Raw genomic sequence first — 112,726 nt, 5'->3', positions numbered from 1 at the left:
GGCCCGCCGCGCCTTCGCCCCGGCCCCGCCCCCGGTGGAGCTGCTGCACATCGACACCGGGCACAACTTCCCGGAGGTGATCGAGTTCCGGGACCGGGTCGCCGCCGAGGAGGGGGTGCGCCTGCACATCGCCCGGGTGCAGGACTGGATCGACCGCGGGGAACTCGCCGAGCGCGCGGACGGCTCCCGCAACCGGCTGCAGACCGTGCCGCTGGTGGAGACCATCGCCGAACGCGGCTACGACGCCCTGCTCGGCGGGGCCCGCCGGGATGAGGAGAAGGCCCGCGCCAAGGAGCGGGTGTTCAGCGTCCGGGACCCCTTCGGCGGCTGGGACCCGCGCCGGCAGCGCCCGGAGCTGTGGGGCCTGTACAACGGCCGGCACGCGCCCGGGGAGAACATCCGGGTGTTCCCGATCTCCAATTGGACCGAGGCCGACGTGTGGGCCTACATCGCCGCCCGGGGGCTGGCCCTGCCCGCCATCTACTACGCCCACGAGCGGGAGGTCTTCGCCCGGGACGGGATGTGGCTGGCGCCCGGCGACTGGGGCGGGCCCCGGGAGGGAGAGCGGCTGGTCACCCGCCGGGTGCGCTACCGCACCGTGGGCGATATGAGCTGCACCGGGGCGGTGGAGTCCGAGGCCGCCGACATCGCCGCGGTGCAGGCGGAGCTGCGCCGCTCCCGGCTCACCGAACGCGGCGCCACCCGCGCCGATGACCGACTGTCCGAGTCCGCCATGGAGGACCGCAAGAAGGAGGGCTACTTCTGATGGCCGCCCCGATCACCACCATCGACCCCGCCCCGGCCGCCGGCGCCGGACCCGGCGCCCGGGCGGCGCTGCGGCTGTGCACCGCCGGCAGCGTCGACGACGGCAAATCCACCTTCGTCGGCCGGCTGCTGCACGACACCCGCAGCATCCTCGCCGACCAGTACGACGCGGTCGCCGCCGGCTCCGCCGCCCGCGGCCGCTCGGGCGTGGACCTCGCCCTGCTCGTCGACGGGCTGCGCGCGGAACGGGAGCAGGGCATCACCATCGACGTGGCGCACCGCTACTTCGCCACCCCGGCGCGCTCCTTCATCCTCGCCGACTGCCCCGGCCACGAGCAGTACACCCGCAACACGGTCACCGGCATGTCCACCGCGGAGGCGGTGGTGCTGCTCGTCGACGCCCGGCACGGGGTGGTCACCCAGACCCGCCGGCACGCCACCGTGGCCGCGCTGCTCGGGGTGCGCCACCTCATCGTCGCGGTGAACAAGATCGACCTGCTGGACTTCGCCGAGGCGCCCTTCCGGGCCATCGAGGCCGAGGTCCGCGAGCTCGGCGCCCGGCTCGGCCTGCCCGGGATCGACGTGGTGCCGGTGAGCGCCCTGGACGGGGACAACGTGGTCGCCCGCTCCGCGCGCACCCCCTGGTACGCGGGCCCGGCGGTGCTGGAGCTGCTCGAGGGCCTCGACCTCGCCGCGGACGCGGCCGCGGCCGCCGCGGCGGATCTGCGGCTGCCGGTGGAGACCGTGCTGCGCCACCCCGAGGGCGACTACCGCGGCTACGCGGGGCGGATCGCCGCCGGCCGGGTGCGCCCCGGCGACCGCGTGGACCTCCCCGGCGGCCGGCGGGCCCGGATCACCGGGCTGACCCGCTCCGGGGATCCGGTGGACTCCGCCGCCGCCGGGGACTCGGTGGCGCTCACCCTCGACGCCCAGGTGGACCTGGCCCGCGGGGACCTCATCGCGGTGGCGCCGCCGGAGCCCACCCGGGCCATCGGGGCCACCGTGGTGCACCTGGCCGATCGCCCGCTGCCGGTCGGCCGCACCGTGCTGCTGCGCCACGGCGCCGCGGAGGTGCGCGCCCGGGTCGCCGAGGTGCGCCGGCTCATCGACGTGGACACCGGGGCGGGCGCCGCCGGCGCGGACCGGCTGGCCGCCAATGATCTCGCCGAGGTGCGCATCGAGCTCGCCGCCGCGCTGCCGGTGGAGCCGCACCGCGGCGGCGCCATCGCCGGCTTCTCCCGGATCGGGGTGCTCCTGCTGGTCGACCCGGCCGACGGGGACACCCTCGCCGCCGGGCTGGTGCGGTGAGCGCGCTGCTGCTCTGCGCGCACGGCAGCCGGCACCCGGGCGCCGCGCCGGCCCTGGCCGGGCTCACCCGCGCGGTCGCCGCCCGGCTGCCCGCCCCGGCCGCCGGCGGGCCGGCGGCGGTGCGGCTGACCTGGCTGGAGTTCGGCGCACCGGATCTCGCCGGGGCCTGCGCGGGGCTCGCCGCGGCCGGGCGGCGCGCCGCCGTGGTGGCCCCGCTGCTGTTCACCGGGGCCTTCCACCGCCGCGTGGACCTGCCCGCCCAGGCCGCCGCCGCGGAGGCCGCCACCGGGGTGCGCCTGGGCATCGCCCCGGGCCTGGGCCTCGGCGAGCCGGTGGCCCGGGCGATGCTGGGCTCGATCCGGGCCGCGGCGGGCGCGGCCGGCGCGGCCGGCGGCGCCGACGTCCTGGTGGTGGCCGTGGGCTCCTCCGATGCGGCGGCCAATGCCGCGGTCGCCGGGTTCGCCCGCCGCCTGGACGGGCGCTGGCCGGGCCGGGTGCGGCACGCCTTCTGCGTCGGCGCCGGGGCGCCGCGGTTCACCGCGGAACTGCCCGCGGCCCGGGCCCGGGCCGCGCAGGACGGCCGGGCGCTGGTGCTCGCGCCGCTGTTCACCGCCCCGGGGCTGCTCTGGGATGCGGCGCGGCGGCGGGTGCCCGCCGGGGCGTGGACCGCGGCCGGGCCGGGCCGGGTGCTCGCCGCCGAGCCGCTGGGGGCGCGCCTGGCCCCGGTGGTCGCCGACCGTTGGACGGCGGCCGGGAGCGCGGCGGGCGCGGCCTGAACCGGCCGGGGGCTAGTCCCCGGCGCCGTCGGCGGCGGCGGCCTCGGCGATCGCGTCGGCGCGGGCGGCCCGGGAGCGGGCCACCATCTCCGCCCACTCCACGACCTTCTTGCGCTCCCGGCCCTCCGCCTCGCCGAGGGAGCGCTCATGGGCGTCCAGGGCGTGCCAGTCCGCCCAGGTGAGGTACTCCACGCCCTTGGCGTCGAGCAGCTCGGTGACCGCCTCCGGGCCCGGGGCGGCCGGGTCCAGGCCCCGGCCGGCGTCGACGTCGTCGAGCAGGCAGGCCACGGTCTCGTTCGCGTCGCCCTTGGTGTTGCCGATCAGCCCCACCGGGCCGCGCTTGACCCAGCCGGTGGTGTAGAGGCCGCGGATGTGGGCGCCGTCGGCGTCGAGCACCCGGCCCGCCTCATTGGGGATGACGTGCGCGGACTCGTCGAAGGGCACGTCCGGCACCGGATCCGAGCGGTAGCCCACCGCCCGGTAGATGGCGCCGACCTCCCAGTCGGTGAAGGCGCCGGTGCCGCGGATGCCGCCGGAGCCGTCGAGCTCCATCCGCTCGGTGCGCAGCCCGGTGACCCGGCCGTCCTCGCCGAGGATCTCCACCGGCGACTCCAGGAAGTGGATGTACAGCCGGTGCGGGCGGTCGTCGAGGTCCCGGATCGCGTAGCCCTCCAGGATGGTGCACACCTGATCCACCATCTTCGAGCCCCGGCGGGCCTCCTCGCTGGCGGCGTCGTAGACCATGTCCTCGCCGGGCACCACCACCTGCACGTTCCGCGAGCCGTCCAGCTCCTTGAGCTCCAGGGGGGTGAACTTCGCCTGGGCGGGGCCGCGGCGGCCGAAGATGTGCACCTCCTGCGCCGCGTTGCGGGACAGGGTGGCGTGCACGTTGTCCGGGATCTCGGTGACCTTCAGCTCCTCGGCGGTCTTCGCCAGGATCCGGGCCACGTCCAGGGCCACGTTGCCCACGCCGACCACGGCGACCTTCTCCGCGGAGAGGTCCCAGTCCCGGGGGAACAGCGGGTTGCCGTCGTAGAAGCCGACGAACTCGCCGGCGCCGTGGTGGCCGGCCAGCTCCGCCCCGGGCACCTCCAGGTCCCGGTCGCCGACCGCGCCGGTGGCGATGATCACCGCGTCGTAGAGCCCGGCCAGCTCCGCCAGGGTGAGATCCCGGCCGAACTCGACATTGGCCAGCAGCCGCAGCTCCGGCTTGTCCATCACCCGGTGCAGGCTGCGGATGATGCCCTTGATCCGCGGGTGGTCGGGGGCCACCCCGTAGCGGATCAGGCCGAAGGGGGCGGGCATCTTCTCGATCAGATCGACGCTGACCTCGCGGCCCGACTTCATCAGGGCGTCGGAGGCGTACACGCCGGCGGGGCCGGAGCCGACCACGGCGACGCGGAGGGGACGGGTCATCTTCGGTGCAACCTGCTTTCTGCTCGGGTTCGGGGCGTGCCCGGCGACCGGCGGGACGTCGGGCGGGCCACCGTCCCACCATAGTGTCCGGCGGCGACCGCGGGAAGACCCGGGTGAGGTTCACCTTAGCCGCCGATCGGGGTATCCCCGCATGTGGCGGCGCATTGACGCCGTTAGCCCGCTGGGCGGGGGAATCGCGCCGGATCCGCCCCGCCGGCGGCGGGGCGGCCGAGGCCGGACGCTCCCCCCGGACTGTTTTACGGGCGGAACCGGCTGTAAGCTCACTCACAATCCCCCGTGGATGATGAACCACGACTCAAGCACGGCCCCGACGTCGCCGCCGCCACCCCCGCGGCCGGGCGGGGCCGAGGAAAGGACAGGTCCGTGAGCGGAAGCCAGACCCGGACGCGTTCGGTGCTCGTCACCGACGTCGACAACGCAGGCGACTACCGGGAGGTGGTCGACGCCGTCGGCGCCGCCCTCGGCGGGGCCCGCACGCTGCACTGCGTGGGCGTGCCCGGCGCCGTGGCGGTGGATCAGGTCGTCGACGACCCCGACACCGCCCTGTCGCACGCGATCACCCTCGTCGAGGACGCCCGCGCCGCCGAGGACACCCCGATCGTGCTGATCGCCACCGGGAACCTGGACTTCGACGCCCGGGTCGCCGCCGCCACCGGCTCCGGGGTGGTGCTCGCCGCCGACGGCGAGGGCTGCTCCGACGCCGCCGCGGTGACCCGGATCCGGATGGCCGTCGCCGGGATGCGCGCCCACGGCGCCACCGTGCTCGGCGTCGCGCTCACCGGCGCCGCCCCGGGGGCGGTCGCCGACCTGGACCTCGACGTGCCGGTCGCGGCCGCCGCCGGCGACCTCACCGGCGCGGTCTCCGCCGAGGTGGCGCCGGTGATGGGGCCGCAGCGCTTCCAGTGGTGGCTGACCCGGCGGGCCAAGGAGCAGCGCCGGCATATCGTGCTGCCCGAGGGCGACGACGACCGGATCCTGATCGCCGCCGCGGAGATCCTCGCCGAGGGCATCTGCGAGCTGACCATCCTCGGCGACCCGGAGGCGATGCGCGCCCGGGCCGCGGAGCTGGGCGCGGACATCTCCGGGGCGCATCTGATGGACCCGGCCGCCTCCGAGCACCGGGAGGCCTTCGCCGAGGAGTTCGCGGAGCTGCGCAAGGCCAAGGGCGTCACCCTGGAGCAGGCCCGGGAGACGATGAACGACATCTCCTACTTCGCCACCATGATGATCCACAAGGGCCTGGCCGACGGGATGGTCTCCGGGGCGGCGCACACCACCGCGCACACCATCAAGCCCTCCTTCCAGATCATCAAGACCCGGCCCGGGGTGTCCACCGTGTCCTCCCTGTTCCTCATGGTCATGCAGGACCGGCTCTGGGGCTTCGCGGACTGCGCGGTCATGCCCAACCCCACCCCGGACCAGCTCGGCGAAATCGCGGTGAGCTCCGCGGGCACCGCCGCCGCCTTCGGCATCGAGCCCCGGGTGGCCATGCTGTCCTACTCCACCGGCGCCTCCGGCACCGGCGGGGACGTCGACCGGGTGGTCGCCGGCCTGGCCAGGGCCCGCGAGATCGACCCCGAACTCGCCGTGGACGGGCCGCTGCAGTTCGACGCCTCGGTGGACCCGGGCGTGGCCGCGAAGAAGATGCCCGACTCCGCCGTGGCCGGCCGGGCGAACGTGTTCGTCTTCCCGGATCTGGACGCCGGCAACATCGGCTACAAGATCGCCCAGCGCTGCGGCGGGGCCCTGGCGGTGGGCCCCATCCTGCAGGGGCTGAACAAGCCGGTCAACGACCTCTCCCGCGGGGCGTCGGTGGCCGACATCGTCAACACCGTCGCCATCACCGCCATCCAGGCAGGAGGGAACTAGCCCATGTCACGTCTCGCGCTCGTCCTGAACTCCGGGTCCTCCTCGGTGAAGTTCCAGCTGGTGGACCCGGACCGGGACGCCACCGAACCCCCCTACGCCTCCGGCCTGGTGGAGCGGATCGGGGAGGACAACGGCACCATCGTGCTGAAGTTCGACGGGGAGAAGATCGAGGACGTCGAGCCGATCGCCGACCACGCGGACGGCCTGGACAAGGCCTTCGCGCTGATGGACGCCCACGGCTGCGGCCCGCATTCGGTGGACATCGCCGCGGTCGGCCACCGGGTGGTGCACGGCGGCAAGCTCTTCTCCGGCCCGGAGCTCATCGACGACCAGATCGTGGAGATGATCCGGGACCTCATCCCGCTGGCCCCGCTGCACAACCCGGCGAACATCGTCGGCATCGAGGTGGCCCGGCAGCTGCTCCCGGAGGTGCCGCACGTCGCCGTGTTCGACACCGGCTTCTTCCACGACATGCCCCCGGCGGCGGCGCTGTACCCGCTGGACGCGGCGGTCGCCGCGGAGCACAACATCCGCCGCTACGGCTTCCACGGCACCAGCCACGAGTACGTCTCCCGGCAGGTGCCGGGGCTGCTCGGCAAACCCGCCGCGGAGGTCAACCAGATCACCCTGCACCTGGGCAACGGCTGCTCCGCGGCGGCGGTGCGCGGCGGCCAGGCGGTGGACACCTCCATGGGCCTGACCCCCCTGGCCGGGCTGATGATGGGCACCCGCACCGGCGACATCGACCCGGGCATCATCTTCCACCTGTACCGGCAGGGCCTGTCCATCGACGAGATCGACGATCTGTGCAACCGCCGCTCCGGGCTGAAGGGCGTCTCCGGGGTCAACGACTTCCGGGTGCTCCAGGAGCGGATGGACAACGCCGACCAGGACGCCTGGGCCGCCTACCAGATGTACGTGCACCAGCTGCGCCGCTACATCGGCTCCTACATGCTTATCCTCGGCCGGCTGGACGCGATCGCCTTCACCGCCGGGGTGGGCGAGAACCACGTGGGCATCCGGCGGGACTCGATGGCCGCCCTGGAGAACTTCGGCATCCGGATCGACCCGGAGCGCAACGCCGCCCCCAATGACGGCCCCCGGTTCATCTCCACCGAGGATTCCGCGGTGAAGGTGCTGGTGGTGCCCACCAACGAGGAGCTGGCGATCGCCCGCTACGCCATGGCCTACGCGGCCTGAGCCGACCCCCTCCCCCCCCGGGGGGCCCGTGGCCGCCGGCGCCCGGTGCGCCGGCGGCCGCACCACCCGGATCACGTCGAGGGGGCCGGGGCGCGCCCGATGGCGTGCCCCGGCCCCTCGGCGTGAGCCGGCGGGCGCCGGGGTCTAGTAGATGAAGACCTCGTCGCCGACCTGGAGGAACTCGAAGAAGCGCTTGGCGTCGGCGTGGTTCAGCCGCACGCAGCCGGCGGACTCGCCGTCCAGGGAGCCCTCGTGGAAGGCGTGGCCGTTGTTGGTGAAGTACACCGCGTAGGGCATCGGCGCGTTGCCGAACTCCCGGGAGACCTCGTCCTTGACCTTGCGGACCACGTGGAAGGTGCCCCGCGGGGTCTCCTGGCCGGCGCGGCCGGTCTTGGTGGGCACCGGGCCGTGCACCAGCCGGCCGTCCTGCTGCAGCCAGGTGCGGGCGTTGTCGATGTCCACGCACACCCGGGCGGTCTTCGGGCAGGGGCTGGCCGGCGGGGCGTTGCGGTCCGGGGCGGGCTTCGGCGCGGGCGCGGGCTTCGGCGCCGGCTTCGGGGCCTCCGGGAAGGCGCGGCCGATGGCGTCGCGGGCCTCCCGCGGCACCGGGATCCCGGACTGGTCGATGGCGTCGTTGACCTGGTCGCGGTTCGGCAGCCCGGCGGGCAGATCCGAGCCGGTGCCCGGGGCGGGCAGCCGGATCCCGTCGGAGCCGGGCACGGCGGGGACGTCCGGCAGCCGGGGCATGGCCGGGGCGGCGCCGGCGACCGCGGGGGAGGCCAGGACGCCGAGCGCCAGGGCCCCGGGCAGGGCCGCGCGCAGGGTCCGGCGGAGGGCGGGGGGCAGGTGGTGCTTGGCGTTCATGGAGCTAATCATAGGCGGTGCGCCCCGGACACCCCATATGCGCACCTCAGGGCGGGGTTTCCTCCCCGGATCCGGGAAGCGGCTTCGCCGATCCCGGGCGGGTCCTAGAACAGGGTGGGCGGCCGGATCGCGTTGGCCATGTCCACCAGCCGGTAACGGTGCCGGGGGAAGGGGGCGTTGCGGGCCAGCTGGCGCAGCCCGGTCTCCAGCCCGGTGCGCAGCCCGGTGACCGTGAAGGGCACGTCGAAGAGCTCGTTGGGGGAGGCCGCCTGCTGAAGATCATTGGCCCGCAGCCAGTTCAGGGCGGCGGTGAGCACCGCGATCCGCAGCTGCTCCAGGCGGGGCTCGTTGGTGGGCAGCTCGGTGAGCCGCCGCGCCGCCCGCCGGATCCGGGATTCGGTGAGCTGCTCCGGGCTGCCGGTGATGAGCAGCAGGATGGTGGTCAGCCGGGCCAGCCGGTGGTGCCGGGAGGCCGCCGGCACCCGGTCCAGCATGGCGATCGCCATCTCGTGCTGGCCCTCCGCGGTGAGCTGCCGGGACAACCCGAAGGCGGAGGAGACGGTGGTGCGGTTGGTGGCCCACACCATGGCGTAGAGCCGGGTGGCGTGGAAGCGCATCGCCCGCGGGTCGTGGGCGTCGGTGGTCCACTTGTCGTTGATCTCGGCGAGCACCGACTCCGGCAGCTGGTCGAGGTCCTTGTCCAGGTTCGCCACCGCCCGGATCACCCCCGGCTCCAGCACCGGCCGGTCGTTGAGCCCGGCCTGCTGCAGCATCAGCTCCAGGGTGGCCGCCAGCGCCAGCTTCGGCGCCGGCTCCCCGGGCAGCATCGCCAGCACCCGGTTGAAGGACTGCAGCGCCGGGTCGTACTCGTCGAGCAGCAGCTCGGTGATCCCCCGGTACCAGCGGCAGCGCCAGTCCCGGGCCAGCCGCTCCGGGGCGTCGTCGAGCAGATCCCGGGCCTCCTCGGTGGCGCCCAGGTCCAGGTGCGCGCGCACGATCGCCAGCGGGATCTCCACGCTGCCGGCGTAGTCCGGGGTGTCCAGGGCCTCGGTGAGGTTGTCGATGAGCTCCCCGGGCTCGGTGTAGGAGGCCGCGGAGAGCAGCCGGGAGCCCGGATCCCCGGAGTGCACCAGCGGCACCGGCAGCGCCGCGGTGATCTCCGGCGGGGTGATGATCACGTCCCGGGTGATCCCGTCGACCAGCTGGTCGGTGCGGAACACCCGGTGCTTGGTGCCGTAGGTGGAGCGCTGCGGGGAGAACAGCGACCACAGGTGCGGGTGCTGCACCCCGTCGCGCACCGCCAGGATCTCCCGGAGCACCCCCACCAGCTGCGCGGACATCTCCTCCGCGGAGCCGAAGCGCTCCGCCGGGTCCTCCGCGCAGGCCCGGCTGAGCAGCCGGTACAGGCTGAGGTTGCGCCGGAACACCGGCTCCTCCATCGGGGTGGGCAGGCCCGGGTCGTACACCCCGCCGGTGGCCGGCAGATCCACGATCAGGCTGGCCAGGGTGCGGCCCACGGTGTAGATGTCACTGGCCACGGTCGGCCCGGTGGAGCCGACCTCCGGGGCCTGGAAGCCGGGGGTGCCGTAGATGTGCCCGTAGGCGCCGATCCCGGTGACCGCGCCGACGTCGATCAGCTTGACCTGGTCCTCCGCCAGCAGCACGTTGTCCGGTTTCAGGTCGTTGTAGACCACCCCCCGGGAATGCAGGTAGTCCAGGGCGGGCAGGATCTCCAGGATGTAGCCGATGGCCAGGTCGATGGCCATCACCCCGCCCGGCTCCGCCCGGCGGCGCTGCCGCAGGCTGGGCCCGCCGACGTACTCCATGACGATGTAGCCGGTCTCCCCGCCGGCCTCGTCGATGAAGTTGAAGATCTTCACGATCCCGGGGTGGGTGATCTCGGCGAGGAACTCCCGCTCCGCCTCCACGATGGCGCTGTTGCGCTCGTCCCCGGCGCCCATCATGCCCTTGAGCACCACCCACCGGTCGGAGACGTTGTGGTCCATGGCCAGGTAAATCCAGCCCAGCCCGCCATGGGCGATGGGCCCGACGATCTCGTACTGCCCGGCGACGACCTCCCCGGCGGCGAGCTTCGGCGCGGGTTTGCCGCTGGCGGCCACCGCCTCCGGGGAGGCCACCGCGTCCCGGGGGTTGGTGGGGGTGATGAAGGGCAGCTGCACCATCCCGTCGGCGACCACCCGGCCGGGCCGGGAGCGGGTGCGCCGCTCCCGGAAGGTGCTCAGCGCCCGCCGGTGCGACTCCGCCGAGGGGTCCGCGGCCGCGCCGGCGCCGGCGTCGGCGTCCACGGTGGCGGCGGTGCCGCCGAGCAGCTCCGCCAGATCCACCGAGTCGAGGTCCTCCTCATCGGCGAAGGGGTCGTAGGCCACCGCCGCGGTGCCGGGCTCCGCCCGACTCGCCCCGGTGCCCGGGGCCGAAGGCTCCCCGCCGGGGCCGGGGCCGGTGCCGCGGGCGTCCGGATCCCCGAGATCCGGGTGCCCGCCGGTGCCCTGGGTCATGCGCCCTCCTCCTCACCGGGATCATCGCCGCCGGGGCCCGCGCCGTCACCGGCGGGGGCCTCCGGGGCCTCCTCCTCCGGTTCCGCGTAGCGCGGCGCCGGGGGGTCGGCGGGGTCGAGGTAGCGGCCCAGGGACTCGTCGTAGAGCCGCCGCCAGGTGCCGTCGCGGCGGATCCGCTCCAGGGTGGCGTTGATCTGGCGCTGCAGCCCGGTGTCGCCCAGCGGCACCGCCACCGCGTAATCCTCGGTGGACAGCCGCTCGCCGACGATCACGGTGCCCGGATCCTGGGCCCGGATCCCGGCGAGGATGAAATCATCGGCGAGCAGCGCGTCGGCCTGGTGCTGCTGCAGCGCCACCAGGCAGTCCCCCCAGTTCGCGACCAGCAGCAGGGTGGACTCCGGGGCGAGCTCGCGGGCGGTGTCCTCGCTGGTGGTGCCCCCGGCGACGCACACCCGCCGGCCCGCCAGATCCCCGACCCCGGCGATCCCGGAGCTGCGGGTGGTGAGCAGACCGGCGGCGGCGGTGAGGTAGGGCGCGGAGAAGCTCACCCGCCGGGTGCGCTCCCCGGTGACCGTCATGGTGCGGATCACCGCGTCCACCCGGCCCTCGGCGAGCATCCGGATCCGCTCCGCGGAGTCGACGTAGCGGAAGTCCACCGCATCCGGGTCGCCGAAGATGTCCCGGGCGACCTCCCGGGCCAGCTCCACCTCGAACCCGGTGAGCCGGCCGGCGCCGTCGCGGTAGCCGAGCAGGTTCAGCGAGGAGTCCACGCCGATGATGATCCGGCCGCGGGCGACGATCCCGGGCACCCGCTCGGCCGGCTCGGCCGCGTCCGGCGGCGGGGTGGCCGCGTCGCCGGGGGTCTCCGCCGGCCGGGCCGGGGCGTCCGCGGCGCTGTCGTAGCGGGCCCCCGGGGGCAGCGGCACATCGCCCTGCGCCTCCGCGATGAGCCGGGTGTAGGGGTCCTCCACCAGCGGCGCGGCCGGGCCGCAGCCGGCCAGCGGCAGCGCCGCGGCGAGCGCCGCGGCGAGGATGCGGCGGCGGCGGCGGGGTCGGGTCCGGGTGCTCACAGGAACTCCAGCAGGGGCTGGCGGAAGCCGACGGCGACGCCGACGGCGGCGAGGATGGTCAACGCGACCACCCCGGCGGACATGCCGGCGGTGGCCACCCGGGCGTTCTCGATCCGGGTGCGCAGATCATTGCGGGATTCGGCGATGGCGTCCTGCAGGGAGGAGTCCAGCTCCGCGAAGGAGCGCGCCGAGGAGGCCCCGTCCACCCCGATCCCGGTGGCCACCGCGGTGGCCGCGTCATAGTCCCCGGCGTCGATGAGCGCGGCCATCCGGTCATGGGCGACCCGCCACCGGGACAGCGCGCGGGAGGCGTCCAGGATCGCCGCGTCCCGGGCGCCGCCGATCGTGTCCCCGGCCGCCCCGGAGCGGTCCGCCGCGTCGACCAGCAGCTTCTCGATCCGGTCGGCGGATTCGCCGAACTCCTCCTCCCCGCCGGGGCGGCGGTGCACCAGGTCCAGGGTCTCCGTGGCCCGGGTCTGCTGGGCGGAGATCCGGGCCTCGGTGAGCAGCTCCACCGGCGGCGCCGAGCCCAGGGTCTCCTCCCCGCGCCAGGCGAACAGGGTGGTCGCGCCGACGCCGAGCACCGCCACCGCGAGCAGCGCGGTGGCGCTGGCCAGGCCCGGGTTGAGCAGCCGGCGGGTGCGCCGGGTGAGCCGCCACTGGGCGACGACCAGCATCAGGATCGCCGCGGCCAGCCCGGACAGCGGCACCCAGGGCAGCCCGGTGAGCGCCGGGCGCTCCCGGGCCACCGCCGCGGAGGTGCCCCGGTAGAGCTCCGCGGCGGCGGGCAGGATCCGCTCCTGCATCAGCGCGGAGGCCTCCGCCAGGTAGGACACCCCCACCGGGTGGCCCTGCCGGGTGTTCGCCCGGGCGGACTCCACCAGCCCGGTGTAGACCGGCACCAGCCGCTGGATGGTGGAGATGTCGTTCATCTGCGGGCTGTCCACGTCGGTGATCCCGGCGGCGGCGCGGGTGCCGGCCAGCGCGGCCTGCGCGATCGCGTCATCGTAGTCGCGGCGCAGCCCCGCCGAGGACTGGTCCGGGCCCCGGCTGAAGGCGGTGTTCGCCGAGGCGTCGGCCACGGACAGCGCCGAGTACAGGTTCTGCGCGGCATGGGCCAGCGGCTCGGATTGCACGCTCATCACGTGCAGCCGCTCCTGGCGGCCGCTGGTGGAGCCGGCCATGGACAGCCCGGCGGCGAGGATCGCCACGATCAGCACCACCGCGGCGACGCTGAGCCGGCCCGGGGAGGTGACCAGGAAGGACAGCGCCCGGCGGGGCCGCTCCAGGGCGGGCAGCACCCGGGTGGCCAGGATGCCGGTGTCCTTGCGCGGCCCGCGCAGCTCCAGATCGTCGAGGCGCTCATCGGCGTCCCGGTGGTCCAGCCGGGGCCGGCGCCGCCCGGTGGAGCGGTGCGCGCCCTGGCCGCCCCGGCCGTGCCGGTCATGCGGGCCCGCATCGGCGCCGTCGCCCCGATCATGGCGGTCATGCGGCCCGGCGCCGCCGGCCGCCTCGGCCGGGCCGGGGCGGGGGCGCCGGCGGAACCGGTGCCGCCGGGGGGTGCGCCGGACGCCGCGGGCGCCGTCGTCGCCGCCAGCGTCGCCGGTCATCGCCTCACCTCCGCGGCCCGTCCCGCCGCACCGGCCGGCGGGTTATCCAGCCTCATGCTAGTCGGCCACTGTTGCCTGCGAAACCACAGGGGAACCCGGGGGCGGGCGGCGGTAGGGTGGGGCCATGCTTCACGACGGCAACGGCTGGTCCGCGGGCCCCGACGGGGCCCGGCTCTGGGGGCGCTTCGGGGCGGCGGGGCTGCTCGCCTTCACCCCGGACGGGCGGATCCTCATGCAGCACCGGGCGGAGTGGACCTCCTGCCCGCTGACCTGGGGGCTGCCCGGCGGCGCCCGGGACTCCCACGAGAGCGCCGAGGACGCGGCGCTGCGCGAGGCCGAGGAGGAGACCGGGGTGCGCGCCGGGCAGGTGCGGGTGCTGCACGCCGAGATCACCGCCGGGCCGCATCCGGCGGATCCGGAGCGCCCGGAGCTGGCCGGGGACTGGACCTACACCACGGTCTTCGCCCGGGTGCCGGGGCCGCTGCCCACGGACCCGAACGCGGAGTCGCTGGCCCTGGCCTGGGTGCCCGCCGAGGAGGTGCCGCAGCTGGATCTGCTGCCCGCCTTCCGGGGCTCCTGGCCCCGGGTGCGCGCGGTGCTGCGCCGGCTGCTCGCCGGGGGCGGCGATCCCGGCGCGCCCGGGCCGCGGGGGTAGCCGGCCGCGGGCGGCGGGCTAGGCGGTGCTGTCGGACCAGGCCGCGGCGGCGGTGGCCAGGGAGGTCGCCGCGATCACGGCCGGCCAGGAGCCGATCTTCTTCGCCAGCGGGTGGGAGAGCCCGAAGGCGCCCACGTAGGCGCCGACCAGGGCGGCGCCGGCGGCGCCGTGCCGGGTGAACCAGGTGCGCGCGGCGTAGCCGCCGAGCAGCGCCAGCGGCACCCCGCCGATCGGGCGGACCCCGGTTTCCCGGGCGGTGAGCCAGCCGCCGATGAGACCGGTGACGACCAGGGGCGCGGTGTTGACCTCGGAGGCCTTCTTCAACGTCATGTTCATTCCCCCGACGCTAGTCCGGGCCCGCCGGATTGGGAATGCCCGGCCGCCGCGGGGGTGGCACACTGGGCGCCATGATCGAAGTCACCGGACTGACCAAGCGCTTCGGCGGCGCCCCGGCCGTCGAGGACGCCTCCTTCACGGTGCGCCCCGGCGCGGTCACCGGCTTCCTCGGCCCCAACGGGGCGGGCAAGACCACCACCCTGCGCATGATCCTGGGCCTGGACCGCCCCGATGCCGGCACCGCCCGGATCGACGGCCGCCGCTACCCGGAGCTGGAGCACCCCACCCGGGTGGTGGGCGCGCTGCTCGACGCCGGGGACATCACCCCGCGGCGGCGGGCGCGGGATCATCTGCGCTGGCTGGCCGCCGCCGCCGGGATCGGCGACGACCGGGTGGAGGAGGTGCTCGGCCTGGTCGGCCTGGCCGATGTCGCCGGCAAACGGGCCGGGGAGTTCAGCCTGGGCATGCTGCAGCGGCTGGGCCTGGCCGCCGCGCTGCTCGGCGACCCGGCGCACCTGGTGCTCGACGAGCCGGTCAACGGGCTCGACCCGGAGGGCATCGCCTGGGTGCGCGGGCTGCTGCGCGACCTGGCCGCCGAGGGGCGCACCGTGCTGGTGTCCTCCCATCTGCTCGCGGAGATGGCGCGGACCGCCGACCACGTGATCGTGATCGGCCGGGGCCGGATCCTCGCCGACGCCCCGGCCGCGGAACTCGCCGCCGGGGCGGGTCCGCGCACCCGGGTCGCCGCCGCCGATCCGGAGGCGCTGCGCCGCGCCCTGGCCGCCGCCGGGCTGGCCCCGGTGGCCGGCGCCGGGGCCGGCGGGGCGCTGGTGGTGCCCGCCGGGGCCGCGGAGGTCGGCCGGGCGGCGCTGGCCGGCGGGGTGGCGCTCACCGAGCTCACCGCCGTTGGCGGGGGACTGGAGGAGGCCTTCATGGAGCTCACCGGATCGGCCGTGGACTACCGGGGAGGCGCGGCGTGAGCGCGGCGGGGATCCGGCCCGGCGGGTCGCCGGCGGGGCGCGGCGCGCGGCTGCCGAATGCGGTGCGCGCGGAATGGCGCAAATTCGCCACCGCCGGGGCGGCCCGGCACCTGCCGGCGGCGATCCTGCTCATCGCGGTGGCCCGGGCGGTGCTCACCGCCCGGATCTACGCCTGGGGCTATGCGGATCTGGTCCCCGGCGACGCCACCGGCCTGGAGCGGCTGCTGGACATCTCCCCGGCCCGCTTCGCCGAGGCCGCCACCGGGATCGGCGGACTGCTCGCCCTGGTGCTGGGGGTGCTGGTCGTCACCGGGGAGTACGCCACCGGGCTGATCCGGGCCACCGCGCTGGCGCTGCCGGATCGGCGGCTGGCGCCGGCGGCGAAGGCCCTGGTGGCCGGGGCGGTCGCCGCGGTGGCGCTGGCCGCGGCCGCCGGCGCCGCGGTGCTCGCCGGGCATCTGGCGCTGCCCGGGCCGCTGGCCGCGGCGGTGCCGCTGGCCGATGCGGAGGTGGCGCGGCTGCTGCCGGCCACGGCGGTGGCCGGGGCGCTCCTGGCGACCCTGGGGGTGGGCCTGGGCCTGCTGCTGCGCCGGGCGGGGGCGGCGGTGCTGCTCGCCCTGGTCTGGTGGTGGCTGGTCGAGCCGGCGCTGCCGGGGCTGCCCCGGGTCGGCGAGGCGCTGGCGCCGTGGCGGCCCTTCGCGGCGCTCACCGCCGCCCTGGGCGGGGACTCGCCCTTCCGCGGGGTGCGGCTGCCCTGGGCGGAGCCGGCGTGGGGCCTGGCCTATTTCGCGCTCTGGGCGCTCGCCCTGCTCGCGGCGGGCGGCTGGGCCTGGGCGCGCCGGGACGTGCGCCCGGTGGCCGGGGACTAGCGGGGCCCGCCCGCGGGCGGGGCGCCGGCTAGACCTTCTTCTGCCGGCGCTGGTGATCCTCGACGAAGCTCTCCGAATGCTCGGTGAGCTTCAGCAGCGCCGGCACCGCCCGGATCAGGGCGCGCACATCCTCGGTGTCCATGGTGGCCACGATCCGGGAGATGATCTCCCCCCAGTGCTCGGTGACCTGGGCCAGGGTGCCCTGGCCCTGCTCGGAGATGTACAGGTCCTGGGCGCGGCGGTCATGGGCGTTGTGCTCCCGGGTGAGCAGCCCGTTGTCCAGCAGCCGGCGCACCGTGGCGGAGACGTTGGAGGGGCGCAGGAAGCGCTGCCGGGCGATGTCGGAGACCCCGCAGCCGGGGTGCCGGGAGACGAAGTGCAGGATCTCCATCTCGGACTGGGAGATCTCCACCCGCTGATTGGGCCGCTCCCCGAGCCGGCGGGTGGCGGCGAGGAAGTCGTAGAGCCCGGAGGCGATCCGGCGCACATCGCCCTGGGTCTCCGGGTCGAGGCTGATCCGGCCGCCGGCGGCCCCGCCGGTCGCGGCATCCCGGGCGGTCCCGGCGGCGGCGTCCTCGTCGGCGGCCCTGCGGCGGTTGGCATCGGAGCCCATGGCGTACCTTCCCTCATGCTTCCTCGTGCGGCGGCCCCGGCCGGGGCCGGGCGCCGATTGGTGACGATAATATCTTTTCATCGTAGAAATCCGTCACGCGAAGATCCGGGAAAACGGGGCAAACCCCACCCCCGCGCCGGTGGCGGGCACCCGCGACCGGGGGAGGCCGGCGGCGCTACACCCGGTAGTCCACCAGCACCGGGGCATGATCCGAGGCGCCCTTGCCCTTGCGCTCCTCCCGGTCGATGGCGGCGCCGGCGACGGTGGCGGCCAGCGCCGGGGAGGCCAGCTGGAAGTCGATCCGCATGCCCTGCCGCTTCTGGAAGCGCAGCCGCTGGTAGTCCCAGTAGGTCCACTCGCCCTCGGTGTGCGCCCGGGTGACCTCGGCGAAGCCGGCGTCGACCAGGGCGGCGAAGGCGGCCCGCTCCTCGGGGGTGACGTGGGTGGCGCCGGCGAATTCGGCCATGTCCCACACGTCCTCGTCGCGGGGGGCGATGTTGAAGTCGCCGACCAGGGCGGCCCGGAGCTCCGGGTCCGCGGCGAGATCCGCGGCGGCGGCCTCACGCAGTGCGGCGAGGAAGTCCAGTTTGTAGCGGAAATGGGGATCGCCCACCTCCCGGCCATTGGGCACGTAGAGCGAATGCACCCGCACCCCGCCGCAGGTCGCCGCGATATGCCGGGCCTCCAGGGGCTGCTCGGCGTCGGGGTCCTTGGCGAAGCCGGGCTGGCCGGGGAAGCCCCGGGTGACCGAGTCCAGGCCCACCCGGGAGACGATGGCCACCCCGTTCCACTGGTTCAGCCCGTGGTGGGCGACCTCGTAGCCGGCCTCGATGAGCCGTTCGGCGGGGAATTGGTCATCGCGGCATTTGGTCTCCTGCAGCGCCGCGACGTCCACGTCATGGCGCTGCAGCACCCCCAGGATGCGGTCGATGCGGGTGCGGGCGGAGTTGACGTTCCAGGTCAGGATGCGCATGCCGCCCGAGGCTACACCGCCGCCGGCGGCCCCGGCCGGGGGTGAACGGGGGAACAAACCCCGCCGCGGCGCCGTTGATCCCGATATGAGCACCCCGCAGCCGCCCCGTCCGCGCCCCGGCGCCCCGGTGGCCGATCCGCTGCTCGCCGAGGCCGCCCGGCTGCGCCGCGGCGCCGAGCCCGGGGGCTGGGCCGCGGCCCTGGATCCGCTGCTGGACGCCCCCGCCGCCCCCGCGCCGGCGCCGTACCCGTCCCGGTCCGCCCCGGTCGCCGCCGCCGGCGGGCCGGATCCGCGGATCGCGCCGCGCACCAGCGCCGCCGCCGCGGCGCTCGGCTACGACCCCGCCGCGGTCAACGCCCCGATCCCGCGCCGCGCCGGCGCGGTGCTGCTGGATCTGGCGATCTACCTGGCGGTGCTCGGCGGGGTCGCCCTGGCCGCGGGCCTGGGCCTGTCCGCGGAGCATGCCGCGGTGGTGCTCGGCGCCGGGGCGGTCACCGGCCCGGCCGGGTTCTACGCCTACCGCGCCGCCGGGGACGCCATCTTCGAGGGCTCCCCCGGCAAGCGGGCCCTCGGCCTGCGCATGTCCGGACCGCATGGGCTGCCGGTGTCCGGCGGGGACGGGCTGCGCCGCAACCTGTGGATCCTGCCGAGCCTGATCCCGGTGGCCGGCTGGCTGGTCACCGCCGCGATGATGGTGTGGATCGCCGTCGGCATGGGCTCCGATCCGCTGGGCCGCGGCCCCCATGAGCGCGCGGCCGGCACCCGGGTCACCGAGAAACCGGGGCCCCGGCTGCCCTGAGCCGCCGCCGGGCTAGCCGGTGTACTCGGCGTAGCGGTGCCGGTGGTGCTCGCCGAAGCCGAGCCGCCGGTAGAGCGCCAGGCCGGCGGCGTTCTCCGCGATCACCTGCAGGTAGAGCCCGTCGGCGCCGTTGGCCACCCCCCAGTGCATCATGTGCAGCCCGAGCAGGGTGCCCAGGCCGCGGCGGCGCAGCCCCGGGGTGACCTCCACGGCGGAGAAGCCCAGCCAGGTGCGGCCGTCATCGGAGTCGGTGAGCGTGCCGCGGGTGATCGCCACGGTGCGCCCGTCCAGGGTGAGCCGGCCGAAGCTCATCCGGCCGTCGATGTCGTCCATGAGCAGCCGCAGCGCCCGCTCCGGCAGGGCGTGCCCGCGGAAGTGGTACAGCCCCAGCCAGTCCGCGTCCGGCTTGTCCAGCACCTCGGCGCGCACCCCGGCCAGCGCCGGGTCCGCGGGGGCGGCCGCGGCGGGCAGGTCGGCGGCCTCGCGGGTCATCACCACGATCTCGGGCCCGCGGGTCCAGCCGGGGCCGCGGGTGAGCTTCTCCGCGGGCGGGCAGATCCGGTCCGGCACCGCGATCCGCACCGGCAGCCGGTGCCGGGCGTAGAAGGCGGTGATCTCCTCCAGCGGCACCGGGGCGGTGCCGGCGGCGGGGCCGACCGGCAGCGCCGAATTGGAGCGCTCGGTGATGCCGTCGCCGGCGCGCAGTAGCCAGCCGCCGCACCAGGTGTGCTCGATGCCGGGGAAGGCCTTCGCGGTGGCGGCCTCCACGGCGCGGATGTCGGAGTTGCGCACCGGCGCATCGGAGAGGGTCTTCACCACCAGCACCCGGTGGCCGCTGAAGTCCACCGGCGCCACCTCCTCCCCGGCGCGGGTGCCGCGGGGCCCCTGCGGGCGCACCACCAGCGGGTCCACGCTGAGCACGTGCCCGATGAGGTCGGTGACCTTCTCCGGGGACTCGGCGCGCTCGGCCTCGGTGCGGGCCCGGCGCACGATCACCCGGCGGCCCACCGCCACCGGCCCGGAGCCCCAGCGGGATTCGGGCAGCCCGGTGGCCGCTCCGGGGGCGCCGCCGAGCACCGGGTACTTCACCGGGCCGCGGGCCCCGCGGCCGCCGCTGCCGCCGCCGGCCGGGTCCGGTTCGGTGCCGGGGCCGGGCTCAGGCATCGTCGTGGCCGAAGGGGTCGCGGTCCACGCCGGGGGTCCAGGTCAGGCCCGGTCCGGTCCACCCGCGGCGCTTGATCTCCTTCTTCGCGTGCCGGCGGTGCCGGCCGATCAGGGTGTCCGTGTAGAGGAGGCCGTCGAGATGGCCGACCTCGTGCTGCATGCACCGGGCGAGCAGCCCGGTGGCCTCGATGGTCACCGGCTCGCCGTGCTCGTCCACCCCGGTGACCGTGGCGCGCTCGGCGCGGCCGGTGGGGAAGGACAGCCCCGGCACGGACAGGCAGCCCTCGTCATCGGAGCCGTCGTCGGCGGGCATGGTCTCCGGGATTTCGGAGGTCTCCAGCACCGGGTTGATCACGCAGCCGCGGTGGACCACCCCGGTGTCGTCGGGGCAGGCGTAGACGAAGAGGCGCTTGCCCACCCCCACCTGGTTCGCGGCCAGGCCCACCCCGTGCGCGGCGTCCATCGTCTCGTACATGTCGGCGATGAGGCCGGCGAGCTCGGCGACGGGCTCGTCCACGGCGGCGGTGGGGTTGTGCAGGACGGGGTCTCCGGCGATGACGATGGGGAGGATGGCCATGCGGGACAGGGTACTCGGGCGCCCGGGTGTCGTGCGCGGGTGGTTTCGCGCGGGTGGTTTAGTGGTCGGCATGGAACCCCGCCGCGACCCCGCCGCCGGACCCGGCCCCGCCGCCGGGGAGCCCGGCGGCGCCGCCGACCCGGGTGCGGCGGCGCCGGCGCTGGCCGGGGACACCGGCGGGGTGGATCCGGCGCTGGCCTGGCGGATGCTGCGCTTCGAGCGGCGCTGGGTGACCTCCCGGCGCACCGCGGCGCTGGGCCCGGCCGCGCGCGAGGAGGCGGTGCGCGCCGAGTTCGGGATGGCCCCGCTGCGCTACCACCAGCTGCTCAACCGGCTGATCTCCTCGCCCGGGGCGGAGGCGGCGGATCCGGTGACCGTGCACCGGCTGCAGCGGCTCCGGGACGGGGCGGGCTGAGCCGGGCCGGCGCCGCCCCGGCGCGGCCATTGCCCCTCAACCTGAGCCTCACGGTGGCGTGCGGCACCCGTTACGATGGGCGCGTGTCCGAATTCAGCGAAGGAAACCGCCCCCGCCCCGCCGGCCGCCACCGCGGCGATGACGACTACGAGTACTACGACTCGATCGACGAGGAGGTCGCCGGCGCAACCGCCGCCGGCGGCGGCGAGGCCGCCGGGGTGCCGCTGCGCGGTCTGGCGATGGTGCTGATCTTCATCGGCGTGATCCTCGCCGCCTGGGGCGTCTACCACCTGATGTCCCGGGACCAGGGCGACGCCCTGGACCAGGCCGCCTCCTCCACCGCGGCCACCGCCCCGGCCGAGGCGGACCAGGGCGGCGGGCCCGCCGGCGGCGACGCCGGGCGCCCCGGCGCCCCCGGCGAACCCGCCCCGGGCGAGCCCGCCCCGGGGGAGCCGGCGCCGGCCGCGCCCGCCCCGGTGGACCGGGCCCGGGTGCATGTGCAGGTGCTCAACAACGGCATGGTCGCCGGCCGCGCGGAGCAGACCGCCGGGGAGCTCGGCGGCCAGGGCTGGGGCAATGTCGGGCACGGCAACCTGTCCGACGCGGAGTACCGGGTGCAGGCGGACACCGTCTTCTTCACCCCGGGCAACGCCGCCGAGGAGGCCGCCGCGAGGGAGCTCGCCGAATCCCGCGGGCCCGGCTGGGTGGTCGCCGAGCGCCCCGCGGAACTCGCCGGGCAGCCCGCCGGGCTGCTCGTGGTGCTGACCTAGCCGCGGCGCCCGCCCCCGGTGGGGTGGCGCGGGTGATCCCCCCCGCGCGGGCCGCGTGCCCGGGGCGGTATCCTCACCGGGTACGCCGATCGGGGCGCCGACGCCCCGGCTCCGCCAGCCCACCCGCACCCGCAGCACCCGGAGAGGTATATCCATGCACCGTCGGATCCACGCCCCCGCGGCGGCCCTCGCGGCCGCCGCGCTGCTCCTCGGCGGCTGCGGCGGCACGGATCCGGCGACGCCGGAGGGGACCGCGGCGAGCACCTCCGCCGGGCCGGTGGCCGCGGTTGACCCGGACGCCCCGGAGCTCACCGAGCGCGGCCGGGTGCACAACATGCTCGCCGACGATGACGAGGGGATGACCGCCGTGGTGGCCCGGGTGCGGGTCGCCTACGCGGAGGGCTGGACCGGCCTGGTCGACGACCCCGCCGCCCCCGCCACCCTGGACGAGGGCGTCTACGAGGTGCGCGCCCTGGGCTCGCGGAACTGCCCCGGCGCCGGGGCGGAGGCCCCCGAGGGCCTGGGCGCGGTGGGTGAGGTGCACGCCGACGGCGCCGGGTCCGCGCAGGTGTGGTCCACCCCCCTGGAGCAGGACCCGGACGCGGTGGCCCAGCTCATTCTGGTCGACGACGAGGAGGAGGTCGCCGGCTGCGGCAAGGCCGTGGATTGGACCCCGCCGGCCGAACCGGACGGTGAGGTCGCGGACGGCTCCTGAGCCCGGCCGGGGCTAGCCCCGGAACGCCGGCGCCGACTCGATCCCGCTGGAGACGCGGATGAGGGAGACGCCCAGCAGGATCGCGCCCACGAGGGTCACCACGGCGATGATGAGCGCCGCCATGGACAGGGTGCGGTGTTCCGGACCACGCCGGAGCGACACCGCGCCGATGACGAGTCCGACGACGGCTGCGGGGATCGCGATGAGCGGGATCCACATCAGCGTCACCGCTCCGACGATCGACAGGATCAGGGCGAGGATAGGGAGCTTGCCGGCGGTGTTTTCGGCGGTCCGGGTGCTGGTCACGGGGGATGCTTCTCGAGTGTCGGTACCGGGGTTCTCCGGCATGATCGTCCCTTCTTCGGCATGTGGGCGTCTCGTGGATGGGTGATGCAGTCTCGGGCTGCGGCCGGGACGATAGCGCATCCCGCCGGCCGGCGTAAGGGGTCCGGGCCGGGGAGGGGACCCGGGTTCACCGCCCGGGACCGGTGTTGCCGGCCATGTCGGGGCGGCCGCGGCGGCTGCGGCGCAGCTCAGGGCAGCGGTCGGCCGGCGGCCATCTCGCGTACCCCCAGGTCCACCGCCGCCGCCCAGGGGGAGCCGCCCAGGGCGGCCTCCACCTCGCGCACCCGCGGCTCGGTGGCCAGGGGCGGCAGCGCGCCCGCGGCCACCGCGGCGCGGCGCTGCCGCTCGTAGCCGGCGCCGGATTCCACGATCTCCCAGACCCGCTCCAGTTCGGTGGCGCAGTTGAGCTCCCGGGCCACCGGGCGCAGCTCCTCGAGCAGATCCGCCAGATCCTCGGTGACCCAGCGCTCCCGGGTGTCCCGGTCCACGATGATGAGCGCCTCCATCCCGTAGCGGGCGGCGCGCCACTTGTTCTCCTCGGTGTGCCAGGGCTGGATCCGGGGCAGCTCCTCGCCGCGGTCCAGCATCCGGTCGTAGTGCACCACCAGGGCGTGCGTGAGCGCCACGATCGCGGAGAGCTCCCGCAGGTTCGAGGTGGAGTCGGAGATGCGCACCTCGATGGTGCCGAGCTTCGCCGCGGGCCGGATGTCCAGGTGCATCGACCGGGTGTGGTTGATCACCCCGGAGGTGGCCTGATCGTGCATGTAGGAGCACCACTGGTCCCAGGTGCCGATGTCCGGGGGCAGCCCCGCGGTGGGCAGCTGCTGGTAGAGCAGGGAGCGGTTCGAGGCGTAGCCCATGTCCTCGCCGTTCCACGCCGGGGAGGAGCAGGACAGGGCCAGCAGATGCGGCAGCCGCACCTGGATCGCGTTGATGATCGGCCACACCCGCTCCGCGGAGCGGATCCCCACGTGCACGTGGATGCCCCAGATGAGCATCTGCCGGCCCCACCACTGGGTGCGCTTGAGGATCTCCTGGTGCGCGGGCTTCTCGCTGATCACCTGGTCGGTGCCCCGGGTGTAGGGGTGCGAACCGGAGGACCACACGTCCACGCCGTGGATGTCCGCGGCGGCCTGCACCATGCGCAGCCGGCCCCCGAGATCGGCCACCGCCTCGGGCACGTCGGCGCAGATGCCGGTGACCAGCTCCACGGTGTTGGCGAGGAACTCCCGCTGGATGCCGTGGTCGGGGTGGTCCGCGGCGATCGTCTCCAGGACCTCCGGGGCGCAGGGGACCGTGTCCCGCGTGGCGCGGTCGACGAAGACGACCTCCCACTCGACGCCGAGGGTCGGGCGGGGCGAGCCGGCGAAGATCTCGGTCATTGTCCTATTTGAACACATATGACGGTGCCCGGGGCAAGGCCCGGAGAAAAGGTTAACCGGGTGTACTGCCGGTCCCGGGCCCCGGCGCCGGCGCCGGCCGCGCCCGGATCCGGCGGGGGCGCGCTCAGCGGCGGCGCCGCCCGGGGTCGGCGGCCTCGTCGTCCCGGGAGAGCCGGGTGCGGTCCACCAGGCCCTCGCGCTTGGCCACGCTGGCGGTGCGGTTGCTCACCACCGGGGCGGTGGCCAGGGCGAACAGGCCGGTGAGCACCAGCATGCCGATATCGCCGCGGATCTGGGCGCCGCCGCCGGAGTGCAGCAGCAGATGCCCGATCACCCCGGCGAGGGTGAGCAGCAGGCCCATGGTCTGCGGTTTGGAGGAGGCGTGCATCCGGGCGATGGAGTCGCGGAAGCGCACCATGCCCAGGGCCGCGGAGAGGCTGAACAGGGCCCCGAGGAGGATCAGGACCAGGGTGAGCAGATCGGCGGCGAGGGCCATCTCAGGCCTCCTTCCCGGTGCCGGGGGCGGCGGCCTTGCCGCCGCCGCGGTCGTCGGGCACCCGGAACCGGGCCACCGCCAGGGAGCCGATGAAGCCCAGCAGCGCGATCACCAGCATCGGGTAGGCCCAGGAGGTGTCCATGGTCCAGGCGATGTACGCGGCGAGCAGGCCCTGCATCATCGCGATCAGGGAGTCCAGGCTGACCAGCCGGTCCAGGCTGTTCGGCCCGGCGAGCAGCCGGCCCAGCGTGAGCAGCGCGGCGACCAGGTAGATCCCGGCGGCGAGGGCCAGGGCGAGGTGGTAGGCGTGCATGCTCATCGGCGGCCCTCCCGGATCGCGGCATGGTCGTGGCCGACCCGCCCGGCGGCGCCGGCGGCGTCGGCGGCCCCGTCGGCGGGGTCGCGGTCCTCGAAGGCGCGGATCACCCGCCGCTCCATCGCGGCGAGCTGGCCCAGGGTGGCGTCGATCCGGCCGGTGGAGGAGCCGTCCAGGATGTGCATGGTGAGCATCCCGGCGCGTTTGTCGATGTCGGTGACGATCCCGCCGGGCTGCAGGTTGATCAGGGCCACCGCGGTGGCCAGGGTGAGATCGTCGCGGGTGCGCATCGGGGTGCGCACGATCGCCGAGGGCGGCGGGTCGGCGCGGCGCACCGCCAGCCAGGCCACGGACAGCGAGGCCCGGGTGAAGTCGATCGCGAAGGTCGCCGCCAGGGTGGCCATCGCCGGCCAGTTCACGTCGATGGCGCGCACCGGCACCCGCGGCATCGGCAGCGCCAGGCTCACCGCCGCGGCCACCGCCACCCCGGAGAGCAGGTTCGCGGTGGTGGCCTCCCCCCACAGCAGCAGCCACATCGCCACCAGCCAGGCGAACATCAGCGCCGAGGGCCGGGCCCGGCGCACCCGGGCCGCCGGGGCCCCCGCCGCACCGCGCCGATCCCGCCACCGGAGCCCGCTCATCGCGCCCCCTCCCGCCGGGCGCCCACCGAACGGCCCGCCTGGTCGGCGTCGCCGGCCGGGTGCAGGGTGCGCCCGGGTTCGAGCACCTCCGCCTGCTGGGCGGGGTCCTGCACCCCGAGCACCGCCGCCCGGTAGCCGTCCACGTCGGCGACGTTGGCCGCCGCCCGGTCGGCGATCGCCACCAGCGGCCCGGCGAGCACGGTCACCGCCAGGGAGGCGGCGACCAGCAGCGCGGTGGGCGCCACCATGGACACCGGCATCCGGCCGACGTCGGCGCGCTCGGCGTAGCTGACGTAGCGCGGGTTCTCCCGCAGCGCCAGTGGCCGGGCCAGCGCCACATCGCCCTCCGGGGCGTCGGAGCGATCCCGCCAGAACACCTTCGACCACACCAGCACCATCGTGTACAGGGTGAGCAGGGAGGTCGCCACGGAGCCGGCGACGAGCACCCAGGCGGTGGCGGAGCCGTTCTCCGCCCCGGCGATGATGAGCGCCACCTTGCCGAGGAAACCGGAGAAGGGCGGCACCCCGCCGAGGTTCAGCGCCGGCAGCAGGAACAGCACCGCCAGCGCCGGGGAGGCCTTCGCCAGCCCGCCCAGCCGGCGCAGCGAGGACGAGCCCGCCTGGCGCTCGATGAGGCCCACCACGAGGAACAGCGCGGTCTGCACCAGGATGTGGTGCACCGCGTAGAAGATCGCCCCGGACATGCCCCGGGCGTTGCCCAGGGCGATGCCGAAGATCATGTAGCCGATGTGGCTGACCAGGGTGAAGGACAGCAGCCGCTTGATGTCGGTCTGCGCCATCGCGCCGAGGATGCCCATGAGCATGGTGGCCAGCCCCGCCCACAGCAGCAGCCCGTCGAGGGAGCCGTCGGGGAAGAGCACCGAGCGGGCCCGGATGATCGCGTACACGCCGACCTTGGTGAGCAGCCCGGCGAAGACCGCGGTGACCGTGGACGGGGCGGTGGGGTAGGAGTCCGGCAGCCAGGAGGACATCGGGAACACCGCCGCCTTCACCGCGAAGGCCACCAGCAGCACCCCGAAGATGGCGGTGCGGGTGCCCTGCGGCAGCGCCTCCATCCGGATCGAGGCATGGGCGAAGTTCACCGTGCCCACCGCCGCGTAGACCAGGGCGATGGCCAGCAGGAACACCGTGGAGGAGAGCATGTTGACCACCACGTAGCTCACCCCGGCGCGGATCCGCTGCGCGGAGGCGCCCAGGGTGAGCAGCACATAGGAGGCCACCAGCAGCACCTCGAAGCCGACGTACATGTTGAACAGGTCCCCGGCCAGGAAGGCCATGGACACGCCCATGTTGAGCAGCAGGTAGCTGGGCACGAACACCGAGATCGGGTCATCGTCGTCGCCGTCGCGGATGCCCTGGCCGATGCCGAAGAGGAACACCGCGAAGAGCACCAGCTGGCTCACCGCGACCATCACCGTGGACAGCCCGTCGGCGACCAGGGTGATCCCCACCGGGGAGTTCCAGCCGCCCACCTGCACCGTGTGGATGCCGTGCACCTGCACCAGGTACACCAGCGCCGGGGCGAGCACCAGGAGGGCGGACAGCGCGAACAGGCTCAGCGCCTGCTGCGCCCGGGGCCGCCGGGACAGCAGCAGCGAGGCCCCGGCGGCGGCGGCCGGCAGCAGCACCGGCATCGGGATCAGGGCCAGGATCAGCGCATCAGGGCTCATCGGGATCCCCCTCCCGCACCGGCGCCTCGAAGCTCTCCGGGCCGAACCGGTCCCCGGCGTCGGTGGGCCGGCCGGTGGCCGGGTCCGCCGACTTGTCGTGATCCGGGGCCGCGGTCGGGTCGTCGGCGCGGCGCCGGGCCAGCTCCCGGTCCGCCCGGTCGTCCTGGATCCGGTCGCCCACCCGGTACCGGTGCTGCCGGTAGGCCAGGGCCAGGATGAACGCGCTCATGCCCATCATGATCACGATCGCGGTGAGGATGAGCGCCTGCGGCAGCGGATCCGCGGCCCGGTCGTGCACCAGGGAGCCCCGGCCCAGGATCGGCGGGGCGCCGGGATCGCCGGCGGTGAGCAGGATCAGCAGGTTCACCCCGTTGCCCAGGAGCATCAGGCCCATCAGCATCCGGGTGATCGCCCGGTCCAGCAGCAGGTACACGCCGCAGGCGACGAGGACGCCCACCGCGGCCAGCCCCGCGAAGTCGATGATCATCGGCCGCCACCGCCCCCGGCCGCACCGGGCGCCCCGGTGGCGTCGGCCGCCCCGGCGCCGCCGTCGAGCAGCCGGCGCGCGGCGCGCTCCGCACCCGCCCGGTACTGCCGGGTGCGGCCCAGCTTGGTCAGGGTCACCCGGCGCGAGCGGGCCCGCTCCGCGCGCCGCTCGGCCTCCACGTCCAGCCGGCCGCCCAGGGAGCGCAGGATGTAGAGCACCGCCCCGATCACGATCAGGTACACCCCGGCGTCGAAGAACAGCGCGCTGACCACGGTGACCTCCCCGATCCCGGGCAGCCGCACGGTGAGCAGATCCGAGGCCAGCGGCGGCCGGCCCAGCGCCATCGGCCAGGCCACCGAGGCCGCGGCCAGGGTGAGCCCCCCGCCGAGCAGCGCGTCGGTGGACACCGGCATCGCCTCGGCGAGCTCCCAGCGGCCCCCGGCCAGGTAGCGCAGGGTCAGCGCCAGCGCGGCGACCAGGCCGCCGGCGAAACCGCCGCCGGGGGCGTTGTGCCCGGCGAAGAAGAGGTAGGCGGAGAGCACCATCATGGAGGGGAAGAGGAAGCGGGTGACCACGGTCACCATCAGCGGCCGGCGGCCCCGGTCCACCGGGGAGCCGGAGGTGGTCAGCCAGCGCGGATCGGCGCGGCGATCCCGCCGGGAGCGGCCGGACTCCACCCGGGGCAGCGAATGCACCGTGTGCGTGCGGAACACCAGGGAGGCGATGCCCACCGCGGCGATCACCAGCACCGAGATCTCCCCGAAGGTGTCCCAGGCGCGGATGTCCACCAGCAGCACGTTCACCGCGTTCTTGCCGTGCGCGATGGTCTCCGCCAGCTCCGGCACCGGCGCGGAGACCGGGGCGGCGCGCCGGGCGGCCAGGGCGAAGGCGCCGAGGACGGCGACGGCCACGCCGACGCCGACGGCCAGCCAGGCCCGGGCGCGCAGCCACTCCGGGCCCGGGTCCGGGGCGCGGGCCGGCAGGGTGCGCAGCACCAGCACGAAGACCACCACGGTCATGGTCTCCACGAGCAGCTGGGTCAGCGCCAGGTCCGGGGCGCCGGCCAGGGCGAAGAGGATGCCCAGGCAGTAGCCGGTGACCCCGACCAGGATCACCCCGGTGAGCCGGTTGCCGGTGCGGGTGGCCGCCAGCGCGGCGAGCACCATGATGAGCGCCGCCGCGCCCTGGCCGGGCGCCGACCAGGGCCGCATCACCAGGTCATCGCGATCGCCGAGGACCAGGGCGGCCACCGGCACCACGATCAGCACGCCGAGGATGATCGCCTCGGTCATCGGCAGCGAACCGCGCTGGGTGGAGGCGGTGGCGCGCAGGGACAGCCGGCGGGCGGCGTCCAGGGTGGCGTCGTAGAGCGCGTCGGCGTCGCCGAGGGCGGGTTTGGCGAAGGCCAGCCGGCGCACCAGGGCGCGCAGCCGGAACATCAGGTAGCCGGTGCCCAGGATCACCGCGGTCAGCGCCACCGCCGCCCCGGGGCCGTGCCACAGCGCCAGATGCGGTGGCGCCGGCTCCGGCAGCGCCCGGTCCAGGTGGATCGCGAAGGCCGCGTCGGCGGCGCCGGGGGCCAGTCCCGCGGCCACCCCGGCCAGGGCGGGCAGGGCGGCCGGCACCAGCATCCACCGGGAGGGCCGGCCCATCGCGGCCACCGCCGCGGAGACCCCGCCGCCGCTGGGGTGGTCGGCGGGCTTGTCCGCGAAGGCGCCGTGCAGCAGATGCAGGGTGTAGGCGACGGTGAGGATGGAGCCGACCACGATCCCGGCGGCGGTGAACACCCCGGGCATGCCGGCCAGCGGCTCGGCGTCGAGCACCGCGGAGATCGCCTGCTCCTTGGCCACGAAGCCGAACAGCGGCGGCAGCCCGGCCATCGAGGCCCCGGCCAGGGCGGCGATCCCGGCCAGCCGCCGGGAGCGCCCGCCGAGCCCGGACAGCCGCCGGATGTCCCGGGTGCCGGTGGTGTGGTCCACCGCCCCGGCGACCATGAACAGCGCCGCCTTGAACAGGGCGTGGCCGAAGGTCAGGGCCAGCCCGGCGAGCAGCGCCGCCCGGGTGCCCACCGCGGTGACGGTCATGATGAAGCCGAGCTGGCTGACCGTGCCGTAGGCGAGGATGAGCTTCAGATCGGTCTGCCGCAGGGCCATCCAGCCGGCCATCACCATGGTGAGCAGGCCCAGCGGCAGGATCGCGAGATGCCAGGAGCCGGTGCCGGCGAAGACCGGGGAGAGCCGGGCGACCAGGAACACCCCGGCCTTGACCATCGCCGCCGAGTGCAGGAAGGCGGACACCGGGGTGGGCGCGGCCATCGCCCCGGGCAGCCAGAAGTGCAGCGGCGCGATCGCGGACTTGGACAGCGCGCCGATGATGAGCAGCACCACCGCCACGGCCACCGCGCCGCCGCCGGTGGTCGCCGCGTCGAGCGCCCCGGGGGCGGTGAGCTCGGAGAAGGACCAGATCCCGGTGCTGTGCCCCATCAGCACGATGCCGATGAGCATGACCAGGCCGCCGAGGGTGGTCACCAGCAGCGCCTGCACCGCCGCCCGCCGGGAGCTGGCCCGTTCCGCGTAGTAGCCGACGAGCAGGAAGGACAGCACCGAGGTGAGCTCCCAGAACACGTACATCAGGAGCATCGAGTCGGCGACGACCAGGCCGTACATGGCCGCGGCGAAGCCGGTGAGCTGGGCGGCGAAGGCGCCCAGCCGGCGGCGCCGGCCCGGCGGGGGATCGGGGAAGTACCCGGTGCAGTAGACGAGGATGAGCGTGCCGATGGTGAGCACCAGGGTGCCGAAGAGCGCCTCCAGGGGGCCCAGCCGCAGGGTGATGTCCAGGTGCAGGGTGGGTACCCAGGTGGTGGCCTCGGCGCGCGGGGCGGCGCCGCGGCCGAGCTCGACCAGCCGGGCGGCGGTCCACGCGGCGCCCCCGGCCAGCGGGAGCGCCAGCAGCGGGAAGCCGCGGGTGCCCAGCCGGTGGATCGTCCCCGGTGCCAGCGCCGCGACGGCGAGCAGCAGGCAGATGAGGACGGTCATGGCCCCCATGATGCTGAACTGCGTGACGAATCCGCAACAGCGCCGCAGGTGGCGCGGGATGGGGGCGCTGCGGGGGTAGGCAAGTGTTTCCTACGTGTTACAGCCCTTGCCAGCCCACGGGCTGTCCAGTTTCATGCATAGCGCGGACGGTGTTCCGCCGCGTAGCCATGCCGCCGGCCCGGTGGCCGGGCCATGTGAGGCGGATGCGCCCCGTGGTTCGGGATGAGCGACGAGACGACGGCGCAGACGACAGCAGAGACGACGGGAAGAGGCAGGGTGCGGGACAAGACGATGGCGGGATCCCCCGCCGCACGCCCCACACGCGACGACCGGCCCGGCATCCGGGAGCCGGCCGCGACCGGCCACCGGGAACCCGCCGGGGAGCCGCCCCGACGCAGCACCGCACCCCGGACCAGCCATGAGCCCCGCGACATCGGTACGCCCCGGGAGCCCCGCGAATCATCCCGCGCCATGGGACACGGCGCGGTGGGCGACATCCTGGACTGGGACCACCTCTCCGGCTACGCCGCCACCGAAATCGAGGACTGGGAGCGCCGGCGCCGGCGGCAGCGGATCCCGATCCTGATCGGCTGGCTGGATCTGCTCTCCCTGGCGCTGGCCTTCGCGGTGGTGGTGCTGCTGCGCACCGACTGGTGCCAGGACACCTGGCTGGTCCGCGAACTCGACATCGCCCCGGCGGCGCTGCGCATGCTGGAGGTCCCCCTGGCGGTGGCCTTCATCGTGTTCTGGCTGGCCCTGCTGCGCTCCCGGGGGCTCTTCGACGACGACGTCTACCGGGACCGGCAGGGCGTGGTGCTGCGGATCACCGAGGCCACCGTGATCGCCTTCGGGGTGCCCACCTTCCTCTCCGTGGCCCTGGGCTGGCAGTACCTGCGCCCGCATGTGCTCATCGCGCTGCCCCTGGGCTACCTGATGCTGCTCTTCAACCACCTGGTGCTCAACCGCCCCATCCTGCGCCGGATGCTCGGCGACGTCACCGGCCGTCAGCTGGTGGTGGTCACCCCCGGCCAGTTCCGCCGCCGGGACCGCCGGGAGTGGCGGGAGCCGATGGCCGGTCTCGGCATCGTCGCCTACCTCATCGTCGACGGCGATGAGCCGCGGTTGTGCACCCCCGAGGGCGAGGACATCGTGGTCGGCCGGGAGGCGCTCACCCCCGGCGTCTTCACCGAGCTCGACATCGACCAGGTCTTCGTGATGTGCCCCTCCACGGTGGGCCAGGAGTGGCTGCGCCGGATGAGCTGGACCTTCGCCCCGATGGGGGTGACGGTCTTCCTCTACCCCAACCTCGCCTCCGCGAACCCGCAGCGGGTGCGCGCCGCCCGGATCGGGGACCTGGCCATGCTCAAGGTGGTTCGGCCAGGCAACATCGGGGCCAACGGGCTGCTCAAGCGCAGCGCCGATCTCAGCGTCGCGCTGCTGCTGGTGCTCCTCTTCTCCCCGGTGCTGCTGATCACGGCCCTGGCGGTGAAATGTGGTGACGGCGGGCCGGTGTTCTACCGGGCGCCGCGGATCGGCCGGGACGGCCGTGAATTCACGATGTGGAAGTTCCGCTCCATGTGCGTCGACGCCGAGGAGCGCATCGACGCGATGCTCGCCGAACGCGGGGGCGGGGTGCTGCTGTTCAAGCTCAAGGACGATCCCCGGATCACCCGGGTGGGCGGCTTCATCCGGCGCTACAGCATCGATGAGCTGCCCCAGCTGTTCAACGTGATCGGCGGCTCCATGTCCCTGGTCGGCCCCCGGCCCCCGCTGCCGCGGGAGACCCCCGAATACGACCGGGACGCTTGGATGCGGCAGACCGTGCGACCCGGGATCACCGGCCTGTGGCAGGTCTCCGGACGCTCCCGGCTCACCGCCGAGGAGGCCATCTCCCTGGACCTGCTCTACATCGACAACTGGTCGATGGCCCTCGACATCTCCATCCTGCTCCGCACCCTGCGGGCAGTGGTCAGCTCGGACGGGGCCTACTGATGGACGGCCGGGTCGGCGCGCGACCCCGGGTGCTGCACATCACCGAGTGCTACGCCGGTGGCGTGGAGACGATGCTCCGCCACTATGCGGCGCTCGTGCCGGAGGCCGATCATCTGCTGTTGGCCAACTCCCGACGCGGTGCGGCGGTGGGCGACGCCGCCGGCACCGGGCTCTTCGCCGAGGTGCTGCCGCTGCCGGAGGATCACCGCGGCGCCATCGCCGAGGTCACCCGGCAGGTGCGGCGGCGGCGCCCGGACGTCATCCACGCCCATTCCAGCTTCGCCGGGGCCTATGCCCGGCTCGGCGCCGGCTGGCTGCCCGGGATGCGACGCCGAATCGCGTACACCCCGCACGGCCTCGCCGTGGAGGACGCCAGCCGGAGCCGGCTCAGCCGGGTCGGGTATGCGGCGGTGGAGACTGCGCTGTCCCCGCTCACCGGGGTCTTCGCCGGCTGCTCCACCCGGGAGGATGAGCTGCTCGGCCGGCTCAACCCGTGGATTCGGCGCCGGCCGGTGCGCAATGCGGTGCCCGCCGCGAACACCGCCGAGGTCGACTGGTCCCCCAATGCGCCCGCGACCATCGGCATCGCCGCCCGGATAGCCCCGCAACGTCGTCCCGAGATGTTCGCCGCCGTCGCCGGGGAATTGCGCCGGCGCCGGCCGGAGTTGCGGATGATCTGGATCGGCGACGGGGATCCCGCGGGGCGCGCGGTGCTGGTGGCCGCCGGGGTGGAGGTCACCGGGTGGCTGCCCCGCGCCGAGGTGCTCCGCCGGGTGGCGGGCCTCTCCGTCTACCTGCACTGCGCCTCCCAGGACGGGTTCCCGTTGGCGGTCCTGGAGGCCGTCGGGATCGGGGTGCCGGTGGTGGTGCCGGACATCCCCTCGCTCCACGAATGCCCGGATGGTGCGCGCTACCGCGACACCGGCGGAGCCACCGCCGCGGTGCTGGCCGCACTCGAGGACCCTGCGGCCGCGGCCGCCGCATGGGCGCCGCTGCTGGCGCGCTACGGGGAACCCGCGCTGCGTGATTCACTGCGCGCCCTCTATCTGCCGGCAGGGGGATCCGCCTGATGCTGGAGCCCACCACGGTCGGCGCCGACACCGCCGAGAAACGCCGCCCCCCGGCGATCATCTGGATCATCGCGCTGGTCATCGCGCTGCCGATCCCCTTCGTGATCCTGCGCGACGTGGTGTTGCCGGGTCGGTTCGCCTACGACGCCTTCGGCATCGCCACGCTCATCCAGTACCCCTACCTGCTCGATCTCTACGACTTCGGCTCCTACGCGGACATCGCCCGCGCCTATTCGGCCATCGGCCTCACCGGGCGGGACCTGATCCCGGCGGGGCTGCTCGGCTACGGCACCATGGCGCTGTCCACCGTGATCGCCCTGTGGCGGGCCGGCCGCCTGCCGCGCCGCACCTCCGCGGTGGCGCTCACCGGCGCCACCCTGGTGCTCGGCGCCGCCTTCCTGGGCACCTTCTCCAAGGAGTTCCTGGTCGCGGTGCTCATCGGGGTGGTGCTGCTCATCCCGGCCGGGTTCGTCGGGGAGGTCCTGGTGATCGCCGCGCTGCTCGCCTTCGGCGCGCTCTACCGGCCCTACTGGACCATCATCGCGGTGGTGTACGCGATCATCCGGCTGATCCTCCGCACCGCGCGGGGCACCCGGGGATTCTGGCTCCTGGTGCCGTGCACCGCGGCGGCGCTGGGACTGATGATCTGGCTGCAGACCGGGCAATCCGCGGATTTCGCCCGGCTCGGCGTCAACGAGTACCGGGGTGCGGAGACGCGCACCCTGATCGAGCGCTTCGTGCACTGGCCGGAACCGCTCGGCGGGGTCGTCAACGTGGTGATCACCACGGTGATGCTGGTCGTGCCGCTGCCGCTGTTCGCGCTGGGCACCATCTACCACGGCTCCTCGGCCCTGCTCATCCTCTTCTTCTGGGTGACCTTCGGCCGCGCGATCGCCAACTACGGGGGCACCCGCCCCACCGGCTACGTCGCCCGGGCGATCGCCCTGGTGCTGGCCTTCCTCCCGGTGCAGGGGCTTTTCGAACCCGACTACGGCTCCGCGCTGCGGCATCTCACGCCCCTGCTGCCGCTCATGCTGCTCACCGTCATCGTCTGGGCGCCCGATGGCCCGGATGATGAGCCGACGGCCGGCGACGGCGCCCCACCGGGGCGGGAAGCCGCCCCACCCAACGACATCACGAAGAACACGACGAATGGAGTGCCCATGAACGAGGTCCGGAGCGATGGCAGCGACCACATCTGGGGTCGGGTGTTGTCCGGGATCACCCGCCTGTGGTGGGTGGTCGTCATCGCGGCTGTCCTCGGCGCGGCGGCCGCATGGGGCATCTCCATGCTGCTGCCGAAGAAGTACACCGCGACGACGGATCTCTTCGTCACCGCCGCCGCGGACACCGGGGACGGGCAGCTCTACAAGCAGGCCCAGTTCTTCCAGCAGCGGCTGAGCTCCTACGCCCAGCTGGTCAAGGGCGACCTCCTGGTTAATCGGGTGATCGGCGACCTGGATCTCTCCTATGAGCCGGAGACGGTGATGAACATGCTGGAGGCCCAGCCCACCCCGGACACGGTGCTGATCACCGTCTCCGCGACCTCCGCGGACCCGGAGGAGGCCCGGCTGATGTCGGATGCCGCATCGAAGCAGCTACAGATCCTGGTCGGCGAGCTCGACGTGCGCGGGGAGGTGCCCGGCGAATCCGACGGCGCCGGGGAGCAGCCGCGGACCCGGCCCCGGGAGGAGGCGCTGACCTCGATGACCATCATCGACGCGGCGACCACCCCGGAGAAGCCCTCCTCGCCGATCTACGCCCGCAACATGGTCTTCGGCTTCATCTTCGGCACCATCCTCGCCCTGCTCGGCATCATCGCCGCCGCGCTCCTGGACCGCACCGTGACCAAGCGTGCCGAGGTCGAGGATCTCACCGGGGTTCCGGTGCTCGGCGAAATCCCCTCCAACTCCGCCTTCGCCGCCGGGGCGGTGCCCGACTACCACGTGGACAACACCCCCGCGGTGGAGGGCATCCGCGCACTGCGCACCAACCTGCGCTTCGTGGACGTGGACAACCCGCCGAAGCTGCTGGCCATCACCAGCGCCACCCAGGGGGAGGGCAAGACCATCACCGCGGTCAACCTCGCCGCCGCGCTTGCCGCGGAGGGGCATACGGTGTGCCTGGTCGACGGGGATCTGCGCCGTCCCCGGGTGGCCAAGGCCCTCGGCGCCGCGATCGAGCCCGCGGTCGGGCTGTCCACCATCCTCGCCGGCGAGATCAGCCTGGAGGAGGCGATCCAGAAGTACGCGGATCGGAGCTTCGACGTGGTCGCCTCCGGCGTGAACCCGCCGAACCCGGCTGAGCTGCTCAGCTCGAAGGCCTGCCGCAGTCTGCTCGAGGACCTCTCCGGGCGCTACGACTTCGTGATCATCGACGGACCGCCGCTGCTGCCGGTCACCGACGGGGCGCTGATCGCCGCCGCCGCGGGGGCGACGATCCTGGTGGTGCGCCACGGCATCGCCCGCTACGAGGAGGTGGCCGCCGCCACGGAGGCGCTGGCCACCGTCAACGCGCACCTCATCGGCACCGCCTTCAACCGGGTCCCGGACGGCTCCCGGCACGGGTACAAGTACTCGTACACCCCGGACGGCGCGAAGGGCAGGCCCGCGAAGGCCCGCACCTCATGACGGGCCGGGGACCCGGGGCGCCCCGGCTGCTGTTCGTGTGCACCGGCAACATCTGCCGGTCACCCTTCGCGGAACTGGCCACCGCAGCCTGGGCGCGGCGCGCCGGGCGCCCCGTCGGGGTCTCCTCCGCCGGCGTCTCGGGCCTGGTCGGCCATCCGGTGGACCCCGGGATGGCCGCCGAACTGGCGGCCCGCGGGATCGCCCACGAGGGCTTCGCCGGCAGCCGGCTCACCGCGGCGCGGGTCGCCGCCGCCGATGTGGTGCTGTGCATGCAGCGGCACCATCTGGAGGCGGTGCTGCGACTCCGCCCGGCGGCGCTCCGCCGCACCCTGCTGCTCGACCACGCCGCCGCGCTCGCCGCCGCCGGGGCGCTGCCGGCGGCCGGGGGGATCACCACCGTGCAGCGTGGGGCGGTGCCCGCCGAGGACGGGGGCATCCCCGACCCCTACGGCGCCGGGGCGGCGGAGTTCCGCGCCGTCGCGGCACGCATCGAGGCATGCCTGGACGCGGTGCTGCCCGCGCTGCTCGGGGGCGGGCCGGCGTGCTGAACCTGAGATCCCGGATCCCGGCGGGCGGGGTGCGCAGCGTGGGCACCGGGCTCATCGCGCAGACCGCGACCTTCGCCTCCATGCTGATCCCGATGGCGCTGGGTCGGCTGGAGCAGGTCGGGTACATCGTGGTGGTCTCCGCGATCGCCTCCATCGCGGCGCGGATCTGCGGCCTCGCCTTCCCCGCCATCTACCCGGTGCTGCCGGAGGAGCGCACCGCCGCCGCCATCGGGGCCACCGTGCGCACCGCCGCCCTCGCCGCGGGCGCCGGGGCCGCCGCGGGGGTCGTGCTGCTGCTGCGCGGCTCCGCCCTGGGCCCGATGATCCTGTGGTCCACGGCGATGACGGTGACCATGGTCTGCTACGAAATCGTCAACGGCATGTTCGTGCGGCAGTCCCGCTACGCCGACTACGCCCGGGTTCGGCTGTGGTACGGCCTGGCCAACCTCGGATCGGTGTGCGCCATCTCGGCGTTCACCGACTGGACCCAGGCGCTCGCCGCCACCGGGGTGTTCGCCTATGCCGTGGGGTGGTTGGCGGGTGCCCGCGTTCTGCGCACCCGGGTGCTCGGCGCCGTCACCCACAGCAGCACCCGCGAGACCCTGGGGTACATGAGCCGGCACCGCACCGCGATCCTCGCGCAGACCGTGGACGTGTTCGGATCCCAGTTGCCCGCCCTGTCCGTGGCCGCGGTGGGCGTGACCACCGGCGCGGGCATCGCCTGGTCCGGGCTGCAGCGCATCGCCGGCGGGATCGTGACCACCTTCCTCATGCTGATCGCGCCGGGCCTGGACATGCGGGTCGCCGAGGCGGTGCGCTCGGGGGACCGGGTCCGGTTGCGCCGGCAGGTCAACCGCTCCCTGGGCATCGCCCTCGGCCTGGCCGCGCTCGCCACCGCGGTGACCGTGCCGGCGACCATCCTGGTGCTCTCGCTCAGCCGCGATTTCCACGTCGGGGCGCCCCTGGTGGCCGTGCTGGCGGTGTTCTGCATCTCCATCTTCACCCTCGCCGCGATCATCAAGTACCTGCTCATGATGGGCGCCACCCGGTACGTCGCGATTTGGTCCGGGCTGCGCGCGCTCAGCGCCGCGCTGATCCTGTACCTCCTCGGCGGCGACCTCATGATCTGCGTCGTCGCCGGGCACTCCCTGCTGTTCATCCTGCTGCTCATCGGGTTCATCCAGGCAACGCTGCGCCGGGCGGGCCGGACCACCCCGGAAGGACACCCCCATGCCTGACCGTCCCCTGCGCATCCTGCACGTCAACGCCAAGGCCGCCTGCGGCGGCGCGGAGATGATGATCCTGCGTTTCCTGGAGCGCTCCGCCGAGCGCGGTGACGTCACCGGGGCGGCGATGGCCCCCGGGGACTGGGCCCCGCGCTTCGCCGAAGCCGCGGATCAGTGGTACGACCTGCCCCTGGTGGCGCGCTCCCCGGCGCGGTTGGCCGGGCTGGTGCTGCGGCTGCGCCGGGTGATCCGGGACTTCCGGCCGGAGGTGATCCACGCGCACAACCCCACCATGATGCTCGGCGTGACCCTGGCCAGCCGGGGCCTCGGCGTGGGCCTGGTGGGGACGGTGCACGGCAACGAGACCGGCGACTACCGGGCGGAGGCGGCGATTTGCCGGCTTTTCCCCGGACCGATTACCGCGGTGACCCCGTACATCTCCGGGGAGCTCTTCCGGCACCGGGTGCGCGAGGTCGTCACCATCGCCAACGGCGTCGCCGCCGGACCGGGGCCGCTGCCCCGGGCCGAGCTCGCCGCGCGCTTCGGCATCCGGCCGGATCGGCCCCTCGTCGTCGGCGTGGGCCGGCTGGCCACCATGAAGCGCTGGCACCTGGCCATCGACGCGATGGCGGAGGTGCCCGACGCGACGCTGCTCATCTTCGGGGAGGGCCCGCTGCGCGCCGACCTGGAGGCCCGGATCCGGCGGCTCGGCCTCGACGATCGGGTGCGGCTGCCCGGCGTGGTGCCCGATGTGCGCGCCTGCACCGCCGGCGCGGACTGCGCCCTGGTCACCACCTCCGGGGAGGGCTGCTCCCTGGCGCTGCTGGAACTGCTCGCCGCGGGGGTGCCGCTGGTCGCCGCGGACGTGCCCGGGATCTCCGACACCGTCGGCCCCGCCTCGGCGCTGATGGTCGACGCCGCGGACACCGCCCAGCTGGCCGGGGCGATCCGCGCCATCCTGGACGGCGATCCCGGCGTCGCCGGCCGGGTGGCCGCCGGCCGGGAGATCGCGGGGGAGCACTCCGAGGAGCGCATGATCGACCGCTACTTCGACTGCTACCGGCGGGCCCTGCGGTGATCCCCGCGGTGCTGGAGCGGATCCGCGCCGACCGGCGCTGGGACGAGGTGGTCACCCTCCGGATCCTGGAGGGGCGGCCCGGCGGGGACGCGCCGCTGTCCCGGATCGGGCCCGGGAGGGTGTCGGCGATGATCCGCGCCGCCATCCCGGGTGCCGTGATCACGGTGGTCGATCTGCCCGAGGGGGAGCTCGCCGACGCCGTGGCCGGGATGCACGCCCGCATCGCCGGGCGCGGCGGCCTGGGACGCGATGAGGTGCTCCTCGCCGATTGCGGCCCCCACCTGGCCCTCGCCTACTCGCACCGCCACGGCGACGGCCCCACGATGCGGGCCCTGCTCGCCCCGCTGTACCACCACCTCCGGGGCGGTCCGGGCAGCCCGGCGGGGCGTCCGTTGCGCCGGTCTAGGTTCCCGCTGCCCACCCTGATCGGCGTCGCGGCCCGGCGCGGGCTGCGGCGGCCGGCCGGTGCGGTGGCGGCGGCGCGCGCCCTGCTGCGGGAACGCCGCACCGCCCCCGCGGTGCCCGACGGGGGCCTCGTCCCGGCGGTGGCGCGCTATCGGGTCACCGACTGGATCCATGTCGGGCCGGGGCGCCCGCCCCGCGGCCTGCACCTGGCCGCGGCCTGGCGGGAGGCCCTTGACGGGGCCCTCGAGGAGGGGGTCCTGCACCCCCGGGATACCTGGGTGAACGTGGGCCTGAGGCGATCCGATCCCCGCCTGGCGGACCTCGCCGGGAACTTCGTGACCCGGATACGGCTGGCGTCCGGGGCGGATCCGGACGTGGCCGCGGCGGCGACGCACCGGATCGTGATCTCCGATCTGCCGTTGCTGCGGGCCGGCGCCAGTGGTCTGGTGCAGCTGCTGCGGCAGCTGCCGCGCCCCACGGTGGTGGAGCCGGTGGTGCCGGCGATCGCCGGCACCGGGCCCAGCCGGGGCCTGGCGGTCAGTTGGAGCCACAACCGGGTCGACGCTGCCGGGTTCGGGGAGGTCGCCTGCACCCTGGCCCCGCCCGGGGGGATCGCGGTGCTGGCTTACCAGTGCGGGGATCGACTGCGGATCCTGCTGTCCTGCCACGTGGCCGACGATCTCGGTGCGACAATCGAGGAGACCACGGCCGGGCTGCTGCGCGCGGCCGGTTACCGGGAGGAGCCGGGAGGATGAATCCGCTGCGGCGCATGAGCCGGGTGGTCTACGACAACCGCTGGGACGGGGTGGCCCTGCTCAATCTGCTGCCCGCCCCGGAGGGGCGGCCCCAGCCCGGCTACGGGGGCATCGGGCGGGGCACCCTGACCGCCATGTTCCGCCGCTCCTACCCCGGGGTGCAGCTGATCTTCCTGGAGGACCTGCCGGAGACCGCCGACGCCTCGGCGGCGCTGGGGCTGATGCATGAGGCGCTCGCCGCCCGCGGCGGCCTCGGCGTGGACGAGATCGTGGCGGCCCGCGCCGGGCGGCGCATGCTCTGCGCCATTTCGCACCGGCACGGCGACGGCCCCACGGTGCTGTCCTCCCTGTTCCCGCATTGCGCCTATGTCGAGGGAGGCCCCGCCAAGCGGGTGCCGGAGGGGTTCGGCCGTCGGCGGGTGACCCTGCCGGCGATCATCGCCGCGGCCGCCACCGCGGCGCTGCGCCGGCCGGCGACGGCGGTGCACGCGATCCGGGAGGCGTTCGCCGAGGAGCGGGCCGTGGCCGGGGCCCCGCCGCCGCGGCTGCAGCCGGCGCGGGGCCGGTACCGGGTGCTGCGCTTCACCCGGCCGGATCCGGCCGACCGCGGGCCCCGGGCCATCGATCGGGCGGTGCGCTGGCGGGCCGGGGTGGCCCGCGCCCTGGGCCCCGGGGCCCTGGATCCCTGGCAGTCCTGGCTGATCGTCACCCTGCGCTGGCATCCGCTGCTGGCGATGCGCGCCGGCAACGCCACCACCCGGATCCGGATGCCCGCGCACCCCGACGAGGAGGTGGCGATCGCGCGCACCCGGCGCCGGGCGCGCTCGGCCTTCCCGCTGTTCCGGGCCGGGTTCAGCGCCACGGTGCAGCAGGCCCGGCAGCTGGCGGCGCTGCCGCTGCCGGAGCATCATGCGCGCTCCTGCGGCTACGGGCTGACCGCCGAGGCACCCACCCGGGGGCTGGCCACCGCCTGGACGCACAACCGCTTCGACGACGACGCCCCCGAGGGGATCGCCACCTCCGCGGTGTTCCCCGGGCTCATCGCCGCCAACGTCTACGACCGGGGCCCGGATTCGACGATCATCGTCTCCGCCTACGTCGACGAGGCGACCATGGCCGCGATCGTCGCCGCCACCCGGGGGATGATGACCTCCTTCGGCTACGAGGAAAGGGACCCCGCCTGATGGCCATCGCCAACCCGTGGAAACGGCTCAGCGCGCGCACCCGGAAGATCCTGCGCACCATCGCGATCTCGATCACCGCGGTGCTGCTCCTCATCGCGGTGGCCTCGGTGGGCCTGGTCGCCTGGCTGATCTCCGGGGTGGGCCGGCTCGACGAGGTCGCCGAGGGCCCCGGGCCGGCCGCCGCCGGCACCGCCGATCCCGTCTACCTGCTCATGGTGCGCGACACCCGGCTGAACCAGACCGCCGCGGGCGCCGATGTCGGCCGCACCGACTCGATGGCGCTGATCCGGCTCAAGGAGGGGGTGTCCATCGACGTGGTGCAGCTGCCCCGGGATCTGCTGGTGGACATCCCCTCCTGCCCGCTGCCCGGGGGCGGGGCCACCGAGCCGATCACCACCAAGCTCAACGCCGCCTACGCCTACGCCTCGGTGGAGGACCCGATCGCCACCCCCTCGGCGCATGGCGCGGCCTGCGCCACGCGCACCGTGGAGGAGCTGGTGGGCTTCGACATCGCCGGGGCGGCGGTGCTGGACATCGCCGCGGTCGGCGAGATCGTGGATGGCCTCGGCGGGGTGGAGCTGTGCGCCACGGTGGCCCAGGCCTCCGGTTTCGCCGGGGTGCAGCCGGGCTGCCAGGACATCGACGGCGCCACCGCGGTGCGGTTCGCGCGCACCCGGGTGGGCGTGCAGGACGACTCCGACATCTCCCGGCTGGAGCGCCAGCGCGCGCTGCTCACCGCGGTGGCCGCGCAGCTGCGCCGGCAGTCCCTGCCCGGGGATCTGCCGAAGCTGATGGGCCTGGTGCGCGGGGTGGGCGGGGAGCTGTCCGCCGATGAGGGGATGGTCACCCTGGGCAACGCCAACCGGGTGGTGCGCACCCTCAAGGGCGGCCGGTACACGGTGCGCCGGATGCCGGTGGAGTCGGCCGGGGACGGGGTGAACCTGGTGCCGGGGGCGGGCGCGGACGGGCTGTGGCGGGCGATGCGCGCCGGGGAGCGGCTGCCCGCCGTCGAGGACTGAGCCCGCGCGCGGGGGGCGGGGACGCCGAAGGCCCCGGGCCGCCCGGCGGGGGCGACCCGGGGCGCACCCGGGGTCCGGTCGGCGCTCAGCCGTGCAGGCGGTTGGCCGCGCAGGTCATCGCGGTCATCGTGGAGGCCTCGGGGGTCTGCCCGAAGCCCATGGTCCAGACCCGGGAGTTGTTGTGCGCCGCGTAGATGAAGGTCGCGGTGGCCTCGAAGATCTCGAACTGGTGGAACTCCAGGATCTCGACCCGGTAGCCGGCGTCGGCCATCAGGTTGGTGACCGCGGAGACCGGGCCCATCGCGGTGACCTCGGCGCGGCGGGTGCGGGTGCCGTGGTCCCCGCCGAGGCCGCGCCCGGTGGTGATGGTGGCGCTGAAGGTGGAGCGCCCGGCCAGGCCCTTGACCGCGGTGAACTCGCGGATCTCCAGGGGGCCGCCGGTGGGGGAGTAGGTGGCGGTGAAGGTGCGCCAGTCCATGCCGCGCGCCTCCTGGCGCAGCCCCCGGGGCAGCCGGTGGCCGAACCGGGCCCGGAACGGGTCCTCGGTGAAGGTGCGGGTCGCCGCCGGCTGGTCCCGGTCCGCGGCGCGGGTGCGCGCCGGGGCGCCCGCGCCGAAGGTCATGGACGTGGAGGTGGATTTGCGGGTGCGGGTGGAGAACATCGTGCTTCGGTCCTTCATGAGGGGCGCCGCCTGGCGGCGCCGGTGCAGATTCGAGATGATCGGACCAACCCTTGCGTGGTGCGTCGTGACGGCCAGGGACCCCGCGTGGAGGGGGTCAGTCCAGGCCTCCACCGGGGTGCGTAGCCTCGGCTACTCGAAGTCGAATGTTCATCTGCATGCAGGCAACCGTAGAGCAGGCCCGGCGGCGGTGCAACCGGTTCCGCCGCATCTCCCCCGATCAGCGGGCCAGGGCGGCGAGGAACAGCGCCTCGGCCACCGCGATGTCCCGGATCTCGGCGGGGTGCACCGACTCGTCGGCGGAGTGGATCCGGCAGGCCGGCTCCTCCACCCCGAACAGGGCCAGCTCCGCGTCCGGGTTGGCGGCCAGCAGATCCGCGCACAGCGGGATGGAGCCGCCCTGGCCGGAGTGGCCGGTGGGCCGGCCGTAGGCGGCGGCCAGGCAGTCGGAGAGCAGCCGCACCGCCGGGGCGGTGACGTCGGCGGCGAAGGGCCGGGCCGGCTCATCGCGCCGGATCTCCACCCGGGCGTGCGCCGGGGCCCGCCGCTCCAGGTGGGCGACGAGGGCGTCCTGGGCGGCGGCCGGGTCCATCCCGGCGGGCACCCGCAGGTTCACCCGGGCGGCGGCCCGGGCGGGCACCGCGTTGACCGCGCCGGTGGCCGGCGGGCAGTCGATGCCGGTGACGGTCACCGCGGGCCGGGCCCACACCAGATCCGCCACCGCCGCCCCGGCGGCGTCGTCGGCGAGCAGGCCCACCCCGTCGAGCACCCCGGCGTCGGCGCGGAAGTCCGCCTCCGGCCAGGGCCGCCCCTCCCAGGTGCCCCCGGCGGGCAGATCGTCGATCCGGGTGCGGCCGTGCTCGTCGCGCAGCGAGTCCAGCAGCCGGATCAGCGCGGCCAGCGCGTCCGGGGCGGCGCCGCCGAAGGAGCCGGAGTGCACCGGCGAGTCCAGGGTGGCCACGGTGACGTCGACGTCCGCGGAGCCCCGCAGGGTGGTCAGCAGGGTGGGCCGGCCCACCTCGACGTTGCCGCAGTCGGCGATCAGGATCACCTCCGCGGCGAAGAGCTCCGGGCGGCGGGCGAGCAGATCCGCCAGCCCGGCCCCGCCGCGCTCCTCGGAGCCCTCCACCACCACCCGGAGGGCGGGGGCGTCCGCCCCGGCGGCGGCCAGCGCCCGCAGCGCCGCCAGGTGCATCACGATATTGCCCTTGCAGTCGGCGGTGCCGCGGCCGTACCAGCGGCCCCCGCGTTCGGTGAGCGTCCACGGGTCGGAGCCCCAGGCGGCGGCGTCGGCGGCGGGCTGCACGTCGTAGTGGGAGTACAGCAGCACCGTGGGCGCCCCGGGGGCGCCGGGGCGCTCGCCGACCAGGGCGATGGAGCCGTCCGCGGTCTCGTGCGCGTCGAGCTCCACCCCGGCCTCGGCGAAGAGCCGGGTGACCGCGGCGGCGGCCTCCGCCGGGGCGCCGGGGTGGTCGGGGTCGTCGTGCACGCTGGGGATGGCCACCAGCTCGGCGAGTTCCGCGCGGACCCGGTCCAGGTCGGCGGCGACGAGCTCGCGGATGCGCGCGGCGGCGGTGGCGTCGGGGGAGTCGAAGTCGCTCATGGGGGCGAGTGTAGGCCCGCGGCCGCCGCGACCGCCGCCTTGCACTCGGATGGTCCGAGTGCTAGAAACGGGCTAGCACTCTCGATCATCAAGTGCCAGCGATGGCGCCGGTGACCGGGGGTGGGCAAACGACAGACGAACAGCCGGCCAGGTGAGGCCCCGGATGGCACTTTCCGGGTCCGTGCCGTCGCGGGCGCCGGGCCGGCGCCATCCCAAGTGTCTCCAACTTCACGGAGGATCGATAGCCTCATGGCCAAGATCATTGCTTTCGACGAGGAGGCCCGCCGCGGCCTCGAGCGCGGCCTGAACACCCTGGCCGACGCCGTCAAGGTCACCCTCGGCCCCAAGGGCCGCAACGTCGTGCTGGAGCGCAAGTGGGGCGCCCCGCTGATCACCAACGACGGCGTGTCCATCGCCCGCGAGATCGATCTCGAGGAGCCCTACGAGAAGATCGGCGCCGAGCTGGTCAAGGAGGTCGCCAAGAAGACCGACGACGTCGCCGGCGACGGCACCACCACCGCCACCGTGCTGGCCCAGGCCCTGGTCAGCGAGGGCCTGCGCAACGTCGCCGCGGGCTCCAACCCGATGGGCATCAAGCGCGGCATCGAGGCCGCGGTCAAGGCCGTCACCGAGGAGCTGTTCACCGGCGCCAAGGAGATCGAGACCAAGGAGCAGATCGCCGCCACCGCCGGGATCTCCGCCGCCGACCCGCAGATCGGCGAGCTCATCGCCACCGCCATGGACAAGGTCGGCAAGGAGGGCGTGATCACCGTCGAGGAGGCCAACACCTTCGGCCTGGACCTCGAGCTCACCGAGGGCATGCGCTTCGACAAGGGCTACATCTCCGGCTACTTCGCCACCGACATGGAGCGCCAGGAGGCGGTCCTGGAGGACCCGTACATCCTGCTGGTCTCCGGCAAGATCTCCGGGATCAAGGACCTGCTGCCGCTGCTGGAGAAGGTCATGCAGTCCGGCAAGCCGCTGCTCATCATCGCCGAGGACGTCGAGGGCGAGGCCCTGTCCACCCTCGTGGTGAACAAGATCCGCGGCACCTTCAAGTCCGTCGCGGTCAAGGCCCCCGGCTTCGGCGACCGCCGCAAGGCGATGCTGCAGGACATGGCCATCCTCACCGCCGGCCAGGTCATCTCCGAGGAGGTCGGCCTGTCCCTGGAGACCGCCGATCTGCCGCTGCTCGGCCGCGCCCGCAAGGTCGTGGTCACCAAGGACGAGACCACCATCGTCGAGGGCGCCGGGGAGCAGTCCGCGATCGAGGGCCGGGTCAACCAGATCCGCGCCGAGATCGAGAACTCCGACTCCGACTACGACAAGGAGAAGCTCCAGGAGCGGCTGGCCAAGCTCGCCGGCGGGGTCGCCGTGATCAAGGCCGGCGCCGCCACCGAGGTGGAGCTCAAGGAGCGCAAGCACCGCATCGAGGACGCGGTGCGCAACGCCAAGGCCGCGGTGGAGGAGGGCATCGTCGCCGGCGGCGGCTCCGCCCTGCTGCAGACCGCGCACGTGCTCGACGATGAGCTGGGCCTGTCCGGCGACGAGGCCACCGGCGTGCGCATCGTGCGCGCCGCCCTGGCCGCCCCGCTGCGCCAGATCGCGCTCAACGCGGGCCTGGAGGCCGGCGTCGTGGTGGAGAAGGTCGCGGGCCTGGACCGCGGCGAGGGCCTCAACGTGGCCACCGGCGAGTACGTCAACCTGATGGAGGCCGGGATCAACGACCCGGTGAAGGTGACCCGCTCCGCGCTGCAGAACGCCGCCTCCATCGCGGCGCTGTTCCTCACCACCGAGGCCGTCGTCGCGGACAAGCCGGAGCCCGCCGCCCCGGCCATGCCGGGCGGCGACGAGATGGCCGGCATGGGCGGCTTCTAGCCCCCCCGCCGGATCCGCGCGGCACCCGATATCCCCCGGGGCCCGCGGCCGGGGCGCCTCCCGCGCGCCCCGGCCGCGGGCCCCGCGGCATGCGCGGCGGCGCCCGCCGGCGGCGGCGCCCGGCGCGGGCCGCGGGGGTGCCCGCGGCGGGGGTGGCCGGCCGGGCGACGGGGGGAACCCGCCCCGGCCAACCGGGGGTGACCTGGCCGTCGATGGCGCGGATCCGCGCCCCCGATGGGGGTACGGTGGAGGCATGGCCGAACCCAAGGAAGAGGATTTCCACATCGTCGATCTGGCAGCCACGGAAGGCTACGTGGTCGATGACTCGGATGAGGATGATCCGATGCTGATCACCCCCGAGGGCACGCCCGTGGACACCTGGCGCGACGACTACCCCTACGACGAGCGGATGACTCGCGAGGAGTACGAGCGCACCAAGCGCCGGCTCCAGATCGAGCTGCTGAAGTGGCAGAACTGGACCAAGGACACCGGCCAGCGGCACATCATCCTCTTCGAGGGCCGCGACGCCGCCGGCAAGGGCGGCACCATCAAGCGCTTCAACGAGCACCTCAACCCCCGCGGCGCGCGCACCATCGCCCTGGAGAAGCCCTCCCCGCGGGAGTCGACCTCCTGGTACTTCCAGCGCTACATCGAGCACTTCCCCTGCGGCGGGGAGATCGTCTTCTTCGACCGCTCCTGGTACAACCGCTCCGGGGTGGAGCGGGTGATGGGCTTCTGCACCGAATCCCAGCACGCCGAGTTCCTCCGCGAGGTGCCGATGCTGGAGAACATGATCCTCGGCTCCGGGATCTCGCTCACCAAGCTGTGGTTCTCGGTGACCCAGAAGGAGCAGCGCACCCGCTTCGCGATCCGGCAGGTCGACCCGGTGCGGCAGTGGAAGCTCTCCCCGATGGACCTGGCCTCCCTGGACCGCTGGGACGACTACACCCGGGCCAAGGAGGAGCAGTTCCGCTACACCGACACCGACGAGTCGCCGTGGATCACGATCAAGTCCAATGACAAGAAGCGCGCCCGGATCAACGCGATCCGCTACGTGCTGTCCAAGTTCGAGTACACCGGCAAGGACCACGAGATCGTCGGCAAACCGGATCCGCTGATCGTCAAGCGCGGCCGCGACCAGATCGGGGACTGACCCCGCCCGGCCGGCGGCCGCGCCGGATCAGCCCAGGCCGGCGGCGGCCGGTCCGGGCCGCGCCGCGGGTTCGCCGAAGGCGTCCGCCCGGGCGTCGGCCCAGTCCTCCAGCCAGGGCGCCGGGGCGGTGCCGTCGAGCAGCGCGCCCGGGGCCAGCCAGTCGTAGAGCCGGTCGTAGGAGACGTCGTCGCCGGGGGCGCCGGTGCCGGCGGGCACCCGGTGCACGATATGGCGCGGGCTGAGCTCGTCGAAGGAGTCCAGGCCCATCGAGGCGATGAGCCGCTTCGCCCCGGCGATGGTCGCCTCCTGGTAGCGGCGCACCCGCGCCGCCTTCTCCGGCACCACGATGGCCCGCTCCAGGCGCGGGTTCTGGGTGGCCACCCCCACCGGGCAGGTGTTCGTGTTGCAGCGCCGGGCCTGGATGCAGCCGGTGGCCATCATCATCGCCCGGGCGGCGTTGGTGAAGTCCGCGCCCAGCGCGATCGCCCGGACGATATCCGCCCCGGAGGTGATCTTGCCGGAGGCGGCGATCTTCACCCGGTCCCGCAGGCCCGCGCCGACCAGGGCGTTGTGCACCATCATCAGCCCGTTCTTCAGGGGCATGCCGACATGGTCCTCGTACTCCAGGGGCGCGGCCCCGGTGCCGCCCTCGGCGCCGTCGACGGCGATCCAGTCCGGGGCGAAATCCGCCTCCCGCATGGCCCGGCAGATGCCCAGGAACTCCACCCGGGAGCCGGCGCAGAGCTTCATCCCCACCGGTTTGCCCCCGGCGAGCTCCTTCAACCGGCGCAGGAAGGCGATGAGCCCGGCCGGGGAGTCGAATTCGGGGTGCGCCGCCGGGGAGACGCAGTCCTCGCCCTCGGGCACCCCGCGGGCCGCGGCGATCTCGGCGTTGACCTTCCGGCCGGGCAGCACCCCGCCGATCCCGGGTTTGGCCCCCTGGCTGAGCTTCAGCAGCACCCCCTTGACCTGGGGCAGCGCCGCCTTGCGGGCGAATTCGGCCTCGTCCAGGCGGCCGTCGGCGGTGCGGCAGCCGAAGTAGCCGGAGCCGATCTCCCAGATCAGGTCCGCGCCATGGGCCAGGTGATGCTCGGTGAGCCCGCCCTCCCCGGTCTCGTGCAGGAAGCCGCCGGCGGCGGCGCCGGCGTTCATCGCCCGCACCGCCCGGCCGGACAGCGCCCCGAAGCTCATCGAGGAGATGTTCAGCAGCGCCGCCTCGAAGGTCTCCCCCGGGGCGGGGTCGGCCCCGGCGTTGGCGGCGCCCACGGTCACCGTCACCGGGGCCTCGATCGGCTCATGCGGGTTCGCCGAATGCAGGAAATGGTCGTAGCCGGCGGTGTAGAGGTCCTTGCGGGTGCCGAAGGCGGTCTCCGCGCTGACCCCCTTGGCCCGGCGGTAGATGAGGCTGCGGGTATCCCGGGTGAAGGGCCCGCCGTCGTCCTCGCCCTCGATGAAGTACTGCCGGATCTCCGGGCGGATCGCCTCCAGCAGGTACCGGGCGTGCCCGATCACGGGGTAGTTGCGCAGGATGGAGTGGTGCGGCTGGTACCGGTCGCGCACCGCGAGCGCGGCGACACCGGCGCCGAGGGCGGCGGCGGCGCGCCGGGCGATCCGGCCGCGGCCGGCGCCGGTGGGGGAGGGGCTCATGGGGATCCTCTCGGGCTGGTGAATGAATACTCTTCATCCAGCCTATCGTCCCGCCGCCGGGCGCCTCCGGCGCCGCCGCCGGCTCAGGCCGGGGCGATCGGGTTGCCCGCCCAGCGGCTGCCGTCGGGCACCCGGTCCCCGCGCATCACCAGCGAGCCCGGGCCGATGCTCGCCCCGGCGCCCACCCGGGAGGCCGGCAGCGCCACCGAATGCGGGCCCAGGCTCGCCCCGGCGGCCAGCTCCACCCGGTCCAGGCTCATCACCCGGTCCTGGAAGAGGTGGGTCTGCACCACGCAGCCCCGGCCCACCGTCGCCGCCTCCCCGATCCGGCACAGATCCGCCTCCGGCAGCCAGTAGCTCTCCAGCCAGGCGCCGCGGCCGATGTCCGCGCCGAGGGCGCGCAGCGCCCGGTTGAGGCCGCCGGTGCCGGTGGCCGGGTTGAGGTACCAGGGCGCGGCGAGCACCTCCACGAAGGTGTCCTGCAGCTCATCGAGCCACACGTAGCGGCTGTACAGCGGATGCTCCCCGGGCCGGTGCACGCCCACGCAGGCGCGTTTCACCGCCACGGTCACCGCCACCGCCGCCCCGCCGGCGGCGAGCAGCGCCACCGGCGCGACCAGCCAGGCCGCCGCCAGGCCCGCCGGCACCGCGCCCGCGCCGCCGCCGGCGGCGCCGGCGACGGCGCGCAGCACCGCGTGCAGCCCGGCCAGGGTGAGCGTGGCCAAGGCCAGGGAGGCCGCCGGCGCGGCCAGCCGGAGCAGCTCGATCGCCGCCCGGGCGGCGCGCAGCCGCGGCGGCGGGGCGTAGGTGCGCGCCCGGCCCCCGCCGGCGGGGGCGGCGGCGACCCGGCGCATCCGCTCCGGGGGGCTGCCCCACCAGTTGGTGCCCGCCTTGGCCTTGCGCGGCACCGCGGAGAGCACCGCCACCAGGCAGTCCCGGCCGAGTTTGCGGCCCGGCCCGGCCACCGCGGAATTGCCCAGGAAGGCCCGCCGGCCCACCCGGGTGCGGCCCAGCAGCAGCCAGCCGCCGCCGAGCTCGTAGCCGGCGACCATGGTGTCGTCGGCGAGGAAGGCCTCCCGGCGGATGTCCATGAACCGGGGCAGCCCCACCGTGGTGGAGATCTCCGCGCCCCGGCCCACCCGGGCGCCGAGCAGCCGGAACCAGGCCCGGGTGCCGCTGGAGGCGTAGAGCGGGAACAGGTCGGTGCGCGCGGCGTCCATCAGCCGCTCCACCGCCCAGGCCCGCCAGCCGGTCGCCGAGCGCACCGGGTGCACCCCCGGGCGGAGCCCGGCGGAGAGCAGCCGCACCAGCGCCGCGGTGAGCGCGGCGTAGCCGGCGAAGGCCGCGATCGCGGCCACCGGGGTCCAAGCCAGGGCCGCGCCGAGGGCGGCGGCCGGCTCCGGGCGGGCCAGCGCGGCCCGGCCCAGGATCGCCGCGGCCACCGCCAGCGCGGCCACCGGCACCAGGGCCAGCAGCAGCGCGGTGCCCGCGTAGATCGGCGCCCAGTACCGCCGGCGCGGCGCCGGGGCGTCCGGGAAGCGGTGCTTGGGCCGGCCCACCGGCCGGGCCGGGGAGCCCGCCCAGCGGGCCCCGGCGCGCACCCGGCGCGCCCCGTCCACGCAGGAGCCGGCCTCCACATGGGCGCCGGCGCCCACCCGGGCCCCCGGCAGCAGGGTGCACCGGGCGCCGACCCGGGCCTCGGCGCCGATCTCGATCGGGCCGACGTGCACCACGTCGCCGTCCACCCAGTACCCGGAGAGATCCGTCTCCGGCTCCACCGAGCAGCGCTCCCCGAGGGTGAGCAGCCCGGTCACCGGGGGCAGCGCGTGCAGGCTCACCCCGCGGCCCACCCGGGCGCCCAGCGCCCGGGCGTAGAGCGTCATCCACGGCGCCCCGGCGAGGTCGCGGGCCCCGGAGGCGTCGGCGAGGCGCTCGGCGGCCCACAGCCGCAGGTGCACCGCCCCGCCGCGGGGGTGCTCCCCGGCGCGGATGCCCCGGGTGAGCGCCCGGGTCACCGCGGCGGTGGCCGGCATGGTGCCCAGCGGGGTGAGGAAGGCCACCGCGAGCAGCGCGGCCAGCCAGCCGGGCACGCCCACCGCCAGCGGGGCGCCGGCCGCGCCGGCGGCCCAGTCCAGCACCGCCAGCCAGGCCAGCCACTTCAGCGCCCGGATGAGCTGCAGCGGCACCATCGCCGCGGCCTGGATCCGGCGGGTGCGCCGCGGCACCGGGGCGATCTCGCGCACCGGGCCGGCCGGGGCGGCCGCCGGGTCCGCGGCCGGGTCCACCAGGCCCCGGGCGGCGAGCTCCTCGGCGAGCCGGCCCAGCCGGGGATGGTCGTAGAGGTCCTTCACCGCCGCCTCCGGGGCGGCCCGGCGGATCCGGGCGATCACGGTGGCCGCGGCCAGGGAGGTGCCGCCGAGGGCGAAGAAGTCCGCGTCCGCCCCCGGCGGCGGCACGGACAGCACCTCCGCCCAGATCCCGGACAGCCACGCCGCCACCGGATCCAGATCCGCGGCCGCCGGGTCCTCCGCCGCCGGCAGCGGCCAGGGCAGCGCCTCGGCGTCGACCTTCCCGGAGGACCGGGTGGGCAGCTCCGCCATGACGTGCAGCCGCGGCACCAGCGCCGCGGGCAGCCGGGCGCGCAGCAGCCGCCGGCAGTCGCCGGGGTCCACCGCGGCGGCGTCCCCGCCGGCGCCGAGATAGCCCACCAGCACCGGCTCCCCGGCCCCGGTGCGCCGGACCAGCACCGTCGCCTGGGTGACCCCGGGCAGGGCGGACAGTTGCGCGGCGACCTCGCCGAGCTCGATCCGGCGGCCGCCGATCTTGACCTGGTCGTCGATCCGGCCCACGAACTCCAGGCCCCGGTCGCCCACCCGCACCTGGTCCCCGGTGCGGTAGGCCCGCGCCCAGCCCAGCTCCGGCGCCGGGGCGTAGGCCGCGGCGTCCTTCGCCGGGTCCAGGTAGCGGGCCAGGCCCACCCCGCCGATCAGCAGTTCGCCGACCTCCCCGGGGGCCACCGGGGCCCCGGCGTCGTCCACCACCGCGAGATCCCAGCCGGCCAGGGGCAGCCCGATGGGGGTGCCGCCGCCGGGGCGCAGCCGGGCCGCGGAGGCCACCACGGTGGCCTCGGTGGGCCCGTAGGTGTTCCACAGCTCCCGGCCCCCGCCGGCGAGCCGGTCCACCAGCTCCGGCGGGCAGGCCTCCCCGCCGACGATGAGCAGGCGCACCCCGTCGAGGGCCTCCGCCGGCCACAGCCCGGCCAGGGTGGGCACCGTGGACACCACGGTGATCCCCCGGGAGATCAGCCACGGCCCCAGGTCCACCCCGGAGCGCACCAGGGCCCGCGGGGCGGGCACCAGGCAGGCGCCGTGCCGCCAGGCCAGCCACATCTCCTCGCAGGAGGCGTCGAAGGCCACGGACAGCCCGGCGAGCACCCGGTCGTCCACGCCCAGCGGGCCCTCCGGATGATCCGCGAGGAACAGCCCCGCCTCCGCGTCGACGAAGGCGGCGGCGCTGCGGTGGGTCACCGCCACCCCCTTGGGCCGGCCGGTGGAGCCCGAGGTGAAGATGATCCAGCAGTCGTCGCCGGGCTCCGGGCCCCGCGGCGCCGCGGGCCCGGCCGCCGCGGGGCGGGCCCGCCGCGCCGGATCCAGGTGCAGGCCGCCGGGCCCGAACCAGCCGGCCACCCCGGCCTCGGCGAAGACCAGCTCCGCGCGGGCGTCCGGGTCATCGGCGTCCACCGGCACGTAGGCGGCGCCGCAGGCCATGGTGGCCAGGATCGCGATGTAGAGCCCCCGCGAGCCCGAGGGCAGGCGCACCCCCAGCCGATCCCCGCGGCCGATGCCCAGCCCGGCCAGCCAGGCCGCGGTGGCGTCCACCTCGGCGAGCAGCTCCGCGTAGGTCAGCGCCGCGGTGCCGTCGTCGAGGGCGGCGGCCTGCGGATGGGCCGCGGCGGTGGCGCGCAGCACGTCGATCAGGGTGCGCGGGGCGGGCGCCGCCGCCGAGCGCAGGTACCGGTCCGGTACGCGGCCGGTCATCGCGGCCCGCCCGCGGGATCCTCCCCGCCGGCATGCGCCGCGGCGCGGCGCAGCGCCGCGCCCAGCGCCGGATCCGCCGCGGCGAGCACCCGCTCCTCGGCGGCGGCGACCCGGGCCCGGATCCGGCGGCGCACCCGCTCCCCGGCGGCGGTGAGCCGGATCAGCCGGCGGCGCCGGTCGCGGTCGTCGCGCACCCGCTCGATGAACCCGCCGTCCTCCAGCCGGTCCAGCAGCCGCACCATGTCGGAGCGGTCCACGCCCAGGGTCTCCCCGAGCTCGCGCTGCGCCCAGGCGGCGCTGGCCCCGATGGTCTCCAGCAGCCAGTAGCCGCGCAGCGGCATCCCGGGGGCGTCATCGCGCAGCGCCGACTCCGCGGCGCGGCGCATCGCCGCGTCCAGGCGGCGCGCCGCCCAGGTGAAGGATCCGGTCACCGCCGCCGGCAGCTCCGGGGCGGGCCGGGGGCGGGGGGACGGGGAGCTCGGCATGGCCCCAGGTTAGCCCACCCCGGCCGGGCCGCCGGGGTGCAACGGCGGACGGGTCCGGGCAGGTCGCGCGGGCCGCGGGCCGGGGCGGGCCGGCTCAGCCGCGCTCGACCGGCCGGCCGTGGTGCGCCCAGTCGATCATCCCGCCGCTGATGTTCACCGCGTCGATGCCGTTGCGCTCCAGCCAGGTGCACACCTGCGCCGATCGGCCCCCGGACCGGCACATCAGGTAGATCTCGGAGTCCAGATCCAGTTCGCCGTAGCGCAGCGGCATCTGCTCCATCGGGATGTTCACGGATCCGGCGGCGTGCGATTCGGCGAACTCCGCCGGGGAGCGGACGTCGACGATCTGCGCGTCCTCGGGGACCTCGGGCACGGGGATGAATTCCATGGGCCGCATTGTAGGGAAGGCTCGGCTGGTGGCGCGGGGCGGGGCGGCGGCGCCCCGCCCGGCGGGCCGCCCCGGGCGGGGCCGGTGCCCGCGGGCGGCCGATCCGGCGACGGCCCCGCCGCCCGCGGATGCGGGGACGGGGCCGCCGGCGGCGGGGCGCGGCGCGGCTCAGCCGCCGACCGGGGTCGCGGACAGGGCGTGCATCCGGTTCCAGCCGTTGATGCAGATCGCCGCCCAGGACAGCAGCGCCGCGGCGTCGTCGCCGAGCACCTCGCGGGCGTGCGCCTGCTCCTCCATGGTGAAGGGCACCCGGGCCGGGGCGCAGGCGATCTCGGCCAGCGCCAGCGCGGCGTGCTCCTGCTCGGAGTAGACGTCCCCGGCCTCCCGCCAGGCGGCGGTGACGGAGAGCTTCTGGGTGCTCAGCCCGGCCTTGAGGCCCTCCCGGACGTGCACGTCCAGGCAGAAGGCGCAGCCGTTGATCTGGGAGCAGCGCACGAAGACGAGCTCGATGAGATCGCGGCCGACGCCGATCTCCTCGGCCCGCTTCCAGAGCGCCTGGGTCTGCGCGGCCTGCGCCTTGAACGCGGCGGGGAAGGCGTCGCCGAGGGCGAGGCGGTTGTCGTTGCTCACGGTGGGGGTTGCCTTTCGGGAGATGACGATGAGACCTCCCCAGCATACCCCCCGGGGCATCATCGGGTGGTGTCGGGGGCGGGATCGGCGGGCGGCCGGGGCCCCGCCCGGGGCCCCGGCCGCCCGTCGCGGCGCGGTCGGCTACTTGCCGTGGCGCTCGATCGCCTCGTCCAGGATCCGCTGCGCCTCGGCGGCGTCGCCCCAGCCCGCCGGGGAGACCTCCTTGCCCGGCTCCAGATCCTTGTAGTGCACGAAGAAGTGCTCGATCTCGTTCTTGGTGAACTCGTCGACGTCGCCGATGTCCCGGATCCCGTCGAAGCGGACGTCGTCGAGCACGCAGAGCAGCTTGTCGTCCCCGCCGGCCTCGTCGGTCATCTTGAACACGCCCACGGTGCGGGCGCCGACGATGACCCCCGGGAACACCGGCTCCGGCATGAGCACCAGCGCGTCCAGCGGATCGCCGTCCTCGCCGAGGGTGCCGTCGATGAAGCCGTAGTTGGCCGGGTAGGCCATCGGGGTGAAGAGGTACCGGTCCAGGTGCACCTTGCCGGTCTCGTGGTCGATCTCGTACTTGTTGCGCTGCCCCTTGGGGATCTCGATGGTGACTTCGACGCTCACGTGCGCTCCTCGGATATCGGGGTGGGAAGGAATGGTCGGCCCGCCGAGCGCGATCCGGTCGGCGGCGCATACAGTACTCATCGTAGCGACCGCGCAGAACGGAGGATCCAGGTGAGGCGCACCAGGGGATGGCTGGCCGCGTTGGCGGTGTTCGCCGTGGTCATCGCGGTGGTGGTGGCCTACGCGGTGCAGTCGGCCTCCCGGGCGCTGCACGTCGAACCCGCCCCCGCGGTGGCCGCCGCCGCGGATCCGCTGCGGCCGGCCGGCGCCGCGGCCGGCCCGGACGCCGAGGGGGCCGCCGGCTACGCCGGGCGGGTGCGCCGGGTGATGGACGCCCTCGTCGCCTCCCGGGCGATGGGCGACACCCACGGCATCGTCGCCGACGCCGCCACCGGCCGGGTGCTGTGGTCCTCCGGGGCCGCCGACCGGGTCACCCCCGCCTCCACGATGAAGATCCTCACCGCCGCCGCGGCGCTGCTCGAACTCGGCCCGGAGGCCCGGGTGACCACCCGGGTGCACGCCGGGGCGGAGCCGGGCCGGGTGGTGCTGGTCGGCGGCGGGGACCCCACCCTCTCCGCCGCCGGGGAGGGCTTCTACCCGGGCGCGGCCTCGATGGCCGAGCTCGCCCGGCGGGTGCGCGCCGCCGCCGGGGAGGTCGACGCGGTGGTGGTGGACCAGTCCGGCAACGTCGACGCCTTCCACCCCGACTGGGACGCCGCCGGGATCGCGGAGGGCTACATCGCCCCGGTGGAGACCGTGGAGGTCGACGCCGGCCGCGGCGGCCCGGAGGATGTCACCGCCCGCTCGGCGACCCCCGCCCTGTACGCCGGCCGGCTGCTCGCCGAGGGGCTCGGCGCCGGCGCGGTGCGCGCCGCCGCGGTGGACCCGGGGGATCTGGGGGAGGTGCTCGGCGAGGTGGAGTCCGCCCCGCTGGCGGTGCGGCTGCGGCAGATGATGCAGCACTCCGACAACGTGCTCGCCGAATCCATCGCCCGGGAGGTCGCCCGCGCCCGGGGGGAGCGGCCCACCTTCGCCGGCTCCACCGCCGCGGTCGCCGCGGTGCTCGCCGAACACGGCCTGCTCGATCCCGCGGAGCTCGCCGCCGAGGACTGCTCCGGGCTCAGCGAGGGCAACCGCCTCGCCCCGGAGGCGATCAACCGGGTGCTGCTCGCCGCCGCCGGGGACCCGGGCGCGGTGGACCCGGCCGCCGGGGCGGACCCGGCGGGGATCGCCGCCCGGCTGTCCCCGCTCGTCGACGCGCTGCCGGTGGCGGCGGTCTCCGGCACCCTCGCCGACCGCTACGGCGGCGCCGGCGGCGCCGGCTGGGTGCGCGCCAAGACCGGCACCCTGAGCCGGACCTCCGCGCTGGCCGGGGTGGCCCCGGCCGCCGGCGGCCGGCTGCTGGCCTTCACGCTCATCTCCAACGGGGTGGAGGTCACCGCGGCGCGCGCCGCCGCGGACGCCGGGGTGACCCGGCTGCTCGAGGTCGAGTAGCCGCCGCACCCCGGGAAAACCATGGGGGGCAAAAGCAGTTCGCTATCCTGGGCCCCGACGCCGCCGGACGCCGAAGGAGCCTCGCCATGACCGACCACGCCGACCGCCCCGCCGCCCCGCCCGGGCCGGGGGTGCGCGATCTCGCCGCCGCCGTGCGCGCCGGGCGGATCGGCCCCCGCCAGGCCGTGGACGACGCACTCGACGCGATCATCCGCCAGGACGGGGTGATCCGCGCCTGCACCCGGATCGACGTCGCCGGCGCCCGCGCCGCCGCCGCGGCGCTCGCCGCCCGGGCCGACCTGGACCGGCTGCCGCTGGCCGGGGTGCCCTTCGCGGTGAAGCAGTACACCGACCCCGCCGACCCCCTGATCCGCCGGCTCACCGACGCGGGGGCGGTGGCCGTCGCGGAGACCGCGGCCCCCCAGTACTGCACCTGGGGCGCCACCGACCGGCCCGGCCGGGTGGTCGCCAACCCGACCCGGCCCGGCCGCACCCCCGGGGGATCCTCCGGGGGCGCCGCCGCCGCGGTCGCCGCCGGGATGGTGCCCTTCGCGCACGGCAACGACGGGATGGGCTCGCTGCGGATCCCCGCCGCCGCCTGCGGGCTGGCCACCCTCAAGGCCACCCCCGGGCTGCTGCCCGGCCGGATCGGCCGCAACGACTGGTACGGCATGTCCGTGCACGGGGTGCTCGCCCGGGACGTCGCCGACCTCCGCCTGCTCACCCGGGTGCTCACCGCCGGCGCGGTGGACGTGCGTCCCGGCGCGGCGACGCCGCCGGAGGTGGTGCTGCTCGACCCCACCTCCCCGGTCGCCGGGATCCCGGTGCAGCGGGGGTGGGCCGCGGCCGCGGCGGCCGCGGCGGGCCGGTTCCGGCGGGCCGGGGTGCCGGTGCTGCGGGCCCGGGCCCCGTACCCCGCCAACCCGCTGCCGATGCTCGCCCGGTGGACCGCCGGGGTGGCCGACTCGGTGGCCGACGACCCCGGGGCGGGGGCCTCGGGGGTGGACGCGCATCTGGAATGGCGCACCCGGGTGCACGCCGGGCTGGGCCGGCTGCTGCGGCCCACCATCGCCGCCGGCCAGGTCACCCGGGCCCGGGCCGCGATGGCGGAGTTCCTGCCGGAGCAGGCGGTGCTGATCACCCCGGCGCTGGCCGCGGACCCGCCGCGGGCCGGGGCCTGGCACCGCCGGCCCTGGGTGGCGAACCTCGCCGCCAATATGCGCTTCAGCCCCTTCACCTCCGTCTGGAACCTGCTCGGCCACCCCGCCGGGGTGGTGGTGGAGCCGAGCACCGGCCGGGGCGTGCAGGTCATCGCCCGGCCCGGCGGGGAAGCCCTGGTGCTCTCCGCGATGGACCGGATTTCCAGCGGCGGTAGCCTGGGCGCATGACCGACCCCGCCGCACCGGAGCCCCCGCCGGGGGAGCCGGGCCGGCCCTTCTGGCCGCGGCGCAGCCCCGCCTTCCTCGAGCTGCGCCGGGCGGTGCGGCCCATCCTCGCCGAGGGCGATGTGGTGGTGGGCCTGTCCGGGGGGCCGGATTCGCTGGCGCTGACCGCCGCCTGCATCGCCGAGGCCCGGCGCCGGGACCGGGATCGCCCCGCCCCGGACCCGCCGGGGGCGGCCGCGGCGGTGCACGCGGTGGTGGTGGACCACCGGCTGCAGCCCGGCTCGGCCGGGATCGCCGCCGCCGCCGCGGCGACCGCCCGCCGGCTGGGCGGCACCGCGGAGATCCGGGCCGTCGAGGTGATCGACGACGGCGCCGGCCCGGAGGCCACCGCCCGGGCCGCCCGGTACGCCGCCCTCGGCGCCGCCGCGGCCCGGCTGGGCCGGCCGCTGCTGCTCGGGCACACCCTCGACGACCAGGCGGAGACGGTGCTGCTGGCCCTGGCCCGCGGCTCCGGCACCCGGGCGCTGGCCGGGATGGCCCCGCGCCGGGCCGGCCCCGGCGGGGTGGCGCTGCTGCGCCCGCTGCTCGGGCTGCGCCGGGGGCGCACCCGCGCCGCCTGCGCGGAACTCGGCCTGGAGCCCTGGCGGGACCCGCACAACGACGATCCCCGGTTCACCCGGGTGCGGGTGCGGCGTCGGCTGCTGCCCGCGCTGGAGCGCGAACTCGGCCCCGCGGCGGCGGCGAACCTGGCCCGCACCGCGGAGCTGGCCCGCGCCGACGCGGACTGCCTGGACGGGCTCGCCGCCGCCGAACTGGACCGGATCCGCGCCGGCGCCGCCCCCGGGGCGGACCCGGCGGGGCTGCCCGCCGCGGCGGTGGCGGCACTGCACCCGGCGCTGCGCACCCGGGTGCTCGCCGCCTGGGCGCGCGACGCCGGGGCCGGGGCGCTGACCTCGGCGCACCTGGCGGCGCTGGACCGGCTCGCCGCGGCCGCCGCCGCCGGCGCGGCCGCCGGCGGGCGGGTGCGGCTGCCCGGCGGGTTGGTGGTCGGGCACAATGGTGGCACCCTTGCAGCAGGGCCGGGTGCGGCCGACGGCGGCGCACCGCCGTGACGGCCCGGCCCTCGACCGGCGCGCGCGCCCGAAAGGTAGATCGATGCACGACGTGAAGGACACCGACGTCCCGCCGAACCCCTACGGGGATGACGTGGAGGCGATCCTGATCAGCGAGGAGCAGCTCAAGGCCCGGATCGCGGAGATGGCGGCGCGGGTCAACGAGCGGCACCGGGACAGCGCGGAGGACCTCATCCTGGTGGCGGTGCTCAAGGGGGCGGTGTTCTTCATGACCGACTTCGCCCGGCAGCTGGAGCTGCCCACCCAGCTGGAGTTCATGGCGGTGTCCTCCTACGGCAACTCCACCTCCTCCTCCGGGGTGGTGCGCATCCTCAAGGACCTGGACCGCGACATCGAGGGCCGGGACGTGATCATCCTGGAGGACATCATCGACTCCGGGCTCACCCTGTCCTGGCTGATGAAGAACCTGCGCAACCGCAACCCGCGGTCGCTGGAGGTGGTCACCCTGCTGCGCAAGCCCGATGCGCTGCGCGCCCGGATCGACCTGGCCGACGTCGGCTTCGACATCCCCAACGAGTTCGTGATCGGCTACGGCCTGGACTACGCGGAGCGCTACCGCGACCTGCCCTACGTCGGCACCCTGCACCCGCGGGTCTACCGCGGCTGACCCCACCAGCCGGAGAGCACAACCCCCCATGGACAAGAAGAAGGTCTTCCGAATCGCGGGCGCGGCCGGGGTCATCCTGCTGCTGCTGTTCGCCATCTCCACCTTCGGCGATGACGCCCGCGGCTACCGCGAGGTGGACACCTCGGTGGCGATGGCCCAGCTCGCCGAGGCCAACGTCGCCGAGGCCCAGATCGACGACCGCGAGCAGCGGCTGCGGCTGAGCCTGCGCGAACCCATCGACGTCGACGGGGCCGAGGGCGTCGAGGAGGTGATGGCCCGCTACCCGGCGCGGGCCGCGGACCGGGTCTTCGCCGCGGTGGAGTCCGCCGAGGGCGTCGACTCCTACACCACGGAGGTCACCCGGGAATCCTTCCTGATGTCCATGATCGGCTTCCTGCTGCCGATGCTGATCTTCTTCTTCCTGATCATGTGGCTGTTCAGCCGGATGCAGGGCGGCGGCCGCGGCGGCATGTTCGGCTTCGGCGGCTCCAAGGCGAAGCTGCTCAGCAAGGAGGAGCCGACGAACACCTTCGCCGACGTCGCCGGCGCCGACGAGGCGGTGCAGGAGCTCGACGAGATCCGGGACTTCCTGCAGAACCCGGCCCGCTACGAGCGCCTCGGCGCGACCATCCCGCGCGGGGTGCTGCTCTACGGCCCGCCCGGCACCGGCAAGACCCTGCTCGCCCGGGCCGTCGCCGGGGAGGCGGGGGTGCCCTTCTACACCATCTCCGGCTCCGATTTCGTGGAGATGTTCGTCGGCGTCGGCGCCTCCCGGGTGCGCGACCTGTTCAACCAGGCCAAGGACAACAGCCCCTGCATCATCTTCATCGACGAGATCGACGCGGTCGGCCGGCAGCGCGGTGCCGGGATGGGCGGCGGCCATGACGAGCGGGAGCAGACCCTCAACCAGCTGCTGGTGGAGATGGACGGCTTCGGCGAACGCCAGGGCGTGATCATCATGGCGGCGACGAACCGGCCGGACATCCTCGACCCGGCGCTGCTGCGGCCGGGCCGCTTCGACCGGCAGATCCCGGTGGTCGCCCCGGATCTCGCCGGCCGGAAGGCGATTCTGCGGGTGCACGCCAAGGACAAGCCGCTCGCCGCGGACGCGGACCTGGAGTCGCTGGCCAAGCGCACCGCCGGCATGTCCGGCGCGGACCTGCGCAACGTGCTCAACGAGGCGGCGCTGCTCACCGCCCGGGTGCGCGGGGAGGTGATCACCGCCGACGCCCTGGAGGAGGCCGTGGACCGGGTGATCGGCGGCCCGCGGCGCACCTCGAAGGTGATCAGCGAGCAGGAGAAGAAGGTCACCGCCTACCACGAGGGCGGGCACACCCTCGCCGCCTGGGCGCTCACCGACATCGAGCGGGTGTACAAGGTCACCATCCTGGCCCGGGGCCGCACCGGCGGGCACGCGATGACCGTGCCGGAGGACGACAAGGGCATGTACAACCTGCCGGAGCTCTTCGCCCGGCTGGTGTTCGCCATGGGCGGCCGCGCCGCCGAGGAGCTGGTCTTCGGGCTGCCCACCACCGGGGCCAGCGCGGACATCGAGCAGGCCACCAAAATCGCCCGGGCGATGGTCGCCGAATACGGCATGTCCCCCGCCCTCGGCCCGGTGAAGTACGGGGTGGAGGACGGCGATCCCTTCGTCGGCCGCGGCGGGGACGGCTCCCTGGACTACTCCCCGGAGGTGGCCGCGGAAATCGACCGGCAGGTGCGCGATCTGATCGGCCGGGCCCATGACGAGGCCTACGCGATCCTGCGGGAGAACCGGGCGATCCTGGACCGGCTGGCGGAGAAGCTGCTGGAGAAGGAGACGCTGCGCCGGCCGGACCTGGAGGTGCTGTTCACCGACGTGGTGCCCCGGGAGCGGGTGGACTTCTTCGACCAGGACACCCGGCACCCCGCCGACGGCAAACCCCCGGTGAAGACCCCGGTGGAGCTGGCCGAGGAGCGCGGGGAGGAGCCGCCCCGGCGGGTCGACGTCTTCGCCCCGGTGCGCCCCGAGGCGGAGCCGGCCGCGCCGGCCGCCCCCGCCGGGCAGGACGCGGCGGCCCCGGCCGGCGACGCGGACGCGGCGGCCCGGCCCGCCCCCGGCGGCTGGGCCGGGGAGGGCGACCCGGCGCCGCGGGTGACCGCGATCCCGCCGGCGCCGGTCTACGGCGGCCCGCCGCCGCCGAAGGACTGGACCGCGCCCGGCTGGCCCACCGACAACCCGCCGCGCTACCGCGGCCAGGAGCCGGCCGCGCCCGCCGGGCGGGACGGCGCGGAGGGCGCGGGCGGCGGCGCCGGGGAGCACCCCGGCACCGCGAACTACCCGGCGCAGCCGCGCGGGTTCCGGCTGCCGGAGCGGGAGCGCCCCGAGCACGACCCGGATCGGGCCGGGGACGCCCCGGCGCCCGCGCCGGAGCGCGATCCCGCGGCCGCGCCGGACCCGGAGCGGGGCCGGCACCGCCGCGGGCAGGACACGGAGGAGGGCTGATGTTCGATCAGGAGCGCGCCGAGGCGGCGGTCCGGGAGCTGCTGCTCGCCGTCGGCGAGGACCCCGACCGGGAGGGCCTGGTGGAGACCCCCGCCCGGGTGGCCCGGGCCTACCGGGAGGTCTTCGCCGGGTTGCACGTCGACCCCCGGGAGGTGCTGGACAAGACCTTCGACGAGGACCACCAGGAGCTGGTGCTGGTCAAGGACATCCCCATCTACTCCACCTGCGAGCACCACCTGGTGCCCTTCTTCGGCCATGCGCACATCGGCTACATCCCCGGCCCCCGGGGCCGGGTGACCGGGCTGAGCAAACTGGCCCGGCTGGTGGACCTCTACGCCAAACGGCCCCAGGTGCAGGAGCGGCTGACCTCCCAGGTCGCCGACGCCCTGGTGGAGCGCCTGGAGCCGACCTCGGCGATCGTGGTCATCGAATGCGAGCACCTGTGCATGGCGATGCGCGGGATCCGCAAACCCGGCTCCCGCACGGTGACCTCCGCGGTGCGCGGCGGGTTCAAGTCCGACGCCCGCTCCCGGGCCGAGGCGCTGAGCCTCATCACCGGGCGGTGAACGCGATGGCCCCGGAGCCCGCAGCCGCCGCGCCGGCCGGCCCCGCCGCGCCGGGGGTGCCGGCGCGCGCCGACGGGCGCTGCCTGGTGATGGGCATCGTCAACGTCACCGAGGACAGCTTCTCCGACGGGGGCCGCTGGGCGGACCCGATCTCGGCGGCCGCGCACGCCCGCCGGCTCATCGCCGAGGGCGCCGACATCGTCGACGTCGGCGGGGAGTCCACCCGGCCGGGCGCGCACCGGGTGCCCGAGGCCCAGGAACTGGAGCGGGTGGTGCCGGTGGTCGCCGAACTCGCCGCCGGCGGGGCCACGGTGAGCGTGGACACCATGCGCGCCTCCGTCGCCGCGGCCGCGATCGAGGCCGGGGCGGCGATCATCAACGACGTCTCCGCGGGCCTGGCCGATCCCCGGATGCTGCCCACCTGCGCGGAGGCCGGGGTGGCGGTGTGCCTGATGCACTGGCGCACCGACCGCTTCATCGGCGCCTCCGGCCGGGCCGAACCCGACCCGCGGGGCATCCTCGCCGAGGTCGCCGAGCATCTGCGCGCCCGCGCCGACGCCGCGGTGGCCGCCGGGGTGGCCGCCGAGCGGATCATCGTCGACCCCGGGCTGGGCTTCGCGAAGAACGCCGACGACAACTGGGCGCTGCTCAACGGGCTGCCGGAGCTGGTCGCCATGGGGGCGCCGGTGCTGGTCGGCGCCTCCCGGAAGCGCTTCGCGGCCACCGTGCTCGGCGGGCCCGCGGTGCCGCCGACCGCCGCGGACCCGGCGACCGCGGCGATCACCGCGCTCGCCGCCGCCGCCGGCGCCTGGGGGGTGCGGGTGCACGAGGTGCGGCCCAACGTGGATGCCGCGGCGGTGGCCGCGGCCTGGGCGGCGGGGGCGGCGCCGAACGGGGTCGCCGCGGACGGGGACTACCCGGCCGCCCCGGCGGGGGGTGCCTGATGGCCGACCGGATCGAGCTGCGCGGGCTGCGCGCCCGCGGCTTCCACGGGGTGTTCGAGCACGAGCGCCGCGAGGGCCAGGACTTCTCCTGCGACATCACCCTGTGGCTGGATTTCGCCGCGGCCGCCGCCGGCGATGACCTGGCGCGCACCGTGGACTACGGGGCGGTGGCGGAGCTGGCCCATGCGGTGCTCGCCGGCGAGCCCCGCAACCTCATCGAGACCGTCGCCGCGGAAATCGCGGATCGGTTGATCGCGGATCCGCGGCTGCATGCGGTGGAGGTGGCGGTGCACAAGCCGCAGGCGCCGATCCCGCACGACTTCGACGATGTGGCGGTGGTCGCCCGCCGCTCCCGGAAGACCAGGCGGTGAGCGCGATGGCGGACCACCCGGCGGATCCCGCGGCCCCGGCGGCGCCGCTGCGCGCGGTGCTGTCCATCGGCGGCAACGTCGGCGACGCCGCCGCCCGGCTGCGCGGGGTGGACCGGGCCTTCGGCCCGGCGGTGGTCGCCCGCAGCGGGTTCTACGCCACCGCCCCCTGGGGCGGGGTGGCGCAGGACGACTTCCTCAACGCGGTGCTCATCGTGGAGGTCGCGGACACCCCGCGCGGGCTGCTGCGCCGCTGCCAGGACCTGGAGCGCGCCGCGGACCGGGTGCGGGAGGTGCGCTGGGGCCCGCGCACCCTGGACGTGGACATCATCGCCGCGCGCACCCCCGCCGGGGCGGTGCACGCGAACACCCCGGAGCTGACCCTGCCGCATCCGCGGGCCCATCTGCGCGCCTTCGTGCTGGTGCCCTGGCTGGAGGCGGATCCGGACGCCCGGCTGGCCGGGGCGCCGGTGGCCGGGCTGCTCGCCGGGCTGGACCCGGCGGAGGTCGCCGGGGTGCGCCGGCTGGATCTGGGCTGGGCCGGGCCGGGGGCGGATCCGGGCGGGGCCGGCGGAGGGGGCCGGCGGTGAGGGGCACCGGCGTCGGCGCGCTGCTCGCGGTCGCGGCCGCGGCGGCGGTGCTCGCCTTCGCCGCGGTGCGCGCCCTGTTCGGCTCCTTCGTCTTCCACTGGACCGATCTGCTCTTCCCCTGGGCGCTGACCGCCGGCTGCGCCGCCGCGGCGCGCTGGGTGCGCCGGGTGCTCGCCGAGGAGCGGGTGGGCCAGGACCGGTCCCAGGTGCACCCGCTGACCATCGCCCGGCTGTGCACCGCGGGCAGCGCCGCCGCCTGGTTGGGGGCGGTGCTCGGCGGGGCGTATGCGGGGGCGGCGGCCTGGCTGCTGCCGCGCTGGGGGGTGCTCGCCGCGGTCGCTGAGGAGGGCCCGACGGTGCTGGTCGGGGTGGCCACCGGGACGGCGCTGGCGGCGGCCGGGCTGTGGCTGGAGCGCTCCTGCCGGGTGCCGCCGGAGGACGGCGATCCGCCGCGCCTGCCGGGGCTGGCCGCCGAGCCCCGGTAGTCTGGGGCCCATGACGCACCCCGACGAGTTCCGCGACAGCGCCGCCGGCGAGGACGCCGACTACGGCGGGTCCGCCGAGGCGGACTGGACCGGCGAGGACGACTACGGCTACGACGGCTACGACTACCCCGACGCCGCCGCCGAGGTCGACTCCGCCGAGGACGAGGGTGCCGAACGGGTGGGCCTGCTGCTCATGGCCGCCCTGGTGGTGCTCGCCGTGGCGGCGAGCATCATCATGCTCTTCGCCACCTCCACCGGCTGGATGAAGATCGCGGTGCTCGCCGGGCTGTGGGCGGCGGTGGTCGGCGCGGTGCTGACCACCCGGTACCGCCGGCAGCTGGCCGGGGAGCGCCGCCGCCGCGATGAGCTGGAGCGGCGGCATCGCGCGGAGCTGGACAAGGAGCTGGCCACGCACCGGGAGCAGGAGCTCATCCTGGAGCAGAACTACCTGGACTCCCTCGACGCCGGCCGGGACGAGACCCTGGCCCAGCTGCGCGCCGAAATCGCCGCGCTGCGCGAGCACCTCGCCGAGCTGCTCGGGGAGAACATCGAGGACGAGCGGATCGCGCTGCGCGCCCGCGCGGAGCGGCTGCGCGAGCTCGACGCCCCGGCGCAGCCCTCGCCGATGCGGGATCCGCAGGCCCACGACCGCCCGGAGCCGCGGGCCCGGGCGCACCGGGCGCAGGTCACCGCGGAGCAGACCCCGCCGCGCTTCGGCGCCGCCGCCCGGCCCCGGCCGGCCCGCGGCGAGGAGCCGGTGGACGTGCCCGAGGTCGACGACGCCGCCCCGCGCGCCGGTGAAACCCCCGCCACCCCCGCGCAGCCGGCGAAGCCCGCGCGGACCACGGCGCCCGCCGAACCCGCCAAGTCCGCCGAACCCGCGACGCCGGCGGAACCGGGCGGATCCGCGGCCACCGGACGGCCCGACCCGGCCGCGGCGCAGTGGGCGGCCCCCGAGACCCCGGCCGCCGGCGCCCGCCGGCATCACCGGGCCGAGGAGCCGGCCGAGGCAGGCCCCGAGCAGTCGCGGCCGGGCTCCCGGCCGGTGAGCCGCCCGGTGACCCGGCCGGCCGCCGAGCCCGCCGCGGCGGCCACGCCCGCCGCCGACGCCACGACCGCGCCGCCGACGGAGGCCGCGGCGCGGCCCCGGGCCGCGCACCGCGCCCCCGAGGACGGGTCCGCGCGGCAGCCCTGGCTCGCCTCCGGCCGGCAGGAGCCGCAGCAGCCGGCCCGGGCCCGCTGGTCCGCGGAGCCCGCGACCGAGGCGAAGCCCGAGCCCAAGCCGGAGCCGAAGCCCGAGCCGAAGCAGGAGCCGAAGGCGGAGCCGACGACCGCGGCGGGTTCCCGGCCCAGCCACCGGGCGCCGGAGGGCGCCGCCGCGACCGGCGCCCCGGCCGCGGGGGAGGGCTCCGGCGGGCGCGCCGAACCGCGCCGCGGCCGGCGCCGGGCGGAGGACCGCGCCGACGGGCTCACCGTCGCCGAGCTGCTCGCCCAGATGCGCGAGCGGAAGGACTCCTAGCCGGTGGCTGCGCCGCGCCTGAGCGTCGGCGTCATCTCCGCCGGCGCGGTGGGCGTGGCCGTCGGCGCCGCCCTGGAGCGCGTCGGGCACCGGGTGCGCGCCGTGGTCGCCCCCTCGGCGGCCTCCGCCACCCGCGCCCGGCTGCGCCTGCCCGGCGCCCGGGTGGGCGATATCGCCGACGTCGCCGGCCATGCCGAGCTCATCCTGCTCGCGGTGCCCGACCCGGCGCTGCCGGCGGTCGCCGAGGAGGTCGCCCGGCACGTCGGCCCCGGCCGGATCGTGGTGCACGTCGCCGGGGCGCTGGGTCGGGCGGTGCTCGATCCGGTGGCGCTGACCGGGGCGATGACCATCGCCGCGCATCCCGCGATGACCTTCGCCGGGGTGGCCGCGGACGTGGACCGGCTGGCCGGCTGCCACTGGGGGGTCACCGTCGGCGACGACCTCTCCCGCACCGTCGCGGAACTGCTGATCGGCGAACTCGGCGGCCGGGCCGTGCTCATCCCGGAGCGCTCCCGGACGCTGTACCACGCGGCGATGGCGCATGGCGCCAACCACCTGGGCGCGGTGGTCGGCGACGCGGTGCGGATCCTCGCCGAGGCGGTCGGCGACCGGGGCCCGGCGGTGGACTTGCTGGCCCCGCTGCTCTCCGCCAGCCTGGACAACGTGCTGCGCTACGGAGACTCCGCGCTCACCGGGCCGGCCGCCCGCGATGACGCCGCCGCGGTGGCCGCGCACCTGCGCGAACTGGAGCGGGCGGTGCCCGGGGCGGCCCCGGGCTACGCCACCCTGGCCCGCCGGATCGCGCAGCTGCGGGGCTGCCCGGAGGTGCTCCGGCTGCTCGACGCCGAGGGGCGCTGAGGCGGGGCCGGCCCCGGGTACGGCACCGCGGCGCCGCCCCCGCCGGGCGCCGCCCCGGCTAGGCGAGCCGTGGTGCGCCGAGTACGGTGTATCAGGCACATGGGCCCGCCGGGCCCGCAGGCGAGGAGAGGTTCGGAGGCTGCCGGTGAGCGGATACGCCGCAGGCGAGACGACGGTGCACGACTCGGTGGAGTCCATCGCGCGGGTGACCCGCGCGCTGCGCGCCACCGGGCGCCCGGTGGTGCTGGTGCCCACCATGGGCGCCCTGCACGAGGGCCACCTGGAGCTGGTCCGCGCCGCCCGCACCCTGCCGCGCGCGGTGGTGGTGGCCTCCATCTTCGTCAACCCGCTGCAGTTCGGCGAGGGCGAGGACTTCTCCGCCTACCCGCGGGATCTGGAGGCGGACATCGCCAAACTGCGCGGCGAGGGCGTGGAGCTGGTGTTCACCCCGGATGCGGCGATGATGTACCCGCACGGGTTCCGCACCACCGTCTCCGCCGGGCCGCTGGCCGGGGAGCTGGAGGGCGCCGCCCGGCCCGGGCACTTCGACGGGGCGCTGACCGTGGTGGCCAAGCTGTTCCAGATCACGCACTGCACCGACGCGATCTTCGGGGAGAAGGACTACCAGCAGCTGGTGCTCATGCAGCAGATGGTCACCGACCTCGACCTGGAGGTGCGGCTGCATGCGGTGCCGGTGATCCGGGAGGCCGACGGGCTGGCGATGAGCTCGCGCAACCGCTACCTCGGCGCCGCCGACCGGGAGGCGGCGGTGACCCTGTCCGCGGCGCTCACCGCCGGGGCGCATGCCGGCGACCGCGGCCCGGCGGCGGTGCTGGCGGCCGCCCGGGCGGTGCTGGAGTCCCGCCCGGAGGTGTCGGTGGACTACCTGGAGCTGCGGGATCCGCGGCTCGGGGAGCTCGCCGAGGACGCGACCGAGGCGCGGCTGCTGGTCGCCGCCCGGGTCGGCGGCACCCGGCTGCTGGACAATGTCGGGGTGCTGCTCGGCGATGAATCGGAGCGCCGGGAGCGCGAGATCGCGCAGGCGGCGCTCACCGCCGCCGGGGTGGACGACGCGCCGCTGAGCGCGGCGGAGCTCGCCGAGCTGCGCCGGCTGCGCGCCGAGGTGCGCCGGGTGCGCGAGGAGCGGCTCGCCGCCGAGGGCCGGCTCGCCGGGGCCGGGTTCGCCGGCGCGGCGGCCGCGGGCCCGGGCGGCGGGGACGATGACGGGACCGGCGCCGCGGGCGCCGGCGAGGATGACGAAGGGGGGCGGTCCTGATGCACCGCACCATGCTGAAATCCAAGATCCACCGGGCCACGGTGACCCAGGCGGATCTGCACTACGTGGGCTCGTGCACCATCGACGCCGATCTCATGGAGGCCGCGGACCTGCTCGAGGGCGAGGCCGTGGACATCGTGGACATCGACAACGGCAACCGGCTGACCACCTACTGCATCACGGGGGAGCGCGGCAGCGGGATCATCTCCATCAACGGCGCCGCCGCCCGGCTGATCAGCCCCGGGGATCTGGTGATCATCATCGGCTACGGGCTGATGGACGAGGCCGAGGCGCGGCAGCGCCGCCCCCGGGTGATCTTCGTCGACGCGGAGAACCGGATCCTGGAGTCCGGCGGGGATCCGGCGGACGTGCCCGCCGACTCCGGGCTGCGCGATCCGCGCCGGCCCGAGTAGCCGCCACCGGCCCCGCCCGCACCCGCCGCCCGCCCGGACGGCGGGTGCCGTCGTCCCCGGGGGAGGCGTGGAGGCGGCATAACGACAGTCGTTGCGCACCGGGGGGTTACGCACTAGCATGACGATAATCGATGGGGTATCGGGAATCGATATCCCGCACGCCGACTCCGAGGAGACCGTCATGCACGACGAGCACACCGGCCCGGGCACCGTCGCGGACCGCCGCTACCCCACCCCCCGATCCCCGCGCAAGGAGCGCCGGGACCTCACCGCCACGGCCATCGCCCTGGTCCTGGCGGTGCTGCTGCTGCTCAACTACGCCGCCGGCCCCCTCCTCGACGGCCGCGGCGTCCCCGCCCGGGCCGGCACGACGCCCGCGCAGGCCCTGCTCGACGGGGGCCGGATGGTGGACCGGGCGCTCATCGCCGACTCCACCGCCACGGTGCTGTGGACCGCGCACTGGGCGGCGGTGGCCATCCTCGCCGCGCTCATCCTCTGCGCGGCCGGGCTGACCCGGGTCTTCCTGCGCGGCGGGTTCTTCACCCTGGGGTGCCACCGGTGGCTCACCGCACTGAGCTGGACGCTGCTGCTGTACCTCGTCGCCCCCGGGGTCCTCGGCATGCTCGGCGCCGGCATGGTGGCCCGCGATCTCGGCCTGGACGAGCCGCCCGGGCGGTCCATGGAGCCCGGCGCCTTCATCGCCTGCTATGTCGCGGTGATGACGCTGTCCCTGGTCAGCGTGGCGCTGCGCCGGGCGGGGGCGCTGGAGCGCGACACCGAGGGGCTCATCTGATGGCGCCCCCGGCATCCCCGGAGGAGGGCCACCGGGTCCGCTGCCACCTGGACCGGCTGCTGGCGGAGCGGGACCTCACCCTGCGGGCCCTGTCCGAGCTGGTCGGGGTCAGCACGGTGAACCTCTCCGTGCTGAAGAACGACCGGGCCCGGGCGGTGCGCTTCTCCACCCTCACCGCGCTCTGCGACGCCCTGGACTGCACCCCCGGGGAGCTGTTCAGCGTCGAGCCCCGTTAGCCCCCGCGGCGGGCGCCGGGGCGCGGCCGCCGGCCTAGCCGGCGAGCTCCTCGAAGAACCACGCCATGACCAGCGCGCCGGGATCCAGCACGCCGCGGGCGGCCTCCCCGACGTAGCTGGCCCGGCCCTTGCCGGCGACGAGGTCGGCGGTCGCCGCGGCGCCCGCGCGGGCCGCCTCCGCCGCGGCCGCCGGAGCCGCGCCCTCCTCCAGGGCGCGCACCGCCGGCTCGATCGCGTCGACCACGGTGCCGTCGCCCACCCGGGCGCCGCCGAGATCGACGACCGCGTCCAGGCCGGCGCGGGCCAGCGCCGCCAGATCCGCCTCCGCCGGGCCCGCCGCCGCCCCGGCGCGGGCGGCCATCGTGGACAGGAACAGGCCGAACACCGCCCCGGAGGTGCCCCCGGCGTGCACCAGGTAGGACTCGCCGAGGGCGCCCAGCGCCCCGGCCAGATCACCGCGCAGCGGCGAGGGCACGGCGCCCAGCGCGGCGGCCATGTTGTCCCCGAAATCGCCGTCGCCGGCCCTGCGGTCGAGTTCGGTGAGCTCATCGCGGGCCGCGAGCACCCGATCCCGCCATGCGGTGAGCTCGGCCTGGACCGGGCCCCGGGCCCGCGCCGGGGCGGGGTCCCCGTCCGCGGCCGGGGCGGCCGCCCCGCGCCAGCGGGCCGGGGCCGCCCAGCCGGGCGCGGTGGTGGGCTCGTCGAGCAGCCCCAGCAGCTCATCGTCCACGCCCAGCACGGTCACCGAGAACCCGGGCATCGCCCAGGCGGTGACGAAATCGCCGCACATGGTGCGCGCCACCCGCGCGCCGCGGTCGGCCAGGGCCCCCGCGGCCAGGCCCAGGATCGCGGAGAGCTCCAGGCCGGCGAGCCCGCCGAGGCCGTTGACCAGGAGCAGGCACCGATCGGGGCAGCCCGCCGCGGCATGGGCCGCGGCGACCATGTCGGCCACCGCCTCCCGGATATCGCGCCGGTTCCGGCGCTCCACGCCGCGTTCCCCGTGGATGCCCACGCCGAATTCGACCTCGTCGGCGCCGAGCCCCAGCGACCCCGCCCCGCCGGGCACCCCGGCCCCGCCGACGGAGACCGCCAGGGAGGCCGCGCCGGCGGCGACCCGGCGGCCCACCCGCGCCACCTCGTCGAGATCCGCGCCGCGGGCGGCCGCCGCCCCGCAGGCCTTCTCCACCAGGATCGTCGCCGCGGTGCCGCGGCGGCCCGGTCCGGAACCCTCCCCGCCGGAGTCGCCGAGGGAGGTGGCCAGGTCATCGGCGACCAGCACCGTCTCCACCCGGATCCCCTCCGCGGCGGCGAGCCGGGCGGCCACCCCGAAGTTCATCACGTCCCCCGTGTAGTTCTTCACCACGTGCAGCACCCCGGCGCCCCGGTCCACGGCCCGGGTGGCGGCGAGGATCTGGCGGGCGTTGGGGGAGGTGAACACCCGGCCGGGGCATACCGCGGCGAGCATCCCGCGGCCGAGGAACCCGGCGTGCAGCGGCTCATGGCCGCTGCCGCCGCCGGAGAGCACCGCCACCCCGGGACCGGGATCGTCGAGGGCGAGGAACCCGCCCGGATCCCGGTGGATGTCCTCCCGGCCGGCCACGAGGCCGGCCAGGCCCAGATCGAAGACGGTCCCGGTGTCATCGAAGAAGCTCCGCATGCCCACACGCTACGCAGGTTGCGCGCCGTTCACCCGTGGCCCAGCGCACGGCCCCGCGCCGGGCCCCGGCACGCCACCGCCGGGCCGCGGGCCGTGGGCTACCCTTGACAGCCGTGACCGAGCAGACGAACCCCGCCCAGAACCCCGCCGCCGATGATCTGCCCGAGCAGCTGAAGGTGCGCCGCGCCAAGCGCGACCGGCTGCTCGCCGAGGGCACCGACCCCTACCCGGTGGCGGTGCCGCGCACGCACACCCTCGCCGAGGTGCGCGCCGGCTGGGGGAGCCTCGAGGCGGGCCAGGAGACCGACGACGTGGTCACCGTGGTGGGCCGGGTGATCTTCGTGCGCACCACCGGCAAGCTCTGCTTCGCCACCCTGCAGGAGGGCGACGGCACCCAGCTGCAGGCGATGCTCAGCCTCCGGGAGGTCGGCGAGGGGCGGCTCGCGGACTTCAAGGCGGACGTCGACCTCGGCGACTTCATCACCGTCACCGGCCGGGTGATCTCCTCCCGGCGCGGGGAGCTGTCCGTGATGGCCACCGCATGGGCCATGGCCGCCAAGGCGCTGCGCCCGCTGCCGGTGGCGCACAAGGAGATGAGCGAGGACACCCGGGTGCGGCACCGCTACACCGACCTCATCATGCGCCCGGCGGCCCGGCGCACCGCGCTGACCCGGATCAAGGTGATCCGGGCGCTGCGGCACGCCCTGGAGCGCCGCGGCTTCCTCGAGGTGGAGACGCCGATGCTGCAGACCCTGCACGGCGGGGCCGCCGCCCGGCCCTTCGTCACCCGCTCCAACGCCCTCGACCTGGACCTGTACCTGCGGATCGCCCCCGAGCTGTACCTCAAGCGGTGCGTGGTCGGCGGCCTGGAGCGGGTCTTCGAGATCAACCGCAACTTCCGCAACGAGGGCATCGACTCCTCCCACAGCCCCGAGTTCGCGATGCTGGAGTACTACCAGGCCTACGGCACCTACGACGATTCCGCGCGCACCGTGCGCGAGGTGATCCAGGAGGTCTGCGAGGAGGTCTTCGGCTCCACCACGGTGACCCTGGCCGACGGCGCCGAATACGACTTCGGCGGCGAGTGGCCGCAGCTGGAGATGTACCCCTCGCTCAACGAGGCGCTCGCCGCCAAGCACCCCGGGGAGGCGGCGGTCACCATCGACTCCACCGTCGCCGAGCTGAGGGCGCTGGCCGACCGGGTCGGCCTGGCCGTGCCCGCCGACGGCGGCTGGGGCCACGGCAAGCTCGTCGAGGAGCTGTGGGAGCACCTGTGCGCCGATCGGCTGCACGGCCCGGTGTTCGTCCGGGACTTCCCCGTGGAGACCTCCCCGCTGACCCGGCAGCACCGGGACAAGCCCGGGGTGACCGAGAAGTGGGATCTCTACGTGCGCGGCTTCGAGCTGGCCACCGGCTACTCCGAGCTGGTGGACCCGGTGGTGCAGCGGGAGCGCTTCGCCGACCAGGCCCGCCTGGCCGCCGGCGGCGACGAGGAGGCGATGGTCCTCGACGAGGACTTCCTGCACGCCATGGAGCAGGGCATGCCGCCGACCACCGGGGTCGGCATGGGCATCGACCGGCTGCTCATGGCCTTCACCGGCCTGGGCATCCGGGAGACGGTGCTCTTCCCCACGGTGAAGCCCGAACGCGACTCCTGAACCGGCCCGGGCCCGCCGCGGCGGGTCCGGCTCAGTAGAAGCCCTCGTAGTAGTCCCACTCGTAGTTCCGCAGGCAGTACTCGCCGGAATCCGGCGCCACCCGGCGCCATTCGAAGCCCAGCTGGGGACCGTCGGCGCGGACCCGGCCGAAGACCACGAAGGCGCCCTCCGGATCCCCGTCGACGGTGGTGTGCCGCACCCCGCCGCGTTCGGCGAAGGAGCCGTGGGGGTCCGCGTTCTCCCGGGGTTCGGCGCCGTGCCGGGCGTACTCCACGTGCAGCGCGGAGTCCTCGCAGGTCAGTTCCAGCAGGGCATCGACGTCGCCGGTGGCCTTCGCGTTGTAGTAGTCCAGGCTCAGCGCGTAGAAGCCCTCGTCGTCCGGGGGATCGGCCGAACCGCAGGCGGCGAGGGCCGCGGCCGTCGCGGCGGCCGCCACGGCCGGGGCCGCGGTCCGCGGCGGTCGTCGGATGCGTCGATCAGGTGCGGTGCTCATGCCGCCGACGCCAGGGCGCGGCCGCGGCGGGCCCCACGGGAACACTCCCCCGCACCGGCCGGCCGGCGCCGGCGCCGCACCGGCGAACGGGGGTGCCCTGGGCGTTTTCCACCCCCGGTGTCCTGCGCGCATGCGCCGATCCGGGCGCTAGCGTGACACGCGTCACGTCATATGTTTATGGTTATCCGGGTAACAGTTCTGACGGAAAGGCCATGACCCCCCATGAGCGACAAGAGCAATCGCGAGGACTCCACGGTCGGGCGCAACAATCCCGGGCGCGACGCCATCGGCGCCGCCATGCGGTTCCTGACCTCCCTGACGGGATCCGACTTCGCGGTGAAGCATGACCTGCAGCCGAAGATCGATCGCGTCCTCTACCAGTCCACCAAGTCGGGGTTCAAGACCCTCGGCGCGGCGAACCGGCAGTTCAAGAAGGTCCGGGGCGGCGATAAGCCGGAGCGCCCCGCCGCCGAGGCGCAGGCCGCCTTCGAGGCCAAGCAGAAGCAGATGTTCTCCCTCACCCCCTCCGAGGATCAGCAGATGATCGTGGACACGGTGAAGGAGTTCGCCGGGTCCCGGCTGCGTGAGGTCGCCGCCGAATGCGACGCCAAGGCCGCGCCCCCGGAGACCCTCGCCGCCGAGGCCGCCGAGCTCGGCGTCACCCTGATCAACGTCCCCGAGGCCTTCGAGGGCATCGCCACCGGAGCCGACGTCACCACCAACGCCCTCGTCGCCGAGGCCCTGGCGCACGGCGACATGGGCCTGGCGGTGGCCACCCTGGCCCCGGCCGGCGTCGCCGCCGCGCTCACCGCCTACGGCTCCGATGAGCAGCAGAAGACCTACCTGCCGGCCTTCGCCGGGGAGGACGTGCCCGCCGCCGCGGTGGTCATCGCCGAGCCGCGGCCCCTGTTCGACGCGCTGACCCCGGAGGCCACCGCCCGCCGCGAGGGCGACGAGCTCGTCCTCGACGGGGTGAAGTCCCTGGTGCCCAACGCCGGCGCCGCGGAGCTCTTCATCGTCGGCGTGCAGCTCGACGGCAAGCCGGTGCTGGTCATCGTCGAATCCGACACCGAGGGCCTGCACGTCGAGGCGGATCCCTCCATGGGCCTGCGCGGCGCCGCGCTGGGCCGGCTGGTGCTCAAGGACGTCCGGGTGCCCGCGTCGAACATCCTCGGCGGCGCCGGCGCCGTCGACGGCGACTCCGGGGAGGACGCCACCGAGGCCTACCGGGACATCGTGCGCCGCTCCCGGCTCGGCTGGGCCGCCCTGGCCTGCGGCACCGCCCAGGCGGTGCTCGACTACGTCATCCCCTACGTCAACGAGCGCGAGGCCTTCGGCGAGCCGATCTCGCACCGCCAGGCGGTGGCCTTCATGGTCGCCGACATCAAGATCGAGCTCGACGGCCTGCGCATGATCACCCTCCGCGGCTGCTCCCGCGCCGACCAGGGCCTGGGCTTCGCCCGCGAGGCCGGCCTGGCCAAGCGCTTCGCCGCGGAGAAGGGCATGAAGATCGGCTCCGACGGCGTGCAGCTGCTCGGCGGCCACGGCTACACCAAGGAGCACCCGGTGGAGCGCTGGTACCGGGATCTCCGCGCCATCGGCGTCGCCGAGGGCGTCGTCGTCCTGTAACCCCCGCCTACGAGAACCCACGAAGAGGACCAAGAACATGATCAACCTCGAACTGCCGAAGTTCCTCAAGGCGGGCGCCAACCAGGCCCATCAGGCCGCCGCCGAGATCTTCCGGCCCATCTCCCGCAAGTACGACCTCGCCGAGCACGAGTACCCCCGCGAACTCGACACCCTCGCCTCGATGATGGAGGGCATGGCCGACGGCGGCAAGGCCTTCTCCGGGGCCAAGGGCGGCCGCGGCGACGAGAAGAAGAAGCAGGAGGGCATCCGCAACGGCGGCAACATGGCCAGCCTGCTCAACGTCATCGAGACCTGCTGGGGCGATGTCGCCATGACCCTGTCCATGCCCTACCAGGGCCTGGGCAACTCCGCGATCGCCGCGGTGGCCACCGATGAGCAGCTGGAGCGCTTCGGCAAGACCTGGGCCGCGATGGCCATCACCGAGCCCTCCTTCGGCTCCGACTCCTCGGCGGTGTCCACCACCGCCAAGCTCGACGGCGACGAGTACGTGCTCAACGGGGAGAAGATCTTCGTCACCGCCGGCGAGCGCGCCGACTCCGTGGTGGTCTGGGCCACCCTGGACAAGTCCAAGGGCCGCGCCGCCATCAAGTCCTTCCTGGTGAAGAAGGGCACCCCCGGGTTCACCGTGGAGCGCCTGGAGCACAAGCTGGGCATCCGCGCCTCGGACACCGCGGTGCTGCGCCTGGACAACGCCCGGGTGCCGAAGGAGAACCTGCTGGGCACCCCGGAGATCGACGTCAAGAAGTCCTTCGCCGGCGCCATGGCCACCTTCGACAACACCCGCCCGCTGGTCGCCGGGATGGCCATCGGCTGCGCCCGGGCCGCCCTGGAGGAGCTGCGCCGCATCCTGGAGGAGGCCGGCGTGGTCATCAACTACGACGCCCCCGCCTACGCGCAGTCCGCCGCCGCCGCGGAGTACGTCCGCCTGGAGGCCGACTGGGAGGCCGCCTACCTGCTCGCCCTGCGCGCGGCGTGGATGGCCGACAACAAGATGCCGAACACCGTCGAGGCCTCCGTGTGCAAGGCCAAGGCCGGCCGCGCCGGGGTGGAGATCACCCTCAAGGCCGTGGAGCTGTGCGGCACCTACGGCTACTCCGAGCGCAACCTGCTGGAGAAGTGGTCCCGCGACTCGAAGATCCTGGACATCTTCGAGGGCACCCAGCAGATCCAGCAGCTGGTCGTCGCCCGCCGCACCCTGGGGCTGTCCTCCAAGGAGCTGAAGTAGCCCGGGGACGCACCCGCACCGCACCACCCGGGGCCCCCGCCGCGCACCCGCCGGCGGGGGCCCCGTCTATCCGCCCACCGGGACCGCCCACTCGGCCGGCACCGCACCGGGCCCGCGGCACGACGCCCGGTGCCCGACCCGGGCGACAGGCGCGGGCGAACCCGGACGGCGAGTCGACCGGGACGCCCGGATCGGCGGTGCGTCGCTCGGGGGCGTCACGCTTCCGGTTGCCCCCCGAGCGGCCATGGCGGGTCGTCGTGATCCGGGGATCGCCGGTAACGGAGGAACCCGAGGACGATGGGCGTGGCGCCGCCGAGCCCGAAAACGACGGTTCCGGCGATGGATTCGGGGGGTTCGAAGAGCCGCAGGCTCTGGAAGGCGAGGATGAGGCAGGTCGCGGTGATGATCGCCGCCACGATGAATCCCGCTATTTCCAGCCCGATGGTCGTGGACAGGGACTTCCGGGTCACTTCGCGGTCGAGGACCTCGTTCTCATGCGCATCATCGAGGATGCGTGCGGCACCGCCGGGCACGATGTCGTCGAATCCCTTGAGGAGACCCGGTGGGGGGATGGGGCCCTCCCACCGGATTTGGGAGTGGTTCAGCCCTGGGAGCGTCGGGTGATCTCGACGCGGATCGAGTCCCCCACCTTCTGGAACGACCGCTGGGTCCGGGTCCGGTTGCGCCGGTGCGCCGTTTCCGCGATGTCGCGGATCCGCGGGGAGGTGGCCAGTGTCATCCGGCCGGCGCCCCGGGTTATCGCGTTCGTCCTGTTCATGGCCCATACCGTACCTTCCTGGTGTTCCCCCGTCACGTAACGGGGTCGTTTTTCCTCCGGTGACGAGCCGTCCGGGGGCCGGTCCTCGGGCGGGATTGTTGCCCGCGGACGGGCCGTCATCATCCCGCAGCGGCCCGACGGCCGCCCCCGGAAGGACCGAATGGGGTTGGCTTCCGGGGGTGGGGCCTCGGGTGCCGGTACCGCCGCCCCGGATCCCCCGGGTCCCGCCGCGCGCATCCGCCGGCGGGGGCCCGCCCGTCCCCGGACGGGCCGCCCCGGGTCACGAACATCCGTTCGCCGTTTTCCGTGTGCGGCATCCGGTGGCGCCGTAGACTGCGGGGCCCGCACGCAGCACGAGGAGAAGGGTGACCGCCATGGGCGACTGGGACGACACCGCGATGTACCAGGCGTCGGTGGGCTTCGACTTCCACCCGGTGGACGCCGAGACGATGGCCGGGTCCTTCGCCGCCGCCGGCGCGCCGCTGGTGCCGGAGGCGGTGCTCGCCGAGGGCGCGGGCACCGCGCCGGTGCTGCGCTACCAGGACCCCTCCGGGGCGATCGCCTCCTTCGGCCCGGGACGGGCCCGGATCGGCTTCGACGCCGGCTCCGCCCCGGTGCGCGCCGGGCTCGCCCGCCCGGTGGACGGGGCCTGCTCCGTCGCCTGGCTCACCCTGGGCGATCTCGCCGCCCGCGGCGGGATGGAGCCGGAGTCCCCGGAGGGGGCCTTCCGGACGATGCCGGTGCTGGAGGACGATCTCCGCCATCTCGATACCCGGTGCACGGTGCGCCAGATCTTCGACTTCCTGGAATCCGAGCGCGTCGAGCGGGTGCTCGGCCGGCTGCGCTTCACCGTCCTGTTCCGCGATGACCTCGCGGTGCGCACCGCCGCCGGCAACGCCGCCGCCGGGGATCCCTGGGTCCCCGGGCAGCTGCCCCGGCACCCGCAGGGGGCGGCCGTCACCGGCCGGATCCTGGAGTCCCGGCGCCAGATCAACATGCACACCGGCCGGAGCTTCCACCAGCTGCGGCTGCGCCTGGCGCACGGGGTGACCGTCGACGCCTGCGCCCCGCCGCCGGATGCGGAGGAGGGCTACCCGGTGGGCGGCTGGGTGCGCGGCGCGGCGCTCATCACCGGGGGCCTGCGCCGGCGGGGCGGGGAGCCGCTGCACTTCGACGACCTCGACGACGTCAACTCCATGGAGTCCTACGGCCCATCCGTGGCGGGCTTCTTCGGGGACCACGCGATCGTGGAGGCCGACCCGTCCGAATGCCTGGGCATCCCGCTGCTGGAGGACCTCGACCCGGTGTACGCGATCGGCCGGGCGGCGCCGACCGCCCGCTGGCGGGTGGAGCGCTACCGGCGCGCCGACGGCGCGCCCTGCACCGGGCTGTCCCGGGAGGGCGAGGACGGCATCGGCCTGGCGTTGAGCTTCCCCGGGGCCCGGTGGGGCGCCTACGTCAACGCCGCCGACGGCCGGCTGCACATCACCGCCGATGATGTGCTGCTCGCCCCGGCGGAGTACCCCGAGGCGCTGGCGGGGGTGGACGTCGACTCCTTCGCCGAGTACGCGGAACGGGCCCGGGGGCAGCTGCGCGGGCACGCCGCCGACCACGCCCGGGAGGCCGCCGAGGCGATCCTCGCCGGGGAGGCGCCGCCGGGGCACCACCCGGAGCACCTGCCGGCGGACTTCGCCGAGCGGGTGCGCGAGGACCTCGGGCGGGCCCTGGCGGAGGCCCCGGCCTACCACTACGGGATGCGGGTGCCGCTGTGCCTGCGGATCGGCGAGATCCGCCGGGCGCCCACCGAGCTCACCGGGCCCGGCCAGGAGTGGTCCACCGCGGAGGAGGAGGCGCGCAGCCGGCTGGAGGCCGTGGTGGACCTCGACGGGCGGCCCGCGGTGCTGCACTTCCCCGGCTCCTTCGAGGGGCTCACCCCCCGGACGATGGTGATCGGCTGGGGCACCGTGTGCTCGCATCTCCCCGGCCACCCGCAGGTGGTCACCGGGCTGCACGACCGGGTGGGTCATCCGCGGCCGCGGCTGCACCCGGCGGGCAATCCCCTCGACGAGCTCGACTACTCCGGCGGGGAGATCCTCGCCGGCGCGGGGTGCTCCGGCGACGCGGTGGATGCGGCGTTCGCCACCTCCCGGTCCCCGGCGATGGCGGCGATGTTCCTGCGCGGGATCGGCCGGGACCTGGGCATCGATGTCCTCATCGACCCGGACCACTCCTACCGGATCCAGGGCGCCGAGGGCGTGGTGCCGGCGCTGCCGGTGGCCTTCCACCAGGTCGACGCGCTGCGCGACGCCCTGGCCGGCGCGCTCATCGCCCACCCGGACGGCGGGGACCCGGAGCTGCGGGCCCTGGTGGACATGGCCGAGGCGCTCTACGGCGGGATGGCCGAGGCCCTCGCCGCGGCACGGCGCCGGCTGCGGGCCGCCCGGGACGCCGAGCAGCTCAGCCTCCCCTTCGAGCCCGGCACAGGGGGCGGGGAGGCCGCGGGGGAGGAGCAGGAGGGCCTCGACTGGGACGAGGACGAGGCGGACCCCGGCTGGGATGAGGACGAGGAGGACCCCGACTGGGCGGGGGACGAGGACGAGGAGGACCCCGACTGGGCGGGGGACGAGGAGGACCTCGACTGGGATGAGGACGGGGATCCCGACTGGGATGAGGATGGGGAGGCGGGCCCCGACCGGGCGGGGGACGGGTTCTGGTCCGTGGACGAGTGCGGGGGCGGCGCGGCCCCCGGTGACCCGGGGGAGCCGGGGCGGCGGTAGGCCGGCCGGGCCCGCCCGGGCCACCAGGGCCCCGCCGGTGGCGCGGGGTGCACCGGGAATTCCCCGGCCGTTCAACCGCCGGCCGGTGCGCCGTCGCCCGCGGTGCCTAGCCTCCGGGCCATGAGCAGCCTGAGCGCCCGCGCCCTCCGCTCCGTCGCCACCGTCGCCGCCGGGGGCCTGGTGCTGGCCCGCAGCTCACCGGAGGTGGCCCGGCAACGCCGCCCGACGGACCCCGATCCGGGCGACCCCGGCGACGCGGCGGCGGCCCTGGTCGCCGAGGAGGTGCTGCACGGCGCCGCCGGGGCGGCCACGCACGCCGCCGACCTGGAGGTCACCACCGTCACCGACACCACCGTGGCGCTGACCTGGACCACCTACGGCGGGGCGGTGCGCACCCCGTACGGGCCGGCCCGGCCGGCGGTGGCCGCCCCGGAGACGGTGCTGCTCGGCCCCGCCGACGCCGGCCCGCCGCCGGTGGTGCACCACGACGACCGCCCCCGCGGGGTGCACCATGTGGTCATCGGCGGCCTGGAACCGGGCCGGGAGTACCGCTTCGAATGCCGCTCCGGGCCGCTGCGCGCCACCGCCTCCCTGGTCGCCACCCGCCGGCCCGGCAGTCCCGAGCTCACCGGGCGGTTCCGCACCCTGGACGCCCCGACGGGGCCCCGGCTGGCCCGGATCGCGATCACCAATGACACGCACATCGGCAAACGGGTGCGCGCCACCGGGGTGCCCGACGCCCCCGAGCGCCAGCTCGCCGGGCTGGTCGCCGATGCCCGCGCAGCCGGCGCGGACGCGCTGGTGGTCAACGGCGACTGCACCGACGCGAACACCCCGGCCCAGGTGGAGCGGTTCCGCCGGATCATGAACGGGGCCGGCCGGCTGGGCCGGGACTGGTTCGCGGTGCGCGGCAACCACGACAACCACCCCCAGGGCCGACCCGGCCGGCGCCGCCGCGGCGGCGCCGGGGAGCCGATCCCGGACCATTTCGGGGCGCATTTCACCGCCCGGCAGCGCCATTTCACCGGCGCCGCCGGGCCGGTGCGGATTCTCGGCGTGGACACCTCGCTGCCGCATCTGGAGGGCGGGCACATCGGCGAGGCGCAGTTCGCCGCGATCGGCGCGGAGCTGGCCGCCGACCCGGAGCGGCCCACCGTGGTCTTCGGCCACCACCCGGTGACCTCCTGCGCCGGGGCCAGCAACATCGGCGGGCCCGGGTTCATCCTGCCCCGGGCGCAGTCCCTGCGGCTGCAGCGGATGCTCGCCGGCGCCCCGGGGGCGCTGGCCATGTTCGCCGGGCACACCCACCGCACCCGCCGCGGCGGCGCCGACATCGGCGGCGTGGACTACTGCGAACGCGGCGCCGCCTTCGGCCACCCCGTCGGCTGGACCATGCTGGACATCCGCGCCGGGGGCTACCTGGTGAGCTTCCACCGCACCGCCGACCCGGGGTGCCTGGAGCTGTCCGCCCGGACCCGCTGGTCGGTGTTCGGGATGGGCCCGGAGTACCTGCTCGGCGGCCTGGCCGACCGCAACTACCTGGTGCGCCGGCCGATCGGCTAGCGCAGCGTGGCCTCCAGCTCCCGGCGCTGCGCGGTGCAGCGGTCGTGGACCTCGCGCAGAACCGGGGAGCCGATCTCCGCGCGGGCGACGAACCCGGGGAGGGCCAGCCGGGGCAGGCCCGCGGGGGCGGTGTGGTACTCGAAGCCCCGGTCGGCGGCCGCCACCAGCTCGTCCACGTAGTCGTAGACGGCGTCCGGGAAGATGCCCGGCGCCGGGTCATCGCCCAGCGGGTCATAGCCCAGGATCCCCAGATGGCGCCGCCGCACCTCCTCCCGGGCCCGCGCATTGCGCTCCGCCCAGCCGGTCTCCCGGCGCTTCACCGCGGCACCCACCGCGGCCACCGCCAGGCCGAGGATGATCACCAGCCCGAACCATCCCCGGACCAGGCTCACCGGCAGCGCCACACCGGCGAGGATCAGGCCGGCCCGGATCAGCCGCCGACCGCGCGCGTAGTCCTCGGAATGCGGCGTCCACTCGCCGGTCTCCGCCGCCCGCAGCTCCTCCTCGGTCACCGTGGCCGCCACCAGGGCCCGCAGCGCGTCGTTGAACACGGCGGTGAAGTGCTCGACGAAGCGCAGCACCGACCCTGCGCCGTCGCACCATTCCACGAAACGGCGGCCGTCCGGGGTCTGCCGCCATGCGGCGAAGGCCCGGTGGTCCTCCTTGATCCGCTGGTGCGCGGTGCGTTCGGCCTCCCGGATCTGCAGCTCCAGCTGGTCGCGCAGCACCGCCAGCTGATTGTGCTGCTGCTGCAGCTGGGCCAGCGCGATCTGGTTGGCCTGTTCGGCCCGCGCGTTGAGCTGGGCCATCTGCGCGTTGACCTGGTCCAGCTTGCGGCCGTTCTCCCGCTGGATCTCGTTACTGACCTCCCACTGGCGGCGCTCCAGGTAGCGGTGCTCGGCGGCGCTGAAGTCCCCGAAGATCCGCTCCGAGATGCCGCCGCCGCTGAGGTTGTGCGTGATCCTGCCCAGGGGGCTTCCTGCGTTGGTGGCCATGGCGCGCCTTTCCGGGGTCATCGCCGCCGACGCCGGCGGCGGGTGCGGATGATTCCGATCCCGGACGCTAGGGCGCCGCCGGCGCCGCCACCACGGGAGTTCTCCCCGGCCCCGGTCGGTTCAGCGGTCGATGACCCGGATCCGGTCCCCGGCGGCCTCCCGCGCGGCGGCCAGCAGCCGCGCCCGCCGGTCCGCGTCGGGGGCCGCCGGCGCATCCGGGTCCAGGCCCGCGGTGGCCGCGGCGGCCCGGTCCACGCCGGTGGCCCGGGCGTGCTGGATCGCCCAGGTGAGGTCCCCGCGCCCGGCGGCGTCGGCGGCGGCGCGCAGCCGGCGGCCGATCGCGGCCAGCGCCCCGGCGCCGGTCGCGCCGGGCCATACCGTGGTGCGGACCTCCACCGCGGGCGCGGCGTCGAGCACCAGGGCCAGGCTGCGCCGGACGTGCTCGGCGGCGCGCAGCCGGGCCGCGGGCACCCCGCCCCGGCCGGCGCCGAGGCCGCCGTAGACCACCCGGGCGTGCCCCTCGGGATCCCCCGGATCGGCCTTGACGTCCAGGCCCACCCAGTCCACTCGGCCGCCGGCGAGCAGCCGGCGCAGCGCGACGGGGTAGGCCCCGCAGGTGTGCAGGCCCACCTCGAAGCCGAGGTCGCGCACCGCGTCCACCGCGGCGGGCAGGCCCCGGTGCATGGTGGGCTCCCCGCCGGAGAAGACCACCGCGTCGAGCAGCCCGCGGCGGGCGGCGAGCAGCCCGGTCAGCCCCGCCCAGCCGGCGGCGCCGGCGTCCGGGGCGCCGCCGTGGACGGTCTGCAGCGCCGGGTTGTGGCAGTAGCCGCAGCGCCAGGGGCAGCCGGCGAGGAAGGCGGTGGCGGCCAGCCGGCCGGGCCAGTCCACGGTGGAGAAGGAGGCCACCCCGGCCACCGGCACCGGCGCCGGCGGGGCGGGCGGGGCCGGGTCGGCCCCGCCGATCAGCAGCTCATGCGGCATGGCGGCTCCCCGGGGCGCGGAAGCTCACCCGCTCCTCGTACTCGCCCTTCTTGCCGGTGTTGAAGGACGACACCGGGCGGAAGTAGCCCATCACCCGGGTCCACACCTCCACCTCGCCGCCGCAGTCCGGGCAGCTGGCGTGCTCCCCGCTGAGGTAGCCGTCCGCGGGGCAGATGGAGAAGGTCGGGGTGATGGTGACGTAGGGCAGCCGGAAGCCCTCGATCGCCCGGCGGACCAGGGCGGCGCAGGCGGCCCCGGAGTCCATCGCCTCGCCGAGGTAGAGGTGCAGCACGGTGCCGCCGGTGTACTTCGACTGCAGCTCCTCCTGCTCGGCCAGGGCCCGGAAGGGGTCGTCGGTGAAGCCGACCGGCAGCTGGGTGGAGTTGGTGTAGTAGGGCTTCTCCGCGGTGCCGGCCTGCAGGATGCCGGGGTGGTGGCGCCGGTCCTCCCGGGCGAAGCGGTAGGTGGCGCCCTCGGCGGGGGTGGCCTCCAGGTTGAACATGTGCCCGGTGGCCTCCTGCAGCTCCACCAGCCGGGCCCGCAGGTGGTCCAGCAGGTCCACGGCCATCCGGTGGCCGCGGGGATCGGTGATGTCGGCGGCGTCGCCGGTGAAGTTGCGCACCATCTCGTTGACCCCGTTGACCCCGATGGTGGAGAAGTGGTTGTCCAGCCCGGGCAGCCAGCGCCGGGTGTAGGGGTAGAGCCCGGCGTCGATGAGCCGGCCCACGGTGTCCCGCCGGGCCTCCAGGATCCCCGCGGCGAGATCGGTGAGCCGGTCCACCTCGGCGAGGAGCCCGGCCCAGTCGCCGGCGTGCAGGTGGCCCAGCCGGGCGCAGTTGAGGGTGACCACCCCGATGGAGCCGGTGAGATCGGCGGAGCCGAACAGGCCGTTGCCGCGGGCGAGCAGCTGGCGCAGATCCAGCTGCAGCCGGCAGCACATGGAGCGGATCTGGCCGGGGTCCAGATCGGAGTTGACGAAGTTCTGGAAGTAGGGCAGCCCGTAGCGGGCGGTCATCTCGAACAGGGCCGCGGCGTTGGGGGAGTCCCAGTCGAAGTCCTCGGTGATGTTGTAGGTGGGGATGGGGAAGGTGAAGGCGCGGCCGCGGGCGTCGCCGCGGCCGAGCACCTCGATCAGCGCCCGGTTGAGCAGGTCCATCTCCGCGCGCAGTTCCCCGTAGGTGAAGTCCACCGGCTTCCCGCCGACCAGCGGGGTGTGCTCGGCGAGCTCCGGCGGGCAGGTCCAGTCCAGGGTGAGGTTGGTGAAGGGGGTCTGGGTGCCCCAGCGGCTGGGCACGTTGAGGTTGAAGACGAACTCCTCTACCAGTTGCTCCACCTGCGGATAGTCCAGGCCGTCGACCCGGACGTAGGGGGCCAGGAAGGTGTCGAAGCCGGAGAAGGCCTGGGCCCCGGCCCATTCGTTCTGCAGGGTGCCCAGGAAGTTCACCATCTGGCCCAGGGCGGTGGACAGGTGCCGCGGGGGCGCGGAGCACACCGCGCCGGCCACCCCGCCGAAGCCCTCCTCGAGCAGGGCGCGCAGGGACCAGCCGGCGCAGTAGCCGGCGAGCATGTCCAGGTCGTGGATGTGGATCGCGCCCTCGCGGTGCGCGGCGGCGGCCGCCTCGCCGAAGACCTCGTCCAGCCAGTAGTTGGCCACCACCTTGCCGGAGGTGTTCAGCATCAGCCCGCCGAGGCTGTAGTCCTGGTTGGCGTTGGCGTTGACCCGCCAGTCGGTCCGGGAGAGGTACTCGTCGATGGTCGCGATGGGGTCGATGCAGGCGCTCATGCCCCACACCGTAGGTCCGGAATCACAGTGATGGAATTCTCGATGATGTGATTTCGGATACACCTATGACATACACGGACCACAAGATGTGGGTGCGCTGCGCCGATAAAGTCCCGTAACTAGTGGTTGCCTGGTTCATCGTCCCCCATTCCACCCCGTTCGGGGGTGCCCGCATCCGGGTGCTTCGGCGGGGCCCGGCCGCCGCGGGCGCCCGCGGCGCGCCGGGGCCCGGCGCGGCCGTATGGTCGGGGTATGCCCGCCGCCGACCCCCGCCGAGATCCCGTGCCCGCCCCCGGACCCGCCGCCCCCGGCGACGGGCCCGCGGCGGAGCCGGAGCGCAACGGGCGCGGCCAGCTGGTCGCCTGGGAGCTGGAGGTGCCCACCGTCACCGACACCTCGGTGGCCTTCACCTGGGCCACCTACCGGCGGGCGCTGCGGGTGCGCTACGGCACCACCCGGCCCACCGCCCCGGCGGGGGAGACGGTGCTGATGGGCGACGTCTCCGGCGGGCCGATGCGGGTGGTGCACGAGGACCCCACCCCCCGCGGCTACCACCATGTGGTCGTCGAGGGCCTGGAGCCGGGCCGGGCCTACCGCTTCGAATGCCGCTCCGGGGACGCCGTGGCGCGGCCCTCGCTGCGGATCACCCGCCGCCGCGGCACCCCGGAGGCCACCGGGATCGTCACCACCGCCCCGGCGCTGCCGGGATCCCCGGTGGGCCTCATCGCGCTCACCAACGACGTGCACATCGGCAAGGCCTTCCACGGGGGCAGCCCCCTGGACCGGTCCCGGCTGCGCGACGCCGGCGCCGCCCGCGGCTTCGCCGCCATGCAGCTGGCCGGGGTGCTCGCCGGCGCCGCCGCCGACGGCGCCGACCTGGTGGTCGCCAACGGCGACCTCACCAACGACGGCACCGCGGCGCAGGTCGCCGAGTTCACCCGGCTGATGGACTCCTCCGGCCTGGACTGGGCGGCCACCCGCGGCAACCACGACAACCGCGGGGTGGGCCCGGCCGAGGATCCGATGCTGCCGGCCTGCCCGCCCCGGCAGCGCCCCTGGGTGCGCCGGCTCGGCGGGCTGCGGCTCATCGGCCTGGACACCTCGGTGCCCGGTTTCGACGGCGGCCACCTCGACGACGCCCAGCTGGAGGAGCTGCGCGCCGAGCTGGACGCCGACCCGGAGCGGCCCACCATCGTCTTCGGCCACCACCCGGCGACCATCGACGCGGCCCGGTCCTCCGCCGGCCGGGCGAAGTTCTGCATGACCGAGGAGCAGTCGCTGCGGCTGCAGGCGATCCTCGCCCGGGCCCCCGGGGTGGCCGCGGTGTTCTCCGGGCACACCCACCGCACCCGGCGCGGGGTCGCCGACGTGGGCAACATCGACCACTGCGAACGCGGCGCCTCCCTGGGCTACCCCGGCGGCTACACCCTGATCCGGGTCAGCACCGGCGGCTACCGGGTGTCCTTCCACCGGATCCCCACCCGGGAGTCCCTGGACTGGTCCGCGCGCACCCGCTGGTCGCTGCTGGGCATGGAGCCGGAGTACATGCTGGGCACCCTCGCCGACCGCAACTACACCGTGCGCGCCGGCTTCGACGGCCTCGGCTGAGCCGCGCCCCGGACGCGCCCGCCCCCGCCGCGGGACGCGGCGGGGGCGGGGGAGCCGGGCGGCTCAGGCCGCGGTGCCGGCGGAGCCGGCGGGCTCCGGGAGCATCCGGGGCACCACCTTGCCCACCGCGTTGCGCGGCAGCTCGTCCAGGAAGATGGTCTCCCGGGGCACGTTGTACCGGGTCAGCTTGGTCTTGACGTACTCGCGCAGGCCCTCGTGGGTCAGCGCCGCCCCGGCCTCGTCATCGGTGCGCACCACGTAGGCGACCAGCGCCTGGCCGAAGCGGGCGTCCTCGGCGCCGACCACGGCGCATTCGCGCACCCCGTCCAGCCCGGAGAGCACGTCCTCGGTCTCCCGGGGGAAGACGTTCTCCCCGCCGGAGACGATCATGTCGTCCTCCCGGCCGGAGACGTAGAGCAGGCCCGCCTCGTCGATGTAGCCCAGATCGCCGGTGCACACCATGCCGTCGATGATCTCCTTGTCCGCGCCGGGGCGGGTGTAGCCCTCGTAGAGCATGGAGTTGCCGATGAAGATCCGGCCGACCTCCCCGGCGGGGACCTCCTCGCCCTCCTCGTCGCGGATGGACAGCCGGGTGCCCAGGGGCGGCCGGCCGGCGGTGGTCGGCTCCGCCGCCAGATCCTCCGGGCCGGCGATGGTCGCCCAGGACACCTCGGTGGAGCCGTACTGGTTGTAGAGCACCGGGCCGAACCGGTCCAGGGTGCGCTCCACGATGTGCTTGGGGATCGCCGAGCCGCAGGAGGCGATGACCTGCAGCGAGGAGGAGTCCACGTCCTGCTTCTCCGGGGCGGCCTCCAGCATCCGCTGCAGCATGGTGGGCACCAGGAACACGGTGTGCGGATGATGCGCCTCGATGATCCGCAGGCTGTCCTCCGGATCGAAGTGCCGGCGCAGGATCATCGTGGAGCGCAGCGCGATGGACAGCTGCGCGGTGGCGAAGCCCCAGGTGTGGAACAGCGGCGCGGCCAGGTAGGCGGGCCGGCGCTGGCGCAGCGGGATCGCGCTCATGATGGAGGAGGCCGGCATCCAGGAGCGCGGCTCCGGGCGCTTGGCGCCCTTCGGGGTGCCGGTGGTGCCGGAGGTCAGGATGATCACCCGGCCCCGGCGCGGCCGGCGCAGCAGCGCCGCCCCGGGGAAGTCCTCCGGGGGCGCGGTGCGGATCATGTCCCGCATGGAGGTCCAGCCCTCGCGCACGCAGGAGGTGTCCTCGTAGTCCTCCAGCCAGGACACCGCCACCGGGCACTGGTCGAAGTCCTCCGGCAGGATGTGCGTGAACTCCTCGTCGATGAAGAGGAAGTCCAGCTTCTGCTCCCGGATCACCGCGTTGGTCTGCTCCGCGGAGGCACCCGGGTTGAGCAGCACCAGATCGGTACCCAGCCGGCCGTGCGCGCACAGCGCGAGCAGGAAGCCGCGGTGGTTGCGGGAGAGCACCCCGATCCGGTCCCGGGGCCGGATGTTGCCGTGCCGCAGCGCCCGGGCGAGCTGGTTGGCCCGCTCGTTGAAGTGCTCGTAGGTCATCGAGCCGCCGTCGTCGATGATCGCGGTGTGGTGCGGGTCGCGGCCCGCGGCGATGCCGAGGAGCCCGGAGGGCAGGAAGTCCCACCGGTACAGGGAGTGCGCGGCCTTGCCCAGGGCACCCGGGCCCATGGAGCCGAGGACGCCGGCGCGGGTCACCGGGCCGAGGCCCCGGACCATCTCCGAGGCGCCGCGGACCCGATCGCGGATGCGGGGTGCGGGGGTGCTGTCTGTGCTCATCGGTGGTGCTCTCCGTTTCAAGGCAAATCCATCTGGTGAGGGCAACCCTAGGTGTGATCCGCGCCACGCGTAAGTGTTTCTGTTTAAAACACGTAACGTCACCCCGGTACAGGGGGATAGGGGGCGGGATCCGGGGTGGGCCCACCGGTCCCCTATGCCCCGGATCGCCGCCGCCCGCGGCCGGCGGGTGCCGGTCGCGGGCGGATCCGCGGGCGGCCGTCCGCGGCCGCGGCCGCGGCTATATGCCCAGCACCGCCTTGGCGATGAGGAAGTACACGATGAGCCCGGAGGCGTCGCAGAAGGTGGAGATGAACGGGGTGGAGAACACCGCCGGGTCGGCGCCGACCATCTGCGCCACCATCGGCATGATCCCGCCCACGGTGGCCGCGATGGTGCAGATGCTCACCAGGGTCAGCCCGATCACCACGCCGAACTCCCAGCCGTAGAACACCCCGGCCAGCAGCACGCCCAGGGCGCCCAGCAGCAGGCCCATGGTCACCCCGACCCGGACCTCCCGCCAGGCCACCCGGGCGGTGTCCCGCAGGCGCACCTCGCCGACCGCCAGCGCCCGGGTCACCGTGGTCGCCGCCTGGGAGCCGGTGTTGCCCGCGGTGCCGGTGAGCAGCGGGATGAACAGGGAGAGGGTGACCACCTTCTCCAGGGACTCCTCGAACATCTCCAGCACCTGCACGGTGAGGATCGCGGACAGCGCCAGGATGAGCAGCCATACGATCCGGGAGCGCACCAGGGAGGTCACCGCGGTGGCCAGGTAGGGCCGGTCCAGCGGCTCGGTGGCGCCGGCGCGGGCCGCGTCCTCCTCATCCGCCCGATCGATGATCCGGGTGGCGTCGTCGTGGGTGAGGATGCCGATCAGCCGGTTCTCCTCGTCCACCACCGGCACCACCATCCGGCCGGTGCGCACCGCCCGCCGCGCCGCGGTCTCCGCGTCCTCGGAGGCGACCACGAACTCCGGCTCCTCCATCAGGCCGCGGACCTCGGCGTCGCCGTCGGCGAGCAGCACATCGCGCAGGCTGAGCACGCCCTGCAGGATCCGGCTCGGCCCGGTGACCATGAGCAGGTACACCGTCTCCGCCTCCGCGCCCCGGTCGCGGACCAGGTCCAGGACCTCCGCGCAGGTCCACGCCGGGCCGATGCGCAGGAACTCGGTGGACATGTACCGGCCGATCGCGCTGGGCGGGTAGCCCAGCATCGGCGCGGTGAGCTCGCGCTCATGTTCGGACAGGCCGTCGAAGAGCTTCGCGGACACCGCCGCGGGCAGCTCCCCGACCAGGCTCGCCCGGTCATCGGGGTCCAGGGCCTCGAAGACGGAGACCACGTGCTCATCGCGCAGGCCGGTGATGAGCTCACCGCGCATCGAGGGCTCGAAGCGCTCGAAGACCTCCAGGGCGACGTCCCGGCGCAGCAGCCGGTAGATGATCGCCCGGTCCCCGGGGTCCTCGCGCTCCAGCACGCGCACCAGATCGGCGGCGGACATGTCGTGCACCACCGCCTCGATGCCGGCCAGGTCCTCCTGGGCCAGCAGCAGGGTCAGCTTGTCGGCCAGGAAATCGAACTCGAGGGCCGTCGTGGTCTTCTCCGCCATGACCGCGATGCTATCCAGGTTCGGCCGGATCCCGGCATCCGGGGTGGCCGGGCAGGTCACCGCAGGGACGAACCCCGCCCGCGGGAGCGCCCCGGACGCCGCGGGCGACGGGTTCCCGGCCCGGACGCGCCGGGCGGGCGCGTCATTCGCCGGGGATGGGCCGACCCGGTTGGAAGCCCTCCGGGGGCCGGTTCGGCCCGCCCGGCTTGAACCCGCGGATCGGCTCCTCCGCGGGCGCGGGCCGGGGCCGGCCCGCCGGGCCCGGCTGGGCCCGGTCGGCCGTCCGGGCCTGGGGGATCGGCCGGGTGTGCGGCGCGGGCTGCTCGTTCCGCGCATGCGGTGCGCGGTGCGCGGGCTGCTCATGGTGCGCCGGCGGGTCGTGCCGGTCCGCCGGGGACGGCCGGTCCATCGGCTGCGGGTCCTGCCACCCCGGCTGGCCGGGGTGGCTCTGGTGGCCGGGCTGGCCGGGCTGGCCGGAGTAGCTCGGCTGGCCGGGCTGACCGGGCTGGCCCGGAAACCCCTGCTGGCCCATCGGCGGCTGGCCGGGCTGGCCCATCGGCGGCTGGCCGGGCTGGCCCATCGGGGCCTGGCCGGGGGCGCCGTAGTTGCCGCCCCACTGGGACTGGGTGTTGCCCTGCAGCTCCGGGTGGCCGTGGTTGCCCTGCGCCCCGGCCTGCTGCCAGGACTGGCCGGCCGGGCCGGCGGAGTAGACGTACTCGTTGAGCTGCCGCTGGAAGGTCTCCAGCTTGGCCTGCTCCAGCGCGGACACGGTGGCCTCCGTGGTGCCGCCGCCGGCGTTGGTGACGGTCAGCTTGCTCACGATGGCGTTGGCGGCGAGCGCGGCGCTGAGCAGGAGCAGCACGAAGAAGAGGAACCGGGATCGCGCATGGTCGACCTCGATGAGGAGCACGAGCCAGAGCACGGTGAGCAGGCCGAAGCCGATCAGCCGGCCGATCTTCACGGACAGCGAGGCGGTGACGGCGGCGATGGCGCCCATCGGGATACTGCGCTCCTCGTAGCCCAGCGGGATCACCCCGAAGATGGTGTTCGGGGCCTTGATCGCCAACCGGCGGTTGGTCACCGTCATATTGCTCTTCAGCCAGAACAGCACCAGGTTGGGCCGGAACCTCTCCCCGAAGACCCCGTTTTCGCCGGGGGCGAGGTGGATGTCGGAATTCGCCATGGGAATCGCCTTTCTCGGTGGGCGGTGGACTCCGCGGCGGCCGGCCCGTCCCCGGATCGGCGCACCCGTCGACCTGGCCCGGCGGCTCCGGATCCCGCGTTCCGCGCCTCTCCGGCGGACCGTTCCGGACCGGTCGTGGATCCCACGCTATGGCCGCCGTGGAAGGGGAGAAAGGGGAGTTCTCCCGGCCATTTCCGGGAGACCCGGAGTCCGCCGGCGGCTCCGGCGGAGCGGATCGCCGCGGCGGCCCCGGGGACGATCCCGGGGCCGCCGCGGCGGGCGGGGAGGGTGGGGCGCCGGCTACCGCTCCCGATCCTCGGTGATGATCCGGCGGTGGATCGGTCCGGTGGCGGCCAGGGCCAGCACCATCAGCGCGATCCCGGCGCCGGCGATCCCGGCGATGGGGGCGTGGCCCATCAGCGGCTGCAGCACCTCACCCTCGTCCGGGGTCACCGCATCGGCGATGCCGGTGAGGCTCGCCATCAACCAGCCGAGGCCCAGGGCGAGGAGCACCGCGCCGGCCAGCGGGCCCAGGGCCTCCAGCCAGTTCACCGCGCGCAGCCGGGCGTCGGAGACGCCCATCCGCAGCATCGCCCGGGTCTCCTCGGCGCGCTCGAACTCCGCGGAGGCCTGGTTCACCATCGCGGACACCGCGGCGAGGGCGAAGCTGAAGCCGATGGTGAACATCATGCCCAGCCGGATGTCGATGAGGAGGGCCTCGGCGACGGTCTTCGCCGCGGCGGTGTTCACCTCACCGGCGGTGACCGGCATCTGGCCGAAGAAGGAGGTGATGAGCACCATGAAGGTCAGCACCCCGACCCGGCGCCAGGTGGGCTTGGGGTTCGCGGCGACCCGGCGGGAGGCCCAGGACACGGTGACCCCGGAGAGCCGGGCCAGCAGCCGGGCGGCCAGCTGCAGCCCGCGGGGCATGAGCACGTCCACGACCAGGATGAAGGCCAGGGCCACGATGAGCCCGAGGACGGTGCGCCGGGTCACGCTGGCCCCGGTGCCGCCCAGCCGGGTGCCGATCTGCACCGCAACCAGCACCGCCACCGCGGCGAGCACCGGCCACCAGCGCAGCGCCGCCGGCGGTTCCCGGCGGGCCACCCCCAGCGGGGAGATCCGCACCCGGGCCAGGCCGGCGGCGGTGGCCGCCGCGGTGATCGCCAGCAGCACCGCGGCCACCACCAGGTAGCCCCACCAGGGCAGCAGCATCTCCTCGTAGCGCACCCGCATGGCCTGGAAGGTCAGCTTCTGGAAGGCGGGCAGCAGGGCGATGGTGAGTGCCCCGCCGGCGAGCACCCCGAGCAGCGCCTGCAGCATCACCTCCAGGAAGCCGAGCAGGGACACCTCGGACCGGGTCATCCCGACCAGGCGCAGGATCGCCAGCCGGCGCTCCCGGCTGCGCGCCCCGAGCAGGGTGGCGGAGGTGGCCAGGTGCACCACCGGGAACACCAGCAGCACGCAGGCCAGCAGCGCCAGGACCACGTAGAAGCTCACGATGATGTCGAAGCTGGCGTCCTCGGCGATCGCCTCGGCGACCACCCCGGTGGGGTAGGCGGCCCGGTTGCGGAACATCCAGGTGCCGGAGGCGACGATGTTGGCGATGGTCGCGGCCACCGCGAAGGCGATGATGCTCAGCACCGCGAGCACCCCGTCACCGGAGCGGGTGCGCCAGCGCGCGGCGGTGAACTCGGCGGAGAGCCGGGCCAGGTTGCGCGGGCGGGGCAGCCCCCGGCCGGCGGGGGCGGCGGCGTCGGTCGGGGCGGCGCTCATCGCGCATCCCCCCGGGTGGCGCGCACCGCGCGATCGGCGTGGATCCGGCCGTCCCGGATCTCCACGATCCGGGAGCACCAGGAGGCCACGTTGACGTCGTGGGTGACCATCACCAGGGCCATGTGGTGCATCCGCACCAGGGAGGTCAGCAGCTGCATCACCTCATGCCCGGTGGCCTGGTCCAGGGCCCCGGTGGGCTCATCGGCGAAGACCACCCGGGGCCGGCCGGCGATGGCCCGGGCCACCGCGACCCGCTGCGCCTGGCCCCCGGACATCGCCCCGGGCAGCTTGGCCCGCTGATCGCCCAGACCCAGCTGGTCCAGGGTCTCGTCGGCGCGGGAGAGGGCCTTGGCCGCGGACATGCCGGTGAGCCGCAGCGGCAGCGCCACGTTCTCCCGGGCGGGCAGCTCCGGCAGCAGCTGGCCGTCCTGGAAGACGAAGCCGAAGCGGTGCAGCCGCAGCCGGGAGCGCTTCGCGTCGGAGAGCCCGGTGAGCTCGATCCCGTCGAAGAGGATCTCCCCGCCGGTGGGCGCCAGCACCCCGGACAGGCAGTGCAGCAGAGTGGATTTGCCGGAGCCGGAGGGGCCCATCACGGCGAGGGTCTCGCCCTCGCCGATGGCCAGGTCCACGCCGCGCAGGGCGTGCTCGGCGCCGAAGGTCTTGGTCAGGCCGGTGGCCGTGAGAAGTGGTTCGTTCATGGCCTCCAGTCCAGTCCGCGCCGCCGCCGGAATCGATGGGGCCCAGCCTAGTTTTCCGGGTAGGGCCAGCCCCACCCCCGGCCGGCGCACCGCCCCTAGGATCGGGGCCGTGCCCGTCCCCGACAACCACCGCCCGCGGACCGCGGCCGCCGGCGAGCCCGCCCGCCGCGGCCCGCTCGCCCGGCTGCGCGCGCTCCTGCCCGGGCGCGCCCGCGCCGGCGCGGATCCGGGGGCCTACGAGGCCGAGATCGCCCGGCTCATCGACTCCCGCCGGGCGATCGTCGCCGCCTACGAGGTGGAGCGCCGCCGGATCGAGCGGGATCTGCACGATGGCGCCCAGCAGTACCTGGTCGCCGCCTCGCTGCAGCTCGGCGAGGCGCAGCTGGAGGCCCCGGAGGATGCCGCGGAGCTGGTGGAGCTGCTGGAGCAGGCCCAGTCCAGCCTGCACCGGGCGCTGGCCGCGCTGCGCGCCACGGTGCGCGGCATCCACCCCCGGGTGCTCGCCGAGGAGGGCCTGGCCGCCGCCCTGGAGGACGCGGTGGCCAACCATCCCGGGGAGGTGTCCCTGACCTGCCCGGACCGGATCCCGGAGCTGCCGGAGGGGGTCGCCGCCTGCGCCTACTTCCTGGTCCTGGAATGCCTCACCAACGCCGCCAAGCACGCCCCCGGGGCGGCGGTGAGCGTGCTGGTCACCGTTTCCGAGGAGCTGCGGCTGACCGTGGTGGACACCGGCCCCGGCGGGGCCCGGCCCGCCCCCGGCGGCGGCCTGGCCGGGATGCGCGAGCGCCTCGCCGCGATCGGCGGGCACCTGGAGGTGGCCTCCCCGGCGGGTGGGCCCACCCGGGTCAGCGCCGGGATCCCGCTGCTGCTGCACCGCGGGGAGCCCGCGGTGGTGCTGCCCGGGGACGGACCCGGGGCCTCCCCGGGGGAGGGGGGATCGTGATGGGCGCCGCCGGCGGCGCCCCGGAGCGCGCGGACACCCTGCGGGTGGTGCTCGCCGACGACTCCGGGCTGCTGCGCGAATCGCTGGCCGCGATGCTCGCCCGGCGGGGCTTCACCGTGGTCGGCCAATGCGCCGACGCCGAGGCGCTGCCCCGCCTGGTCGACGAGCTCGTCGCCGCCGGCACCGTCCCGGAGGTGGTGATCACCGATGTGCGGATGCCGCCCGGGATGGCCGATGACGGGCTGCGCGCCGCCGCGGCGATCCGCCGGGACCACCCGGGCATCGGCATCGTGGTGTGCTCCCAGTACGTCGCCGGCGCCTACGCCCGCCGGGTGCTGGAGCTCTCCCAGCCCGCCGGCCGGGTCGGCGGCACCGGCTACGTGCTCAAGGACAACGTGGGCCGGGTCGCCGACTTCATCGGCACCGTGCGCGCCGTCGCCGCCGGGGCGGTGGTCATCGACCCGGAGGTCGCCGGGGCGATGGGCCGCGGCGCCCCCGGCCTGGCCGGGCTCACCCCCCGGGAGACCGAGGTGCTCGAGGCGATGGCCCGGGGCCTGGCGAACTCGGAGATCGCCGCGGAGCTCTTCGTCTCCGAGGCGGCGGTGGGCAAGCACATCGCCGCGATCCTGATGAAGCTGGACCTGCCCCCGGAGGTGCCCAACCGGCGGGTGAAGGCGATCCTGGCGTACCTGGCGGACACCGCCGGCTGAGCCCCGGCCGCCCCGGCGCGCACGGTCAGCCCGCGGTCTGCCACAGCTGGAGGAGCTTCAGGTTGGCCTCGCACATCAACTCCGCCCCGCTGGCGGTTCCGCCGACGCCCGTGGCGCTTCCGGGATGCCCCTCGTGGATCTCGACGAGGGTGAGCGTGCCGTCCTCGGTCGCCGCGACGCAGCTGGACCAGCTGTCCGACCAGTCGGCCCCGGAGTGGTCGGGGTAGAGGGTGATGTGCACCGGCGGCGTGCCCTTCGGCATCGCCCCGGCCCAGGTCCCCTTCGCCACCACCAGACGATCCTCCTCCTCCGGGTCCTCCCGCCCGGTCCTGCGGGGAAGCCGGGCGAGGATCTCGTCCCGGGCCTCCCGCGTGGCCTCGTCCCGCGAGTTGAACACCAGGACCGTGGCCTGCCCCCGGCGCAGTTGGGACCCGGTGGGGGGATCGAAGGAGTAGCGGCAATGTGCGGGCAGGGCATCCAGGGAGGGGAGGGGGAGATCGGCGACCGCGTAGTTCCCGAGCAGCGTGAAATTCCGCCCGCCCGTGATCGCGGAGGCGTCCGGGCAGCCGCCGCCGACCTTGATCCCCCGGGGCGCGAACGCCGCCCATCCGGCCCCGGCCAGGGCGAGCGCGAGGACGGTCACCGCGGCGGCGAGGACGGTCGTCCGGCGACGGGAACGTCGCGCCGCGGCCGCGGCCGGATCCCCGTAGAGCGCCCGGTGCAGCTCCCGGTGGAATTCGCCGGCGGTGGGGTGCCGCTCGGCCTCCTCGATGGCCAGCGCCCGGCGGAACACCGGGTCCAGCGCCACCAGCGCCGGGTCGTGATCGGAGGGCACCGGGCGCCGCGGGGCCAGATGCGCCCGCCGCCAGGCCTCGATCCGGGTCCGGGCGGTGGCGTCGCCCGGCAGGTCCACGCCGAAGGGACGGTGTCCGGTGAGCGCCTCGAAGGCGGTGCAGGCGAAGGCGTAGCGGTCGTCCGGGGCCGAGGGGGGCCGGCCGAAGCGCCGGCCCGGGGAGAGGTACGGCGGGGTGGCGCCGAAGGAGCCGGCGGGCCCGGGGCCGCCGCCGGCGGCGCCCCCGGCCAGGGAGGAGCCGAAATCGGAGAGCAGCGCCCGCGGCCGGTGCGGGGTCGAGGTGTCGACGAGGATGTTGGACGGCTTGATGTCGCCGTGCATGACCGGCGTGGGCCGCTGGTGCAGATCGTCGATGGTCTGCGCGATGTCCCCGAGCATCGGCATCGCCTCGCGCAGCCGGCTGCCGTCATCCGGCAGCAGGTCCAGGTAGCGGCCGAGGTCGCCGCCCGGGGCGAAGGGCATGGTGTACCAGACGTGGCCGCCGGTGGCGCCGTTGTTGAACACGGTGACCGTGCCGGGGTGGCCCAGGCGGGCGACGGTGCGGGCCTCGGCGATGGCGGCCGGGCCGGAGGCCCGGTTGAGCAGCTTCAGGCACTCCACCCGGTCCAGGCCCGGGTTGCGCACCAGGTAGGTCTCCCCGGCGCCGCCGGCGCCGATGCGGCGTTCCACGCGGTAGCCGGCGAAATCCGATCCGGGGGGCAGCGTCGGGGTAGTTGCGGCGTTCACCGTTACTGCCCGTAGCCCCAGTGGTCGATGGCGTGCTCCGCCCACTGCGGGTCGCTCGGGATGATCATGCCGTGGCCAACGCCCTGCGCCTGCGGGGTGAGCACCACCTGCATGCCGTATCCGCCGGTCTCCGCGTTCTCCCGGATCGGCCCACGGCACTCCCAGGTCATCGTCTTCTTCCCGGGGTTGTCCCCGCTGTGGGGGAGCCGGTGGCAGTCGAATGCGCCGATCCCCTCGACCTCGACATCGGCGAGTTCTTCGGGCATCGGATCCCCGGGGGCGGCCCCCCTCGCCACGTCGACCAGCGCCTGCTGCCATGCGGAGTTGACGAGGAGCGCGTCCGGGGTGTCGATGGCGTGGGTGAGCAGCCCCTCCGCCGGATAGTCCCAACGGGAGTCCCGGGAGTCGGGGCCCCCGGGCAGCGGGAGGTACTTCGGCTCGGGACCCCCGCGGGTGAGCAGCGCGGTCACCGCGACCGCGGCCACCAGCAGGGCCACCAGGACGGCGAGGACGATCATCAGCGTGCGGCGCGTGCCGCCGTCCGGCGCCGGCACCGCGGTGGCGCCGGCGGGGGCGCCCGGGGCGGCGCCGGCGGGGGCGCCGCCGTCGAGGGTCTCCGGGGGCAGGGTCGGGTCGGTGAACCGATCGGCGCCGGGGCCCGGCGGGGTCTGGTTCGGCATGGCGCGTCCTCCTCCGTGCCGCCGGTCGCGGCCGGCGGCTCCTCGTTTGTTGTTGTTCACCATATCGCCCGGGCCCCGTCACAGGACCAGGAAGGCCTGCGCCAGGGTCACCGGCTCATAGCCGACCTGGTCGAGGGTGACGACCAGCCAGTAGGTGCCGGGCTCGGTCACCGCCACCTGCTGCCGGGGGAACCGGGGGTCGATGGACGAGCTGTAGCAGGCGGAGGGGGTGTTCTCCACGGAGCCGTAGGAGGTGGGGTTGCCCTCCTCATCCAGGATCTCGACGGTGCCGGTGCAGATGTCCTGATCGGTGACCCGGGTGTGCAACTCCACGGCGAAATCGGCGTACCCCTCCCGCCGCGGGTACTGCAGCACCCCGTTGGCGTATTGGCCGTCGATGTTCACCCACGCCTCCGTCAGGCCGGCCCGGTCGCGCTGGCCGGGCAGGAACTCGACGTCCCAGCTGGAGCTGGCCTTGCCCGACCCGGGCCGCAGGCCGCTGATGAAGGAGTTGGGGTAGTCCGCCATCGCCTCCTCGATGCTGCCGGAGTCGCCGCGGTCGTCGAGGTCCTCGTCGCGGTCATCCTCCGGTGTCGTGGTCGAGGTGGTGGTGCTCGTCGAGGAGGTGGTGCTCGAGGTGCCGATGCCGGTCGGCGCGTCCTCGGGGGTCACCTCCACCGTGGTGGTCACGGTCTCGGGGGCGGGGGCGGGCGGCTGCCCGCCACAGCCGGTGAGCAGCGCCGCGGCGGCGAGGGCGGCGGCGAGGGGGAGGTGGTCGATGCGCATGATGATCCGTTCCCTGGGGTCTCGGTGGAGTGGTCTCGGGTTCAGGATCACCACCGGACCGCCCCGGCGGTAGGGGAGTAGTCCCGGTGCCCGCGGCACCCGCCGCGGGTTTCCCTGGATTCGACAACGCACCGGATTGGGAGGAAGGGACGGCGATGACAGTCGACTGGGAGGGCCCATGGGACGGGAGAGCCCGCGGTCGGTTCCGGGCTACCGGGGCCGCGGCGGTGCAGGCCTTCGACGGGGCGGCGATGCGCGGCTACCTGCCGACCCGGGTCGCCCGGGATGATCGGGGCGGGTTCACCGCCCCCGGGTACCGCGCGCGTGCGCCGTGGGTGATCACTGGCGCCTTCGCCCTGTCCACCATGGCGGCGGTCCCCGTGCTGCACGCCGCGGCGGGCTTCGCCGCGGGGATCGGATCCTGGGCCGTGCTCGCCGCGATTGCGCTCCTCGGCGGCGTCGTGGCGCTCATCGCCGGCCGGGCCCGGCGGATCGGCACCGCGGTGCTGGCCCTCATCGCCTGGTTCATCCTGGTCCTGGCGCTGCCCGCGGGCTCCGATGCCGCCGCCGTGCCAGACGATGCCGCGGATGCGGCGATCCCGGCGGGCGCCCCCGCCCGCCCCGGGCCCGATGCCGCGAAGGCCGCCGGAGGGGAGGACGGCGCCGGCGGGGCCGATCGGCCGTCCCCGGCCCCCGCCGGGGAGGGGGCCGCGGCCGAGGCGACGCGGGGGGAGCGGGAGGACCGCGGCGGGGCGGCCGCCCTCACCGCACGCCTGCTGCCCGGCGCCCCGATCCTCGTGCTGCCGCTGCTGTCCCTGCTCGCAGGCGTCCCCTTCCGGCGCGCGGACTTCGACGCGGAGGTGGTGCTCGGCCTGGAGCAGATCGCCGACGCCCGCGCCGCCGGCGGCGAGCTGGTCCGGGTGGTCGGCGACATGGGCCGGCAGGGCGGCGGGAAGTTGCTCAGCCTCGCCGGCGTCGCCGACGGCCGGGTGACCGACCTGGTGGTGCGCAGCCTCCCCGAGGAGGTCGGCGTCGGCTGGTGCATCGTCGTCGACGGCACCCGCCGCTTCATGACCGGGCTGCCGCCGCGGATGCTCGACCGCGCCGAGTCCCTCCCGGGGGCGTGAGATGGCCGCCGAACTCACCGCACCGCAGCGCACCGCCCTGCGCGAGGGCCTGTTCGCCCACGGCTGCCCGATGACCCCCGAGGCGGTGATCCGGGGACTGTCCCGGATCCCGGTGCCCGGCACCGACACCGACCCGGCGACCTGGGCGGCGCGGATCCGGCTGGTGCGCTCCCTGGCCGCCAGCGCCCCCCGATCCGCGCGGGCGATGCGCATCCTCGGCGTCATCGCCGACCCCGGCTTCGCCGCGGAGTTCTCCGGCCGGGACGGCCGCCCGCCCTTCGGGAGGGTCGCCGACCGGCTGCGCGGGGAGTCGGCGGAGCCGATGGACCCCGAGGAGCTCGCCGCGCTGCGCCGGGGCTTCCTCGGGCGGCCCCTGGACTTCACCGACGGGCGGCTGCCCGCCGACGAGGTCGAGGCCCTGATGCACCGGCTGCTGCTGTGCCCGGCCGATCGCGGCGCCCTGGTGAACCCGCCGGGCCGGGTCGATTTCCGGGTCAGCCTCGCCACCGCGGAGGACCCCGGGGAGGAGCCCGGGCCCGCCGGCCGCCGGGAGCGCAAGGTGTGGGACGCCTTCGCGGAGCTGCACGCCTGCTCCCCCGGCTACCGGTGCCTGGCCGACCTGCTCAAACCCGGGTACCGCACCCAGGGGGAGGGCACCATCGACGGCCGCCGGGTGGACGTGGGGCTCATCGACGACGCGGTGCGGGCGCTGGGCCGGCGGGTGCAGACCGGCTCCGCCGAGGCCGCGGCGGCGACCCGGGTGCTGGAGGACCTGCAGCGCCTGCCGGATCCGGCGGCGTGCGTGGCCCGGCACACCCGGGCGCTGCTCACCGGGACGGGCGGCCGGCGGCTCTCCCGGGCCGAGCTGCAGCTGGCCCCGGGCGCCTACCCGGTGCACGGCCGGTGCACCCCCTCCCTGCCGCAGGCCCTGGAGCGCCGGGCCGGCGCCGCCGATCCGCTGCACGAGGAGCCCGCCCCCGCCGTCGGGCGGGGGGAGGACCCCGAGTGGTTCGCGCCCGTCGCGTTCATCGGCTACCTGCTGGGCCTGCTGATCGGCCTCGGCGTGAACGACTTCACCGGCACGGCCGGGCCCGCGGTCCTGTGGACCCTGTGCTACATCGTCGCCGCCGCGCCGCTGCGGCTCCTGCACTCGGTCGCCGGGTACCTGCTGGCGGTCGGCGCCATGGCGGCGGTCCTGCTCTCCGTCGAGATCTCCGTCCTCTACCAGCCCGTGTTCTTCGTCCCGCTGCTCGCCCTCGGCGGCATCGGGGCGCTCAGCATCCACCGGAAGCAAAGGTGACCTGATATGCCCATTCCCGGAAAAACCCAGGCCGAACGCCCGCGCCGCGGCCGCGGTGGTGGCCGCGAGGAGCGGCGCGCGCGGACCCTGGCCGCGCTGACCGACGCCATCCTCGACGCCCGCGAGCCGGATCCGCCCCGGGCGGCGGGGCGGGCCGACCCGGAGGCGACGCCGCCGACCCAGTGGGCGCAGGCCCCCGGGGCCGAGCCCGCCGCGGCCCGGCCCGACCGGGACCCGGACCGGGACCGGATGCCCGGCCCGGAGCCGGCCGGCGCCGACCCCGGTGCCGCGCCGGTGCCGGACGCCGCGGACCTGGCCCGCCGCCTGGACACCCTCAACCGGGTGCTGCGGGAGCAGTCCGCCACCCTGGAGGCGATGTCCGCGCAGCAGTGGCGCAGCCGACTCACCGGGCCCGTCGCCCAGCTCGCCGCCCTGCACGATGAGCTGCTCGCCGAGGGCGCGGCGGACTTCGACTACTACGCCGCCGGCGTGGAGGCGGCGCTGGCCGCCCTCGGCGTGGACGCCGAGCGGGTGCTCCCGGGGGAGCGCTTCGACGGCCGGCGGCACGCTCAGATCGGGGTCGTCGACGTCGCCGACCCCGACCTCGACCGGCGCATCGTCGCCCCGGATCGGCCCACCCACGTCTACGTCTTCCGGGACGGCGGGCCGACCGCGGTCGCCGTGAAGGCGAAGGTCCGCGTGCAGCGCCACGCCCCCGCCGGCACCGCCGGCTGATCCACCGCCGGCGGCGACCGCCGCCGCGCACCCGAACGAATGAAGGACACCGATATGAGCACCACCGCCTTCGGCATCGACCTCGGCACCTCGAACAGCGCGATCGCCTACCTCAACGCCCTCGGGGAGCCGAAGATCCGGGAGAACCTCGACGGCGATCCCACCACCCCCAGCGTGGTGTGGTTCCAGGAGGCCCGGCACACCATCGTGGGCAAGGTCGCCCGCGATGAGAAGATGTTCAGCCCGGACGAGGTCGTCGACCTGGTCAAGCGGCACATGGGCCGGGACACCCAGTGGGAGTTCCATGGCCAGCGGCACACCGCGGAGAGCATCTCCGCGCTGGTGCTGCGCGCCCTGGCGGAACTGGTCGAGGACGGCCCCGGGCCGATCCCGGCGGTGATCACGATCCCCGCCTACTTCGGAGCGCGGGAGCGCGAGGCCACCCGCGCCGCGGGCACCATCGCCGGCCTGGACGTCCTCGAGCTCGTCGCCGAACCCGTCGCCGCGGCGCTGTTCTACGACTCCGTCAACGACCTGAGGGGACGCAACCTGCTGGTCTACGACCTCGGCGGCGGCACCTTCGACGTCACCGCGGTGCGCGGCACCGAGGGCTCCTTCGAGATCCTGGCCACCGAGGGCGACCCGCAGCTCGGCGGCGCGGACTGGGACGAGGCGCTGCGGGAGCATCTGCTCGACCGGTTCATCGAGGAGACCGGGGCCGAATCCGCGGAGGAGGACATCGACTTCCTGCACCGGCTGCATGAGCAGGCGGTGGTGTGCAAGGAGGCGCTGAGCCAGGCGCTGAAGCACACCGTGCGGCTGCAGACCGGCGATGGCACCAAGGCGAAGTTCACCGTCACCCGGGAGGAGTTCGAGGAGGTCACCGCCCCGAAGCTCAAGCGCACCGCGATGTGCATGGAGCGGCTCTTCGACGTGGTGCAGCGCAAGGACCCGGACTTCGTCTTCCACGAGGTGATCCTGGTCGGCGGCTCCTCCCGGATGCCGGCGGTCGCGGAGCTGGTGCGCAACCGCACCTACCTGGAGCCGCAGCTGTTCGAACCGGATCTCGCCGTGGCCAAGGGCGCCGCCATCGCCGCCACGATCAGCGGCCTGGAGCGCCACGACGCCGAGGGCGGCACCGTGGCGGAGTACGCCGAGCGCAGCGGAATCGACTCCGCCCAGCTGGCGACGCTGGCCACCAAGACCGTGGTCAACGCGCTGCCGAAGGCGATCGGGGTGTCCGTGCTCGACGTCGACGGCACCTCCTACATCGACTTCCTCGCCGAGCAGCACACCCCGATCCCGCTGCAGGAGGAGGTGGTCCGCGACTACCTCACCGCCGCCGACGACCAGACCCGGGTGAACCTCACCCTCTACCAGCAGGCCAGTGACATCCCCTCCTCGGACCCGAACCTGTGCGAGGTGATCACCGGTTCCGAGACGATGCTCACCGGCATCCCGCCGCGGCCCCGCGGGGAGCGGATCCGGGTGCGGCTGTTCATCGCCGGCGATGGGCTGATCACGATCCGCGGCACCCACGTCGCCTCCGGGGCGGACGTCGAGGCGCAGGTGCGGATCGGGGTGTTGAGCTCCGAGGAGGTGGAGGCCGCCCGGATGCGGCTCACCGGGATGCGGGTCAGCCAGACGGAGGATCTGTGAGCGCCCCGGCCGGGTGCACGCGGGGGCGCCCCGATGAGCGATGAGCCCACCCTGATCCCCGGTGGCGAGCGGCCCAGCGGCCGCCCGCGGCGCTGGCCGCTGCGGCTGCTGCTGGTGCTGCTGGCGCTCGCCGCGGCGGTGCCCGCGCTGCGCGGCGGCTGCGCCGGGGCGGACGACGCCGGGCCGGGGTCCGCCGCGGTGGCCGTGATGGACCGGGACGGCACCCGGCCCCCGGCGGAGCGGTCCGCCGGGGTCCGCCGGTGAGCGGCGGCGCCCCGCCCCCGCGCCGGGCGGCGCCGGACGGGCGGTGGGAGCCGCGGCCGCCGGGGATGCCGGGGATCGGCGACTGGTTCGCCGGCTACCGGGTCGAGGAGCGGATCGGCGAGGGCGCGATGGGCGCGGTGTTCCGGGTGCACAACCCGCGGCTCGGCCGGGACGAGGCGATGAAGATCCGGGCCCCGTTGGCGGACCCGGAGGCCGAGGCCCGGATGGCGGAGCTCTTCCACGAGGAGATCGGGATCGCGGCGACGTTGCGCGCGCCGAACATCATCTCGGTGTTCAGCGGCGGCCGCAGCGGCGGTCTGCAGTGGTACACGATGACCCTGGCGCGGGGGCGCAGCCTGGCCGAGGAGCTCACCGAGATCCCGGTCCGGCACTACCCGGCGCATGAGGTGATCGCCATCGTGGAGGACCTGGCGGTGGCCCTGGACGCCCTCGCCGGCTGCGCGCCGCCGGTCACCCATGGCGACGTGAAGCCGGCGAACATCCTCGTGGAACGCCGCCGGCCCCCGCGGGGGAGGGGCCGCGGCCGCGCCGGGGAGCGGCTCATCGCGGTCACCCTCGTCGACTTCGGCATCGCCACCATGGCGGAGATCGGCCGCGCCGGGCCCGGCGGGCGGGTCGCCGGCTCGCTGCCCTACATGGCCCCGGAGATCTTCACCGACGGGGTGATGAGCCCCGCCAGCGACCAGTACGCCCTGGCCTGCACCGCCTACGAGCTGATCACGGGCAGCCGCGCCTTCCCGGCCGGGGACGTCACCGCCGCCCGCCGGGCGCATCTGCGCGGCCTGGCCCCGGTGACCGGCTGGGGCCCGGCGGTGGACGCGGTGCTGGCGCGCGCCTGGGCGCGCTCCCCGGCGGGCCGCTGGCCGGACTGCGGCTCCTTCGCCTCGGCGCTGGCCGCGGCGACGATCGGGATCCGGCGCCGCCGCGGCTGGGCGCCCCCGGCGACCCTGCTCGGGGCGATCACCCTGGCCGCCGGCGCCGGGGCGGTGCTGCCGGGGCATCTGCCGGTCGGCGGCGACGCCCCCTACGTCGGCGACCCGCAGCCCGCCGGCGGCGCCGCCGCCCCGGACGGCGATCCCGGCTGGCGGCCGCGGCCGGACCGGGGTGGGCCGCTGGCGGGGATCCCGGGCACCCGGCTGCACCGGGTGGAGGAGTCCGCCGACGGCACCCGGCTGCGCTACCTCCTGCTCGCCGACGGCGCCGCCGCGGACCCGGTGCGGCGGATCCCCGGCCGGCTCGGCGCGGGGGCGCGGCCGGTGCCCGCCCCGGGCGCCCCGGAGGGGGTCGATGCGGTGGTCGGGGAGCTGCCCGGCGGCGCCCAGTACTGCATCGCCGGCCCGGCGCCGGGCCGGCCCGGCGCCGGCGGGCGCCTCGGCCGCGGCCCGTGGGTCGTGGTGGTCGGCGCCGATCCGGGATGCTCCTTCGCCTATGATTCTCTGCGTCGTTGGTTTGGCGCAACGAGTGAATGAGGCAGGTCCGATGACGCAGCCGGAGCAGGCACCGAGAATCGAACTGGACGATCTCTGCGGCGTGGTGCTCGACCCCGCGCCGGGGGAGACCCTCACGATCGGCCGCAACGGGGACCTGCGGGTCGGCGAGGACAACCCGTACATGCACCGCCGGGCGCTGCAGCTCTACTCCGCCGGCGGGGCGTGGTACCTGCAGAACATCGGCAGCCACGTCACCGTGATGCTGCGCCGGCCCGGCGACGCCCGGGGGATGCGGCTGGCCCCGGCCCAGATCCAGGCGCTCACCGAACCGGCGTACTCGGTGCTCTTCGGGGTCAAGCGGGAGAACTACGAGATCGAGATCCGGCAGGAGGTGGCCGGCACCGGCGAGCCCCTCGGCGACGTCGACACCGGCACCGCCACCCTCACCATCGACGAGCTCACCGAACGCGAACGCGCCCTGGTCGCCGCCTTCGCCGAGGACTACCTGCGCGGGCGGGTGGACTCCCTGGCCACGCTGTGCACCGACGCCCGGGCCGCGGAGAAGCTGGGCACCACCGCCAAGGCGGTGGAGCACCGGCGCACCGAGCTCTACGAGCTGATCCTCGGCGGCGGCCTGGTCAGCGACATGGAATGGCGGCACACCCACCGCCGGCAGCGGATGACCCGGGCGGCCCGCGCCCTCATCGACGCCCGGCTGGTCACCGTCGACGATCTCGCGCTGCTCGACTGAGCGCCGCCCCCGGGCGGCGGCGCCTCCCGGGCCCCCGGGCACCGCCGCCACCAGCGTGTTCGCTGTCGGCGTACGCGGTCCGGGACGAAGATCCGCGGATGCGTCGTTAAGCTCGGTGAAAGCCCTGATCGATCCCCGCCAGATGCTGAGGAGAAGGATGTTCGAGAGGTTCACCGATCGCGCCCGGCGCGTCGTCGTCCTGGCCCAGGACGAGGCCCGCGAGCTCAACCACAACTACATCGGCACCGAGCACATCCTGCTGGGGCTCATCAGCGAGGGCGACGGCGTCGCCGCCAAGGCCCTGGAGTCGATGGGCATCTCCCTGGAGGCGGTGCGCAGCGAGGTCGTCGAGATCATCGGCCGCGGCGCCCAGCCGCCCTCGGGCCACATCCCCTTCACCCCCCGGGCGAAGAAGGTGCTGGAGTACTCCCTGCGGGAGGCGCTGCAGCTCGGCCACAAGTACATCGGCACCGAGCACATCCTGCTCGGGCTGATCCGGGAGGGCGAGGGCGTGGCCGCCCAGGTGCTGGTCAAGCTCGGCGCCGATCTGCCCCGGGTGCGCCAGCAGGTGATCCAGCTGCTCTCCGGCTACCAGGGCGAGGGCGACGCGGACTCCGATGATCCGCGCACCGTCGGCGCCACCGCCGGCAACCGCTCCTCCGAGACCGGGCAGCAGTCCGGCTCCCTGGTGCTCGACCAGTTCGGCCGCAACCTCACCGTCGCCGCCCGGGAGGGCAAGCTCGATCCGGTGATCGGCCGGGAGAAGGAGATCGAGCGGATCATGCAGGTGCTGTCCCGGCGCACCAAGAACAACCCGGTGCTGATCGGCGAGCCCGGGGTGGGCAAGACCGCGGTGGTGGAGGGCCTGGCCCTGGACATCGTCAACGGCCGGGTGCCGGAGACGCTGAAGGACAAGCAGCTCTACTCCCTGGATCTCGGCTCCCTGGTGGCGGGCTCGCGCTACCGCGGCGATTTCGAGGAGCGCCTGAAGAAGGTGCTCAAGGAGATCAACCAGCGCGGCGACATCATCCTGTTCATCGACGAGATCCACACCCTGGTCGGCGCCGGCGCCGCCGAGGGCGCCATCGACGCGGCGAGCATCCTCAAGCCGAAGCTGGCCCGCGGCGAACTGCAGACCATCGGCGCGACCACCCTCGACGAGTACCGCAAGCACATCGAGAAGGACGCCGCCCTGGAGCGGCGCTTCCAGCCGGTGAACGTCCCCGAGCCGGGGGTGGATCTCACCATCGAGATCCTGCGCGGGCTGCGCGACAAGTACGAGCAGCACCACCGGATCTCGATCACGGACCAGGCGCTGGTGGCGGCGGCGAACCTCTCCGACCGCTACATCAACGATCGCTTCCTGCCGGACAAGGCGGTGGACCTCATCGACGAGGCCGGCGCCCGGATGCGGATCAAGCGGCTCACCGCGCCCCCGGAGCTGCAGGAGATCGACGGCCGGATCGCGGACACCCGCCGCGAGAAGGAGGCCGCGATCGACGCCCAGGACTTCGAGAAGGCCGCGGGCCTGCGCGACACCGAGCGCAAGCTCGGTGAGGAGCGCCGGGAGCGGGAGAAGAAGTGGCGGGCCGGGGAGTCCGACACCATCGCCGAGGTCGGCGAGGAGCAGATCGCCGAGGTGCTGGCCTCCTGGACCGGGATCCCGGTGTTCAAGCTCACCGAGGAGGAGTCCTCCCGGCTGATGCGCATGGAGGAGGAGCTGCACAAGCGGATCATCGGCCAGGATGAGGCGGTCACCGCCGTGTCCCGGGCGATCCGGCGCACCCGCGCGGGCCTGAAGGACCCGAAGCGGCCCAGCGGCTCCTTCATCTTCGCCGGCCCCTCCGGGGTGGGCAAGACCGAGCTGTCGAAGGCGCTGGCGGAGTTCCTCTTCGGCGAGGAGGACGCGCTCATCCAGATCGACATGGGCGAGTTCCACGACCGGTTCACCGCCTCCCGGCTGTTCGGCGCGCCCCCCGGCTACGTCGGCTACGACGAGGGCGGCCAGCTCACCGAGAAGGTGCGCCGCAAGCCGTTCTCGGTGGTGCTCTTCGACGAGATCGAGAAGGCGCACAAGGAGATCTACAACACCCTGCTGCAGGTCCTCGAGGACGGCCGGCTCACCGACGGCCAGGGCCGGGTGGTGGACTTCAAGAACACCGTGCTGATCTTCACCTCCAACCTGGGCACCCAGGACATCTCCAAGGCCGTCGGGATGGGCTTCACCGGCGTCGGCGAGATGGACCAGGAGGGCCAGTACGAGCGGATGAAGGACAAGGTCAACGACGAGCTGAAGAAGCACTTCCGGCCGGAGTTCCTCAACCGCATCGACGAGGTCGTGGTCTTCCGCCAGCTCACCAAGGACGAGATCGTGCAGATGGTGGACCTCATGCTCGACCGGGTCCGGGTGCAGCTGGTGGAGAAGCGGATCGCGCTGCAGGTCACCGAGGAGGCCAAGGCCCGCCTGGCGGACCGGGGCTTCGACCCGGTGCTCGGCGCCCGGCCGCTGCGCCGCACCATCCAGCGCGAGATCGAGGACAAGCTCTCCGAGCGGATCCTCTACGGCGAGGTCGGCATCGGCGACACGGTGCGGGTGGACGTCGACGGCGAGGAGGGCTTCTCCTTCGCCGTGGACGCCGCCCCGGAGGGGGCCGCGGAGCCCGGCGAGGACGCGCTCGGCGCCGCCGAGGGCACCATCGACGCCGCCGCCGGGGATGTCGCCGGCGCCGCCGAGGACGCCGTGGACGAGGCCGGCCCGGACGCGGGCGGGGCCGACGGCGATTCGGCCGACGCGTAGCCGCCGGATCGGGGAGGATGGCCCCATGGGACTGCAATTCCGCAAGCGCAAGCGGCTGGACAAGGACAGCTGGGTGAACTACTCCGGCTCCGGGGCCTCGGTGTCCCGGCGCTTCGGGCCGGTGACCGTGAACAGCCGGGGCGGGTTCTCCGTCCGGCTGGGCCCCGGCCTGAACTTCCGCGGCCGCTGGCGCTGAGCCGGCGACCGCGCCACCGGCGCGGTGCCGCGTCCCGGTCGCGGCCCTCGGGCCCCGTGGCAGCGGAGAGTGGAAGAGCAACCCAGACTAAGTCACACATTGACCATGAGATAGTCACAGTTAGACTTAAACAGTCTAACTGTGACTGTGAAAGTGTCACTGTTGATTCTGATCAGTGTGCATCGTCCGGGTTCTGCGGCCCGTCCTCATGGGTCGGGCCCGGCTCCGTCAGCGGCCGGTACCGGGTGTGGTGCTTCCCTTGGCCACCGTCCATGACCGCCAGTCCCTCGGCGAGGAGCCTGTTCATGACATAGCGGACCTGGCTGACGTTGAGGTCGGTAAGTTCGGCGATCCGGGACAGTGGTAGCCCCTCCGGGGTGCCCCAGAGGGCGTCGAGCACAGGTTTCGAATTTCGGGGTCGTCGTGGGGCATGCCCCGTGGGGGAGCCGCCCGCGCGCCGGGGGAGCGGCTCATCCCCGCTGGTGGACGGCGCCGGCGTGGTCCGGGGCCCCGCGTCGTGTGCCGCAGTGCCCGCCTGCTTCTTGCGGGGTGCGGGATCCCCTGCTCCGATGGGGGGAGTCGCGCCTTCGCCGCGGGGGCGCCACAGGAGGGCGTTGAACTGGACGCCGGTGTCGACGAGGTGCGGTGGGCGCAGCCCCCGGTCATCCATGATGCGGAAGACCTCGCGTATTCCGCCGCCCTCGCCCTCGATGAGCGCCGCGCCGTCTGCGGTGGTTAGTCGTTTGGCGATCTGGTAGAGCCTCTGGTTGACGGCGGCCTGGGCATGCTCGATGCTCTCCAGCTGAGCCAGGGCGACTCCCCGCAGCCCGCCCGGGCTCTGGATGAACAGCTTGTCCGGGGTCACCCGAATCTGCACCTGCTTGCCGGTGCCGAGGGTGGTCGGGCCGAGATCCCGGTGCACCAGGGCGTTCGCGATGAGCTCGCGCACCGCGGGGAGGGGCAGATCCCGGGTGATCTCCATATGGCCGTCATCCCGGTAGCGATGGATCGTGTCGAGGTTGTCGCCGCACCATTCCATGATGTCGTCGAGCAGCGTCGGAAGCGGCCCGCTGAAGTCCCGGAGGTTCCGGGTCCGCCCTCCACCGCGTTCGTCGGGGGGCAGTTGGACGGCGGCGGTGACGGTCAGCGCGGGGTAGTGACCCTGCGGGTACTCCCCCAGGGCGTAGAGGCCCGCAAGGGTCGGCTCACCGGTATGGGCCAGCACGTTCGTCAGCTGGAGGAGCCGGCCATCCGGCTGATCCTCCATCCGGGGGTCCTTTTTCCGCACTGCCGTCAGGTACTCCTCGATCAGCTCCGGAACCAGGTCGGCTTTGCTCCGGCCCTTGGCCGGCGCCAGGTCCTGGTCGATGCGTTCATCGATGTGGAGCTTGGAGATCTCCACCATCCGAATTTCATGCTCGTGCATGGGGTAGTCGCCATCGGCTTGACGGAGGTAGGCCCGGCCGCCGGTGCGGGCGGGCCGGTCGGCGATCCGGAGCGGGAGGACCTGGGCGACAAGGATGCTCTTATCGTCGATCGTCACGTGCTCGAATTCGAGGTGGGGGGCCGGCTCCACCGCCTGCCGGGCCATATCGGTCAACCCTTGTGCGAGGGTTATCGAATCCGATACGCCGACCACGTTAAATGCCCCCGCTGCCTCATCGACGCCGAGGATGACGGTCCCGCCGTTGGGCATGTTGGCGAAGGCGCACAGGGTCTCCGCCATCTTCGGGAGCCCGCCGGTGGCGCGCTTGACCTCGATGGACGTGGTATCCCCCCGCCGGACGCGCAGATCTCGCAGGGTGTCCAGTAGCTTCTGCCGGGTCCAGATCACCGGCTAAGAGTAACAACTTAGACTGTAAAATTCACAGTCTAAGTGTCACACTTTTCTGCAACGCACTAATCCGGGGGTATCCGTGATCCCGCCCCGCCGCCGGCTACAGCTCGGTGACGCCGGCGCGGTTCATCTTCACCCCGGCCCCGGAACCGGAGTCCCAGCAGGTCAGGCCGTCCTCCGCGGAGGAGCAGGCGAAGGCGCCGTAGTAGACGGTCCGGCCGTAGGCCACCTCCTCCGGGCGGATCGTGTCATCGCCGCCATTGGCCTGGTACATCCAGGGCCCCGGATCGCTGGCGGCCTGGTATTCGATGGCCCCGTGCCGGATGTACACGGTGTCGAGCTGCCGGCCGTTGTCCGTGCCCAGGGGGCTGCCCTCGTGGTAGCTGGCGATCCCGCAGCGCACGTAGTCGGAGTAGATGCCGCAGCTGATGTTGTGCGAGGGGGTGGTGAGCACCGCGATGCCGCCGGCGTAGGGCTTGACGGTGGACACCTCGGTGGCGGAGTCCGGGATGGCGCCGCCGGCCCCGGCGGGGCCGCGGGCGGTATCGCCGGCGCGGCCGCCCTTTTCCGCGGCACCGTCGTTCATGAGCACCCGGCCGGCGGCCTCGTCCCAGCGGAAGCGGTCCACCCGGTTCTCCCGGGGCTGGGCGATCTCGATGGTGGAGTCGTCGATCCGGGTGATGGTGGACATGCCGTCGAGGGCGTCGGCGGTGGCGGTGCCCAGGTACTCGCCGCGGTGGAAGAGCATGGCGTGCTCGGCCATCCGGGAGTTCGCGCCCCGCTGGGTGAGGTGCAGCCAGGACAGCGGCAGGCAGGGGTCGTAGGTGGCGGGATCGGGTTCGGCCCAGTCCATCCGCGG

98 protein-coding genes and 1 pseudogene (2 of these 99 only partly in view) are annotated in these 112,726 nt (G+C 75.0%); 56 read left to right on the top strand and 43 right to left on the bottom strand.

Annotation, left to right across the window (positions count from 1 at the left end; translation table 11 throughout):
• The 3 genes in view from cysD to CSPHI_RS10760 are tightly spaced (each overlapping or abutting the next) and all read left to right on the top strand, a layout consistent with a single transcriptional unit that may run on beyond the window.
• A protein-coding gene (gene cysD, locus CSPHI_RS10770) for a sulfate adenylyltransferase subunit CysD (protein WP_211274667.1) crosses the window boundary here: on the top strand, positions 1-766 show its 3' portion. 221 nt of this gene lie to the left of the window's left edge; the window shows 766 of its 987 coding nt (coding positions 222-987); the start codon falls outside the window, past its left edge; its stop codon occupies positions 764-766.
• Positions 766-2,073, top strand: a complete 1,308-nt coding sequence (locus CSPHI_RS10765) for a sulfate adenylyltransferase subunit 1 (RefSeq protein WP_075693202.1) — start codon at positions 766-768, stop codon at positions 2,071-2,073. Before cysD ends, CSPHI_RS10765 begins: the two co-directional genes overlap by 1 nt.
• Positions 2,070-2,849 (top strand): sirohydrochlorin chelatase, encoded by a 780-nt coding sequence (locus CSPHI_RS10760; RefSeq protein WP_075693200.1) that lies wholly within the window; start codon positions 2,070-2,072, stop codon positions 2,847-2,849. Before CSPHI_RS10765 ends, CSPHI_RS10760 begins: the two co-directional genes overlap by 4 nt.
• A gap of 12 nt (positions 2,850-2,861) precedes the next feature.
• On the opposite strand, the gene CSPHI_RS10755 is transcribed toward CSPHI_RS10760, so the two are convergent.
• Positions 2,862-4,265 (bottom strand): FAD-dependent oxidoreductase, encoded by a 1,404-nt coding sequence (locus CSPHI_RS10755; RefSeq protein ID WP_075693198.1) that lies wholly within the window; start codon positions 4,263-4,265, stop codon positions 2,862-2,864.
• A gap of 525 nt (positions 4,266-4,790) precedes the next feature.
• Here CSPHI_RS10755 and pta point away from each other — a divergent pair.
• Positions 4,791-6,155 carry a phosphate acetyltransferase gene (pta, locus tag CSPHI_RS10750; RefSeq protein ID WP_425429742.1) on the top strand — a complete coding sequence of 455 codons (1,365 nt, stop codon included), beginning with the start codon at positions 4,791-4,793 and terminating at the stop codon, positions 6,153-6,155.
• A gap of 3 nt (positions 6,156-6,158) precedes the next feature.
• On the top strand, positions 6,159-7,355 hold the full coding sequence (locus tag CSPHI_RS10745) for an acetate kinase (RefSeq protein WP_075693194.1): 1,197 nt from the start codon (positions 6,159-6,161) through the stop codon (positions 7,353-7,355).
• A 144-nt stretch (positions 7,356-7,499) separates the two neighbouring features.
• Here CSPHI_RS10745 and CSPHI_RS10740 read toward each other — a convergent pair whose 3' ends face one another.
• The 4 genes from CSPHI_RS10740 to CSPHI_RS10725 all read right to left on the bottom strand — a co-directional run bounded on the left by CSPHI_RS10740 (position 7,500) and on the right by CSPHI_RS10725 (position 13,415).
• Positions 7,500-8,219 carry a L,D-transpeptidase gene (locus CSPHI_RS10740; protein WP_245803310.1) on the bottom strand — a complete coding sequence of 240 codons (720 nt, stop codon included), beginning with the start codon at positions 8,217-8,219 and terminating at the stop codon, positions 7,500-7,502.
• 104 nt (positions 8,220-8,323) lie between these two features.
• Positions 8,324-10,735, bottom strand: coding sequence for a serine/threonine protein kinase (locus tag CSPHI_RS10735; protein ID WP_075693191.1), 2,412 nt, complete (start codon positions 10,733-10,735; stop codon positions 8,324-8,326).
• The gene (locus CSPHI_RS10730) at positions 10,732-11,805 is read right to left on the bottom strand and encodes a glutamate ABC transporter substrate-binding protein (protein WP_075693189.1); all 1,074 of its coding nucleotides are present in this window, start codon (positions 11,803-11,805) and stop codon (positions 10,732-10,734) included. Before CSPHI_RS10730 ends, CSPHI_RS10735 begins: the two co-directional genes overlap by 4 nt.
• On the bottom strand, positions 11,802-13,415 hold the full coding sequence (locus tag CSPHI_RS10725; protein ID WP_075693187.1) for a hypothetical protein: 1,614 nt from the start codon (positions 13,413-13,415) through the stop codon (positions 11,802-11,804). The genes CSPHI_RS10730 and CSPHI_RS10725 overlap by 4 nt, the downstream gene beginning before the upstream one ends.
• 124 nt (positions 13,416-13,539) lie before the next feature.
• Between CSPHI_RS10725 and CSPHI_RS10720 the strand changes: the two genes are divergently transcribed.
• Positions 13,540-14,070, top strand: coding sequence for an NUDIX domain-containing protein (locus tag CSPHI_RS10720; protein ID WP_075693185.1), 531 nt, complete (start codon positions 13,540-13,542; stop codon positions 14,068-14,070).
• 18 nt (positions 14,071-14,088) lie between these two features.
• Here the strand turns inward: CSPHI_RS10720 and CSPHI_RS10715 are convergent, their stop codons facing one another.
• On the bottom strand, positions 14,089-14,406 hold the full coding sequence (locus CSPHI_RS10715) for a hypothetical protein (protein WP_075693183.1): 318 nt from the start codon (positions 14,404-14,406) through the stop codon (positions 14,089-14,091).
• Positions 14,407-14,477: 71 nt separating this feature from the next.
• On the opposite strand from CSPHI_RS10715, the gene CSPHI_RS10710 reads away from it, so the two are divergent.
• Both CSPHI_RS10710 and CSPHI_RS10705 read left to right on the top strand, forming a co-directional pair.
• Complete coding sequence (locus tag CSPHI_RS10710) at positions 14,478-15,386, top strand: ATP-binding cassette domain-containing protein (RefSeq protein ID WP_075693181.1); 909 nt, start codon at positions 14,478-14,480, stop codon at positions 15,384-15,386.
• Positions 15,383-16,255, top strand: a complete 873-nt coding sequence (locus CSPHI_RS10705; RefSeq protein ID WP_075693179.1) for a hypothetical protein — start codon at positions 15,383-15,385, stop codon at positions 16,253-16,255. Before CSPHI_RS10710 ends, CSPHI_RS10705 begins: the two co-directional genes overlap by 4 nt.
• 28 nt (positions 16,256-16,283) lie before the next feature.
• Here the strand turns inward: CSPHI_RS10705 and CSPHI_RS10700 are convergent, their stop codons facing one another.
• Both CSPHI_RS10700 and CSPHI_RS10695 read right to left on the bottom strand, forming a co-directional pair.
• Positions 16,284-16,868: a MarR family winged helix-turn-helix transcriptional regulator gene (locus CSPHI_RS10700; RefSeq protein WP_084210389.1), complete on the bottom strand. Its 585-nt coding sequence runs from the start codon at positions 16,866-16,868 to the stop codon at positions 16,284-16,286.
• Between the two features lie 175 nt (positions 16,869-17,043).
• Complete coding sequence (locus tag CSPHI_RS10695; protein WP_075693177.1) at positions 17,044-17,841, bottom strand: exodeoxyribonuclease III; 798 nt, start codon at positions 17,839-17,841, stop codon at positions 17,044-17,046.
• A gap of 85 nt (positions 17,842-17,926) precedes the next feature.
• Between CSPHI_RS10695 and CSPHI_RS10690 the strand changes: the two genes are divergently transcribed.
• Positions 17,927-18,640: an RDD family protein gene (locus CSPHI_RS10690; RefSeq protein ID WP_075693175.1), complete on the top strand. Its 714-nt coding sequence runs from the start codon at positions 17,927-17,929 to the stop codon at positions 18,638-18,640.
• Positions 18,641-18,652: 12 nt separating this feature from the next.
• On the opposite strand, the gene CSPHI_RS10685 is transcribed toward CSPHI_RS10690, so the two are convergent.
• Positions 18,653-19,804: an N-acetylglutamate synthase, CG3035 family gene (locus CSPHI_RS10685; RefSeq protein WP_084210388.1), complete on the bottom strand. Its 1,152-nt coding sequence runs from the start codon at positions 19,802-19,804 to the stop codon at positions 18,653-18,655.
• Positions 19,797-20,381, bottom strand: a complete 585-nt coding sequence (locus tag CSPHI_RS10680; protein ID WP_075693173.1) for a peptide deformylase — start codon at positions 20,379-20,381, stop codon at positions 19,797-19,799. The genes CSPHI_RS10685 and CSPHI_RS10680 overlap by 8 nt, the downstream gene beginning before the upstream one ends.
• Before the next feature lie 70 nt (positions 20,382-20,451).
• Between CSPHI_RS10680 and CSPHI_RS12550 the strand changes: the two genes are divergently transcribed.
• From CSPHI_RS12550 to CSPHI_RS10665, 3 genes are all read left to right on the top strand, one after another.
• The gene (locus tag CSPHI_RS12550) at positions 20,452-20,796 is read left to right on the top strand and encodes a DUF3263 domain-containing protein (protein WP_075693171.1); all 345 of its coding nucleotides are present in this window, start codon (positions 20,452-20,454) and stop codon (positions 20,794-20,796) included.
• Between the two features lie 83 nt (positions 20,797-20,879).
• Positions 20,880-21,566, top strand: a complete 687-nt coding sequence (locus tag CSPHI_RS10670; protein ID WP_075693169.1) for a LytR C-terminal domain-containing protein — start codon at positions 20,880-20,882, stop codon at positions 21,564-21,566.
• Between the two features lie 154 nt (positions 21,567-21,720).
• Complete coding sequence (locus CSPHI_RS10665; protein ID WP_075693167.1) at positions 21,721-22,281, top strand: hypothetical protein; 561 nt, start codon at positions 21,721-21,723, stop codon at positions 22,279-22,281.
• A 12-nt stretch (positions 22,282-22,293) separates the two neighbouring features.
• Here the strand turns inward: CSPHI_RS10665 and CSPHI_RS10660 are convergent, their stop codons facing one another.
• The 8 genes from CSPHI_RS10660 to CSPHI_RS10625 all read right to left on the bottom strand — a co-directional run bounded on the left by CSPHI_RS10660 (position 22,294) and on the right by CSPHI_RS10625 (position 30,674).
• Positions 22,294-22,587, bottom strand: coding sequence for a hypothetical protein (locus tag CSPHI_RS10660; RefSeq protein ID WP_075693165.1), 294 nt, complete (start codon positions 22,585-22,587; stop codon positions 22,294-22,296).
• 227 nt (positions 22,588-22,814) lie between these two features.
• On the bottom strand, positions 22,815-24,008 hold the full coding sequence (locus CSPHI_RS10655) for a glutamate--cysteine ligase (protein WP_075693163.1): 1,194 nt from the start codon (positions 24,006-24,008) through the stop codon (positions 22,815-22,817).
• A gap of 124 nt (positions 24,009-24,132) precedes the next feature.
• Positions 24,133-24,504: a monovalent cation/H(+) antiporter subunit G gene (locus CSPHI_RS10650; protein WP_075693161.1), complete on the bottom strand. Its 372-nt coding sequence runs from the start codon at positions 24,502-24,504 to the stop codon at positions 24,133-24,135.
• A gap of 1 nt (position 24,505) precedes the next feature.
• A complete protein-coding gene (locus CSPHI_RS10645) occupies positions 24,506-24,823 on the bottom strand; it encodes a monovalent cation/H+ antiporter complex subunit F (protein ID WP_075693160.1) in 318 nt (105 codons plus the stop codon).
• Entirely contained in the window at positions 24,820-25,461 is a 642-nt protein-coding gene (locus tag CSPHI_RS10640; protein ID WP_075693158.1) for a Na+/H+ antiporter subunit E, read from the bottom strand. Before CSPHI_RS10640 ends, CSPHI_RS10645 begins: the two co-directional genes overlap by 4 nt.
• A complete protein-coding gene (locus CSPHI_RS10635; RefSeq protein WP_075693156.1) occupies positions 25,458-27,152 on the bottom strand; it encodes a Na+/H+ antiporter subunit D in 1,695 nt (564 codons plus the stop codon). Before CSPHI_RS10635 ends, CSPHI_RS10640 begins: the two co-directional genes overlap by 4 nt.
• Positions 27,142-27,639: a Na(+)/H(+) antiporter subunit C gene (locus CSPHI_RS10630; protein WP_075693154.1), complete on the bottom strand. Its 498-nt coding sequence runs from the start codon at positions 27,637-27,639 to the stop codon at positions 27,142-27,144. Before CSPHI_RS10630 ends, CSPHI_RS10635 begins: the two co-directional genes overlap by 11 nt.
• Positions 27,636-30,674 (bottom strand): Na+/H+ antiporter subunit A, encoded by a 3,039-nt coding sequence (locus CSPHI_RS10625; protein WP_075693152.1) that lies wholly within the window; start codon positions 30,672-30,674, stop codon positions 27,636-27,638. The genes CSPHI_RS10630 and CSPHI_RS10625 overlap by 4 nt, the downstream gene beginning before the upstream one ends.
• Before the next feature lie 471 nt (positions 30,675-31,145).
• Between CSPHI_RS10625 and CSPHI_RS10620 the strand changes: the two genes are divergently transcribed.
• From CSPHI_RS10620 to CSPHI_RS10580, 9 genes are read left to right on the top strand one after another with little or no spacing between them, the layout of a single operon-like run.
• Positions 31,146-32,666 (top strand): sugar transferase, encoded by a 1,521-nt coding sequence (locus CSPHI_RS10620; protein ID WP_075693150.1) that lies wholly within the window; start codon positions 31,146-31,148, stop codon positions 32,664-32,666.
• Positions 32,666-33,736 carry a glycosyltransferase gene (locus CSPHI_RS10615; RefSeq protein WP_075693148.1) on the top strand — a complete coding sequence of 357 codons (1,071 nt, stop codon included), beginning with the start codon at positions 32,666-32,668 and terminating at the stop codon, positions 33,734-33,736. The genes CSPHI_RS10620 and CSPHI_RS10615 overlap by 1 nt, the downstream gene beginning before the upstream one ends.
• A complete protein-coding gene (locus CSPHI_RS10610) occupies positions 33,736-36,366 on the top strand; it encodes a tyrosine-protein kinase domain-containing protein (protein WP_075693146.1) in 2,631 nt (876 codons plus the stop codon). The genes CSPHI_RS10615 and CSPHI_RS10610 overlap by 1 nt, the downstream gene beginning before the upstream one ends.
• On the top strand, positions 36,363-36,914 hold the full coding sequence (locus tag CSPHI_RS10605) for an arsenate-mycothiol transferase ArsC (RefSeq protein ID WP_075693144.1): 552 nt from the start codon (positions 36,363-36,365) through the stop codon (positions 36,912-36,914). Before CSPHI_RS10610 ends, CSPHI_RS10605 begins: the two co-directional genes overlap by 4 nt.
• The gene (locus CSPHI_RS10600) at positions 36,908-38,152 is read left to right on the top strand and encodes a hypothetical protein (RefSeq protein ID WP_075693142.1); all 1,245 of its coding nucleotides are present in this window, start codon (positions 36,908-36,910) and stop codon (positions 38,150-38,152) included. The genes CSPHI_RS10605 and CSPHI_RS10600 overlap by 7 nt, the downstream gene beginning before the upstream one ends.
• A complete protein-coding gene (locus CSPHI_RS10595; RefSeq protein ID WP_075693140.1) occupies positions 38,145-39,218 on the top strand; it encodes a glycosyltransferase in 1,074 nt (357 codons plus the stop codon). Before CSPHI_RS10600 ends, CSPHI_RS10595 begins: the two co-directional genes overlap by 8 nt.
• Before the next feature lie 8 nt (positions 39,219-39,226).
• Positions 39,227-40,378, top strand: coding sequence for a hypothetical protein (locus CSPHI_RS12110; protein ID WP_157118541.1), 1,152 nt, complete (start codon positions 39,227-39,229; stop codon positions 40,376-40,378).
• 14 nt (positions 40,379-40,392) lie between these two features.
• Complete coding sequence (locus CSPHI_RS10585; RefSeq protein ID WP_169840409.1) at positions 40,393-41,562, top strand: hypothetical protein; 1,170 nt, start codon at positions 40,393-40,395, stop codon at positions 41,560-41,562.
• Positions 41,562-42,581: an LCP family protein gene (locus tag CSPHI_RS10580; protein ID WP_075693135.1), complete on the top strand. Its 1,020-nt coding sequence runs from the start codon at positions 41,562-41,564 to the stop codon at positions 42,579-42,581. Before CSPHI_RS10585 ends, CSPHI_RS10580 begins: the two co-directional genes overlap by 1 nt.
• A gap of 85 nt (positions 42,582-42,666) precedes the next feature.
• Here CSPHI_RS10580 and CSPHI_RS10575 read toward each other — a convergent pair whose 3' ends face one another.
• Both CSPHI_RS10575 and CSPHI_RS10570 read right to left on the bottom strand, forming a co-directional pair.
• Positions 42,667-43,242: an acetyl-CoA acetyltransferase gene (locus CSPHI_RS10575; protein ID WP_075693133.1), complete on the bottom strand. Its 576-nt coding sequence runs from the start codon at positions 43,240-43,242 to the stop codon at positions 42,667-42,669.
• Between the two features lie 238 nt (positions 43,243-43,480).
• Positions 43,481-44,863, bottom strand: a complete 1,383-nt coding sequence (locus tag CSPHI_RS10570; RefSeq protein ID WP_075693131.1) for a M20/M25/M40 family metallo-hydrolase — start codon at positions 44,861-44,863, stop codon at positions 43,481-43,483.
• Between the two features lie 249 nt (positions 44,864-45,112).
• Here CSPHI_RS10570 and groL point away from each other — a divergent pair, with 249 nt between their 5' ends.
• Together groL and ppk2 are read left to right on the top strand one after the other, a co-directional pair.
• Positions 45,113-46,741 carry a chaperonin GroEL gene (gene groL, locus CSPHI_RS10565; RefSeq protein ID WP_075693129.1) on the top strand — a complete coding sequence of 543 codons (1,629 nt, stop codon included), beginning with the start codon at positions 45,113-45,115 and terminating at the stop codon, positions 46,739-46,741.
• Between the two features lie 253 nt (positions 46,742-46,994).
• Entirely contained in the window at positions 46,995-47,894 is a 900-nt protein-coding gene (gene ppk2, locus CSPHI_RS10560) for a polyphosphate kinase 2 (protein WP_075693128.1), read from the top strand.
• Between the two features lie 27 nt (positions 47,895-47,921).
• Here the strand turns inward: ppk2 and CSPHI_RS10555 are convergent, their stop codons facing one another.
• The 6 genes from CSPHI_RS10555 to CSPHI_RS10530 form a co-directional block, all read right to left on the bottom strand.
• Complete coding sequence (locus tag CSPHI_RS10555; RefSeq protein ID WP_084210385.1) at positions 47,922-49,541, bottom strand: FMN-binding glutamate synthase family protein; 1,620 nt, start codon at positions 49,539-49,541, stop codon at positions 47,922-47,924.
• An 83-nt stretch (positions 49,542-49,624) separates the two neighbouring features.
• Entirely contained in the window at positions 49,625-53,578 is a 3,954-nt protein-coding gene (locus tag CSPHI_RS10550) for a Pls/PosA family non-ribosomal peptide synthetase (protein ID WP_075693126.1), read from the bottom strand.
• Positions 53,575-54,063 carry a MarR family winged helix-turn-helix transcriptional regulator gene (locus CSPHI_RS10545; protein ID WP_075693124.1) on the bottom strand — a complete coding sequence of 163 codons (489 nt, stop codon included), beginning with the start codon at positions 54,061-54,063 and terminating at the stop codon, positions 53,575-53,577. The genes CSPHI_RS10550 and CSPHI_RS10545 overlap by 4 nt, the downstream gene beginning before the upstream one ends.
• A gap of 94 nt (positions 54,064-54,157) precedes the next feature.
• Positions 54,158-54,451, bottom strand: a complete 294-nt coding sequence (locus CSPHI_RS10540; protein WP_084210384.1) for a rhodanese-like domain-containing protein — start codon at positions 54,449-54,451, stop codon at positions 54,158-54,160.
• Between the two features lie 168 nt (positions 54,452-54,619).
• Positions 54,620-55,081, bottom strand: a complete 462-nt coding sequence (locus CSPHI_RS10535) for a carboxymuconolactone decarboxylase family protein (protein ID WP_075693121.1) — start codon at positions 55,079-55,081, stop codon at positions 54,620-54,622.
• A gap of 141 nt (positions 55,082-55,222) precedes the next feature.
• Positions 55,223-55,699 carry an inorganic diphosphatase gene (locus tag CSPHI_RS10530; protein ID WP_075693119.1) on the bottom strand — a complete coding sequence of 159 codons (477 nt, stop codon included), beginning with the start codon at positions 55,697-55,699 and terminating at the stop codon, positions 55,223-55,225.
• A gap of 111 nt (positions 55,700-55,810) precedes the next feature.
• Here CSPHI_RS10530 and dacB point away from each other — a divergent pair, with 111 nt between their 5' ends.
• From dacB to CSPHI_RS10450, 16 genes and pseudogenes are all read left to right on the top strand, one after another.
• A complete protein-coding gene (gene dacB, locus CSPHI_RS10525; protein ID WP_157118540.1) occupies positions 55,811-57,193 on the top strand; it encodes a D-alanyl-D-alanine carboxypeptidase/D-alanyl-D-alanine endopeptidase in 1,383 nt (460 codons plus the stop codon).
• An 86-nt stretch (positions 57,194-57,279) separates the two neighbouring features.
• Positions 57,280-58,581, top strand: coding sequence for an amidase family protein (locus CSPHI_RS10520; protein WP_075693118.1), 1,302 nt, complete (start codon positions 57,280-57,282; stop codon positions 58,579-58,581).
• On the top strand, positions 58,578-59,690 hold the full coding sequence (tilS, locus tag CSPHI_RS10515; RefSeq protein WP_075693116.1) for a tRNA lysidine(34) synthetase TilS: 1,113 nt from the start codon (positions 58,578-58,580) through the stop codon (positions 59,688-59,690). Before CSPHI_RS10520 ends, tilS begins: the two co-directional genes overlap by 4 nt.
• 43 nt (positions 59,691-59,733) lie before the next feature.
• Complete coding sequence (gene hpt, locus CSPHI_RS10510) at positions 59,734-60,318, top strand: hypoxanthine phosphoribosyltransferase (protein WP_075693114.1); 585 nt, start codon at positions 59,734-59,736, stop codon at positions 60,316-60,318.
• 28 nt (positions 60,319-60,346) lie between these two features.
• The gene (gene ftsH, locus CSPHI_RS10505; protein ID WP_075693112.1) at positions 60,347-62,803 is read left to right on the top strand and encodes an ATP-dependent zinc metalloprotease FtsH; all 2,457 of its coding nucleotides are present in this window, start codon (positions 60,347-60,349) and stop codon (positions 62,801-62,803) included.
• Positions 62,803-63,369: a GTP cyclohydrolase I FolE gene (gene folE, locus CSPHI_RS10500; protein ID WP_075693110.1), complete on the top strand. Its 567-nt coding sequence runs from the start codon at positions 62,803-62,805 to the stop codon at positions 63,367-63,369. The genes ftsH and folE overlap by 1 nt, the downstream gene beginning before the upstream one ends.
• Before the next feature lie 89 nt (positions 63,370-63,458).
• The gene (gene folP / locus CSPHI_RS10495; RefSeq protein ID WP_075694027.1) at positions 63,459-64,313 is read left to right on the top strand and encodes a dihydropteroate synthase; all 855 of its coding nucleotides are present in this window, start codon (positions 63,459-63,461) and stop codon (positions 64,311-64,313) included.
• Positions 64,313-64,684: a dihydroneopterin aldolase gene (folB, locus tag CSPHI_RS10490; RefSeq protein WP_075693109.1), complete on the top strand. Its 372-nt coding sequence runs from the start codon at positions 64,313-64,315 to the stop codon at positions 64,682-64,684. Before folP ends, folB begins: the two co-directional genes overlap by 1 nt.
• A 5-nt stretch (positions 64,685-64,689) precedes the next feature.
• Positions 64,690-65,271, top strand: a complete 582-nt coding sequence (gene folK, locus CSPHI_RS10485) for a 2-amino-4-hydroxy-6-hydroxymethyldihydropteridine diphosphokinase (RefSeq protein ID WP_075693107.1) — start codon at positions 64,690-64,692, stop codon at positions 65,269-65,271.
• Positions 65,268-65,756, top strand: coding sequence for a DUF3180 family protein (locus CSPHI_RS10480; RefSeq protein ID WP_075693105.1), 489 nt, complete (start codon positions 65,268-65,270; stop codon positions 65,754-65,756). Before folK ends, CSPHI_RS10480 begins: the two co-directional genes overlap by 4 nt.
• A gap of 10 nt (positions 65,757-65,766) precedes the next feature.
• Positions 65,767-67,275, top strand: a complete 1,509-nt coding sequence (locus tag CSPHI_RS12105) for a DUF6779 domain-containing protein (protein ID WP_075693103.1) — start codon at positions 65,767-65,769, stop codon at positions 67,273-67,275.
• A gap of 3 nt (positions 67,276-67,278) precedes the next feature.
• Positions 67,279-68,133 (top strand): DUF2520 domain-containing protein, encoded by an 855-nt coding sequence (locus CSPHI_RS10470; RefSeq protein WP_075693101.1) that lies wholly within the window; start codon positions 67,279-67,281, stop codon positions 68,131-68,133.
• Between the two features lie 145 nt (positions 68,134-68,278).
• Positions 68,279-69,139: pseudogene (panC, locus tag CSPHI_RS10465) on the top strand (pantoate--beta-alanine ligase); the annotation flags it as partial.
• A gap of 269 nt (positions 69,140-69,408) precedes the next feature.
• Positions 69,409-69,822 carry an aspartate 1-decarboxylase gene (gene panD / locus CSPHI_RS10460; protein ID WP_075693097.1) on the top strand — a complete coding sequence of 138 codons (414 nt, stop codon included), beginning with the start codon at positions 69,409-69,411 and terminating at the stop codon, positions 69,820-69,822.
• 181 nt (positions 69,823-70,003) lie between these two features.
• Complete coding sequence (locus CSPHI_RS10455; protein ID WP_075693095.1) at positions 70,004-70,615, top strand: hypothetical protein; 612 nt, start codon at positions 70,004-70,006, stop codon at positions 70,613-70,615.
• Positions 70,615-70,851: a helix-turn-helix domain-containing protein gene (locus CSPHI_RS10450; protein ID WP_075693093.1), complete on the top strand. Its 237-nt coding sequence runs from the start codon at positions 70,615-70,617 to the stop codon at positions 70,849-70,851. Before CSPHI_RS10455 ends, CSPHI_RS10450 begins: the two co-directional genes overlap by 1 nt.
• A gap of 34 nt (positions 70,852-70,885) precedes the next feature.
• On the opposite strand, the gene CSPHI_RS10445 is transcribed toward CSPHI_RS10450, so the two are convergent.
• Entirely contained in the window at positions 70,886-72,508 is a 1,623-nt protein-coding gene (locus CSPHI_RS10445; protein WP_075693091.1) for a dihydroxyacetone kinase subunit DhaK, read from the bottom strand.
• 113 nt (positions 72,509-72,621) lie between these two features.
• Between CSPHI_RS10445 and lysS the strand changes: the two genes are divergently transcribed.
• Complete coding sequence (lysS, locus tag CSPHI_RS10440) at positions 72,622-74,166, top strand: lysine--tRNA ligase (RefSeq protein ID WP_075693089.1); 1,545 nt, start codon at positions 72,622-72,624, stop codon at positions 74,164-74,166.
• A gap of 31 nt (positions 74,167-74,197) precedes the next feature.
• Here the strand turns inward: lysS and CSPHI_RS10435 are convergent, their stop codons facing one another.
• The gene (locus CSPHI_RS10435) at positions 74,198-74,659 is read right to left on the bottom strand and encodes a hypothetical protein (protein ID WP_157118539.1); all 462 of its coding nucleotides are present in this window, start codon (positions 74,657-74,659) and stop codon (positions 74,198-74,200) included.
• 222 nt (positions 74,660-74,881) lie between these two features.
• Between CSPHI_RS10435 and CSPHI_RS10430 the strand changes: the two genes are divergently transcribed.
• Both CSPHI_RS10430 and CSPHI_RS10425 read left to right on the top strand, forming a co-directional pair.
• The gene (locus CSPHI_RS10430) at positions 74,882-76,288 is read left to right on the top strand and encodes an acyl-CoA dehydrogenase family protein (RefSeq protein WP_075693085.1); all 1,407 of its coding nucleotides are present in this window, start codon (positions 74,882-74,884) and stop codon (positions 76,286-76,288) included.
• Positions 76,289-76,325: 37 nt separating this feature from the next.
• A complete protein-coding gene (locus CSPHI_RS10425; protein WP_075693083.1) occupies positions 76,326-77,534 on the top strand; it encodes an acyl-CoA dehydrogenase family protein in 1,209 nt (402 codons plus the stop codon).
• Positions 77,535-77,749: 215 nt separating this feature from the next.
• On the opposite strand, the gene CSPHI_RS10420 is transcribed toward CSPHI_RS10425, so the two are convergent.
• Positions 77,750-78,067 carry a hypothetical protein gene (locus CSPHI_RS10420; protein WP_157118538.1) on the bottom strand — a complete coding sequence of 106 codons (318 nt, stop codon included), beginning with the start codon at positions 78,065-78,067 and terminating at the stop codon, positions 77,750-77,752.
• Positions 78,068-78,135: 68 nt separating this feature from the next.
• Complete coding sequence (locus CSPHI_RS12100) at positions 78,136-78,312, bottom strand: hypothetical protein (protein WP_157118537.1); 177 nt, start codon at positions 78,310-78,312, stop codon at positions 78,136-78,138.
• 374 nt (positions 78,313-78,686) lie between these two features.
• Between CSPHI_RS12100 and CSPHI_RS10410 the strand changes: the two genes are divergently transcribed.
• Positions 78,687-81,089: a hypothetical protein gene (locus CSPHI_RS10410; protein ID WP_075693078.1), complete on the top strand. Its 2,403-nt coding sequence runs from the start codon at positions 78,687-78,689 to the stop codon at positions 81,087-81,089.
• Positions 81,090-81,209: 120 nt separating this feature from the next.
• A complete protein-coding gene (locus tag CSPHI_RS10405) occupies positions 81,210-82,652 on the top strand; it encodes a metallophosphoesterase family protein (RefSeq protein WP_075693076.1) in 1,443 nt (480 codons plus the stop codon).
• Here the strand turns inward: CSPHI_RS10405 and CSPHI_RS12725 are convergent.
• The 3 genes from CSPHI_RS12725 to CSPHI_RS10390 form a co-directional block, all read right to left on the bottom strand.
• Positions 82,649-83,647: a hypothetical protein gene (locus CSPHI_RS12725; RefSeq protein ID WP_075693074.1), complete on the bottom strand. Its 999-nt coding sequence runs from the start codon at positions 83,645-83,647 to the stop codon at positions 82,649-82,651. The genes CSPHI_RS10405 and CSPHI_RS12725 overlap by 4 nt on opposite strands.
• A 120-nt stretch (positions 83,648-83,767) precedes the next feature.
• Positions 83,768-84,628 carry an anaerobic ribonucleoside-triphosphate reductase activating protein gene (locus CSPHI_RS10395; protein WP_075693072.1) on the bottom strand — a complete coding sequence of 287 codons (861 nt, stop codon included), beginning with the start codon at positions 84,626-84,628 and terminating at the stop codon, positions 83,768-83,770.
• Positions 84,618-86,411: a ribonucleoside triphosphate reductase gene (locus tag CSPHI_RS10390; RefSeq protein WP_075693070.1), complete on the bottom strand. Its 1,794-nt coding sequence runs from the start codon at positions 86,409-86,411 to the stop codon at positions 84,618-84,620. Before CSPHI_RS10390 ends, CSPHI_RS10395 begins: the two co-directional genes overlap by 11 nt.
• Before the next feature lie 252 nt (positions 86,412-86,663).
• Between CSPHI_RS10390 and CSPHI_RS10385 the strand changes: the two genes are divergently transcribed.
• On the top strand, positions 86,664-88,019 hold the full coding sequence (locus CSPHI_RS10385; protein ID WP_075693069.1) for a purple acid phosphatase family protein: 1,356 nt from the start codon (positions 86,664-86,666) through the stop codon (positions 88,017-88,019).
• 63 nt (positions 88,020-88,082) lie between these two features.
• On the opposite strand, the gene CSPHI_RS10380 is transcribed toward CSPHI_RS10385, so the two are convergent.
• The 5 genes from CSPHI_RS10380 to CSPHI_RS10360 form a co-directional block, all read right to left on the bottom strand.
• Positions 88,083-89,792 carry an AMP-binding protein gene (locus CSPHI_RS10380; protein WP_075693067.1) on the bottom strand — a complete coding sequence of 570 codons (1,710 nt, stop codon included), beginning with the start codon at positions 89,790-89,792 and terminating at the stop codon, positions 88,083-88,085.
• A 238-nt stretch (positions 89,793-90,030) separates the two neighbouring features.
• Positions 90,031-91,395, bottom strand: coding sequence for a magnesium transporter (gene mgtE / locus CSPHI_RS10375; RefSeq protein WP_075693065.1), 1,365 nt, complete (start codon positions 91,393-91,395; stop codon positions 90,031-90,033).
• A 142-nt stretch (positions 91,396-91,537) separates the two neighbouring features.
• Positions 91,538-92,578 (bottom strand): hypothetical protein, encoded by a 1,041-nt coding sequence (locus CSPHI_RS12250; RefSeq protein ID WP_075693064.1) that lies wholly within the window; start codon positions 92,576-92,578, stop codon positions 91,538-91,540.
• A gap of 300 nt (positions 92,579-92,878) precedes the next feature.
• Positions 92,879-94,354, bottom strand: a complete 1,476-nt coding sequence (locus CSPHI_RS10365; protein ID WP_075693062.1) for an FtsX-like permease family protein — start codon at positions 94,352-94,354, stop codon at positions 92,879-92,881.
• Entirely contained in the window at positions 94,351-95,052 is a 702-nt protein-coding gene (locus tag CSPHI_RS10360) for an ABC transporter ATP-binding protein (protein ID WP_075693061.1), read from the bottom strand. Before CSPHI_RS10360 ends, CSPHI_RS10365 begins: the two co-directional genes overlap by 4 nt.
• Before the next feature lie 109 nt (positions 95,053-95,161).
• Between CSPHI_RS10360 and CSPHI_RS10355 the strand changes: the two genes are divergently transcribed.
• Together CSPHI_RS10355 and CSPHI_RS10350 are read left to right on the top strand one after the other, a co-directional pair.
• Entirely contained in the window at positions 95,162-95,995 is an 834-nt protein-coding gene (locus CSPHI_RS10355; protein WP_425429724.1) for a sensor histidine kinase, read from the top strand.
• A complete protein-coding gene (locus CSPHI_RS10350; RefSeq protein WP_211274666.1) occupies positions 95,995-96,705 on the top strand; it encodes a response regulator transcription factor in 711 nt (236 codons plus the stop codon). Before CSPHI_RS10355 ends, CSPHI_RS10350 begins: the two co-directional genes overlap by 1 nt.
• Positions 96,706-96,730: 25 nt before the next feature.
• On the opposite strand, the gene CSPHI_RS10345 is transcribed toward CSPHI_RS10350, so the two are convergent.
• The 3 genes from CSPHI_RS10345 to CSPHI_RS10335 all read right to left on the bottom strand — a co-directional run bounded on the left by CSPHI_RS10345 (position 96,731) and on the right by CSPHI_RS10335 (position 99,750).
• On the bottom strand, positions 96,731-98,284 hold the full coding sequence (locus CSPHI_RS10345; protein ID WP_169840408.1) for a serine/threonine-protein kinase: 1,554 nt from the start codon (positions 98,282-98,284) through the stop codon (positions 96,731-96,733).
• A gap of 2 nt (positions 98,285-98,286) precedes the next feature.
• Positions 98,287-98,964, bottom strand: a complete 678-nt coding sequence (locus tag CSPHI_RS12200) for a hypothetical protein (RefSeq protein WP_075693057.1) — start codon at positions 98,962-98,964, stop codon at positions 98,287-98,289.
• Between the two features lie 78 nt (positions 98,965-99,042).
• Positions 99,043-99,750: a hypothetical protein gene (locus tag CSPHI_RS10335; RefSeq protein WP_075693055.1), complete on the bottom strand. Its 708-nt coding sequence runs from the start codon at positions 99,748-99,750 to the stop codon at positions 99,043-99,045.
• 227 nt (positions 99,751-99,977) lie between these two features.
• On the opposite strand from CSPHI_RS10335, the gene CSPHI_RS10330 reads away from it, so the two are divergent.
• The 9 genes from CSPHI_RS10330 (at position 99,978) to CSPHI_RS12090 (ending at position 110,030) form a co-directional block, all read left to right on the top strand.
• A complete protein-coding gene (locus tag CSPHI_RS10330; RefSeq protein ID WP_075693053.1) occupies positions 99,978-100,877 on the top strand; it encodes a hypothetical protein in 900 nt (299 codons plus the stop codon).
• Between the two features lies 1 nt (position 100,878).
• Positions 100,879-102,177 (top strand): hypothetical protein, encoded by a 1,299-nt coding sequence (locus tag CSPHI_RS10325; protein WP_075693051.1) that lies wholly within the window; start codon positions 100,879-100,881, stop codon positions 102,175-102,177.
• A 6-nt stretch (positions 102,178-102,183) separates the two neighbouring features.
• Complete coding sequence (locus tag CSPHI_RS10320; protein WP_075693049.1) at positions 102,184-102,912, top strand: hypothetical protein; 729 nt, start codon at positions 102,184-102,186, stop codon at positions 102,910-102,912.
• A 54-nt stretch (positions 102,913-102,966) separates the two neighbouring features.
• Positions 102,967-104,571 (top strand): Hsp70 family protein, encoded by a 1,605-nt coding sequence (locus CSPHI_RS10315; protein ID WP_075693047.1) that lies wholly within the window; start codon positions 102,967-102,969, stop codon positions 104,569-104,571.
• A gap of 33 nt (positions 104,572-104,604) precedes the next feature.
• Positions 104,605-104,835: a hypothetical protein gene (locus CSPHI_RS12095; protein ID WP_075693045.1), complete on the top strand. Its 231-nt coding sequence runs from the start codon at positions 104,605-104,607 to the stop codon at positions 104,833-104,835.
• Positions 104,836-104,900: 65 nt separating this feature from the next.
• The gene (locus CSPHI_RS10305; protein WP_075693043.1) at positions 104,901-106,325 is read left to right on the top strand and encodes a serine/threonine-protein kinase; all 1,425 of its coding nucleotides are present in this window, start codon (positions 104,901-104,903) and stop codon (positions 106,323-106,325) included.
• A 10-nt stretch (positions 106,326-106,335) separates the two neighbouring features.
• Entirely contained in the window at positions 106,336-107,037 is a 702-nt protein-coding gene (locus CSPHI_RS10300; RefSeq protein WP_075693042.1) for a hypothetical protein, read from the top strand.
• A gap of 157 nt (positions 107,038-107,194) precedes the next feature.
• Entirely contained in the window at positions 107,195-109,834 is a 2,640-nt protein-coding gene (locus CSPHI_RS10295) for an ATP-dependent Clp protease ATP-binding subunit (RefSeq protein ID WP_075693040.1), read from the top strand.
• Positions 109,835-109,859: 25 nt separating this feature from the next.
• Positions 109,860-110,030: a DUF4236 domain-containing protein gene (locus CSPHI_RS12090; protein ID WP_157118535.1), complete on the top strand. Its 171-nt coding sequence runs from the start codon at positions 109,860-109,862 to the stop codon at positions 110,028-110,030.
• A gap of 172 nt (positions 110,031-110,202) precedes the next feature.
• On the opposite strand, the gene CSPHI_RS10290 is transcribed toward CSPHI_RS12090, so the two are convergent.
• Together CSPHI_RS10290 and CSPHI_RS10285 are read right to left on the bottom strand one after the other, a co-directional pair.
• The gene (locus CSPHI_RS10290; protein WP_075693038.1) at positions 110,203-111,864 is read right to left on the bottom strand and encodes an ATP-binding protein; all 1,662 of its coding nucleotides are present in this window, start codon (positions 111,862-111,864) and stop codon (positions 110,203-110,205) included.
• 103 nt (positions 111,865-111,967) lie between these two features.
• Positions 111,968-112,726, bottom strand: the 3' portion of a protein-coding gene (locus CSPHI_RS10285; protein WP_075693036.1) for an LppP/LprE family lipoprotein. Its footprint extends 279 nt past the window's final position; the window shows 759 of its 1,038 coding nt (coding positions 280-1,038); its start codon lies off the right edge, out of view; it ends in the stop codon at positions 111,968-111,970.

The sequence above is a fragment of the Corynebacterium sphenisci DSM 44792 genome (assembly GCF_001941505.1).
Lineage (GTDB): Bacteria > Actinomycetota > Actinomycetes > Mycobacteriales > Mycobacteriaceae > Corynebacterium > Corynebacterium sphenisci.
Note: the sequence above shows the minus strand (reverse complement) of the source record. Positions and strands in the feature narration are given on the sequence as shown.

What these genes read in the sequence shown, in the direction of transcription:
- CSPHI_RS10765 (WP_075693202.1), top strand. Translation starts at nt 766, where the DNA reads ATGGCCGCCCCGATCACCACCATCGACCCCGCCCCGGCCGCCGGCGCC.
- CSPHI_RS10755 (WP_075693198.1), bottom strand. Translation starts at nt 4,265, where the DNA reads ATGACCCGTCCCCTCCGCGTCGCCGTGGTCGGCTCCGGCCCCGCCGGC.
- CSPHI_RS10745 (WP_075693194.1), top strand. Translation starts at nt 6,159, where the DNA reads ATGTCACGTCTCGCGCTCGTCCTGAACTCCGGGTCCTCCTCGGTGAAG.
- CSPHI_RS10740 (WP_245803310.1), bottom strand. Translation starts at nt 8,219, where the DNA reads ATGAACGCCAAGCACCACCTGCCCCCCGCCCTCCGCCGGACCCTGCGC.
- CSPHI_RS10735 (WP_075693191.1), bottom strand. Translation starts at nt 10,735, where the DNA reads ATGACCCAGGGCACCGGCGGGCACCCGGATCTCGGGGATCCGGACGCC.
- CSPHI_RS10725 (WP_075693187.1), bottom strand. Translation starts at nt 13,415, where the DNA reads ATGACCGGCGACGCTGGCGGCGACGACGGCGCCCGCGGCGTCCGGCGC.
- CSPHI_RS10720 (WP_075693185.1), top strand. Translation starts at nt 13,540, where the DNA reads ATGCTTCACGACGGCAACGGCTGGTCCGCGGGCCCCGACGGGGCCCGG.
- CSPHI_RS10715 (WP_075693183.1), bottom strand. Translation starts at nt 14,406, where the DNA reads ATGAACATGACGTTGAAGAAGGCCTCCGAGGTCAACACCGCGCCCCTG.
- CSPHI_RS10710 (WP_075693181.1), top strand. Translation starts at nt 14,478, where the DNA reads ATGATCGAAGTCACCGGACTGACCAAGCGCTTCGGCGGCGCCCCGGCC.
- CSPHI_RS10700 (WP_084210389.1), bottom strand. Translation starts at nt 16,868, where the DNA reads ATGGGCTCCGATGCCAACCGCCGCAGGGCCGCCGACGAGGACGCCGCC.
- CSPHI_RS10695 (WP_075693177.1), bottom strand. Translation starts at nt 17,841, where the DNA reads ATGCGCATCCTGACCTGGAACGTCAACTCCGCCCGCACCCGCATCGAC.
- CSPHI_RS10690 (WP_075693175.1), top strand. Translation starts at nt 17,927, where the DNA reads ATGAGCACCCCGCAGCCGCCCCGTCCGCGCCCCGGCGCCCCGGTGGCC.
- CSPHI_RS10685 (WP_084210388.1), bottom strand. Translation starts at nt 19,804, where the DNA reads ATGCCTGAGCCCGGCCCCGGCACCGAACCGGACCCGGCCGGCGGCGGC.
- CSPHI_RS10680 (WP_075693173.1), bottom strand. Translation starts at nt 20,381, where the DNA reads ATGGCCATCCTCCCCATCGTCATCGCCGGAGACCCCGTCCTGCACAAC.
- CSPHI_RS12550 (WP_075693171.1), top strand. Translation starts at nt 20,452, where the DNA reads ATGGAACCCCGCCGCGACCCCGCCGCCGGACCCGGCCCCGCCGCCGGG.
- CSPHI_RS10665 (WP_075693167.1), top strand. Translation starts at nt 21,721, where the DNA reads ATGCACCGTCGGATCCACGCCCCCGCGGCGGCCCTCGCGGCCGCCGCG.
- CSPHI_RS10655 (WP_075693163.1), bottom strand. Translation starts at nt 24,008, where the DNA reads ATGACCGAGATCTTCGCCGGCTCGCCCCGCCCGACCCTCGGCGTCGAG.
- CSPHI_RS10650 (WP_075693161.1), bottom strand. Translation starts at nt 24,504, where the DNA reads ATGGCCCTCGCCGCCGATCTGCTCACCCTGGTCCTGATCCTCCTCGGG.
- CSPHI_RS10645 (WP_075693160.1), bottom strand. Translation starts at nt 24,823, where the DNA reads ATGAGCATGCACGCCTACCACCTCGCCCTGGCCCTCGCCGCCGGGATC.
- CSPHI_RS10640 (WP_075693158.1), bottom strand. Translation starts at nt 25,461, where the DNA reads ATGAGCGGGCTCCGGTGGCGGGATCGGCGCGGTGCGGCGGGGGCCCCG.
- CSPHI_RS10635 (WP_075693156.1), bottom strand. Translation starts at nt 27,152, where the DNA reads ATGAGCCCTGATGCGCTGATCCTGGCCCTGATCCCGATGCCGGTGCTG.
- CSPHI_RS10630 (WP_075693154.1), bottom strand. Translation starts at nt 27,639, where the DNA reads ATGATCATCGACTTCGCGGGGCTGGCCGCGGTGGGCGTCCTCGTCGCC.
- CSPHI_RS10625 (WP_075693152.1), bottom strand. Translation starts at nt 30,674, where the DNA reads ATGACCGTCCTCATCTGCCTGCTGCTCGCCGTCGCGGCGCTGGCACCG.
- CSPHI_RS10620 (WP_075693150.1), top strand. Translation starts at nt 31,146, where the DNA reads ATGGGACACGGCGCGGTGGGCGACATCCTGGACTGGGACCACCTCTCC.
- CSPHI_RS10615 (WP_075693148.1), top strand. Translation starts at nt 32,666, where the DNA reads ATGGACGGCCGGGTCGGCGCGCGACCCCGGGTGCTGCACATCACCGAG.
- CSPHI_RS10610 (WP_075693146.1), top strand. Translation starts at nt 33,736, where the DNA reads ATGCTGGAGCCCACCACGGTCGGCGCCGACACCGCCGAGAAACGCCGC.
- CSPHI_RS10605 (WP_075693144.1), top strand. Translation starts at nt 36,363, where the DNA reads ATGACGGGCCGGGGACCCGGGGCGCCCCGGCTGCTGTTCGTGTGCACC.
- CSPHI_RS10595 (WP_075693140.1), top strand. Translation starts at nt 38,145, where the DNA reads ATGCCTGACCGTCCCCTGCGCATCCTGCACGTCAACGCCAAGGCCGCC.
- CSPHI_RS10585 (WP_169840409.1), top strand. Translation starts at nt 40,393, where the DNA reads ATGAGCCGGGTGGTCTACGACAACCGCTGGGACGGGGTGGCCCTGCTC.
- CSPHI_RS10580 (WP_075693135.1), top strand. Translation starts at nt 41,562, where the DNA reads ATGGCCATCGCCAACCCGTGGAAACGGCTCAGCGCGCGCACCCGGAAG.
- CSPHI_RS10575 (WP_075693133.1), bottom strand. Translation starts at nt 43,242, where the DNA reads ATGTTCTCCACCCGCACCCGCAAATCCACCTCCACGTCCATGACCTTC.
- CSPHI_RS10570 (WP_075693131.1), bottom strand. Translation starts at nt 44,863, where the DNA reads ATGAGCGACTTCGACTCCCCCGACGCCACCGCCGCCGCGCGCATCCGC.
- groL (WP_075693129.1), top strand. Translation starts at nt 45,113, where the DNA reads ATGGCCAAGATCATTGCTTTCGACGAGGAGGCCCGCCGCGGCCTCGAG.
- ppk2 (WP_075693128.1), top strand. Translation starts at nt 46,995, where the DNA reads ATGGCCGAACCCAAGGAAGAGGATTTCCACATCGTCGATCTGGCAGCC.
- CSPHI_RS10555 (WP_084210385.1), bottom strand. Translation starts at nt 49,541, where the DNA reads ATGAGCCCCTCCCCCACCGGCGCCGGCCGCGGCCGGATCGCCCGGCGC.
- CSPHI_RS10550 (WP_075693126.1), bottom strand. Translation starts at nt 53,578, where the DNA reads ATGACCGGCCGCGTACCGGACCGGTACCTGCGCTCGGCGGCGGCGCCC.
- CSPHI_RS10545 (WP_075693124.1), bottom strand. Translation starts at nt 54,063, where the DNA reads ATGCCGAGCTCCCCGTCCCCCCGCCCCCGGCCCGCCCCGGAGCTGCCG.
- CSPHI_RS10540 (WP_084210384.1), bottom strand. Translation starts at nt 54,451, where the DNA reads ATGGAATTCATCCCCGTGCCCGAGGTCCCCGAGGACGCGCAGATCGTC.
- CSPHI_RS10520 (WP_075693118.1), top strand. Translation starts at nt 57,280, where the DNA reads ATGACCGACCACGCCGACCGCCCCGCCGCCCCGCCCGGGCCGGGGGTG.
- tilS (WP_075693116.1), top strand. Translation starts at nt 58,578, where the DNA reads ATGACCGACCCCGCCGCACCGGAGCCCCCGCCGGGGGAGCCGGGCCGG.
- hpt (WP_075693114.1), top strand. Translation starts at nt 59,734, where the DNA reads ATGCACGACGTGAAGGACACCGACGTCCCGCCGAACCCCTACGGGGAT.
- ftsH (WP_075693112.1), top strand. Translation starts at nt 60,347, where the DNA reads ATGGACAAGAAGAAGGTCTTCCGAATCGCGGGCGCGGCCGGGGTCATC.
- folE (WP_075693110.1), top strand. Translation starts at nt 62,803, where the DNA reads ATGTTCGATCAGGAGCGCGCCGAGGCGGCGGTCCGGGAGCTGCTGCTC.
- folP (WP_075694027.1), top strand. Translation starts at nt 63,459, where the DNA reads ATGGGCATCGTCAACGTCACCGAGGACAGCTTCTCCGACGGGGGCCGC.
- folB (WP_075693109.1), top strand. Translation starts at nt 64,313, where the DNA reads ATGGCCGACCGGATCGAGCTGCGCGGGCTGCGCGCCCGCGGCTTCCAC.
- folK (WP_075693107.1), top strand. Translation starts at nt 64,690, where the DNA reads ATGGCGGACCACCCGGCGGATCCCGCGGCCCCGGCGGCGCCGCTGCGC.
- CSPHI_RS12105 (WP_075693103.1), top strand. Translation starts at nt 65,767, where the DNA reads ATGACGCACCCCGACGAGTTCCGCGACAGCGCCGCCGGCGAGGACGCC.
- panD (WP_075693097.1), top strand. Translation starts at nt 69,409, where the DNA reads ATGCACCGCACCATGCTGAAATCCAAGATCCACCGGGCCACGGTGACC.
- CSPHI_RS10455 (WP_075693095.1), top strand. Translation starts at nt 70,004, where the DNA reads ATGCACGACGAGCACACCGGCCCGGGCACCGTCGCGGACCGCCGCTAC.
- CSPHI_RS10450 (WP_075693093.1), top strand. Translation starts at nt 70,615, where the DNA reads ATGGCGCCCCCGGCATCCCCGGAGGAGGGCCACCGGGTCCGCTGCCAC.
- CSPHI_RS10445 (WP_075693091.1), bottom strand. Translation starts at nt 72,508, where the DNA reads ATGCGGAGCTTCTTCGATGACACCGGGACCGTCTTCGATCTGGGCCTG.
- CSPHI_RS10435 (WP_157118539.1), bottom strand. Translation starts at nt 74,659, where the DNA reads ATGAGCACCGCACCTGATCGACGCATCCGACGACCGCCGCGGACCGCG.
- CSPHI_RS10430 (WP_075693085.1), top strand. Translation starts at nt 74,882, where the DNA reads ATGAGCGACAAGAGCAATCGCGAGGACTCCACGGTCGGGCGCAACAAT.
- CSPHI_RS10425 (WP_075693083.1), top strand. Translation starts at nt 76,326, where the DNA reads ATGATCAACCTCGAACTGCCGAAGTTCCTCAAGGCGGGCGCCAACCAG.
- CSPHI_RS12100 (WP_157118537.1), bottom strand. Translation starts at nt 78,312, where the DNA reads ATGAACAGGACGAACGCGATAACCCGGGGCGCCGGCCGGATGACACTG.
- CSPHI_RS10410 (WP_075693078.1), top strand. Translation starts at nt 78,687, where the DNA reads ATGGGCGACTGGGACGACACCGCGATGTACCAGGCGTCGGTGGGCTTC.
- CSPHI_RS10405 (WP_075693076.1), top strand. Translation starts at nt 81,210, where the DNA reads ATGAGCAGCCTGAGCGCCCGCGCCCTCCGCTCCGTCGCCACCGTCGCC.
- CSPHI_RS12725 (WP_075693074.1), bottom strand. Translation starts at nt 83,647, where the DNA reads ATGGCCACCAACGCAGGAAGCCCCCTGGGCAGGATCACGCACAACCTC.
- CSPHI_RS10395 (WP_075693072.1), bottom strand. Translation starts at nt 84,628, where the DNA reads ATGCCGCATGAGCTGCTGATCGGCGGGGCCGACCCGGCCCCGCCCGCC.
- CSPHI_RS10390 (WP_075693070.1), bottom strand. Translation starts at nt 86,411, where the DNA reads ATGAGCGCCTGCATCGACCCCATCGCGACCATCGACGAGTACCTCTCC.
- CSPHI_RS10385 (WP_075693069.1), top strand. Translation starts at nt 86,664, where the DNA reads ATGCCCGCCGCCGACCCCCGCCGAGATCCCGTGCCCGCCCCCGGACCC.
- CSPHI_RS10380 (WP_075693067.1), bottom strand. Translation starts at nt 89,792, where the DNA reads ATGAGCACAGACAGCACCCCCGCACCCCGCATCCGCGATCGGGTCCGC.
- mgtE (WP_075693065.1), bottom strand. Translation starts at nt 91,395, where the DNA reads ATGGCGGAGAAGACCACGACGGCCCTCGAGTTCGATTTCCTGGCCGAC.
- CSPHI_RS12250 (WP_075693064.1), bottom strand. Translation starts at nt 92,578, where the DNA reads ATGGCGAATTCCGACATCCACCTCGCCCCCGGCGAAAACGGGGTCTTC.
- CSPHI_RS10365 (WP_075693062.1), bottom strand. Translation starts at nt 94,354, where the DNA reads ATGAGCGCCGCCCCGACCGACGCCGCCGCCCCCGCCGGCCGGGGGCTG.
- CSPHI_RS10360 (WP_075693061.1), bottom strand. Translation starts at nt 95,052, where the DNA reads ATGAACGAACCACTTCTCACGGCCACCGGCCTGACCAAGACCTTCGGC.
- CSPHI_RS10350 (WP_211274666.1), top strand. Translation starts at nt 95,995, where the DNA reads ATGGGCGCCGCCGGCGGCGCCCCGGAGCGCGCGGACACCCTGCGGGTG.
- CSPHI_RS12200 (WP_075693057.1), bottom strand. Translation starts at nt 98,964, where the DNA reads ATGCCGAACCAGACCCCGCCGGGCCCCGGCGCCGATCGGTTCACCGAC.
- CSPHI_RS10335 (WP_075693055.1), bottom strand. Translation starts at nt 99,750, where the DNA reads ATGCGCATCGACCACCTCCCCCTCGCCGCCGCCCTCGCCGCCGCGGCG.
- CSPHI_RS10325 (WP_075693051.1), top strand. Translation starts at nt 100,879, where the DNA reads ATGGCCGCCGAACTCACCGCACCGCAGCGCACCGCCCTGCGCGAGGGC.
- CSPHI_RS10320 (WP_075693049.1), top strand. Translation starts at nt 102,184, where the DNA reads ATGCCCATTCCCGGAAAAACCCAGGCCGAACGCCCGCGCCGCGGCCGC.
- CSPHI_RS10315 (WP_075693047.1), top strand. Translation starts at nt 102,967, where the DNA reads ATGAGCACCACCGCCTTCGGCATCGACCTCGGCACCTCGAACAGCGCG.
- CSPHI_RS12095 (WP_075693045.1), top strand. Translation starts at nt 104,605, where the DNA reads ATGAGCGATGAGCCCACCCTGATCCCCGGTGGCGAGCGGCCCAGCGGC.
- CSPHI_RS10305 (WP_075693043.1), top strand. Translation starts at nt 104,901, where the DNA reads ATGCCGGGGATCGGCGACTGGTTCGCCGGCTACCGGGTCGAGGAGCGG.
- CSPHI_RS10300 (WP_075693042.1), top strand. Translation starts at nt 106,336, where the DNA reads ATGACGCAGCCGGAGCAGGCACCGAGAATCGAACTGGACGATCTCTGC.
- CSPHI_RS10295 (WP_075693040.1), top strand. Translation starts at nt 107,195, where the DNA reads ATGTTCGAGAGGTTCACCGATCGCGCCCGGCGCGTCGTCGTCCTGGCC.
- CSPHI_RS12090 (WP_157118535.1), top strand. Translation starts at nt 109,860, where the DNA reads ATGGGACTGCAATTCCGCAAGCGCAAGCGGCTGGACAAGGACAGCTGG.